The 86,579-nt window shown below is 72.5% G+C and carries 75 protein-coding genes, 3 tRNA genes and 3 riboswitches; of the genes, 39 read left to right on the top strand and 39 right to left on the bottom strand.

Annotated elements, in window-relative coordinates; all coding sequences use genetic code 11:
- Nucleotides 1–415 precede the first annotated feature (415 nt).
- Nucleotides 416–2,032, bottom strand: a complete 1,617-nt coding sequence (locus E5N76_RS26465; protein WP_149540866.1) for an ankyrin repeat domain-containing protein — start codon at nt 2,030–2,032, stop codon at nt 416–418.
- Nucleotides 2,033–2,443: 411 nt separating this feature from the next.
- Nucleotides 2,444–2,534: riboswitch (glycine riboswitch) on the top strand.
- Between the two features lie 2 nt (nt 2,535–2,536).
- A riboswitch (glycine riboswitch) is annotated at nt 2,537–2,645 on the top strand.
- Between the two features lie 45 nt (nt 2,646–2,690).
- On the opposite strand from E5N76_RS26465, the gene gcvT reads away from it, so the two are divergent.
- From gcvT to E5N76_RS26445, 4 genes are all read left to right on the top strand, one after another.
- Nucleotides 2,691–3,797 carry a glycine cleavage system aminomethyltransferase GcvT gene (gene gcvT, locus E5N76_RS26460; RefSeq protein ID WP_235907895.1) on the top strand — a complete coding sequence of 369 codons (1,107 nt, stop codon included), beginning with the start codon at nt 2,691–2,693 and terminating at the stop codon, nt 3,795–3,797.
- 14 nt (nt 3,798–3,811) lie between these two features.
- Nucleotides 3,812–4,189: a glycine cleavage system protein GcvH gene (gene gcvH, locus E5N76_RS26455; protein WP_149540862.1), complete on the top strand. Its 378-nt coding sequence runs from the start codon at nt 3,812–3,814 to the stop codon at nt 4,187–4,189.
- Entirely contained in the window at nt 4,186–7,137 is a 2,952-nt protein-coding gene (gene gcvP, locus E5N76_RS26450) for an aminomethyl-transferring glycine dehydrogenase (RefSeq protein ID WP_207792120.1), read from the top strand. Before gcvH ends, gcvP begins: the two co-directional genes overlap by 4 nt.
- Nucleotides 7,138–7,360: 223 nt before the next feature.
- Nucleotides 7,361–8,326: an acetamidase/formamidase family protein gene (locus E5N76_RS26445; RefSeq protein ID WP_235907894.1), complete on the top strand. Its 966-nt coding sequence runs from the start codon at nt 7,361–7,363 to the stop codon at nt 8,324–8,326.
- A gap of 58 nt (nt 8,327–8,384) precedes the next feature.
- On the opposite strand, the gene E5N76_RS26440 is transcribed toward E5N76_RS26445, so the two are convergent.
- The 3 genes from E5N76_RS26440 to E5N76_RS26430 all read right to left on the bottom strand — a co-directional run bounded on the left by E5N76_RS26440 (nt 8,385) and on the right by E5N76_RS26430 (nt 11,869).
- On the bottom strand, nt 8,385–9,446 hold the full coding sequence (locus E5N76_RS26440; RefSeq protein WP_149540858.1) for an SDR family oxidoreductase: 1,062 nt from the start codon (nt 9,444–9,446) through the stop codon (nt 8,385–8,387).
- 197 nt (nt 9,447–9,643) lie between these two features.
- On the bottom strand, nt 9,644–10,390 hold the full coding sequence (locus E5N76_RS26435) for a superoxide dismutase (RefSeq protein ID WP_149540856.1): 747 nt from the start codon (nt 10,388–10,390) through the stop codon (nt 9,644–9,646).
- 426 nt (nt 10,391–10,816) lie between these two features.
- Complete coding sequence (locus tag E5N76_RS26430; RefSeq protein ID WP_149540854.1) at nt 10,817–11,869, bottom strand: TOBE domain-containing protein; 1,053 nt, start codon at nt 11,867–11,869, stop codon at nt 10,817–10,819.
- A 110-nt stretch (nt 11,870–11,979) separates the two neighbouring features.
- Here E5N76_RS26430 and E5N76_RS26425 point away from each other — a divergent pair, with 110 nt between their 5' ends.
- The 5 genes from E5N76_RS26425 (at nt 11,980) to E5N76_RS26405 (ending at nt 18,394) form a co-directional block, all read left to right on the top strand.
- Nucleotides 11,980–12,336, top strand: coding sequence for a DUF883 family protein (locus E5N76_RS26425; protein WP_149540852.1), 357 nt, complete (start codon nt 11,980–11,982; stop codon nt 12,334–12,336).
- A gap of 1 nt (nt 12,337) precedes the next feature.
- Entirely contained in the window at nt 12,338–12,772 is a 435-nt protein-coding gene (locus E5N76_RS26420) for a hypothetical protein (protein WP_149540850.1), read from the top strand.
- A 44-nt stretch (nt 12,773–12,816) separates the two neighbouring features.
- Complete coding sequence (locus E5N76_RS26415; RefSeq protein ID WP_149540848.1) at nt 12,817–13,836, top strand: enoyl-CoA hydratase/isomerase family protein; 1,020 nt, start codon at nt 12,817–12,819, stop codon at nt 13,834–13,836.
- 929 nt (nt 13,837–14,765) lie between these two features.
- Nucleotides 14,766–16,292, top strand: a complete 1,527-nt coding sequence (locus tag E5N76_RS26410; RefSeq protein WP_149540846.1) for an OprO/OprP family phosphate-selective porin — start codon at nt 14,766–14,768, stop codon at nt 16,290–16,292.
- A 62-nt stretch (nt 16,293–16,354) separates the two neighbouring features.
- A complete protein-coding gene (locus tag E5N76_RS26405; RefSeq protein WP_149540844.1) occupies nt 16,355–18,394 on the top strand; it encodes a TRAP transporter permease in 2,040 nt (679 codons plus the stop codon).
- A 191-nt stretch (nt 18,395–18,585) separates the two neighbouring features.
- Here the strand turns inward: E5N76_RS26405 and metE are convergent, their stop codons facing one another.
- Nucleotides 18,586–20,904, bottom strand: coding sequence for a 5-methyltetrahydropteroyltriglutamate--homocysteine S-methyltransferase (gene metE, locus E5N76_RS26400; protein ID WP_149540842.1), 2,319 nt, complete (start codon nt 20,902–20,904; stop codon nt 18,586–18,588).
- 62 nt (nt 20,905–20,966) lie between these two features.
- Nucleotides 20,967–21,305, bottom strand: a riboswitch (cobalamin riboswitch).
- Nucleotides 21,306–21,545: 240 nt separating this feature from the next.
- Here metE and E5N76_RS26395 point away from each other — a divergent pair.
- Complete coding sequence (locus E5N76_RS26395; protein WP_187830425.1) at nt 21,546–22,220, top strand: YjbF family lipoprotein; 675 nt, start codon at nt 21,546–21,548, stop codon at nt 22,218–22,220.
- Here the strand turns inward: E5N76_RS26395 and E5N76_RS26390 are convergent.
- Nucleotides 22,204–23,259, bottom strand: a complete 1,056-nt coding sequence (locus E5N76_RS26390; RefSeq protein WP_149540838.1) for a glycosyltransferase family 4 protein — start codon at nt 23,257–23,259, stop codon at nt 22,204–22,206. The genes E5N76_RS26395 and E5N76_RS26390 overlap by 17 nt on opposite strands.
- Before the next feature lie 328 nt (nt 23,260–23,587).
- On the opposite strand from E5N76_RS26390, the gene E5N76_RS26385 reads away from it, so the two are divergent.
- On the top strand, nt 23,588–24,640 hold the full coding sequence (locus tag E5N76_RS26385; RefSeq protein ID WP_187830424.1) for an ABC transporter substrate-binding protein: 1,053 nt from the start codon (nt 23,588–23,590) through the stop codon (nt 24,638–24,640).
- A gap of 54 nt (nt 24,641–24,694) precedes the next feature.
- Here the strand turns inward: E5N76_RS26385 and E5N76_RS26380 are convergent, their stop codons facing one another.
- The 6 genes from E5N76_RS26380 to E5N76_RS26355 all read right to left on the bottom strand — a co-directional run bounded on the left by E5N76_RS26380 (nt 24,695) and on the right by E5N76_RS26355 (nt 30,127).
- Nucleotides 24,695–25,153, bottom strand: coding sequence for a hypothetical protein (locus tag E5N76_RS26380; RefSeq protein WP_149540834.1), 459 nt, complete (start codon nt 25,151–25,153; stop codon nt 24,695–24,697).
- 24 nt (nt 25,154–25,177) lie between these two features.
- On the bottom strand, nt 25,178–25,969 hold the full coding sequence (gene fabI / locus E5N76_RS26375; protein WP_149540832.1) for an enoyl-ACP reductase FabI: 792 nt from the start codon (nt 25,967–25,969) through the stop codon (nt 25,178–25,180).
- 680 nt (nt 25,970–26,649) lie between these two features.
- A tRNA-Thr gene (locus tag E5N76_RS26370) sits at nt 26,650–26,724 on the bottom strand.
- Nucleotides 26,725–26,805: 81 nt separating this feature from the next.
- Nucleotides 26,806–28,014: an SAM-dependent methyltransferase gene (locus E5N76_RS26365; protein WP_149540830.1), complete on the bottom strand. Its 1,209-nt coding sequence runs from the start codon at nt 28,012–28,014 to the stop codon at nt 26,806–26,808.
- A gap of 238 nt (nt 28,015–28,252) precedes the next feature.
- Nucleotides 28,253–29,380 (bottom strand): MFS transporter, encoded by a 1,128-nt coding sequence (locus E5N76_RS26360; RefSeq protein WP_149540828.1) that lies wholly within the window; start codon nt 29,378–29,380, stop codon nt 28,253–28,255.
- Between the two features lie 9 nt (nt 29,381–29,389).
- Nucleotides 29,390–30,127 carry an FkbM family methyltransferase gene (locus E5N76_RS26355; RefSeq protein ID WP_187830423.1) on the bottom strand — a complete coding sequence of 246 codons (738 nt, stop codon included), beginning with the start codon at nt 30,125–30,127 and terminating at the stop codon, nt 29,390–29,392.
- Between the two features lie 198 nt (nt 30,128–30,325).
- Here E5N76_RS26355 and E5N76_RS26350 point away from each other — a divergent pair, with 198 nt between their 5' ends.
- The 4 genes from E5N76_RS26350 to pncA all read left to right on the top strand — a co-directional run bounded on the left by E5N76_RS26350 (nt 30,326) and on the right by pncA (nt 36,212).
- Complete coding sequence (locus E5N76_RS26350; RefSeq protein WP_149540824.1) at nt 30,326–33,442, top strand: helicase-related protein; 3,117 nt, start codon at nt 30,326–30,328, stop codon at nt 33,440–33,442.
- A gap of 23 nt (nt 33,443–33,465) precedes the next feature.
- The gene (locus E5N76_RS26345) at nt 33,466–33,765 is read left to right on the top strand and encodes an RNA-binding S4 domain-containing protein (protein WP_149540822.1); all 300 of its coding nucleotides are present in this window, start codon (nt 33,466–33,468) and stop codon (nt 33,763–33,765) included.
- A gap of 420 nt (nt 33,766–34,185) precedes the next feature.
- Nucleotides 34,186–35,151, top strand: a complete 966-nt coding sequence (locus tag E5N76_RS26340; protein WP_149540820.1) for a Bug family tripartite tricarboxylate transporter substrate binding protein — start codon at nt 34,186–34,188, stop codon at nt 35,149–35,151.
- A gap of 335 nt (nt 35,152–35,486) precedes the next feature.
- On the top strand, nt 35,487–36,212 hold the full coding sequence (pncA, locus tag E5N76_RS26335) for a bifunctional nicotinamidase/pyrazinamidase (protein WP_457852685.1): 726 nt from the start codon (nt 35,487–35,489) through the stop codon (nt 36,210–36,212).
- Nucleotides 36,213–36,720: 508 nt separating this feature from the next.
- Here pncA and E5N76_RS26330 read toward each other — a convergent pair.
- On the bottom strand, nt 36,721–37,470 hold the full coding sequence (locus E5N76_RS26330) for an SDR family NAD(P)-dependent oxidoreductase (RefSeq protein WP_149540818.1): 750 nt from the start codon (nt 37,468–37,470) through the stop codon (nt 36,721–36,723).
- A 131-nt stretch (nt 37,471–37,601) separates the two neighbouring features.
- Between E5N76_RS26330 and E5N76_RS26325 the strand changes: the two genes are divergently transcribed.
- The 4 genes from E5N76_RS26325 (at nt 37,602) to E5N76_RS26310 (ending at nt 41,694) form a co-directional block, all read left to right on the top strand.
- Complete coding sequence (locus tag E5N76_RS26325; RefSeq protein WP_149540817.1) at nt 37,602–38,588, top strand: cyclase family protein; 987 nt, start codon at nt 37,602–37,604, stop codon at nt 38,586–38,588.
- Between the two features lie 227 nt (nt 38,589–38,815).
- A complete protein-coding gene (locus E5N76_RS26320; protein WP_149540815.1) occupies nt 38,816–39,823 on the top strand; it encodes a C-terminal binding protein in 1,008 nt (335 codons plus the stop codon).
- A gap of 203 nt (nt 39,824–40,026) precedes the next feature.
- Nucleotides 40,027–40,209 carry a hypothetical protein gene (locus E5N76_RS26315; protein ID WP_207792119.1) on the top strand — a complete coding sequence of 61 codons (183 nt, stop codon included), beginning with the start codon at nt 40,027–40,029 and terminating at the stop codon, nt 40,207–40,209.
- 255 nt (nt 40,210–40,464) lie between these two features.
- Entirely contained in the window at nt 40,465–41,694 is a 1,230-nt protein-coding gene (locus E5N76_RS26310) for an MFS transporter (RefSeq protein ID WP_149540811.1), read from the top strand.
- 194 nt (nt 41,695–41,888) lie between these two features.
- On the opposite strand, the gene E5N76_RS26305 is transcribed toward E5N76_RS26310, so the two are convergent.
- Both E5N76_RS26305 and E5N76_RS26300 read right to left on the bottom strand, forming a co-directional pair.
- Complete coding sequence (locus E5N76_RS26305) at nt 41,889–42,314, bottom strand: BLUF domain-containing protein (RefSeq protein WP_187830421.1); 426 nt, start codon at nt 42,312–42,314, stop codon at nt 41,889–41,891.
- Between the two features lie 10 nt (nt 42,315–42,324).
- A complete protein-coding gene (locus E5N76_RS26300; RefSeq protein WP_149540807.1) occupies nt 42,325–44,685 on the bottom strand; it encodes an EAL domain-containing protein in 2,361 nt (786 codons plus the stop codon).
- Between the two features lie 163 nt (nt 44,686–44,848).
- On the opposite strand from E5N76_RS26300, the gene E5N76_RS26295 reads away from it, so the two are divergent.
- On the top strand, nt 44,849–46,477 hold the full coding sequence (locus E5N76_RS26295; protein ID WP_149540805.1) for a GMC family oxidoreductase: 1,629 nt from the start codon (nt 44,849–44,851) through the stop codon (nt 46,475–46,477).
- A gap of 109 nt (nt 46,478–46,586) precedes the next feature.
- Here E5N76_RS26295 and E5N76_RS26290 read toward each other — a convergent pair whose 3' ends face one another.
- From E5N76_RS26290 to E5N76_RS26275, 4 genes are all read right to left on the bottom strand, one after another.
- Nucleotides 46,587–47,129: a DUF29 domain-containing protein gene (locus tag E5N76_RS26290; RefSeq protein ID WP_187830420.1), complete on the bottom strand. Its 543-nt coding sequence runs from the start codon at nt 47,127–47,129 to the stop codon at nt 46,587–46,589.
- Between the two features lie 38 nt (nt 47,130–47,167).
- Nucleotides 47,168–48,037 carry a LysR family transcriptional regulator gene (locus E5N76_RS26285; protein ID WP_149540801.1) on the bottom strand — a complete coding sequence of 290 codons (870 nt, stop codon included), beginning with the start codon at nt 48,035–48,037 and terminating at the stop codon, nt 47,168–47,170.
- A 52-nt stretch (nt 48,038–48,089) separates the two neighbouring features.
- A complete protein-coding gene (locus tag E5N76_RS26280; protein ID WP_149540799.1) occupies nt 48,090–48,908 on the bottom strand; it encodes a DUF2076 domain-containing protein in 819 nt (272 codons plus the stop codon).
- A 100-nt stretch (nt 48,909–49,008) separates the two neighbouring features.
- Nucleotides 49,009–49,428 (bottom strand): CoA-binding protein, encoded by a 420-nt coding sequence (locus E5N76_RS26275; protein ID WP_149540797.1) that lies wholly within the window; start codon nt 49,426–49,428, stop codon nt 49,009–49,011.
- Between the two features lie 96 nt (nt 49,429–49,524).
- On the opposite strand from E5N76_RS26275, the gene E5N76_RS26270 reads away from it, so the two are divergent.
- Nucleotides 49,525–49,597, top strand: a tRNA-Ile gene (locus E5N76_RS26270).
- Nucleotides 49,598–50,154: 557 nt separating this feature from the next.
- On the opposite strand, the gene E5N76_RS26265 is transcribed toward E5N76_RS26270, so the two are convergent.
- Nucleotides 50,155–50,484: a hypothetical protein gene (locus E5N76_RS26265; protein ID WP_149540795.1), complete on the bottom strand. Its 330-nt coding sequence runs from the start codon at nt 50,482–50,484 to the stop codon at nt 50,155–50,157.
- A 308-nt stretch (nt 50,485–50,792) separates the two neighbouring features.
- Between E5N76_RS26265 and E5N76_RS26260 the strand changes: the two genes are divergently transcribed.
- Nucleotides 50,793–51,242, top strand: coding sequence for a MarR family winged helix-turn-helix transcriptional regulator (locus E5N76_RS26260; RefSeq protein WP_149540793.1), 450 nt, complete (start codon nt 50,793–50,795; stop codon nt 51,240–51,242).
- Nucleotides 51,243–51,502: 260 nt separating this feature from the next.
- Here E5N76_RS26260 and E5N76_RS26255 read toward each other — a convergent pair whose 3' ends face one another.
- From E5N76_RS26255 to E5N76_RS26235, 5 genes are all read right to left on the bottom strand, one after another.
- Entirely contained in the window at nt 51,503–52,270 is a 768-nt protein-coding gene (locus E5N76_RS26255; RefSeq protein ID WP_149540792.1) for an SDR family NAD(P)-dependent oxidoreductase, read from the bottom strand.
- A 428-nt stretch (nt 52,271–52,698) separates the two neighbouring features.
- Nucleotides 52,699–53,646 carry an alpha/beta hydrolase gene (locus tag E5N76_RS26250; RefSeq protein WP_149540790.1) on the bottom strand — a complete coding sequence of 316 codons (948 nt, stop codon included), beginning with the start codon at nt 53,644–53,646 and terminating at the stop codon, nt 52,699–52,701.
- Between the two features lie 5 nt (nt 53,647–53,651).
- A complete protein-coding gene (locus E5N76_RS26245) occupies nt 53,652–54,434 on the bottom strand; it encodes an alpha/beta fold hydrolase (protein ID WP_187830419.1) in 783 nt (260 codons plus the stop codon).
- Nucleotides 54,435–54,851: 417 nt separating this feature from the next.
- Nucleotides 54,852–55,754, bottom strand: coding sequence for a CDP-alcohol phosphatidyltransferase family protein (locus E5N76_RS26240; protein ID WP_149540786.1), 903 nt, complete (start codon nt 55,752–55,754; stop codon nt 54,852–54,854).
- Nucleotides 55,751–56,446 carry a phosphatidylserine decarboxylase gene (locus tag E5N76_RS26235; RefSeq protein WP_149540784.1) on the bottom strand — a complete coding sequence of 232 codons (696 nt, stop codon included), beginning with the start codon at nt 56,444–56,446 and terminating at the stop codon, nt 55,751–55,753. The genes E5N76_RS26240 and E5N76_RS26235 overlap by 4 nt, the downstream gene beginning before the upstream one ends.
- Nucleotides 56,447–56,494: 48 nt before the next feature.
- Between E5N76_RS26235 and E5N76_RS26230 the strand changes: the two genes are divergently transcribed.
- A complete protein-coding gene (locus E5N76_RS26230) occupies nt 56,495–56,935 on the top strand; it encodes a hypothetical protein (protein ID WP_149540782.1) in 441 nt (146 codons plus the stop codon).
- Here E5N76_RS26230 and E5N76_RS26225 read toward each other — a convergent pair.
- Nucleotides 56,863–58,029 carry a LysM peptidoglycan-binding domain-containing protein gene (locus tag E5N76_RS26225; RefSeq protein ID WP_149540780.1) on the bottom strand — a complete coding sequence of 389 codons (1,167 nt, stop codon included), beginning with the start codon at nt 58,027–58,029 and terminating at the stop codon, nt 56,863–56,865. The two genes, E5N76_RS26230 and E5N76_RS26225, sit on opposite strands and share 73 nt — an antisense overlap.
- 203 nt (nt 58,030–58,232) lie before the next feature.
- Here E5N76_RS26225 and E5N76_RS26220 point away from each other — a divergent pair, with 203 nt between their 5' ends.
- Nucleotides 58,233–58,916, top strand: coding sequence for a cytochrome b/b6 domain-containing protein (locus tag E5N76_RS26220; RefSeq protein WP_149540778.1), 684 nt, complete (start codon nt 58,233–58,235; stop codon nt 58,914–58,916).
- A 295-nt stretch (nt 58,917–59,211) separates the two neighbouring features.
- Here the strand turns inward: E5N76_RS26220 and E5N76_RS26215 are convergent, their stop codons facing one another.
- Nucleotides 59,212–59,646 carry a c-type cytochrome gene (locus tag E5N76_RS26215; protein WP_149540776.1) on the bottom strand — a complete coding sequence of 145 codons (435 nt, stop codon included), beginning with the start codon at nt 59,644–59,646 and terminating at the stop codon, nt 59,212–59,214.
- A 400-nt stretch (nt 59,647–60,046) separates the two neighbouring features.
- On the opposite strand from E5N76_RS26215, the gene E5N76_RS26210 reads away from it, so the two are divergent.
- The 12 genes from E5N76_RS26210 to E5N76_RS26155 all read left to right on the top strand — a co-directional run bounded on the left by E5N76_RS26210 (nt 60,047) and on the right by E5N76_RS26155 (nt 73,710).
- Nucleotides 60,047–60,631 (top strand): LOG family protein, encoded by a 585-nt coding sequence (locus E5N76_RS26210; protein ID WP_149540774.1) that lies wholly within the window; start codon nt 60,047–60,049, stop codon nt 60,629–60,631.
- Between the two features lie 243 nt (nt 60,632–60,874).
- Nucleotides 60,875–60,951: transfer RNA gene (locus E5N76_RS26205), tRNA-Pro, on the top strand.
- Nucleotides 60,952–61,046: 95 nt separating this feature from the next.
- Complete coding sequence (locus E5N76_RS26200; RefSeq protein WP_149540772.1) at nt 61,047–61,238, top strand: DUF2842 domain-containing protein; 192 nt, start codon at nt 61,047–61,049, stop codon at nt 61,236–61,238.
- Between the two features lie 127 nt (nt 61,239–61,365).
- Nucleotides 61,366–61,881 (top strand): adenine phosphoribosyltransferase, encoded by a 516-nt coding sequence (locus tag E5N76_RS26195; RefSeq protein ID WP_149540868.1) that lies wholly within the window; start codon nt 61,366–61,368, stop codon nt 61,879–61,881.
- 7 nt (nt 61,882–61,888) lie between these two features.
- Complete coding sequence (locus E5N76_RS26190) at nt 61,889–62,824, top strand: hypothetical protein (protein ID WP_149540770.1); 936 nt, start codon at nt 61,889–61,891, stop codon at nt 62,822–62,824.
- A 799-nt stretch (nt 62,825–63,623) separates the two neighbouring features.
- Nucleotides 63,624–65,207: a phytoene desaturase family protein gene (crtI, locus tag E5N76_RS26185; protein WP_149540768.1), complete on the top strand. Its 1,584-nt coding sequence runs from the start codon at nt 63,624–63,626 to the stop codon at nt 65,205–65,207.
- A 172-nt stretch (nt 65,208–65,379) separates the two neighbouring features.
- Nucleotides 65,380–66,969: a phytoene desaturase family protein gene (locus E5N76_RS26180; RefSeq protein WP_149540766.1), complete on the top strand. Its 1,590-nt coding sequence runs from the start codon at nt 65,380–65,382 to the stop codon at nt 66,967–66,969.
- A gap of 6 nt (nt 66,970–66,975) precedes the next feature.
- Nucleotides 66,976–67,887, top strand: a complete 912-nt coding sequence (locus tag E5N76_RS31190) for a lysophospholipid acyltransferase family protein (RefSeq protein WP_187830418.1) — start codon at nt 66,976–66,978, stop codon at nt 67,885–67,887.
- A 38-nt stretch (nt 67,888–67,925) separates the two neighbouring features.
- The gene (locus E5N76_RS26170) at nt 67,926–68,981 is read left to right on the top strand and encodes a glycosyltransferase family 2 protein (RefSeq protein WP_235907896.1); all 1,056 of its coding nucleotides are present in this window, start codon (nt 67,926–67,928) and stop codon (nt 68,979–68,981) included.
- A gap of 66 nt (nt 68,982–69,047) precedes the next feature.
- On the top strand, nt 69,048–70,712 hold the full coding sequence (locus E5N76_RS26165; RefSeq protein ID WP_149540762.1) for a squalene/phytoene synthase family protein: 1,665 nt from the start codon (nt 69,048–69,050) through the stop codon (nt 70,710–70,712).
- A 31-nt stretch (nt 70,713–70,743) separates the two neighbouring features.
- Nucleotides 70,744–71,982: an FAD-dependent oxidoreductase gene (locus E5N76_RS26160; protein WP_149540760.1), complete on the top strand. Its 1,239-nt coding sequence runs from the start codon at nt 70,744–70,746 to the stop codon at nt 71,980–71,982.
- Nucleotides 71,983–72,342: 360 nt separating this feature from the next.
- Nucleotides 72,343–73,710, top strand: coding sequence for an aldehyde dehydrogenase family protein (locus E5N76_RS26155; RefSeq protein WP_187830417.1), 1,368 nt, complete (start codon nt 72,343–72,345; stop codon nt 73,708–73,710).
- Between the two features lie 204 nt (nt 73,711–73,914).
- On the opposite strand, the gene E5N76_RS26150 is transcribed toward E5N76_RS26155, so the two are convergent.
- Entirely contained in the window at nt 73,915–74,160 is a 246-nt protein-coding gene (locus E5N76_RS26150; RefSeq protein ID WP_149540756.1) for a DUF1272 domain-containing protein, read from the bottom strand.
- A 103-nt stretch (nt 74,161–74,263) separates the two neighbouring features.
- Between E5N76_RS26150 and E5N76_RS26145 the strand changes: the two genes are divergently transcribed.
- A complete protein-coding gene (locus E5N76_RS26145; protein ID WP_149540754.1) occupies nt 74,264–74,479 on the top strand; it encodes a hypothetical protein in 216 nt (71 codons plus the stop codon).
- 63 nt (nt 74,480–74,542) lie between these two features.
- Here the strand turns inward: E5N76_RS26145 and E5N76_RS26140 are convergent, their stop codons facing one another.
- The 7 genes from E5N76_RS26140 to E5N76_RS26110 form a co-directional block, all read right to left on the bottom strand.
- The gene (locus E5N76_RS26140; protein WP_149540752.1) at nt 74,543–74,938 is read right to left on the bottom strand and encodes a hypothetical protein; all 396 of its coding nucleotides are present in this window, start codon (nt 74,936–74,938) and stop codon (nt 74,543–74,545) included.
- A 578-nt stretch (nt 74,939–75,516) separates the two neighbouring features.
- Nucleotides 75,517–76,779 (bottom strand): organoarsenical effux MFS transporter ArsJ, encoded by a 1,263-nt coding sequence (gene arsJ, locus E5N76_RS26135; protein WP_149540750.1) that lies wholly within the window; start codon nt 76,777–76,779, stop codon nt 75,517–75,519.
- A gap of 4 nt (nt 76,780–76,783) precedes the next feature.
- Nucleotides 76,784–77,827, bottom strand: a complete 1,044-nt coding sequence (locus E5N76_RS26130; RefSeq protein WP_149540748.1) for an ArsJ-associated glyceraldehyde-3-phosphate dehydrogenase — start codon at nt 77,825–77,827, stop codon at nt 76,784–76,786.
- A gap of 23 nt (nt 77,828–77,850) precedes the next feature.
- Entirely contained in the window at nt 77,851–78,705 is an 855-nt protein-coding gene (locus tag E5N76_RS26125; RefSeq protein ID WP_149540746.1) for a metalloregulator ArsR/SmtB family transcription factor, read from the bottom strand.
- Between the two features lie 69 nt (nt 78,706–78,774).
- Nucleotides 78,775–79,911: an ArsO family NAD(P)H-dependent flavin-containing monooxygenase gene (locus tag E5N76_RS26120; RefSeq protein ID WP_149540744.1), complete on the bottom strand. Its 1,137-nt coding sequence runs from the start codon at nt 79,909–79,911 to the stop codon at nt 78,775–78,777.
- A complete protein-coding gene (gene arsB, locus E5N76_RS26115; RefSeq protein WP_149540742.1) occupies nt 79,908–80,966 on the bottom strand; it encodes an ACR3 family arsenite efflux transporter in 1,059 nt (352 codons plus the stop codon). Before arsB ends, E5N76_RS26120 begins: the two co-directional genes overlap by 4 nt.
- Entirely contained in the window at nt 80,963–81,322 is a 360-nt protein-coding gene (locus E5N76_RS26110; protein WP_149540740.1) for an ArsR/SmtB family transcription factor, read from the bottom strand. Before E5N76_RS26110 ends, arsB begins: the two co-directional genes overlap by 4 nt.
- A 77-nt stretch (nt 81,323–81,399) precedes the next feature.
- Here E5N76_RS26110 and E5N76_RS26105 point away from each other — a divergent pair, with 77 nt between their 5' ends.
- Nucleotides 81,400–82,611, top strand: coding sequence for an MFS transporter (locus tag E5N76_RS26105; RefSeq protein ID WP_149540738.1), 1,212 nt, complete (start codon nt 81,400–81,402; stop codon nt 82,609–82,611).
- On the opposite strand, the gene E5N76_RS26100 is transcribed toward E5N76_RS26105, so the two are convergent.
- The 4 genes from E5N76_RS26100 to E5N76_RS31185 all read right to left on the bottom strand — a co-directional run bounded on the left by E5N76_RS26100 (nt 82,580) and on the right by E5N76_RS31185 (nt 85,902).
- Complete coding sequence (locus E5N76_RS26100) at nt 82,580–83,791, bottom strand: MFS transporter (RefSeq protein ID WP_235907893.1); 1,212 nt, start codon at nt 83,789–83,791, stop codon at nt 82,580–82,582. The two genes, E5N76_RS26105 and E5N76_RS26100, sit on opposite strands and share 32 nt — an antisense overlap.
- A 10-nt stretch (nt 83,792–83,801) precedes the next feature.
- Nucleotides 83,802–85,193, bottom strand: coding sequence for an FAD-dependent oxidoreductase (locus tag E5N76_RS26095; RefSeq protein ID WP_149540734.1), 1,392 nt, complete (start codon nt 85,191–85,193; stop codon nt 83,802–83,804).
- A 61-nt stretch (nt 85,194–85,254) separates the two neighbouring features.
- A complete protein-coding gene (locus E5N76_RS26090; protein WP_149540732.1) occupies nt 85,255–85,683 on the bottom strand; it encodes a PadR family transcriptional regulator in 429 nt (142 codons plus the stop codon).
- A gap of 87 nt (nt 85,684–85,770) precedes the next feature.
- Entirely contained in the window at nt 85,771–85,902 is a 132-nt protein-coding gene (locus tag E5N76_RS31185) for a hypothetical protein (protein WP_268921331.1), read from the bottom strand.
- A 251-nt stretch (nt 85,903–86,153) separates the two neighbouring features.
- Here E5N76_RS31185 and E5N76_RS26085 point away from each other — a divergent pair, with 251 nt between their 5' ends.
- On the top strand, nt 86,154–86,456 hold the full coding sequence (locus tag E5N76_RS26085; RefSeq protein WP_149540731.1) for an HU family DNA-binding protein: 303 nt from the start codon (nt 86,154–86,156) through the stop codon (nt 86,454–86,456).
- Nucleotides 86,457–86,579 lie beyond the last annotated feature (123 nt).

The following is an 86,579-nucleotide window of genomic DNA, read 5'->3' as shown; positions in this document are numbered from 1 at the left end:
AGCTTGCCCAGGCAGTGCGGTTCCATCTTCGCCCATTGCGCGTCAGTCAGAACGAATCGCTCCATCCAGAGCTTGAATCACATCTCGCACAGGTCGCAAATCCCAAATCTCAACAGACCCTAGAGCAAACTCCGATCAGGTGGAATCACTTGGTCGGAGTAATTTGCTCGCTTGAACAAAGACCTGGAGCATTCTCCATGCAGCTTGGTGCATGGAGAATGCTCCAATTCCCCTACGACGTTGCTGCGCAACGCCGCGAGGCCCCGATTCGCTGGCCGGGAGCGGTCTCGCACCGCCTGCCGCGGCAAAACCGCGGCAGGACAGCGGGCGGCGAGTCGGAAATGCCGGGGCCGGCGTCTCCGGCAGGCGCTGCGCGGGTGCAAGGGTGCGCCGGGCCCAGGGGCCGGGACGCGTCTCAGCCCTGGCGCCGGGCCTCCGCCTGTTGCAGGAATGCCGTCATCGCCTCGTCCTTGGCGGCGTTCCAGGCCCAGCCCGCGGCGGTGGCACCCCAGCGATGGTCGCGCTTCGCCAGGTCGGCCCCATGCTCGATCAGGAAGCCGGCCGCGGCGAAATTCCCGTACAGCGCGCATTCATGCAGGATGCTCGCCGGCTCGTGCGTGCTCCAATCCGTGTTCACATCCGCGCCATGGGCGACGAGGAACGCCGCGACCTCCAGCTTCCGGTTCATGCAGGCCCAGGCCAGGGCGACATCCAGCACCTGCTGCACGCTGCCCTCCCCCCAGCGCAGATTCATCCGCGCCGCCGGATTGTTCACCGGGTAGTGGCGGCGCAGCTCGCCCAATTGCGGCCGGCCCTCGGCGTCGAACCAGCTTCGGACCCGCGGCAGGTCGCCCAGCCCGGCGGCATGCGGCAGGTCGTCCGGCAGCGGCCAGATGGGCGTCAGCAGCGGCACCAGATGGGCGTGGCCATATTCCAGCGCGAAGACCGGGGCGGCGGAGGGCGGCGGCGGCGCGCAGCGCGCCAAGGCCGGGCGGAGGCCCAGCAGATGCTCGATGAAGCGCCCACGGTCGAGCAGGGTCGCGCGCTCCAGCAGCTCCACCTGCAACGGGAGGCCGGCCTCGCCCAGCAGCTCCGGCGCCTCCTCCAGCCGGCGCGCGAAGCCGGGCAGGTCGTCCTCGCCGATCGTCCGCAGCACCTCATTCACCACGAAGCTGCGCCAGGGGCCGCCGAAATCCTGCGGATTCTCGCCGAAATAGGCGATGAAGCCGGGCCGCCCCGGCCCGCCATCCACCCGCCGGCCGAGCGCCGGGTCCAGGGCGATGCAGCGGTCCAGCAGGAAAGCCGCGGCCTCCGCCTGGCGCAGCCGGGCCGCCTGGTGGAAGGCCTCGGCCAGCGCCGCCGCCGGGTCGCCGCCGGCCGCCTCGGGCCGTGGCGCGCCGGCGGCGTCGAAGCAGCTCCGCACCGCCGCCAGCTCGCCCAGGGCGGCATGGGTCAGCAGGCAGGCCGGCAGCACCCCCTTCCGCCGCAGCAGGGCCAGCATGCCGCCAGCCCGGGCATTCAGCGCGTTGCGCCACAGCCCGGGCGCCACCACCGCGCCTTGGTCGAGCAGCAGCTCGGCACAGGCCGCGCGGGTATAGGTCCGTTCCCGCGCCGGATCGCCGCTGTCCCCGAAGGAATTGACGGCGGCGCCGAGCAGGGTGCCGCCCTCCTCATCCTGCCAGGCGAGCAGGCCGGGATGTTCGGCCAGAAGCTGCCGCAGCCGGTCGAGGTCATCGGCATGGATGGCCCGCTCGGCCTCCAGCGCCGCCCAGTCCAGCCCGCGGCCGAGGCGCCGCGATACCTCCTCCCGCAGCGCCTGCCAGCCGGGGAAGCCGTATTCCCGGGCCAGCGCCAGCAGCGCGTCCCGATGGGTGGGCGGCGGCCGGAATTCCGGAAGCTGGGCGCGCAGCCGGTCGAGCGCCGCCGCCTCCCCGGCGGCGGCGGCGCGGAGCAGCTTGCGGGCCTGCTTGCGCAGGGCGTCGAGCGAGGGGCGGGCCGGCAGGCGCCGCAGGGCGGGACGGTCAGGGGTCATGGCGAGCTTCTTTCGCAAGCGCCTGAAACCCGCTGACACCAGGCTGAAAGAAGACGCGATAGGGCCGGGCAAGGCTGGACAGGTGGGAATGGTCCCTTGCCGCGGGCCGGCGGCGCCCTGCCGGCGCGCTGCGGAAAGCAAAGCCGGGGCCTGCCGGGCTTGTCAACGGGGGCCGCGGTGGCCGTTGGGGGCAGAGCCGGTTGCCCAGGGCGCGCCCCTGCTTCGGCCCCCCCGATCGGGGGCTTTGCCCCCGAACCCCCACCGGGGCCAGGACCTGGCCCCGGACCCCGGTCTGCGTTTTTGGCCCGCGGGTTGAACGGGCCGACTCGAGGGCCGGGCCTCGATTGCCGCGGCTCCGGAGCTTGGGCGTTGCGCCTCCGCCCCCTCCCGGGCTAGACCCGGCTTACCCGCAGACCCCGCGCGGGAGAGAGGGGCCTACCGCCCCCGCCGAAGGCGCAACCGGCCCCCGGAAACGCTCAGGCAGAAGGGCCGCGCGGGTAGGGACCTCTGGAAAGCCTGGGGCCGCAAGGCCCTGGCACCGACGGAGTAAGGCACCGCAACGCATCACGGGATGCGAGAGGGGCGCCGAATCTCTCAGGTTACCGGACAGAGGGGGGCCACGAGCGCAACTCACGCCGCCACCGCGGCAGGGGGATTCGTGGCCGACACCGAGAGCTTGCTCACCACCCCGCTCGATTCGCTGCATCGCAGCCTCGGCGCCCGCATGGTGCCCTTCGCCGGCTACGCCATGCCGGTGCAGTACCCGGCCGGCATCCTGGCGGAGCATCTGCACACCCGCGCCCAGGCAGGGCTGTTCGATGTCTCCCATATGGGCCAGGCGGAGATCCTCGGTGACGGCGCCGCGGCGGCGCTGGAGCGGGTGACGCCGGCCGATGTCCAGGGGCTGAAGCCGGGCCGCCAGCGCTACGGGCTGCTGACCACCGAAGCGGGCGGCATCTTCGACGATTTCATGGTCGCCAATCTCGGCGACCGGCTCTTCCTGGTGGCGAATGCCAGCCGCAAGGCCGAGGATTTCGCCCTGATCGCCGCCGCCCTGCCGGCCGGCGTGACGCTGCAGCCCCTGCCGGACCGCGCCCTGCTGGCCCTGCAAGGCCCAGGCGCTGCCGCCGCCCTGGGGGGGCTGGCCCCGGCGCTGACCGCTCTCTCCTTCATGGGCGTCGCCGCGGCGGAGATCGCCGGCGTGCCGGTGCTCGCCAGCCGTAGCGGCTATACCGGCGAGGATGGCTGGGAAATCTCCTGCCCCGCCGAACAGGCCGAGACCCTGGCGAAGACCCTGCTGGCGCAGCCGGGCGTCGCGCCCGCCGGCCTCGGCGCCCGGGATTCCCTGCGGCTGGAAGCGGGCCTCTGCCTCTACGGCTCCGATATCGACGAGACGACCAGCCCGGTCGAGGCGGCGCTGATCTGGACCCTCGGCAAGCGCCGCCGCATGGCCTGGGACTTTCCGGGCGCCGAGCGGGTGCGGGAGGAGCTGGCGAACGGCCCGCAGCGCCTCCGCGTCGGGCTGAAGCCGGAAGGCCGCCAGCCGGCCCGTGGCCATACCCCCATCCATGCCCCGGGCGGCGCGCAGATCGGCGAGATCACCTCCGGCGGCTTCGGCCCCAGCCTGGGTGGCCCCATGGCCATGGGCTACGTCGCCCGCGAGCACGCCGCGGACGGCACCGCGCTGGAGCTGCTGGTGCGTGGCAAGCCCCTGCCCGCCCGGGTCGCCCCCATGCCCTTCATCCCCCACCGCTACGCCCGATAAAGGATCTCCTCCCAATGTCCGAACTGCGCTTCACCAAGGACCATGAATGGGTGCGGGCGGATGGCGACGCCGCCACCATCGGCATCACCGACCACGCCCAGAACGCCCTGGGCGACGTGGTCTTCGTCGAGCTGCCGGAGGTGGGCCGCGAGGTCACCGCCGGCGAGGCCATCGCGGTGGTGGAGAGCGTGAAGGCCGCCTCCGACGTCTATGCCCCGATCGCCGGCACCATCACCGAGGTGAACAGCGCCCTGACCGAAGACCCCGGCCTGATCAACCGCGAGCCCACCGGCGAGGGCTGGTTCTTCAAGATCGAGCCCAAGGACCCGGCGGAGATCGCCGCCCTGCTGGACGATGCCGCCTATGCCGCCTTCGTGGAGAGCCTGGCGTGAGCGGCGGGTCTGATCGCGGAGCGGAGCGAAGCGTAAATCAGCCCCGCCAGGCCAATCTCCTCGAGGAGCTGGCCGCGCTTGAGGATCGCGGCGAATTCGCCCGCCGGCATATCGGCCCGGGCGAGGCGGAGATCGCCGCCATGCTGAAGCTGGTGGGCGCGGAGAGCCTGGAGGCGCTGGCCGGCCGCACCGTGCCGGCCGCGATCGCCGGCGCCGACCTCTCCGTGCTGCCGCCCCCGGCGACGGAGGCGGCGGCGCTGGCCGAATTGCGGGCGCTCGCCGCGCAGAACCGGGCCGACATCAAGTCGCTGATCGGCCTCGGCTATCACGGCACCCACACGCCGCCGGTCATCCTGCGCAACGTGCTGGAAAACCCCGGCTGGTACACCGCCTACACCCCCTACCAGGCGGAAATCGCCCAGGGGCGGCTGGAAGCGCTGGTGAATTTCCAGACCATGATGGCGGACCTCACCGGGCTGCCCGTCGCCAACGCCTCCCTGCTGGACGAGGCAACGGCGGCGGCCGAGGCGGTGGCGCTGGCCCATGCCGCGCACAAGGGGAAGGGCAGCACGCTGCTGGTCGCCGCCGATCTGCATCCGCAGACCCTGGCCGTGGTGCGGGTGCGGGCGGAGCCGGTCGGGATCAAGGTGGTGGTGGCGCCGCCGGCCGAGATCATCGCCGCCATCGCCACGGTGCAGCCCTTTGCGCTGCTGCTGCAATACCCCGGCACGACGGGGGAGGTGCGCGACCTGGCACCCGAGATCGCCGCGGTGCAGGCGGCGGGCGGGCTTGCCATCGTAGCCGCCGATCCGCTGGCGCTGACGCTGCTGCGGCCACCGGGCGAGATGGGCGCGGATGTGGTGGTCGGCTCCACCCAGCGCTTCGGCGTGCCGCTGGGCTATGGCGGGCCGCATGCCGCCTATATGGCGGTGAAGGATGCGCTGAAGCGCTTGCTGCCCGGGCGGCTGGTGGGCGTTTCCGTCGATGCCGCCGGCAACCCGGCCATGCGCCTGGCCCTTCAGACGCGCGAGCAGCATATCCGCCGCGAGAAGGCGACGAGCAACATCTGCACCGCCCAGGTGCTGCTGGCCGTCATGGCCGGCATGTATGCGGTGTGGCATGGGCCGGAGGGGCTGACGCGCATCGCCCGCCGCGTCGCCCTGCAGGCGCGGCTGCTGGCCGCCGCCGCCGAGGAAGGCGGCTTCACCCTGCGCCATGCCACCTTCTTCGACACCATCGCCATCGAGGCTGGCGACCGCGCCGAATCCCTCGCCGCCGCCGCGCTTGCCCGCGGCTTCAACCTGCGGCGCGAGGGCGGGCTCATCGGCATCGCCCTCGACGAGACGGTGACGCGGGAGGAGCTGACGAGCCTCGCCGAGCTGCTGGGCGGCGGTGCGCTGGAGACGCTGGAACCGGCCGGCGGCATCCCCGTCTCCCTCGCCCGCACCTCGCCCTTCTGCACCGCCGAGGTGTTCAACAGCCATCACAGCGAGCATGCCATGCTCCGCTACCTGAAGCGGCTGGAGGACAAGGACGTCGCGCTGAACCGCAGCATGATCCCGCTGGGGTCCTGCACCATGAAGCTGAACGCGACGGCGGAGATGATCCCCATCACCCTGCCGGGCTTCGCGGGGATCCATCCCTTTGCCCCAGTGGACCAGGCGCAGGGCTATCTGACGCTGATCCGCCGGCTGGAAGGCTGGCTGGCCGGCATCACCGGCTTCGCCGCCGTCTCCTTGCAGCCCAATGCCGGCAGCCAGGGCGAGTATGCGGGGCTGCTGGCCATCCGCGCCTGGCACCAGGCGCAGGGCCAGGGGCAGCGCGACATCTGCCTGATCCCGAGCAGTGCGCATGGCACCAACCCGGCCTCCGCGGTGATGGCGGGGATGAAGGTGGTGGTCGTCGGCTGCGACCGGGACGGCAATGTAGACGTGGCCGATCTACGCGCCAGGGCGGAGCAGCATGCGGACCGGCTGGCCGCGCTGATGATCACCTACCCGAGCACGCATGGCGTGTTCGAGGAAGCCATCCGCGAGATCTGCGCCCTGATCCATGAGAAGGGCGGCCAGGTCTACATGGATGGCGCCAACATGAATGCGCAGGTCGGGCTGACCTCGCCGGCGGCGATCGGCGCCGATGTCTGCCACCTGAACCTCCACAAGACCTTCTGCATCCCGCATGGCGGCGGGGGGCCGGGGGTGGGGCCGATCGGCGTCGCGGCGCATCTGGCGCCGCATCTGCCGAACCATCCGCTGCTGGCGGAGGCGGGGCCGGCGACAGGCTATGGCCCGGTGAGTGCCGCGCCCTTCGGCAGCGCCGCCATCCTGCCCATCTCCTATGCCTATATCCGCATGATGGGCGCCGCGGGGCTGACGCGGGCGACGCAGGTGGCGATCCTCAACGCCAACTACATCGCCAGGCGGCTGGAGGGGCATTTCCCGGTGCTCTATCGCGGCGCCCGCGGCATGGTGGCGCATGAATGCATCCTGGATTGCCGCGGCTTCCAGCAGGGCGGCGGCGTGCTGGTCGAGGATATCGCCAAGCGGCTGCAGGATTACGGCTACCACGCGCCGACCATGTCCTGGCCGGTCTCCGGCACGCTGATGGTGGAACCCACCGAGAGCGAGCCGAAGGCGGAGCTGGACCGGTTCTGCGAGGCGATGATCGCCATCCGCGCCGAAATCCGCGCGGTGGAGCAGGGCCGCAGCGACCGCGCCGACAACCCGCTGAAGAATGCGCCCCATACCGCCGAGGAAGTGATGGCGGCGGAGTGGAAGCATCCCTACAGCCGGGAGGAAGCCGCCTTCCCGCTGCCCTTCGTGCGGGCGCATAAATTCTGGCCGCCGGTGAAGCGGGTGGACAATGTGCATGGCGACCGGAACCTGGTCTGCACCTGCGCGCCGCTGGAAGCCTATGCGCAGCAGATGCAGCTTCAGGCCGCCGAGTAGGTGTTGAGGGAGGGCTCTGCCCTCCCTCAAGCTCCCATCCGCAAAGGGCCGAAAGGCCCTTTGAACCCTTGAGTTTTGCGGTTCGACCTTCGGGTCTAAAATTCATGGTTTCCAAAGGCCCTTCGGCCTTTGGCGGGTGGAGCTCGAGGAGGGCAGAGCCCTCCTCGACACCGCGGCACGGAAAATGCCACGCCCCCCAAGACCAACGCCGAGGAGCGCGCCCTTGCCCGCCACCCATCACATCGAACCCACGCTCGAGAACATCCGCTGGGGCGCCTTCGACGCTGCCGTGAAGCCGGTGAAGGAGGTCGATCCGGGCGATCTCGTCATCCTCGAATGCGTCTCCGGCGGGCCGGAGGTGATGCCGCCCGCGTCCAGCGGCCTTTCCCTGCCGCCCCGCCTCGCCGCCATCCACGCCGCCGGCGTCCCCCGCCTCGGCCCGCACATCCTGACCGGCCCCGTCGCCGTGAAGGGCGCCGAGCCCGGCGATTGCCTGAAGGTTGAGATCGAGCGCATCGACCTCGGCTGCGACTGGGGCTTCTGCGCCTTCCGCCCGCTGATGGGCACCCTGCCGGAGGACTTCCCCTACAAGCGCGTCCTGCACATCCCGGTGGACAGGCAGGCGATGACCGGCCAGGTCCCCGTCGGCCCCGGCATCACCCTGCCCCTCGCCCCCTTCTTCGGCGTCATGGGCGTCGCCCCGCCGGAGGAGTGGGGCGTGATCTCCACCAAGGAGCCGCGCGCCCATGGCGGCAACCTGGACAACAAGGAGCTCGGCGCCGGCGCCACCCTCTACCTCCCGGTCTTCGTCCCCGGCGCCAATTTCTCGGCCGGCGACGGCCACGGGGTGCAGGGCGATGGCGAGGTCTGCATCAACGCGCTGGAGATCTGCCTCACCGGCCATTTCCGCCTGAGCCTGGAAAAGGGCGGCGGCGCCCGCGACCCGGTGCTGAAGTATCCGCGCGCCGAAACCGCTACCCATTTCATCAGCATGGGCATGCATGAGGATCTGGACCTGGCGATGAAGCAGGCGCTGCGGGAGATGATCGCCTTCATCGTCTCCCGCTCCAACCTCTCGGCCGCCGATGCCTATCAGCTCTGCAGCCTCTGCGTGGATTTCCACGTGACGCAGACGGTGAATGGCGAGAAGGGCGTGCACGGCCTGCTGAAGAAGGGGTTGCTGTTCTGACATTCCCCACGACGGAGGACGCAGCCTGAAGCGGTGAAGCCGCTTCAGGCCCGTCGCCTCAGTGCCAGCGCTGCGCGAGGCGTCGCGGCGCCGGCATCCGCCGCTGGCCGCGCGCCGCCAGCGCGCCGGCGGCCAGGGCGCCGAGCCCCGCCAGCACCGTCGCGGTCAGCGCCGGATGGAGCTGCGCTTCCAGGAACAGGCTGGTGCGCCGCAGCGGCGCCACCGGCCGCATCAGGCTCTTCTCCGTCCCGTCCTCGCGCGGCTCGTGAAGGTTGTCCGCCCGCGCCGGCTTCGGCCGCTTCTGCGTGGTCTGCGCGCTGAAGCCCACCGCTTCCAGCACCCGGTCGGTGGCACGCGGGAAGAGGTTGCCCATCAGCGAGATGGCATGCCCGCCGAAGCCCACCACGATCTCCCGCTTGCGATGCGCGCAGGCATGTAGGATGGCGCGCGCCACCAGCCGCGGGTCATAGGCCGGCGGCGGAATCCGCACGCCCGGCGTGCCCAGCAGGTTCTTCGCATGCTCCTGGAAGGGCGTCTCGATGCCGGAGGGCTTGATGAGCGTCACGCTGATCGGCGCGCCCTCCCGCTCCAGCTCCATGCGCAGCGCGTCAGTGAAGGCGCGCACCGCATGCTTGGTGGCGGAATAGGCGCCCTGCAGCATCATGGCGCGGTCGGAGAGCACGCTGCCGACATTGATGATGGCGCCGCCGCGCCGGCGCAGCGCCCGCGCCGCGATGGTGCTGCCATGCACCACGCCCCAGTAATTCGTCTCGAACAGCCGGCGGTGATCCTCGAGCGGCAGCTTCTCCAGCGCGCCGAAGACCGAGGTGCCGGCATCGTTCACCCAGGAATCGAAGCCGCCGAAGGCCTCCTCGGCCTTCTTCGCCGCCGCCTCCAGCTCCTCCAGCTTGCCGACATCGGCCACGGCGTAATCGGCGCGGGCGCCGCGGTGGCGCAGCTCCTCGACGATATGCGCCAGCGCCTCCTCATTGCGGGCGATGAGGAAGACCGCCGCGCCGGCCCGGGCCGCGGCCCGGGCGGTGGCCAGGCCGATGCCGGAGCTGGCGCCGGTGATGACGATGGTCTGCTGCGAGAGCGGCTTCAGCCGGATCCACGCCATGGGGCACCTCGGGGTCAGGGGGATGCGGCCTCAACCGCGCCCCTGCGCCCAAGTTCCCGCCGCCGGACGCCCCGCTCCCCCTTGCCGCCCACGCTGCCCGTTGCCCTGGCGCGGCTTTGCCGCGCCAGGCTGTGCGAGGCGCCGATCGCCCGGCGCCTCCGGGGCTCCCGCAAGGGCGCGCAGCGACCTTGCGGGGGTCAAATCGTCAGCGTGCCGGCCTTGGCGGCGGCGTAGCGCTGCGCGACGGAATCCCAATTCACCACATTCCACCAGGCGCGGGTGTATTCCGGGCGGCGGTTCTGGTAGCGCAGGTAGTAGGCGTGCTCCCACACGTCATTGCCCAGCAGCGCGCGGCCGCCTTCCATCAGCGGCGTGTCCTGGTTGGGCTTCTGCTGGATCGCCAGCCGCCCTTCCCGCGTCACTGTGACGAAGGCCCAGCCGGAGCCGAATTGGGTGTTCGCTGCCTGCTCAAAGCGGGTGCGGAACTGGTCGAAGCCGCCCAGGTCGCGGTCGATCGCCGCCAGCAGCTCGCCGGAAGGCTGGCCGCCGCGCCCGCCCATCACGCCCCAGAACATGGTGTGGTTGGCATGGCCGCCGCCATTGTTGCGCACCGCGGCGCGGATGCCCTCCGGCAGCTCGCCGAGCTTCGCCAGCAGATCCTCCAGCTTCAGGGCGTGGAGCTGGCTGTGCTCGCGCAGCGCGGCGTTCAGGTTGTTCACATAGGCCGCGTGGTGCAGGTCGTGGTGGATCTGCATGGTGCGGGCGTCGATCGCCGCCTCATTGGCGTCATTGGCATAGGGCAGGGGCGGCAGGGTGAAGGGGCCGGAAGGCGGCGGGGCGGATGCCGGTGCCGCCGCCTGGGCGAAGACCCGGCGTGGCAAGGCGAGGGTGAGGGCAGCGCCGGCCCCCAGGAACAGGGCGCGGCGGGCGGCGGTGGCGGGCATCCTCGGTCTCCCTTGATGGTTGCGGCCAAGATGGGCGGCCCTCCGTACCCCGCCAAGGGCGATGCTGCCTGCGGCCATAGGCTGCCGGGCATCGGCGGCGGCGCCAGCCCACCATGGCCTGTCGCCCGCCCGCGACGGGCGCCCTCCCCTCGGTGCCCGCCGCCAGCCGCCAGCCGCCCCATGCTGGCTCGTCGCCCATCCACCAAGGGCACCCGTCCCCACAATGCGCGCCGCCGGCCCCAAGCCGCCCCGTGCTGCCTCGTCGCCCGCACCGAGCCTCCTGCCGCCGGGGCTGGTGGCGGCGCTGCGAACCGGATCGCCTGCTGCCCTGCCGCGGCTTTGCCGCTTCAGGCCGTGCGACGCGCCGCTCGCCCAGCCCCTCCAGGGGCCCCCATGACGTTGCGCAGCAACGTCATGGGGATGTCGTCATGGGGATAAGATCATGGGGGTCTCGCGGTAGGCGAAGGCAGCATAGGCATCCCAGGCGACGGCGGCCGGGCCGCCCACCCGCGGCAGCCGCCCGCCCGGCGGCCGCCGGGCCACCAGCACCCCGCCCTCCCCCACCCCCAGCACCAGCCGGACCTCCGGCCCCAGGAAGACCACCTCCTGCAGGCTGGCCGGCAGGGCGCCCTCCCCCAGCTCCTCGGCGGACATGGCCGCCACCGCCACCTTCTCCGGCCGCACCGCGACGATGCAGCGGCTGCCCGGGCCGCCGGCATCGGCCAGCCGCGCCTCCAGCTCCGGCCCGCAATCCAGCCTCACCCGGGCCATATCCTCCTCCAGCGCCAGCACGGTGCCAGGCAGGCGGTTGTTCTCGCCGATCAGCCCGGCGACGAAGGCGGTGGCCGGCGCGTCATACAGCGCCTGGGGCGGGCCCTCCTGCACCACCTCGCCGGCCTCCAGCACCAGCAGCCGCCCGGCCAGCGCCATCGCCTCCGCCCCTTCCGGCGTGGTCAGCAGCACCGCCTGGCCCAGGCGGCGGAACAGGCTGCGCCATTCCAGCGCCAGGGCGCGGCGCGGGCCGGGGTCCAGCCCGGCCAGCGGATCGTCCAGCAGCAGCAGCGCCGGGCCGGGCGCCAGCGCCCGCGCCAGGCACAGCCGAAGCTGCTGCGCCGGGCTGAGCTGGGGCGGGCGCTTGCCCTCCTGCCCCTCCAGCCCGGTCCGGGCCAGCAGCCGTGCCGCCCGGGCGGGCCGTTCCGCCGCCGGCCAGCCGGCCAGGCCGGGCGCCAGATTCTCCAGCACCGTGCGGTTGCGGAACAGCGCCGCCGGCGGCGGCAGCAGCCCGGGCGGCCCGCCCGGCAGCCGCACCCGCCCCGCCGCAGCCCTCGCCTGGCCGGCCAGCACCGCCAGCACCGCCCCGGCCCCGGCGCCGAGCAGCGCCACCACCTCCCCCGCGCCCAGCCGCAGATCCAGCGCCCGCAGCCCTGCCCCCGGCAGGCCGAGCCCTTCCACCTCCAGCACCGGCGCTGTATCCTGCATGGTAGCACGCTCCCCTGCCGCCCGGCTTGCAGTCAGCGCATCCGGCGGAACCCGGCAAGGCCGGGCGGCGTTGCAACGGCAAGGTTACCCCAACGCAAGGAGCCGTCTCGATGAGCAGCAGCAGCGCCGCCAACGACCTCTCCCAGGATGCCCGCAAATTGAAGGACCAGGCGAAGGAAGGCGCCGCCCGGGTGGGCGACGATGCGCGGGAGGAGCTGGCGAAGCTCCGCGCCCAGGTGGAGAAGCTGATGGCGGAACGGGTGACGCCCGCCCTGGCCGGCGCCGCCGACCAGGTGCAGGATTACGCCGAGCGCGCCCGCGCCAGTATCGAGGAGCGCGCCGACGCGCTGAGCGAGACGGTGCGGGAACGGCCGCTGCTCGCCGTCGCGGTGGCGGCGGTGGGCGGTTACCTGATCGGCCGGCTGATGGGCGGGAACACCTACGTCTATCCGCGCGACCAGCGCTGAGATGCAATTCTTCCGGCTTCTCCGGGTGGCGGCGCAGGCGGAAGGGCTGCGCTGGCGGCGGATGGGCCGCGGCTACGCCATTCAGGCAGCGCTCGGCCTTGCCGCCGCCGCCTTCGCGCTGATGCTGCTGGTCATGCTGCATGTGGCGGCACTGATCTGGCTGGCGGAAGGCCGCAGCGGCATCGCCGCCGCGCTGATCCTCGCGGTGTTCGACCTGGTGGTGCTGGCGGTGCTGGGCTGGCTTGCCGCCCGCGGGGTGGAGGATCCGGTGGCGCTCGGCGCCGCCCGGGTGCGGGACGATGCGCTGCAGCAGATCGGCGACCAGGCGACGCGCGCCGCCCTGCTCGCCCCCCTGCTGAAGAGCCAGTCGGCGAAGAAGGGGCTGATCGGCGCCGCGGTGACGGCGGCGGTGGTCGGGTTGCTCACGCGGCGCTAGCGGGTTAGGCGATCCCCTCGGATAGCGAGAGGGGACGCCGCCCGATGAGCGAGACCGCCGAGCCTACCCTGGTCACCCGGCTGGAGGGCGCCGCCGGCACCCTGCTGATGAACCGGCCGAAGACGCTGAACGCGTTGGACCTGGAGATGATTCGCGGCTTCCAGGCGGCGCTGGACGCCTGGAAGGACGATCCGGCGGTGCAGCTGGTGCTGCTGGAGGGCGCCGGCGGCAAGGCGTTCTGCGCCGGCGGCGATGTCCGCCGCATCCGGGAATTCGCCATCGCCGGGGACACCGCCGCCATCGAGGCCTTCTTCGCCGAGGAATATGCGGTGAACCGGGGCATCGCCCTGTTCGGCAAGCCCTGGATCTCCCTCATCGACGGCGTCTGCATGGGCGGCGGCATCGGGGTTTCCATCCATGGCGCGCCGCGGGTGGTGACGGAGCATGCGCTGATGGCGATGCCGGAGACAGCGATCGCCCTCTTCCCCGATGTCGGCACCAGCTATTCCCTGCCCCGCCTGCCCGGCGCCATCGGCACCTGGCTGGCCCTGACCGGCGCCCGGTTGCGCGGCGGGGATGCGGTGGCGGCGGGGCTCGCCACGCATTTCGTGCAGCGGGCGAAGCTGCCGGCGCTGCGGCAGGCGCTGCTGGGCGGCGACCCGGCGGTGGTGGCGCAATTCACCGAAACCCCGCCGGAGGCCAGCTTCGCGCCGCACCGCGCGGCGATCGACCGCTGCTTCTCCCAGGACAGCGTCGCCGGCATCCTGGCGGCGCTGGAGGCCGAGGGCACGGCGTGGGCGGCGGAGCAGGTGAAGGTGCTGCGGCGCATGTCGCCCACCAGCCTCGCCGTTTCCCTGCTGCTGCTGCGGCGGGGCGCCGGCGCCTCGCTGGATGAATGCCTGGCGATGGAGCTGGCCCTGACCCGCAGCGTGGTGAACAAGCACCCGGATTTCCGCGAGGGCGTGCGCAGCGTGCTGGTGGACAAGGACGGCACGCCGAGCTGGACGCCGGCGAGGGTGGAGGAGCTGGACCCGGCGGCGATCGAGGCGCTGTTCCGGGGCTAGAGCGTGATCGGTTGAGGTCGAATCGACTGAAACCGTGAATCACGCGACCGAACAATGAGCTAGAGCGGGGCGGGTGAGCGCAGCTCAACCGCCCCGCTCTAGAGCAGATCGCCGGAAGGCGGCATCGCCCGGAGGCGTGAATCTGCTCTATCATCAATAAGATAGAGCGTCTTCACGCTGCGCAGTCAGCGTGAAGACGCTCTAGTATCCCGATTCCGCAGTCCTGCGGACTTTGGAATCGGGACACTGGCTGTTGTTTTCAGTGACCTGCTAGTCCGCTGCGGTCGCTGGAAAATCCAGCGAACTTCGCGGGCAGGACACTGGAGCATGTCAGGCCGGGCGGAATCGCCCGGCGATTCGAACCGCGCCAGGGTGATGGGCCGGGGCGGCGTCACGCCGGCATGGTCGGCGTGGCGCTGCTCAGGGCCGGACCGCTCCAGGTTGCGACAACCGAAGCCTGACGTGCGGCGTCAGCGAAAGCGAGCATCACGCGCCGGACGCCGCGGACGCGCCGGGGAAGAGGACCGGACGCGGCCGGGGCGCCGCGCGCCCAGCCCTGCCGAGGACATGGCGGCGCTGCCCTCCCGGCGGCGCCACGGGGCCGCCAGCCTGCCCCGGGCATGGCCGCGCCACGTGCTGCATCTCCGCCTCGCCGAACTGTCATAGTACTGGTCCCGGATGGGACAGATGATCCCGCCGCTGGTCCCCTCGCCCATGGCAACGAATTTCTTGGACAATCGTCCTTCCAAGAATTCCTCATGCGCAGAGCGCAAGGCTGACTTGAGAAAACCACCGCCTTTAGGATGACACTGGGATGAAAACCTGGGCAATCCGTGCCAGGAGTGCAATGTCATCCTTTCATCCATAGTCTCCGCCGGCGTTGTCTGGCGATTTCCGGGGACCTCACACAACGGGGAGCCCCTGTGTCGATGCCACATGTGAATACCAGGGCCTGGCTGCTGCTGACGGCGGCGGGGCTCGCCCTGCTGTCCTCGCCAGCCTTCGCCCAGGACGCCGCGCGGCTGCAATCCATCGAGCAGCAGATCCGCGCCCTGCAGGGCGAACTCGCCCGGCTGCGCCGGGAATCCGCAGCGCGGGAAGCCGAGACCCGCGCGGCGCGCGAGGAAGCCGCGCGCGCCCGCACCGACGCCGCCGCCGCCCGCCAGCAGGCCGCCACCGTGCCGGCGCCCGCCCCGGCGCCCGCCGCGGACCAGGTACGCCTCTCCATGCCGGGCGGCCGCCCCACCTTCACCTCGGCCGATGGCCGCTTCCAGGCCTCCATCGGCGGCCAGGTGCAGTGGGATGTCGGCGGCGCCATCCGCGGCGCCCCGGGCACGCCGAACAACCGCGGCGTGCCGGACATCAACTCCTTCGGCCAGAACCTGCGCCGCGCCCGGATCCCCTTCACCTTCCGCTTCGATGACGTGACCCTGAACGTCACGCCGGATTTCGGCGGCTCGCCGGACGGCACGCCGACGCTGTACGAGGCGAATTTCAACTGGAACCCGATCCGCCCGCTGACCCTGACCCTCGGCTACTACAAGCCCTACATCACCCTCTATGACTCGGTCAGCTCCAACGACTTCCTGATGCTGGAGCGGCCGAGCATCGTCGAGGTCGCCCGCAGCATCTCGGCCGGCGATTCCCGCTCCTCCCTCGCCGTGCGCTGGGCCCAGAACCGCTTCTTCGCCGCCGCCGCCCTGACCGGCGACGCCTACGGCACCAACAGCAGCCAGACGGTGCGCGGCCAGACCGGCTTCGTCGGCCGCGTCGCCGGCCGGCCCGTGGCCACCCCGGACGTCGATGTGCATCTCGGCGTCTCCGGCTCCTACGCCTTCGACATCCGCCGGCAGTCCAGCGGCCAGACCCTGCAGCTCCGGGACCGGGTGGAGATGCGGATCGACCAGAACCGCCTGATCGACACCGGCAGCCTGCCGGCCGACAGCGCCTATGTGGTCGGCGGCGAGTTCGGTGCCCGCTGGCGCAACTTCCTGCTCATGGGCGAATACTACCAGATCGGCGTGCAGCAATCCGATGCCGGCGCCGCGCCGCGCCCCGACCTGACCTTCGAGGGCGGCTATGTCGAGGCGAGCTGGGTGATCACCGGCGAACGGCACGGCTACAGCACCTCGAACGGCGCCTTCAGCCGGCCCAACCCGGCGCAGCCCTTCAGCTTCGCCGGCGGCGGCCCCGGCGCCTGGGAGCTGGCGGCCCGCTACAGCGTCATCGACCTGAACGACAAGGTGTCACGCGGCCAGCCGCAGAGCCTGACCGGCGGCGTCTTCGGCGGGCGGCAGGAGGTGATCGGGACCTCGCTCTCCTGGTATCCGACCAATTACCTCCGCTTCGTGCTGAACTGGGACATCGTGAACGTGGACCGGCTGAATGCCGCCGGCACCACGCAGATCGGCCAGCGCTTCCACACCCTGGCGCTCAGGACCCAGCTGGCCTTTTGAATCGGACGGGTTTGGGATAAGGGGCGGCCTTCCGCGGCCGCCCCGCCCGAAGAGACGTCCAGATGAATCCAACACCCAGCCTGCCGCCTGAAGTGCCCAAGGGGGCGCTGGACGATAGTACCGCGAAGCGCGTCGAGGCGCTGATCGAGGAGGAGGAGGGGGCACAGAACCGCTTCTCCGGCTGGCTGGGCTGGCTGGGCACCGGCCTCGCCTTGGCCATGGCGCTGTTCCATCTCTGGGCCGCCTGGGACATCGTGCCGACGACGACCTTGCGCTTCGTCCATGTCGGCTTCGCGATGGGGCTCGGCTTCCTGCTGTTCCCCGTGGCGCGGCGCTGGCGGCACCGGCTGATGCCCTGGGACGTGCTGCTGATCGCGGCCGCCCTCTACGTCACCTGGTACCTGCTCTGGGGCGGCGATGCGATCGGCACGGAGCCCCTGATCGACCGCTACGTCTTCCCGGAATACCAGGATCTGGTCGTCGGCTGGATCCTGGTGGTGCTGGTGCTGGAGGTGGCGCGGCGGGCGACCGGCTGGGTGATGCCGGTGGTGGCCGGCTGCTTCATGCTCTACGCCTTCTTCGGCAACCATCTGCCGCCGCCCTGGCAGCATCAGGGCTATGATACCGAGCGGCTGATCCCGCACCTGACCATCACGCTGGACGGCATCTTCGGCACGGCCGTGGATGTCTCGGCCAGCCTGATCATCCTCTTCACCATCTACGGCGCCATCCTGCAGATGTCGGGCGCCGGGAAATTCTTCGTCGATTTCTCCTTCGCCGCCACCGGCGGGCGGGCGAGCTCGGCGGGGCGGACGGTGGTGCTGTCCTCCTTCCTGCTCGGCGGGCCCTCGGGCTCGGGCGTCGCCACCACGGTGACGCTCGGCACCGTCGCCTGGCCGATGATGCGGCGCGTCGGCTACCGGCCGGACGATGCGGGCGGGCTGCTGGCCGCGGGCGGGCTCGGCGCCATCATCTCGCCCCCCGTACTGGGGGCGGCGGCCTTCCTGATCGCCGAGTATCTCAAGATCGGCTATCTGGAAGTGCTGCGCATGGCGGCGGTGCCGACCGTGCTCTACTACGCCTCCCTGCTCTTCATGGTGGAGCTGGACCAGCGGCGGATCGGCGCGGCGGGCCCAGGGGCGGGCCGGAGCGGCGAGGCCATCGTCACCGAGGGCGCCTGGGCGCTGACCAAGAAATACGGCTTCCACTTCTCCTCGCTCGTCGCCATCGTCGTCTTCATGGTGCTCGGCTATTCGCCGACGCTCTCCGTGCTCTACGCCATGGTGGTGGCGGTGCTGCTCTCCTTCCTGCGGCGGGAGAGCGCGCTGTGGCCGAAGCGGCTGGTGGAGGCGCTGGCCGCCGGCGCGGTGCAATCCGTGGGCATCGCCGCCACCTGCGCCTGCGCGGGCATCATCGTCGGCGTCATCACCCTGACGGGGCTGGGGCTGAAATTCAGCGAGATCGCCATCCAGGCGGCGGGCGGGTCGCTGGTGGTGACGGCGCTGTACACGGCGCTGATCGTCTGGGTCGTGGGATTGGCCGTGCCGGTGACGGCCAGCTACATCATCTGCGCCGTGGTGGCGGCGCCGGCACTCATAAAACTCGGCGTGCCGGACTACGCGGCGCATATGTTCGTCTTCTACTATGCGGTGCTCAGCGAGGTCTCGCCGCCCACCGCGCTCTCGCCCTTCGCCGCGGCGGCGATCACCGGGGCGGGTCCCTACCGCACCACGCTGCAGGCCTGGAAATACACGCTGCCGGCCTTCGTGCTGCCCTTCGTCTTCGTCACCGACCCCGATGGGGTAGGGCTGCTGCTAGCCTTCAAGCCGGGCATGGGCTGGGGCGACGTGCTGTGGCAGATCCTGCTGGCGGCGGCCGGGCTGGCGGCGATGGCGGCGGCCTGCCAGGGCTACGCGCGGCGGGCGCTGGCGAGGTGGGAGCGCGCGGGGCTCGGCATCGCCGGGCTGCTGATGGTGTTCCCGGCGCTGGTGGAAGGCAGCTTCGGCGACGCGCTGCCGGCGCCGCACTGGCTGGGGCTGGCACTGGGCGCCGTGCTGCTGGCGCTGCAATGGCGAGGGGGAAGAGCGGCACCGGCGGAGTAGGCGGGGGCTTCGCCCCCGAACCCCCAGCAGGGGCTCTGCCCCTGCACCCCGCCGGGGCCAGGACCTGGCCCCGGACCCCGGTCTGAGCTTCAGACCCGACGGTTCAACCGCAAAACGCACACCGGGGTCCGGGGAGGGGTCCCCTCCCCGGCGGGGGCATGGGGGCAGAGCCCCCATTCTTCCTTTTTTCCTTACCCCACCGCCTCCGCCCGCAGCCGCCGCGCCGCGTGCACCAGGTTCTCCACCGCCGGCCGCACCTCCGCCCAGCCGCGCGTCTTGCAGCCGCAATCCGGGTTCACCCAGAGCCGCTCCACCGGCACCCGCGCCGCCGCGCGGCGCAGCAGCCCCGCCATTTCCTCCGCCCCCGGCACGCGCGGGCTGTGGATGTCCCACACCCCTGGCCCGATCGCGTTCGGGTAGTCGAATTCGGCGAAGGCCCGCAGCAGCTCCATGTCGCTGCGCGCGGTCTCGATGGAGATCACGTCCGCATCCATCGCCGCGATATGGGCGATGATGTCGTTGAACTCGCTGTAGCACATGTGGGTGTGGATCTGCGTCGCATCCGCCGCGACGCTCGCCGCCAGGCGGAAGCAGGCCGTGGCCCAGCGCAGATACGCCGGCTGCGCCGCGCGGCGCAGCGGCAGCCCTTCGCGGAAGGCCGGCTCGTCGATCTGGATGATCGCGATGCCGGAGGCCTGCAGATCCGCCACCTCGTCGCGGATCGCCAGCGCGATCTGCCGGCACACCGCCTCGCGCGGGATGTCGGTGCGGACGAAGGACCATTGCAGCATGGTCACCGGGCCGGTGAGCATGCCCTTCATCGGAAGCTGCGTCAGGGACTGGGCGTAGGCGGCCCAGCGCACCGTCATCGGCGCCGGCCGCGCCACGTCGCCCCACAGGATGGGCGGCGCGACGCAGCGGCTGCCATAGCTCTGCACCCAGCCATGCTTGGTGAAGGCATAGCCGGCGAGCTGCTCGGCGAAGTACTTCACCATGTCGTTGCGCTCGAACTCGCCATGGACGGGCACGTCCACGCCGATCTCGTCCTGCCAGCGCACCGCTGCCTCGGTCAGCCGGGCAAGGCCCGCATCATGCTCCGCGGTGGTGATCTCGCCGCGCGCCAGCTTCGCCCGCAGCGCCCGCACCTCGGCGGTCTGGGGGAAGGAGCCGATGGTGGTGACGGGCAGGGGCGGCAGCTTCAGCCGTGCCTGCTGCGCCTTGGCGCGCTCGGCATAGGGGCTTTCGCGCCGCTCCATTTCCGGCGTCACCGCCGCCAGGCGGGCGGCGACGGCGGGGTCGTGCAGCCTTGCGTCCTGGCGCGCGGCGGCCACCGCGGCGTCGCTCTCGGCCAGGGCGGCGGCGATGGCGGCATCGCCCTCCGTCACGCCCTTCGCCAGCAGGGCGATCTCCGCCAGCTTCTCCTCGGCGAAGGCGAGGCGGCGCTTCAGCGTGGGGTCCAGCGCCGTCTCCTCCGCCAGGCTGTGCGGCACATGCAGCAGGGAGCAGGAAGGGCCGACCATCAGCCGCTGGCCGAAGCCCGCCTCGGCCGCCTGCCGCGCCAGGCCGAGCGCCGCGCGCAGATCGGTGCGCCAGACATTCCGCCCATCCACCAAGCCGAGCGAGAGCCAGCGATCCCGCGGCAGCACCTCGAGCGCCGGGGCAAGCTGCTCCGGCGCCCGCGCCAGATCGAGATGCAGCCCGGTGACCGGCAGGGCGGCGGCCAGGGGCAGGTTCTCCTCCAGCCCGCCGAAATAGGTGGCGAGCAGCAGGCCGAGCCCGGGTGCCGCCTCGGCCAGGGCGCGGTAGGCGGTGCGGTAGGACTCCGCCGCGCCTGGGGGCAGGTCGGTGACCAGGCAGGGCTCGTCGAGCTGCACCCAGGCGGCGCCGGCCTCCGCCAGGTTCCGCAGCAGCGCCGCATAGGCCGGCAGCAGCCTGGGCAGCAGGGCAAGCGGCGCGGTGCCCTCCGCCCCCTTGGCGAGCAGCAGGAAGGAGACGGGGCCGAGCACCACCGGGCGGGTGCGGGTGCCGGCGGCCAGCCCCTCACGCAGCGCCTCCGTCCAGCGGTCCTGCACCAGGCGGAATTGCGTATCGGGGCCGAGGCGGGGGACCAGATAGTGGTAGTTCGTGTCGAACCACTTGGTCATCTCGAGGGCCGGGGCCTCCGGCGCGATGCCGGCCGCGCGCTCCGCCGCCGTGCCGCGCGCGCCGCGGGCCAGGGCGAAGAGGGTGGCGAGGCTCGCCGGCCCTTCCCCGTCCCAGCCATAGCCGGGCGGGATGGCGCCGAAGGCCAGCGCGGTTTCCAGCACATGGTCGTAGAGGGCGAAATCGCCGGAGGGGATGTGGCTGATGCCGCTGCCCTGCTGGCGGGTGCGGGCGGCTTCGCGCAGCCTGGCGGCGGCGGCGAGCAGCGCGGCCTCGTCGGACTGCCCGGACCAGTAGGATTCGAGCGCGGCCTTCAATTCGCGCCGCCGGCCGATGCGGGGATAGCCCAGGGTGCTGGCGATGGTCATGTGTCAGCTCTCCGTCGCCCGGTGCGCCCAGCCCGGCCGTCAGGGTGGCACGCCCCCGCGGGGCGGGGTGCGCGGCGCCGGCAGGTCTCCTGGCTTGCGGGTGCCGGGCCGGCCGGGAGGCGCCGCGTTCGCCTGCGCGCACGCCGTGCCTTCCAGGCTCGTCTGGTGACGTGAATCGCGCCCTTCGGCGATCACGCCCCCCACCCTGCGAAGCTGGCCCTGCCTTCCCGCGCGATGGATCGCGCAGTGGCGCTGCCCCTTTGGGGGCAGCCCGGGCCGGCCTCTTCCCGCCGACAGTTGCTGGGGCAGCCGCCGACTGGAGCTTCGGGGGTCGGCCCCCGTTGCCCGCACGGCGTTCCCTTTTCACCCGCTCGCGCGGGACCAACGCCATATAAGCATATGCTTATATGATGTAGTGAGCAAGCACCGCCCCGCATCGCCGCGGCGCCTTTGGACCGGGTTCCAGGTTCAACCTACGCGGCCAAACTCCCACCGGTCCGGGTGGTCCACCCTCCCGGCGGGGGATCGAACACATGCGTTCGATGCGGGCAGCGGCCCGTGCCGGGGCAGCACTGCCGCCAACGGGCGAACCCGCATCACCGCTGGCCAATTCCCTAGCGTTTCGTTTACCATTCGCGCCAATGCCTGCGCGCCTCGCCCTGCTGGCCTGTCTCCTGCCGCTGCTCGGCTGCGGCAGCGCGTCGCAGGACTGGCCGGGCCTGCCCAGGCTCGGCAATGTCCTCCCGGATGTCAGTTGGCAGGATGTCGCCCAGCGCCTGCCCTTCCCCACGGAGGAGGAGCAGGTCTCGGCCAATGGCAACCGGGTGATCCGGGTCTGGGTCGGGCGCCGCGCCTACCATGCCGTGCTGCTGCAGGAGCTGGGCACCAGGCGGCTCTGGCGCACCCCCTCCGGCATCGTCATCGCGACGGATGGCGGGCGGGTGGTCGCCACCTCCGGCCTCGGGGACATGCTGGTGGCCACCCGCTTCGACGGGCCGGACCCGCTGGAGGCGCCGGGCAGCCTGCTCGGCCCGGCGGTGCAGGCGCGGCGGATGGTGGACCTCATGCGCGCGAACCGAGAGCCGGAGGGGATGCGCTTCGGCGTTTCCGTCGAATGCCGGCTGCAGGGCAAGCCGACCGAGGAGAACCCGGAAGTGCTGCTGGTGACCGAACGCTGCCGCACCGCCGGCGAGGGGCGCTTCACCAACCGCTACTGGGTGACGGCGGCGGATGGCCAGGTGCTGCGCGCCGAGCAATGGGTCGGCGCCGAAGTGCCCGCCCTGGCGCTGGAATTCACCTTCACCCCCGCCAGCTAAGCCCCGCCCGCCGCACCAGCAGGGCGACGCAGAGCGTCCAGGCCAGTTGCAGCGCCAGCGCCGGCAGCACCACCAGCGGCTTCAGCGTGCCCGGCGGGGTGAGGAACCAGGCCGCCAGCCCGGCCTGGAACAGCGCGAAGCCCCAATGCGTGGCCGCCACGGCGCGTACGGGCAGGCCGCTGCGCTGCGCCATCTGGTACAGGTGGGTGCGGTGCGGCGCCCCCACCCGGTCGCCCATCGCCGCCCGCCGCGCCAAAGTGAAGGCCGCGTCCCAGAGCAGGCCGAAGAGCAGCAGCGGCACGATCAGGAAGCTGACCTGGGTGGCATCGAAGCGCGCGGCGGCGACGGCCAGCACCGCCAGCATGAAGCCGGCGAATTGGCTGCCGACATCGCCCATGAAGATGCGCGCCGGGTGCAGGTTGAAGGGCAGGAAGCCGGCGAAGCCCGCCGCCAGGAACAGCGCCGCGGCATAGACGAACCAGCCGCCCGAAACCGCGGCGATGGCGGCCAGCGCGGCGCAGGCGATGAAGAGCGTGCCGCCCACCAGCCCGTCCAGCCCGTCCATGAAATTCACCGCATTGGTGCAGCCGAGGATCCAGAGGAGGGTCAGCACCGGGCCGAGCACCCCCAGCTCGGCATAGCCGACATAGGGGATGGCGATGCGCGAGAGGGTGAGCCCGCTGCCGATCGCCACCAGCGCCGCCGCCACCTGGCAGGCGAAGCGCAGCCGGGCGGAAAGGGTGCGCATGTCGTCCACCAGCGCCACGCCGGCAATGGCGATGGCGGCGGCGATGACGCCGAGGAATTGCCGCTCCGCCAGCCGGGCGAAATCGGCGGCGAGGTAGAGCACCAGCATGCCGGCGATGAAGGCCAGCACCACGCCGACGCCGCCGCCCCTTGGGGTGGGACGGGTGTGGGCGGAGCGGGCATTGGGGTGGTCGAGGATCGGGAAGGCGATCATCGCCCGCACCGCGGTGGCGGAAAGCCCGGCCAGGCAAAGCGCGAAGGCCAGGTGCTGAAGGAAGGCAGCGAACGTCATGCGCCGCGGGGTTTGGCGGAAGCGGGGGCGACGGGCAAGTCAGGCGAGGATGGGGGCTCCGCCCCCAGGCCCCCGGCAGAGGGCGCTGCCCTCTGCACTCCCGCCGGGGACCGGACCGGTCCCCGGACCCCGGTCTGAGCTTCAGACCCGCGGGCGAACCGGCCGACCGGTGGCGGTGCGGTTCGCGCCACCCTATCGGGCTCTACCCCGCCAGCGGTACGGGCCGCACCGCATCCCAGGCCAGGTGCCGTGGCATGCGAATTGCTGCCCTGGCCGCCATGGCGGCCGCGTGGACCATGCCGCCCCGGGACAGCAGGGGAGACAGGGCGTGATCCATCGCAGGACTCTCGTGGCGGCCCTGCCGGCGGCGGGGCTCGGGCTTTCCGGCGCCATGGCGCAGGCCCTGATGAAGACCAGCTACGGCCCGACCACCACGGACATCTCCACCGGCCATGCCGGCCATACCTCCCTGCCCTCCGCGCTGGGCTACTGGCGCGAGGAAGGGCTGGATGTCGACATCTTCGGCATCGCCGGCAGCACTGCCGGCGTGCAGCTCCTCAGCGCCGGGCGGGTGGATTTCGTCGGGCTCAGCGGCGACGACATTCTGATGGCCCGCGCCCGCGGGTTGCCGATCAAGGCCGTATACCTGCATGCGCGGCAGCCCATCTCGATGATCGTGGTGCCGAAAGCCGCCGGCATCACCAGCCTGGCGCAGTTGAAGGGCAAGACGATCGGCGTGCCGGTGATCGGGCCGGATCCCTACGGCACCGGCGCCTTCCGGGAGGTGGGCCTGGACATCGACAAGGACATCACCCGCGTCGCCGTCGGCACCGGCGCGCCCGTGCTGCTGGCGCTGCGGCGCGGCGACATCGCCGGCTACATGGCCTGGGACACGGCGGTGGCGGGCCTCGAAAGCCGCGGCATGGAGTTCGTGGAGTTCAAGCCGAGCTACTACCCGGACCTCTTCGGCCTCTGCGTCGCGACGCGGGAGGAGGTGGTGGAGAAGACTCCCGAGCTGGTGGTGAAGATGTGCCGCGGCATCGCCAAGGGCGTGAGCTTCGGCATGGCGAATCCCGAGGCGGCGATCCGCATCCATTGGCGCATGTACCCGCAGACCAAGCCCAGCACGGGCGACGAGGCGCAGATCATGCGGGACGCGAAGCATGTCTTCCTCTCCCGCTTCATCCGCTACGGGCTGGAACCGGGGGCGCGGTTCGGCGAGATGCGGCCGGCGCTGTGGCAGCGCCTGGCCGGGATGCTGCGGGAGGCCGGCAACCTGCCCGCCGATTTCGACCTGGAGAGCGCCTGGACCAACCGCTTCGTCGAGGCGGTGAACGATTTCGACCGGGAGGCCATCGCGGCGGCGGCGGCGAAGTACTGAACGAGGAAGCCCGCTGCCCCAGGCGCCGGGCAGGCGGCGCCGCAGGGCAGGGCCTTATGCCTCTTCCGGCGTCGGCCAGCGCAGGATGAAGCCGACATCGCCCGGCATGCCGCCCGGCCAGTCGATGATCTGCGCCTTCAGATGGAAGCCCTTCGGCGCCAGCTCCTTCGCATAGGCGTCATAGGCGCGCCGCGCGAAGCCCTCCAGCTTCTCGTGCCAGTCGCTGTCGCCATTGGTGATGGCGCGGCCCTGGTCCGGCAGCCAGTCGGAGGGGAAATGGAAGAGCAGCACCTCCTTCTCCCCGGCATCCACCGCGCGCTGCACCATGGCGGCGACGCGCTCCTTCCAGTCCGGCGCCAGCTCGCGTTCCAGGAAGGCGGCGTGCAGCTTTTCCCGCTCCGCCTTCAGCGCCGCCGCATGGCTGCGCTGCGCCGCCGCCGCCGCTTCCCGCTTCTGCGTGATGTAGGTCCAGACGGAAGCGGCGCTCAGGTCGTGGCCGGACAGTGTCGGCATGCTCTTCCCTCCTTCGCCGGCGCGTCACGCCAGGATGTTGTAGCCGCCATCGATGAACAGCGTCTCCCCGGTCATCGCGGCGCCGTAGGGGCTGGCGAGGAAGGCGCAGGCGGCGCCGACCTCCTCGATGGTCACCAGCCGCCGTGCCGGGGCGCGGGCGGAGACGCGCTGCATCAGCGCGTCGAAATCGCGGATGCCGGAAGCGGCGCGGGTGGCGAGCGGACCGGGGCTGATCGCATGCACGCGGATGCCGCGCGGGCCGAGTTCGGCCGCCAAGTAGCGGACGGCGGATTCCAGCGCCGCCTTCACCGGGCCCATGACGCCGTAATTCTCCACCACCTCGGTGGCGCCGAGATAGCTCATCGTCAGCATCGTCCCGCCCTCCCGCATCAACGGCTCGGCGCGGCGCGCGAGGTCGAGGAAGGACCAGCAGGAGACCTCCATGGCGGCGAGGAAGCCGTCGCGCGGGCAGTCCACCACGCGGCCGTGCAGCGCCTCCTTCGGCGCGAAGGCGATGGAGTGGATCAGCACGTCCAGCCGGCCCCATTCGGCACCGATGCGCTCGAACAGCGCGTCCGTCTGCGCCGCGTCGCGCACCTCGAGCGGCATGAGGATGGGTGCCTCCAGGCGCCGGGCGAGGGGCTCGACATGCGGCCGGGCCTTCTCGTTCAGATAGGTCACGGCGATCTCGGCGCCGGCCTGGCGCAGGGCCTGGGCGCAGCCCCAGGCGATGGAGGACTCATTGGCGATGCCGACCACCAGCGCCTTGCGGCCGGCGAGGATGGCGGGGAGGCTGTCCTTGGGCTGCTCCGTCATGGCTTCGGTCCTTTCCGCCTGCCGGCGCCAGGCGGCAGGGCGAGGCGATGCGAGGGGCGCGGTGGAGCGTGGCGGTGGGGGCGTGGCGCGGGCCGCGCCCGCCTGCCCCGGCAGCGCCGTCGCGCCGGCCGCCACGCAGCGCCGCCATGCCGGCCTGCCCCTGTTGAGGAATAGCGTGGGCGGGTCCAGCACCTTCATGCGGCGCAGCTTGGCGGGCGCTTCCCGGCGCGCCACCTCGCTTGCGTGAAACCTAGAGCGGTTTCACGCTGACTGTGCAGCGCGAAACCGCTCTAGCTTATGGATTGTAGGGCAGATTCACGCCTCCGGGCGATGCCGCCCTCCGGCGATCTGCTCTAGCCGGAGCAGGCCATGCGGGCGAGTGAAAGGCGCCCCATCAAGCGACAGCAGCGGGTTCCCAGGAGGCGCGAAGGCGCTCCGGCCGGCCGAGGCGGTGGCGTTTGGCGGGCAGATACGGAAGGTGACGGGCGGACCGATGGACGCGGGACGGCGCGCGCAGCGGATGCGACGGCTAGCACGCCGCCCGTGGCGGGCCCCCCCTCGCCGCGATCCGAGCCAGCGGTCTCGCCAAGCGAGAACGCCAGCCATGGAAGACGCGCACTGGAAGGTAATTGGAGAAAGTTCCGACGCCTTCGCGCCGCAGCCCAACGTCCTGCCGGGAGTGGTGCCGACACGCGGATTTGAACCGCGGACCTACTGATTACGAATCAGTTGCTCTACCGCTGAGCTATGTCGGCAGGCCCCCAGGGGGCGCCCAGGCGCCGGGTGGATACACGCCCTGCCCCGCCAGGGCAACCTCCATGCCACCCCTCGCCGCGCTACCCCACCGCCGCCCGCTCCGCCGCGCTGATGTAGTCCCGCGTCAGCGGCACCGCCACCCGGTCCCGCGCCAACTGCATCTGCCACACCATGTGGTCGGACCGGCGGAAGGCCAGCTCGCTCCCCGCCAGGTAGAATTCGAACATCCGGCAGAAGCGCTCATCATACATCGCCCGGATCGTCTCCCGCTGCGCGGCGAAGCGGCGGCGCCAATGCCGCAGCGTCTCGGCATAATGCAGCCGCAGGATCTCCAGGTCCGTCACCCACAGCCCGCTGCGCTCCACCGCCGGCAGCACCTCGGACAGGGCCGGGGAATAGCCGCCGGGAAAGATGTATTTCGCCAGCCAGGGATTGGTGTAGGCAGGCCCGGAGGTCCGGCCGATGGCATGGACCAGCGCCACCCCGTCCGGCCGCAGCGCCCGCCGCACCACCTGGAAGAAGCCGGGGTAATGGCCGATGCCCACATGCTCGAACATGCCGACGGAAACGATACGGTCGACCGGCTTCTGCCAGGCGCGGTAATCCAGCAGCTCGAACCGCACCTGCTCCGCCAGCCCCGCCGCCGCCGCCCGGGCACGCGCCACTTCCAATTGCTCCGTGCTGAGGGTGAGGCCGGTGACCCGCGCCCCCCAGTCCCGCGCCAGGGTCAGCGCCATGCCCCCCCAGCCGCTGCCGATGTCGAGCACCTCCAGCCCCGGCCGGTCCAGGCAGAGCTTGGCGGCGATATGCCGCTTCTTCGCCGCCTGCGCCTCCTCCAGCGTCTCCCGCCCCGTCGGGAAGTAGGCGCAGGAATATTGCTGGTCGGCATCGAGGATAAGCCGGAACAACCGCGAGTCGAGATCGTAGTGATGCGCCACGTTGCGCCGCGCCCGGCCGGCCGGGTTGTACTGCGCCAGGCGCCGCAGCAGCCGCCGCCCCCATTCCAGCAGCCAGGTCGTCGGCGTGTCCTGGGTCTCGAGGTTCACCATGCAGACCTCGATCACCCCGTAGAGCCCGCCCTCCATCGGCACCAGCCGGCCTTCCATATAGAGCTCGCCGCCCGCCAGGTTGGGGTCCAGCGCCAGGCGCCGCGCCGCCTGCCAGTCGGTGATGTGCATGCCGCCCGCCGGGCCGGGGCCGCCGCCATAGCGGCGCTCGGCGCCGTCCGGGTAGCGCACGGTCAGGGTGCCGGTGCGGATCAGTCGGGTCAGGGCAAGGTGCAGCAGCATTCCTCACGGCTCCGCAGCGGCGGAGGCCTCACGGGTGCCGCAGCCCTGCCGGCCCGTGGCACCGGAGATTCCGCCCTTTTCCCGGCGCCCGGCCGCGCCGCCGCCGGCCGGCATCGGCCGCTATCGGCAAACGGGCGGCGGGGCGCCGCTGTTCCCATCAGGTTACGGTAAAGTTGCCGCGCGAGAAGCGGTTACAAGGGCCGGGCGTCCATGCCCCAGGGGCAGGGCGCCCATGCCCTCAGCGCAGCGCCGCCTGCAGCCTGAGGCTGAGCGGTAGGGCCAGGGCGCAGAGCGCCGCCATGGCCCAGAACCCCGCCCCGCCCCAGGCGGCGTAGAGCGGCCCGGCGAGGAAGGTCAGCACCCCGGAGGCCAGCCCCACCCCCAGCGAGGCATGCAGCGTCTGCGCCCGTGCCGCCTGGCCGGGGGGCAGCGCGCCCAGCACCCGCATCGCCGCCAGATGCATGGCGCCGAAGGTCAGGGCATGGAGGAGCTGGGCCAGGGCCAAGGCAGGCAGCCATGTCGTTTCCGCCAGCAGCCCCCAGCGCAGCACCCCTGCCCCGGCCGCCAGCGCCGCCAGCCGGGCCGGACCCAGCCGCGCCACCAGCCGGCCGCCGCAGAGGAACAGCACCACCTCCGCCATCACCCCTTCCGCCCAGAGCAGCCCGACCATGGCGGGGGAATGCCCCGCCGCCTGCCAGTGCAGCGTGCCGAAGCCATAGACCAGCGCATGGCTGCCCTGGACCAGCGCCGAAAGCGGCAGCAGGCGGCGGAAGGCGGCATCGGCGAAGGGGGCCGCCAGCCCGCCCCCGCCACCCCTGCCCGCCGCCAGGCGCGGCAGGCGGGCGACCGCCAGCGCGGTGCAGGCATAGGCGGCGGCGGCCAGCCAGATCACGCTGGTCACGCCCAGCGTCTGCACCGCCAGCCCGGCCCCGACCGCCGCCAGGATGAAGCTGGCCGAGCCCGCCGAGCGCACCCGCCCGTAATCGAAGCCGAAATGGCGGGAGGCGGAGACCGCCAGCGCATCGGAAAGCGGCATCACCGGCGCGGTGACCAGCGCATGCAGCAGCGCATGCAGCAGCAGCGCGGCGAAGCCCTGGCCCAGCGCGTAGCCGGTGACGGTGCAGGTGGCGCCGGCGGCGGCCAGCAGCAGCACGCCGCGCGCATCCGCCCAGCCATCCGTGCCCCGCCCCACCGCCGGCGCCGCCACCAGCCGCACGGCGGAGGCGGCCGCCAGCACCGTGGCGATCTCCGTCGCCCCCAGCCCATGCCCGGCCAGCACCGCGGGCAGGAAGGGCAGCAGCATGCCCGGCGCCACGAATTGCGCGGCGAAGACCAGGGCGAAGCGGGCGGGCACCCCGGCGGTCACGGCAGCGGGTCAGGCGGCCGGGCGGTACAGCCAGTCGCCATCGGCCTCCGCCGCCGTGCCGGCCCGCAGCGGCTGCCCGGCATAGCCCCGCGCCGCCAGGAAAGCGCGGAGCTGGGCGGCGGAGCCACCGGCCCGGCGCAGCCGCGCATCGTCGATCTCCAGCAGGATGGCCGGGCGGAACCGGGCCAGCACCGCCTCCGCCCCGGCCAGCACCGCCCCCTCATGCCCCTCGACATCCAGCTTGAGGACATCCAGCCGCGTCAGCCCCAGCGCCGCCGCCAGCGCATCCAGGGTGACGATCGGCACCACCTCCCGCACCACCGCCCGGGCGGGGTCGGGGGCCAGGCTGGCGAGGCCGTAGCCCATGGCGCCGGCGCGCTTCACCGGCGTCGCCAGCACGCCGAGCGAGGCCGCCGTGCCGAGCGCCGCCGCCACCACCAGCACATTGCGCCGCGGCCGCAGCGCCAGCGCGGCGCGCAGCACGGCGCGCGCGTAGCTGCTGGGCTCCACCGCCACCACCTGGCCGCGCGGCGTCAGCGCTGCCAGCAGCCAGGTCACCTGCCCGCCATGCGCGCCGATATCGATGGCGACGCCATCCTCCGGCAGCAGCTCCTGCAGCAGCGGCCGCAGCACGGCGTGATCGTGGAGGATGACGGATTTCCACACATGCTCGACCCAGGACCAGGTCAGGCGGAAGCGGAACCATTCGGCAGGCGGCGGGCAGGGCGCGGCGGCGTTCACCGGCATGGGATACCATGTTTCCTCCCTTCCGCCACCGGCATGAGGGCGCCGCCCTACCGGCCGGGTCCGGCGGAATTCCGCCGGCATGGCCGCGCCGCACGCGCCGGTGCCGCCGCCGCGCCGCCGCGCCGATGCCTGAACGCTTGCCAAGCCGCGCGTCCCGGCCCATGCATGGCGCCATCATGCCGAGCCCCCACCCCCATGATGTTTGACGCCCGTGTGAAGGCCGTGCTGGGCCCGACCAATACCGGCAAGACCCATCTGGCGATCACCCGCCTGCTGGCGCACAGCAGCGGCATCATCGGCTTCCCGCTGCGCCTGCTGGCGCGCGAGAATTACGACCGCATGGTGGCCGCCAAGGGCGAGAAGCACGTCGCCCTGATCACCGGCGAGGAAAAGATCATCCCGCCCGAGGCGAAGTGGTTCGCCTGCACGGTGGAGGCCATGCCGCTCGACCGCCGCGCGGAATTCGTCGCGGTGGACGAGATCCAGCTCTGCGCCGACCCAGATCGCGGACATGTCTTTACCGACCGGCTGCTGAATGCCCGCGGCATGGTGGAGACCATGTTTCTCGGCGCCGAGACGATCCGCCCGCTGCTGCAGCGCCTGGTGCCGCAGGCGGAGGTGGAGACGCGGCCGCGCCTCTCCCAGCTCACCCATGCCGGGCCGCAGAAGCTGACGCGGCTGCCGCCGCGCTCCGCCGTCGTCGCCTTCAGCGCGGCGGAGGTCTATGCCATCGCCGAGGCAATCCGCCGCCGCCGCGGCGGCTGCGCCGTGGTGATGGGGCGGCTCTCGCCCCGCACCCGCAACGCCCAGGTGGCGCTCTATCAGAACCGGGAGGTCGATTTCCTGGTGGCGACGGACGCCATCGGGATGGGGCTGAACATGGATGTGGACCATGTGGCCTTCGCCGCCCTGCAGAAATTCGACGGCCATGTGGCGCGGATACTGACGGCGCAGGAAGCCGCGCAGATCGCCGGCCGCGCCGGCCGCGGCATGCGCGACGGCACCTTCGGCACCACGGGCGAGTGCCCGCCCTTGCCGGAGGAGATGGTCGAGAAGATCGAGGGCCACCACTTCGAGACGCTGCAGACCCTCGCCTGGCGCAACAGCGAGCTGGATTTCACCAGCGTCGATGCGCTGCTGGACAGCCTGGCGGCGCCGCCGCCGCAGCCCGGCCTCAGCAAGGGGCATGACGCGGACGACCACATCACCCTGTCCATGCTGGCGCGCGAGGGCGAGATCCGCGCCCTGGCCGCCGGCCGCAGCCGCGTCGCCCTGCTGTGGGAAGCCTGCCAGGTGCCGGATTTCCGCAAGCTGGCGGATGACAGCCATATGCGGCTCTGCGGCCGCATCTTCCGCCACCTGGCGGAGGACGGCGCCCTGCCGGACGATTGGGTGGCCGGCCAGATCGCGCAATGCGGCAACACCGAGGGCGATCTCGACACGCTGATGGCGCGGCTCGCCAATATCCGCGTCTGGTCCTACATCGCCGCCCGCGCCGACTGGACGCGCGATGCGGCGAGCTTCCAGGCCGAGGCGCGCAAGGCCGAGGATGCCGTCAGCGACGCGCTGCACGAGCGGCTGACGGCGCGCTTCGTCGATCGCCGCGCCGCGCATCTGATCCGCCGGCTGGAGGAGGTGGAGGGCGAGGAGCTGGTCTCCGCCGTCACCCGCCAGGGCGAGGTGGTGGTGGAAGGCCATCCGGTCGGCAAGGTCTCCGGCTTCCTCTTCCACCCGGAGGCGGAGGCGGAGACGGAGGAGCAGCGCAAGCTCATCCTCCGCGCCGCCCGGCTGGCGCTGAAGGAGGAGATGCCCCGCCGCGTCGCCGCGGTGGAGACGGCGAAGGACGAGGCCTTCGGCCTGACGCCCCATCACCGCATCACCTGGAACAGCCATGGCAGCGTGGCGGAGATCGCCCGGCTGCGCCCCGGGCCCGAGCCCTCCAAGCCGCAGGTGGAGGTGCTCCCCTCCGAATTCCTCGACGGCGCGCAGCGGGAGAGGGTGCGGGCCCGGCTGGCGAAATATGTCGAGGGGCTGATCGCCCGCGAGCTGGCCATCCTCACCACGGTGGAGGCCAAGGCGGAGGCGGAGGGCGCGCTGCGCGGCCCGGCCTATCAGCTCCGCGAATCGCTCGGCCTGGCGCCGGGCAATACGGATGGCACGGTGCCGCCCGATCTGCGGCAGAAGCTGAAGGCGATCGGCGTGCGGGCCGGGCGCTATGCGCTGTTCGTGCCGGAGGCGCTGAAGCCGCGCGCCATGGCGCTGCGCGCGCAGATCTGGTCGCTGATCCGCAATATCGAGACGCCGGCCCTGCCCGCCCCCGGGCTGGTGGCGCTGCAGCTCCGCGAGGCGGCGGAAGGCGAGGCGAACCCGCCGCCGCCGGCCGGCTGGCCTTCCGGCTTCGCCCAGGCCATGGGCTGGCTGCCGGCCGGGCCGGTGCTGCTGCGGCTGGACGTGGCGGAGCGGATCGCCGGCGAACTGGCCTACCTGACCCGCCGCGCCCCGGCGCCGCCGCCGCCCGACCTCGCCAGCCGGCTGGGGGTGAAGGCGGATATGCTGGGGGTGGCGCTCTCGGCGCTCGGCTTCCGGCTGCTGGAGCCGGTGCCGCTGGAGGAAGGCCAGTACGGCCCGCCGACGCCGCTGCGCGTGGCCCAGCCGCGGCCGCAGCATCATCGCGGCCCGCGCCAGGGCCAGGGCCCGCGGGACGGGCAGCGCCATGGCGGCCCGCGCCACGGCGAAGCCCGCCGGCCGGACGGGGAGCGCTACCAGGGCGAGCGCCGGGCGGAACACCAGGGCGGCGAGCGCCCGCCGCGGCATGAGGGCCGCCCCGACCAGCGCCAGGACGGCCGCCGGCATGAGGGGCCCCGGCCGCAGGACGGCCGCCCGCCGCGGGACCGCGAGCGCAACCGCGACTTCGGCAACCGGGATTTCGACCGGCGCCCGCCGCGCGAGGCGCGGGAGCGGCCGGAGAATGTCCTGCCGCCCCTGCCCCCGCTGCCGCCGCCGAACAGCCCGGAGATGATCTTCTACGGCCCGCCCATCCCGCAGGAGATGCGGCGCCGGCCGGTGGTGATGGAAGCCCGCGGCCCCGGCGCGCCCTGGAAGGGCGGGGACAAGAATCGCGGCAAGGACGGGCCCCGCCCGCCGCGCGGCGAGGGCCCCCGCTACCCGCGCGGCGAAGGCCGCCCGGACCGCCCGCCGCGGCGCGACGAGGATCGCGGCCCGCCGCCCGCCGCCAAGCCGGCGGCGCCCTCCGGGCCGGATCCGGATTCGCCCTTCGCCGTCCTGGCCCAGCTCAAGCTGCGGTCCGGCACCTGATGCGGCCCGGGCCTGGCTGAACCGTGGCGGCGCCGGGCGAGGATCGGGACTGGCAGCGCCTGGATCTGTGGCTGTGGTGCGCCCGGGTGGCGCGCACCCGCAGCGCCTGCGCGAAACTGATCGAGGCCGGCGCGGTGCGGATCAACCGGCAGCCGACGCAGAAGGCGCATGCCAGGCTGCGGCCGGGGGATGTGCTGACCCTGGCGCTCGGCTCCGCGGATCGGGGGGTAGTGAAGATCTGGCGCGTGGTGGGGCTGGGGGACCGGCGGGGGCCGGCGCCGGAGGCGCGGCTGCTCTACGAGGATCTTTCGGCGGAGGAGTAGGTGATGGGGGCTTCGCGCCCATGCCCTCACCAGGGGCGCTGCCCGTTGGCGGCAGTGCCGCCAATGCCTGCCGGAGGGAAGGCTTCCCCGGCCCCCGGTGTGATGCCAACGGGCTGACCGGCATAAGGCCGTGCAGGCAGCGCCGGAGGGCGCCTTGCACGGGTCAGCGATCAGGGCCGCGGGTACGAGTTGCTCACCGGCTGGCGCCGACCAGCGCGATCATCGCCTGCATCGCGCTGCCGAAGATGCGCAGCCCGCCCGGCAGCCCCAGCGCCGCGAAGGGCGCGCCATGCGGCTGGCATCGTGATCTCCTGTGCCGGGCGAAGGCTGGCGCCGCGGCGGCAGGCGCGCCAGCCGGCAGGGTCGCGGCGCCCTGCGATCCGCGGTAAGCAGGGCGCCGCCGGACTTGAGGAACCGTCCATGAATCGTCGCAGCCTGCTGGCCGCCGCCAGCCTGCCCTTCCTTGCCCGCGGTGCGCGGGCGCAAGGCTTCCCCACCCGGCCGATCCGCATGGTGATCGGCTTCCCGCCGGGCGGCGGCTCGGACCAGGTGGGGCGGCCGCTGGCGCAGCGCATGCCGGACGTGCTGGGCCAGCCCGTGCTGGTGGAGAATCGCGGCGGCGCCAATGGCAACCTCGCGCTGGACTTCACCGCGAAAAGCGCGGCGGACGGCTATACGATCTGCCACGTCAACACCAGCGTCATCTCGGTCAACCCGCTGCTCTACCGCAGCCTGCCCTTCAACGTGCTGACCGACCTGACGGCGGTCGGCGCCGTCACGCTGAACGCCCTGCTGGTGACCATCCCGGCCGAGCTGCCGGCGCGCAACCTGCAGGAATTCATCGCCTATGCGAAGGCGCGGCCGGGGCAGTTGAATTTCGGCTCGGGCGGGCTCGGCAGCATCACCCATCTCGGCTACGCGCTGGTCACCAGGCAGGCGGGGCTGGACATCGTGCATGTGCCCTATCGCGGCAGCGCGCCGGCGCTGCAGGACATGCTGGGCGGCCGCGTGCAGCTCATGGTCGATGGGGTGAATGTCAGCAAGGCGATGATCGATGCGGGCCGGGTGCGGGCCATCGCCTATCTCGGCCGCACGCGGAACCCGCTGCTGCCGGAGGTGCCGACAGCGGCGGAGCAGGGCATGCCGGAGCTGGTGATCGAATCCTGGCAGGGCTTCGTCGCCCCGGCCGCCACGCCGGTGGAGGTGCTGGACCGGCTGGAGGCCTCGCTGCAGCATGCGGTGGACCATGCCGATGTGAAGGCGGCCTTCAGCGCCCAGGGCACGCTGGGCCTGTTCCAGAGCCGGGCCACCATGAACCGGCTGATCCGCGAGGAGATGGAGCGCTGGCGGCCGATCGTCGCCGATCTCGGCGTGCAGTTGGACTAGAGCGTGATCGGCTGAGGTCGCGGCGACCGAAACCGTGAATCACGCCACCCAACAATGAGCCAGAGCGGGATGGGTGAGCGAAGCTCAACCAATCCCGCTCCGGGGGCGGGCGGCGGGGCAAGCATGGCCAGGCGGCGCGCGGGCGCGCCGGGTGATCGCGCGCTTCACGCCTTTCGGTGATTCCACCTCGAGCGATCACGCTCTAGAGCGGTTTCACGCTGACTGTGCAGCGCGAAACCGCTCTAGCTTATAGATTGTAGAGCAGATTCACGCCTCCGGGCGATGCCGCCCTCCGGCGATCTGCTCTAGCCTGCCGCGCCGCCGAGGAGGTTCCCATGCCCATCTCCCGCCGCTCCGCCCTCGCCGCCTTGCCGACGCTCGCCGCCCTGCCAGCCGGAGCCCAGACCATGGCCATCCCGCGCATCGACCAGACCACGGACATGCTCGGCGTCATCGACGTGCAGCCGGATTTCATGCCCGGCGGCAAGCTGGCCGTCGCCGGCGGAGACCAGGTGGTGCCGGTGATCAACCGGCTGCTGGAAACCCGCTTCCGCCACGCCTTCGCCACCCAGGACTGGCACCCGGCGGGCCATTCCAGCTTCGCCAGCAGCCACGCCGGCCGCCAGCCCTTCGAGACCGTCCAGATGCCCTACGGCCCGCAGACGCTGTGGCCGGACCATTGCATCCAGGGCAGCGCCGGGGCCGAGCTGCACCGAGAGCTGGCCCAGCCGCGCATCGAGCTGATCGTGCGCAAGGGCTTCCGGCCGGAGATCGACAGCTACTCCGCCTTCTTCGAGAATGACCGCCGCACCACCACCGGCCTGCATGGCTGGCTGCAGGCGCGGGGGGTGCGGCGCGTCTTCCTCGCCGGCCTCGCCACGGATTACTGCGTCGCCTATTCCGCGGAGGATGCGGCGAAGCTCGGCTACCAGGTGGTGGTGATCGAGGATGCCTGCCGCGGCATCGGCCTGCCGGCGGAAGGCGGCACCACCATCGACGCGGCGAAGCGCAGGCTGAGCGCCGCGGGCGTCGCCTTCCTCACCAGCGACGCCCTGGCCTGAAGGTGGCTTGCCGCAGCGGCCGCGGCGCCGCGGCAGCGGCGTTCCGTCCCGGCTGGCGAAGCATGCCCGGGACGATCCGTTCTGAAGTGGGATCGGTTGAGCTTCGCTCACCCGCCCCGCTCCGGCTCCTGTCGAGTCGCGTGATTCACGGTTTCGGTCGCTTCGACCTCAGCCGATCACGCTCCAGTGTCCTGCCCGCGAAGTTCGCTGGATTTCGAGCGAACTTCGCGGGCAGGCAGGCCACCTGAAAACCAAGGCTAGAGCAGATCGCCGGAGGGCGGCATCGCCCGGAGGCGTGAATCTGCTCTACAATCCATAAGCTAGAGCGGTTTCGCGCTGCACAGTCAGCGTGAAACCACTCTAGCGGCTCGGGAACGCAGTCCGCAGGACTTCGGAATCGGGACGCTGGAGCGGTTTCACCTCGCCTGCGCTCGGCGAACCCGCTCCAGCCCTTTGTTCGATCGCATTTTCCGAGTCGTCCGGCGATTCCGCCGGACTTGAAAATGCTCTAGGCCGTGATGCCCCCATCCACCCGCAGCACTTGGCCGGTGATGTAGCTGGCCGCCGGCGAGGCGAGGAAGGCGACCGCCGCCGCCACCTCCGCCGTGCGCCCATAGCGGCCGAGCGGGATGTGGCGGCAGCGTTCCGCCTTCGCGTCCGGGCTCAGCGCGGCATGCGCGCCCGGATCCTTCTCCGTATAGCCGGGCGAGACCGCATTCACCGTGATGCCGGGTGCCCATTCGATGGCCAGCGCCCGCACCAGCGCCTCCAGCCCCGCCTTGGCCGCGGCGGAGGCAGCGAAGACCGGATGCTCCAGCCGGAAGACATGCGCGACGAAGGAGGAGACGGCGACCAGCCGCGGGTCCGTCCCCCTCGCCAGATACGGCTGCGCGGCACGGGCCAGGCGCAGCAGAGCGAAGGCGATGGCGTCATGGCTGGCGGCAAAGGCGGCGTCGCTCAGCGCCGAAACCGGCGTGCGGTCGGCGAAGCCGGCATTGGAGACAAGGACGTCGAGGCCGCCCAGCGCCGCGGCGGCCGCCGCCACCACCTCGCCTGGCATTTCCGGCTGCGCCAGGTCGCCGAGCAGCACATGCACCTCGGCGCCCGCCGCCCGCAGCTCGGCGGCCAGCGAGTCCAGCCCCGCGCGGTTCTTCCGCGTATGCAGGGCCAGGGCGACGCCGGGCCCGGCCAGGGCGCGGGCACAGGCCGCGCCGATGCCACTCGCCGCGCCGGTGATCAGGGTACGCCGTGCCACCATCCGCCTTGCCTCCACTCCTGGGCCGCGATCTTGCGCCGGGCGTTCGCGGTGGCAAGGGCGGCGGCGGATATGCCAGCCTGGGCGGGCGGCCATGCCGCCCAAGAACCACGAACGCAGCCTGGGAGGACACCATGAAAACCCTGTCGCGCCGGACCCTCTTCGGGGGGCTCGGCTGCCTTGCCTGCGGCGGCGCGCATCTCGGCCTGACAGCCACGCCCGTCCAGGCCCAAGGCTGGACCCCGCCCGATGCGGCGCAGCGCTGCCCCAGCCGCTGGGGGCCGAATGATCGCCGCGGCGCGATGAACCTGATGACGCCGGAACGCGCCAGGCGCGCCGCCGCCCTGATCCGCACCGGGGAGATCGTGGAGCTGGGCCAGACCCTCTCCGAGGCCATGCCCTTCTTCGGCACCCGCCGCTTCGACGTCCATCTGAAGCAGATCTTCATGAACCCGCAGGCCAATCGCCGCGGTTCCAATGAGGAGCTGGTGGTGACGGAGATCGGCCAGGTGGGCACCCAGCTCGACATGTTCCCGCACCAGACGATCGGGGACGAGACCTATAATTGCGTGAAGGTGCCGGGCATCATGTCCCGCACCGGCTTCACCGAAATGGGCGTGGACACGGTCGGCACCATTTTCACCCGCGGCATCCTGCTGGATATCGCGGCGCTGAAGGGTGTGCCGGTGCTGGGCGACGATTACGAGATCACCGTCGCCGACATCGAGCAGGCGCAGCAGCGGCAGAATCTGCGCATCGAGGAGGGCGATGCGGTGCTGTTCCACACCGGCTGGGGCACCCTCTGGGCACGGGACAATGCGCGCTACGTCAGGTCCTGCCCGGGGATCGGCGTGGCGGCGGCGGAATATGTCATCCAGCGCAACCCCATCCTGATGGGCGCGGATAATTGGCCGGTGGAATGCGCGCCGTCCAAGACCATGCCGCAGGCCTCGCTGCCGGTGCACCAGATCGCCCTGGTGGTGAACGGCGTGCACCTGCTGGAGAACATGAAGCTGGACCAGCTTGCGGCGCGGCAGCCGGGGCCCTTCGCGCTGATGGTGCAGCCCTTGAAGGTGAAAGGCGGCACGGGGAGTACGGTGGCGCCGAGTGCGCTGTTCTGAGGCGGCTTGAGGCGGGCTCTGCCCTCCTCAAACTCCTCCCGCCAAAGGCCGAAAGGCCCTTGGCGACCATGAATTTCAGGTCCGGCGGCTCAACCGCAAGCCTCAAGGGTCCAAAGGGCCCTTCGGCCCTGGCGGGATCGGACGCAGGGCGTTCGATGGCCGTCTCTCGACTGCGCGGTGGGCCCCCCCTACCCTCTCTCGCAGAGCAAGGAAGGGGAGGAGCGCGCATGCTCACGGTGCTGGAGCCGGAAGGGCTCTATCCGGACACCACCATCGAGCAGGAGATCCTGGGGCCTGGCGTCCGCATCCTCCGCGGCCATGCCAAATCCAGCCTGGCGGAGCTGCCGGATTCGCTGCTGGCCGAGGTGGACGGGCTGATGACCCTGCGCATGTGGGTGCCGGCGGCGCAGATCGCGCGCTTCCCGAAGCTGAAGGTCGTGGTGCGCATGGGCGTCGGCTATGATCGCGTGGACCGTGTCGCCTGCGCCGCCCGCGGCATCCTGGTGGCGAACCTGCCGGATTACGGCACGCAGGAGGTGGCGGAATTCGCCGTGCTGCTGGCCGTCGCACTGCGCCGCGGCCTGACCCTGTACCACGACACGCAGCGCGGCCCGCACCCGGCGCCCTGGGCCGTCTTCCCCTCCGCCATCGTGCGGCGGCAGGAGGTGCAGACATTCGGCATCATCGGCCTCGGCCGTATCGGCAGCGCCGCGGCGCTGCGGGCCAAGGCCTTCGGCTACAAGGTGGTGTTCTACGATCCCCACCAGCCGAATGGCTGGGACCGGGCGCTGGGCATCCAGCGCGCCCGCACGCTGGAGGAGCTGCTGGCGCAATCCGACGTGCTCTCGCTCCACTGCCCGCTGACGCGCCACACCCGGGGGCTGGTGGGGGAGCGGGAGCTGCGCCTGCTGCCGAAAGGCGCCGTGGTGGTGAACACCGCGCGCGGCCCGATCCTCGATATCGACGCGCTGGGGCGCTGCCTGCAGGATGGCCACATCGCCGGCGCCGGCCTCGACGTGATTCCGGTGGAGCCGCCGGAGGCGCCGGTGCCGGATCTGCTGCGCGCCTACCGGGCGCAGGAGGAATGGCTGCGCGGCCGCCTCATCATCACCCCGCACATCGCCTTCCACACGCCGGAGGCCTGGCAGGACATCCGCGTGAAGGGGGTGGAGACGATGCGCGACGTGCTGGTGGAGGGGAAGCGCACCAACGTCATCCCGCCGGAAAGCGATTGAATCCTCCCCATGACGTCGCTGCGCGCCGTCATGGGGGCCCCAGGGCACCGTGCTACCCCAGGCCACGCACAGCGGGCCGCGGCAGAGCCGCGTCCGGCAACGGCAGGTCCGGCTTGGACCGGTCGGCTGGGCGACTGTCGGTCGCGTGATCGAACCGCTCGGGCTCTGGCGCGATGGAACGGCATCGCAACCGGAGAATGACGATGCGTCTGCTGTTGATGGCCGCCCTGCTGCTGACCACCCTGGCTGCCTGCGAACGGGAAGGCCCGGCGGAGCGCGCCGGGCGCAACCTGGACCGCGCCGGGGAGCAGGTGCGGGATGCGGTGGACCCGCCGCGCGGGCCGGTGGAGCGGCTGGGCCGCAGCGTGGACCGGGCGGTGAACTGAGCTCGGCACGGGGCAGCCCCATCCCCGCCGGCGGACTCGCGCCGGGTCCGGGGAGGGGTCCCCTCCCCGCCGCCGCCCCCGCCCCTTCCCGCCCTCCGGAGATGGCCGGCCGAACCGGCCGACTCGTGGGCAGGAAGCGGGGGAAGCCCCGTACCCGGTTGCGCCCCGCCGACCTTGGGGGTAACCCGGAAGCGCCGGAACCGCCGGCGCCAACCAGGCGCCCGCAGCAAGCTCGGGGCCCTGTAGATGAGCCAGATGCCCGCAACCGCCTCCTCCGGCGCCGGCGGCCATGACGCCCGCATCGTCGGCCTGATCGGCACCGGCCATTTCCTCTCGCATTTCTACATGCTCTGCCTCGCCCCGCTCTTCCCGGTGTGGCAGGCGGAATTCGAGGTCTCCTACGCCACGCTCGGCCTTTCCGTCGCGCTGATGTCCGCCACCACCGCCCTGCTGCAGACGCCGGTCGGCTTCTGGGTGGACCGCTACGGGGCGCGGCCCTTCCTGGTGGGCGGCACGCTGCTGATGGCGCTGTCCGTCGCCGGCATGGCCTTCGCGCCCAGCTACTGGGTGGTGCTCGGCCTCGCCGTGCTCTCCGGCATCGGCAACAGCGTCATCCACCCCGCCGACTACGCCATCATGGCCGGGAGCGTCAGCAAGGGCTTCATGGGCCGCGCCTTCGCCCTGCACGCCTTCACCGGCAATCTCGGCTTCGCCGCCGCCCCGCCGGTCATCGCCCTGCTGCTGACGGGGATGGATTGGCGCATGGCGCTGCTGACCGTCGGGCTGCTCGGCCTGCCGGTGGTCGCCGCCATCCTGGCCCAGACCAGCGTGCTGCAGGACCAGGCGAAGCCGGCGAAGCAGGCGGAGGGCCCGGCCGGCCATGCCCTGCTGTTCAGCCGGCCGATGCTGCTATTCTTCGCCTTCTTCCTGCTCTCCTCCGTCGCCGGTTCCGGCATCCAGTCCTGGCTGGTGACGGTGCTGGGGCAGCTCTGGGGCACGCCGGTGCTCGCCGCCTCCGCGGCGCTGACGGCCTATATGGCCGGCACCACGGGCGGCAACCTGATCGGCGGCTGGATCGCGGACAAGTCGAAGCGCAACCTCTACGCCCTGGTCACGGTGCTGACCCTGCTGGCCATGGCGGTGCTGCTGCTGCTCGGGCTGGTGAAGCTGCCGGAGACGGTGCTGCTGGTGGTCGCCGTGGTGGGCGGCCTCGCCCTCGGCATCTCCCGCACCCCGCGCGACGTGATGCTGAAGGAAGCCTGCCCGCCGGGCGAGATCGGCAAGGTGTTCGGCTTCGTCTCCTCCTCCCTGCCGCTCGGCTCGGCGATCGCGCCGGTGCCGATGGGGCTGCTGATCGACCTCGGCCATCCCGGGCTGGTGCTGCCGGTGGTGGCGGGGCTGCTGGGGTTGTCCCTGCTCTGCGCCGGCGGGGCGCAGGAAAGTGCGCGGGCGGAGCGAGCGGCCGCCCCGGCGCCGGCGGAATAGCGGGCGCGCGGCTTCGGTCCGGCGCCCGGCCGGCCTGGGGGACAGCACCGTTCGCGGTGCATGGAGCATGGCGCGCTTCCGCTGCGGCGGAACGGCAGTGCGGCGACCCGGCGCTGCTGCGGGGATGACGGTGGCCTTGGCCCAGGCGCGGCAGCGAGCGGCCGAAGGTAGCGGCGCAGCCCTGGCCCTGCCTTTCAGCCCGGCGCCGCCTGCTGCCGGCCCAGGATCGCCGCCATGCGCCGCAGCACGCCATTCGCCGCATCTGCGGCATCGCCCGGCGCCGCCAGCCCGGCGGCGTCCAGCTCTGCCGGCGCCAGGAAGGCCAGGGCCTCGCCGCCGAAGCCGCGTTCCGGCACAAGGGCGAATTGCATCAGCTCGAATTCGGTGTGGCGCAGATCGGCGCTGATGCGGTCATAGGCCTCTTCCAGCGCCGGGAGCTCGCCTTCCAGCACCTGGGTGAAGGTCGCGCCCTCATGCAGCAGCGCCCCGGTCAGCCCGGCGGCCGCGTTGTGCCGCCGCGCGCCGGCAAGGATGGCCGCGACCTCCGCCCGCACCTCCTCCGTGGTGCCGAGGATCGCGACCTTGCTGCGGTAGAGCAGCCGGTAGAGCGGCTCCGCCATCCGCTTCGCCTCAGGCTGCCTGGCGCCGGGCCAGCAGGGTCCGCGCCGCATCCGCCGCCATCGGCCGCCCGACCAGGAAACCCTGCACCTGGTCGCAGCCCCGGGCGCGGACATGCGCGAGCTGCCCGGCCGTCTCCACCCCCTCCACCGTCGTCAGCATGCCGAGGCTCTTCCCCAGCACGATTACCGCCCCGACGATCGCCGCGGAATCGGCGTTCTCGCCGAGATCGGCGACGAAGGAGCGGTCGATCTTGATCTTGTCGAAGGGGAAGCGGCGCAGATGGCTCAGCGAGGAATAGCCGGTGCCGAAATCATCCATCGAGATGCGGACGCCGAGCGCCTTCAGCGCCCGCAGCGTGCCGAAGCTGTGGTCGGTATCCGTCAGCAGCGCGGTTTCGGTCACCTCCAGCTCCAGCCGGTGGGGATCGAGGCCGGCGGCGGCGCAGGCGCCGCGCACCGCCTCGACGATGCCGGGGCTGTGGACCTGCAGCGGCGAGAGGTTGACCGCGATGGTGGCGGGCTCCTGCCAGCCCGCCGCCTCCCGGCAGGCCTCCCGCAGCACCCATTCGCCGATCGGGATGATGAGGCCGGTCTCCTCCGCCAGGGGGATGAACTCGGCCGGGGAGATCAGGCCACGCTCCGGATGGGCCCAGCGGATCAGCGCCTCGAACCCCGTCACCGTATCGCCGTCGAGGCCGAGCAGCGGCTGGTACTCCAGGTGGAATTGCCGCAGGGCGAGCGCGCTGCGCAGCTCCACCTCCAGCATCCGCCTCCGCTGCATGCGGGTGTCCATCTCCGCCTCGAAGAAGCGGTGGGTGCCGCGGCCCTCGGATTTCGCGCGGTAGAGGGCGAGATCGGCATTGCGGGCGAGCGTCGCGATGTCCGTGCCATCCTGCGGGTAGAGGGCGATGCCGACGCTGGCGCCGATGTTCAGCACCTGACCCTGCACGATGAAAGGGCGGGAGAGCAGCTCGATGCAGCGCTGCGCCAGGGCGGTCGCGGCTTCCGGCTGGCTGGTGTCGAGCTGCAGCACGGCGAATTCGTCGCCGCCCGGCCGCCCCACCACATCCGTCGCATGCACCGCGGCGCGCAGCCGGGCGGCGACCTTGACCAGCAGCGCATCCCCCACCTGATGCCCCATCGTGTCATTGGTCCATTTGAAGCGGTCGAGGTCGAGGGCGAGCAGGGCGAAGCCCTGGCCGCTGCGGCCGTGCAGCGCCAGGGCGCGTTCCAGCTCCAGGCCGAAGCCGGCGCGGTTGTGCAGCCCGGTCAGCGGGTCGTGCTGGGCGAGGAAGCGGATCCGCGCCTCCGCCCGGCGGCGGTCCCGCAAATCCCGCACCGCCACCGCCTGCTGCGACCGGGCGTGGTGCAGCAGCGGCCTGGTGACCAGCTCGACCGGGATGATCTCGCCGGAGGCGGCGAGGAATTCCGCCTCCGCCCGCCCTTCCGCCGCCAGGGCCGCGGGCAGGGTCTGGCCGGGGGGCAGCAGCGCCTCCAGCCGCTGGCCGGTGAACCATTCATCGGCGCGGCCCAGCAGCCCCTGCAGGCTGCGGTTGGAGCCGGTGATCCGGCCCTCCTCGCAGAGCAGCAGCCCTTCCACCGCAGCATCCGCCAGGCTGCGCAGCTTCTGCTCCGCCTGGCGTTCCCGCCGGTGGGCGCGGCGGGAGAGGGCGGCGGCGGCAAGGCTCAGCAGCAGCAGGATGCCGCTGGCGGCGGCCACGGCGGCGGCCAGCCAGTCCGCGCTGGCCGCGGCGGCGAGCGGCGCTCCGCCCGGCTCCGGCAGGATGATGAGCGCCGCCATGCCGAGGAAATGCAGCGCGCAGATGCCGAGCAGCAGCAGCGCTGCGGCGAGAAGGCGGGGCAGCGGGCGCGGCTGGCGCAGGGCCAGCCATACCGCCAGCATGGGCAGCAGGATGCCGAGCGCGATCGAGAGGGTGAGCAGCCGCTTCTCCCAGAGCAGGACGCCGACCAGGTGGTAGCCCGCCATGCCGGCATAGTGCATGGCGGTGATGCCGAGCCCGGCCAGCACCCCGCCGGCCCATTCCCGCCAGCCGCGGCCGCTGAGGGCAAGCTGGAAGGCGAAGCCGCAGACCAGCACCACCAGCGCCAGGGAGGCGAGGGTGAGGCCGGCCCCGTGATCCGCCGGGAGGCCGGGCGCGAAGGCCAGCATGGCGACGAAATGCGTGGACCAGGCGCCGGTGCCGGTGGCCAGCGCGGTCAGCGCCACCCAGCGCCAGCGCCGCGCCGCCGCGGTCTGCGCGGCGCGCAGCAGCACGAAGCTGGTATGCGCGCCGACCGCGCAAATCACGACCGCCAGCGCCAGCAGCGCCGGGTCATGCTGCTCGGCAAGGCAAGTGTAGAATCGCTGCACGCTCTGGGGTTCCGACCGGAGGGGTCCGGCGGCTAGCTAGGCCGGGAATGCTGCTGGAATCCTAAGCATCTTGCCGGGAAATTAGAATCGGAAAAGGATTGACGGGGCGTTGTCCAGGCGCCGCCGCCTCGTGGCGCCAGGCCCCGGATGATAGAAGCCGGGAATGGAATTCGACTATGTGATCGCCGGCGCGGGCAGCGCCGGCTGCGTGCTGGCCAACCGGCTTTCCGCCGGCGGCGCCACCGTCGCGGTGATCGAGGCCGGCGGCTCCGACCGCCACCCCTGGATCCACATCCCGGCCGGCTACGCCAGGATCCTCAACCATCCGCGCCTGACCTGGGGCTACCGTACCGCGCCGGACGAAGGCACGGCGATGCGGGCGCTGGACTATCCGCGCGGCAAGGTCTGGGGCGGCTGCTCCTCCATCAACGGCCTCGGCCATGTGCGGGGGCATCCCTCCGACTACGACCTCTGGGCGCAGAAGGGTTGTACGGGTTGGGGCTGGGAGGAGCTGCTGCGCTATTTCCGGAAGCACGAATCCTTCGCCGCCGGCGGCGAGGCACGCGGCACGGACGGCCCGCAGCCGGTGGAGCACCTGGCCGAGACGCCGGCGCTGCTCGGGCATCTTGGCCAGGCGGCGGAGGCGATCGGCCTGCCGGTGCTGGCCGACATGAACGGGCCGGAGCGCGAGGGCTTTGCCCCCTTCCAGCAGACGCGGCGCGGCAGGCGGCGGATCTCCGCGGCGCGGGCCTATCTGGTGCCGGCGCTGCGGCGGCCGAACCTCGCCCTGCTGGACAACGCCCTGGCGCTGCGGGTGGTGGTGGAGGATGGCCGCGCCGCCGGCATCGCCATCCGCCGGGGCGGCGCGGAGCAGGTGGTGCGGGCGCGGCGGGAGGTGGTGCTGGCGGCCGGCGCCATCGGCTCGCCGCAGCTTCTCATGCTGTCGGGCATCGGGCCGGGGGCGGCGCTGCAGGCGCTGGGCATCCCGGTGCTGCGGGACATGCCGGGCGTCGGCGCCAATCTGCAGGACCACTACATCATCCGCCTCGGCTTCCGCCTGGCGCAGCGGCGGCTTTCCGCCAATCACCGCATCGCCGGCTGGCGCCTGCCGCTGGAGGCGCTGCGCTGGGCGGCGAAGGGCGACGGGGTGCTGACCTGGTCGCCCGGCATGTTCAGCCTGTTCGCCCGCACCGCGCCGGGGCTGGAGGCGCCGGACATCCAGATCAATGGCGGCCCGCTCTCCTGGGAGGCGCTGCCGCCGGAGCCCGGGCGGCGCTTCGGCGGCATCCGGATCGGGGTGCCGGAGGCGGAGCCGGGGATGACGCTCGGCGTCTGGCAGTGCCGGCCGGAAAGCCGGGGCAGCGTGACGCTGGCCTCGCCGGACCCGGCGGCGGCGCCGGTGATCGCGCCGCGCTACCTGGCGACGGAGGGCGACCGCGCCTGCGTGCTGCGCGGGCTGCGCCTGGCGCGGCGCTGGATGGCCGCGGCGCCGCTGCAGGGCATCGTGGCGGCGGAGGCGCGCCCTGGCCCGGCGGCGGAGAGCGATGCCGACCTGCTGGATTTCGCCCGGGAGACCGGCGGCACGGTCTATCACCCCTGCGGCACGGTGCGGATGGGCGGCGACCATGAAGGCCCGCTTGGCGCCCCGCTGGACGCCGCCTTGCGGCTGCGCGGCGTGGCTGGGCTGCGGGTGGTGGATGCCTCCGTCTTTCCGGACATCCCCGTCTGCAACATCAACGCCACCGTGCTGAGCGTGGCGGAGAAGGCGGCGGAGCTGATCCTGGCCGCGTGACGCGGTTCAGCCTGCCGACTCAGGGCGGGGCCCGGGGGGGAAGCCTTCCCCCCGGAGGGGTGCAGGGGCAGCGCCCCTGCCGGGGGTTTGGGGGGCGAAGCCCCTTTGCTCAGGCCCCGGGCGGAGGCGGGAACCAGTCCTCCGCCAGCACCTCCGCATCCAGGTCGAAACAGGCTTCCTCCGGCTCGGCCAGCCAGGCGAGGGCGGGGCGGGGGTCGAGGCCGTCCCGCCGCAGATCGCGCTGGAAGATCCGCAGCGCCCGTGCCCAGACAGTGGCGGCAATCTCCGCACGCCGCACGCGCAGCGAGGGATTCTCCTCGAAGATCACGCCGATCTGGTCGCGGAGGCTGTCGATCTCCTTCTGCCAGCGCCGCTGATATTCCTGTGCCGGATGCCCCCGCAGCTTCGGCAGGTGCAGGATGATCTGCTGGACCAGGCTTTGCGCGGCGCCGCGCTGGGACCGGCCCATGCTCTCGATTTCCTCGGCCAGGCTGGCGATGTCGAGGGCGTTGGGCCGCAGCGCCTCCGGCCAGGCGCGCAGCCGCGCCGCCTGATCCTGCGTCCAGGCGTGAAAATCCCGTTCGTGGAGCTCGGCAGCCTCGGATATGGCGGGCTCGGATATGGCGGGAGAGCAAGCGCCCGGATTGGACATTTCCAGTTCGGCCCGCCCGGGCCTGCGGGGGACAGGCATCACGCCGCCAGCGGCAGGCTCGGCCGTTCCACCGCCTCCCGGATGAAGCGCACCAGGGGCTGGACGAGCTGGCTGCGCCCGGCGGCATCGCCGAACACCGCCATCTCCGCCACGCCCAGCTCCGGCAGCCCCTCCAGCTCCGCCAGCCCGCGCGGCAGCCCGGCGCGGCCCAGCACCGTCACGCAGAGCCCCGCCTCCGCCGCCGCCGCCAGGCCGAGCAGGCTGGCCGAGGTAAAGACCACCTCGAAGGCGAGGCCCGCCCGGGCCAGGGCGGCCAGCGCCCTTTCGCGGAACATGCAGCCCTGGGGCAGCATGGCCAAAGGCAGGGGCCGCCCCTCCGGCACCAGCCAGCCGGGCGCCGCGGCCCAGATGACGGTCTCGGTCCAGATCGGGCTGCCCAGCGTCTCGCCATCTCGCCGCTTGCCGAGGACGAGGTCCAGCGCCCCCTTCTCCTGCGCCGCGCGCAATTCGTGGCTGCGGCCCACCTCCACCTCCAGCCGCAGCTCCGGGAAGGTGGCGGCGAAGCGGGCCAGCACGGGGGCCAGGCTGCGCGGCAGGAAATGGTCGGCGACGCCAAGCCGCAGCCGCCCCGTCACCGGCGGCGCCACCAGCCGCCGCACCGCCTCGTCGTTCAGCGCCAGCATGCGGCGGGCATAGGCGAGCAGCGTCTCGCCATCCCGCGTCAGCACCACGCTGCGGCTGGTGCGGTCCAGCAGGCGGCGGCGGCAAAGCTCCTCCAGCCGCTTGATCTTCAGGGAGACCGCGGATTGGGTCAGGCCGAGCGCCTGGCCGGCGGCGGTGAAGCCGCCCCGCTCCGCCACGGCGGTGAAGGCGCGGAGCAGGTCGAGGTCAAGGTCGGGGATGCGCATGGCATGAGGATCCCTCATGCCATGCGCGGGATCAATGAGGAAGCGTCAGGGATCAGATGTCCTCGTCGCCGCTCCCGCCATCATCATAGCCGCTGCCATCGTCGTAGCCGCCGCTGCTGTCGTCATAGCTGGCCGGGGTGGCGTCGGACTGGCTGAAATCCTTCTCGGCGCCGCCCCAGGCGGATTTCTCGCCGCCATCGGCGCCCCAGCCCGCCGCCGCCGCAGCCGCGCCGGGATCCGACCAGGGGGAGGCGGCGGGCAGGGCGTCGGCCGCGCCGCCGGCCAGGTCCGTCGCCGCCGTGGCGGCGCTGGCGCCGTGCTGGGAGAAGGCGTTCATCAGCATGTTGCCCAGCACCATGCCGCCGGCGACGCCCGCCGCCGTGGTCAGCGCCGTGCCGAGGAAGCCAGGGCCGGAGCGCTGCGGCTGCAGCATGCCGGGGTTGTAACCCGGCGGATAGACCGGCTGGGGCGGCGGCGGCATGGGCGCCGCCGGGCGCTGATTGCCGCCGCCGCCGCCGAACATGCCGCCGAACAGCCCGCCGCCGCGCGGCGCCTGTTGCGCCGCCTGGGCCTCGCGCCGGGCATTCTCCAGCTCCCACTCCATCTGGCGAAGGCGGTTCTGCGCCTCCACCAGCGCCGCTTCCTGGACGAAGGCGGTCTGGGCGATGCGGTAGCGCGCTTCCGGGTAGCGGGCGAAGAGGTCGGCGATCAGCGCATCCGCCTCTCGGTCCACCGGCGGCAGGTTAGGGGCGGTCTGCGGCACGCTGCCGCCGCCCCAGGGCCGAGCGGAGGCGGAGGCGGAGGGCGCCGGTGCCACCCCGGCAATCCGCTCGACGAATTGGGTGATGATCCGGCGTTCCTCGTCGTTCATGGGGTCCCTCAGCCTCCTGGCCCCGCGCGATGCGGGCCACGGCGGCGAGGTGGCCCGGCGCTGTGGGCGTTTCAAGCGTCGAAACGGTTAAAGATGAATTTTAGGCAATGTGATCGGGAAGCCCCAGCCGGCGCCATTCGATGACGGGGCAGCGATCCTGGACGAAGCGCAGCCCGGCGGCGCGGGCGCGCTCGCCGGCGGCATCGTCCCGGACGCCGAGCTGCAGCCAGACGGTGCGGGCGCCGAGGCGGATCGCCTCCTCCACCACCGCCCCGGCATCCTCGGAGCGGCGGAAGACGTCGACCATGTCGAGGGGCCCGACCTCCTCCAGCCGCGCCGCCACCGGGCGGCCATGGATGGCCTTGCCGGCCAGGCCGGGATTGACCGGCGTCACCTCATAGCCGCGGGAGACCAGGAAGCCGGCGACGCCGAAACTCGGCCGCTCCGGCTTTTCGGAAGCGCCGACCACGGCGATGCGACGGGTGGTGAGCAGGATGTCGCGGATCTCGTCATCGGTCATGGCCATCTCCTTCGTGCCGGGGATAACGCCGCGGCGGCGGAATCGGCAAAGCGCCGCGCTTGCCTTCGCCCGCGCCGCCCGGCATCTGTGCCGCGGGGGCCTGTAGCTCAATGGTCAGAGCGGACCGCTCATAACGGTTTGGTTGCAGGTTCGAGTCCTGCCGGGCCCATTCGCCGAACGGGGCTCCGCCCCTTGGCGGCAGCGCCGCCAGGCCCTGCCGCCAAGGGGGCTCGCCCGATCCCGACCGAAGGTTGGGCCAGCCGATTCGCTAGGTCCCCGGCCGGGGCGCTACCCAGCGCCGCCGCGCGGAGGCCGTGCGCCGCGTCACGACGCCTCCTTGGAGAGCCTGTCGAGCGTGGGCACCGAGGCCGGCGCGCTCAGGCGGCCAATCCTTGGCTCCCCGGGCCTATTGACCGTATCGGGCCGGACATGGCCAGGCCGATACGGATCCAGCTTCTGCAGCGGGAAGATTGGGGGCTCTGCCCCCAAACGCCCGCCGGGGAGGGGACCCCTCCCCGGACCCCGGTGTGAGTCTGCGGGTCCAACCCACGGGCTGAAACTCAAACCGGGGTCCGGAGGGTCGGCGGCACTGCTGCCAACGGGCAGCGCCCTCTTTCCCCTTCCCCGAAAACACCAACCGCGCCAGGGCTTTCGCCCTGGCGCGGTTGGCTCGGCTGGCTGGGGCAGGGGGGCGCCCAGCCAGCGGGCGGCTGAGAGGAGAGGGGCTCAGCCGCCGTGACGGGCCGGAGTGCCGGCGAGGCTGGCATGGCCCGCCGCCGGCACCTCATAGACCAGCTGGCGATCGACGCCGCCGCCCACCAGCCGGGCGACCAGGCCGCTCGGGGCGGCGCTCACCACCGGGCCGGTATAGGCGACGCGGGTGTTGTCGCCGCCGCCGAGCAGGGTGGCAGCGCCGCCGCCGGTCACGTTCGCGCTCGGCGCGTCATAGGCAAGCTCGGCATTGTCGCCGCCGCCGATGAGGCGGGGGCCGGCAGCCTGGGCGCCGGTGAGGGTGGCGAAGGCCAGGGCGGAGGCCAGCAGAGCGGTGCGGATCATGGAAACATCTCCTTGGAGAGCTGGCGCTGGCCGGGTTGGCCGGGCGCCGCGTTGGTTGGCCTCTTGATACGCGGCGATTAGATCGTGCACGATAGACAAGACTGCATGGCTGCCATGCGCTTATGTCCTTCACGCGTTTGTCGTGCACGATTTATATGCCTAGAGTGGGATCGGTTGAGCTGCGCTCACCCGCCCCGCTCTAGCTCTTTGTTCGCTCGCGTGATTCACGGTTTCGGTCGATTCAACCTCAACCGATCACGCTCTAAGCAAGAGGCACAGTCACACGGCACCCTCCGAGGAGCCATCCCATGTCCCACCTCCAACCGCTGCCCAGGCTCGACGACTATCTCTGCTTCGCCCTGCACTCCGCCGCCCAGGCGGTCGGGCGGGCGAACAAGAAGGTGCTGGACAAGCTGGGCCTCACCTACCCGCAATTCCTGGCGCTGCTGGTGCTGTGGACGGAGGACGACCTGACCGTCGGGCAGATCGGCGACAAGCTGTTCCTGGAGAGCAGCACGCTGACGCCCCTGCTGAAGCGGCTGGAAGCGGCGGGGCTGGTCCGGCGCACCCGCGACATGGCGGATGAGCGCCAGGTGCGCGTCCGCCTGACGGAACAGGGCCAGGCGCTGCGCGAGAAGGCCAAGGCGCTGAAGCCTTACTGGGTCGGCGAGAGCTGCGGCGCCAACCCCGACGCAATGCGCGAATTGCGCGAGAAGGTCACCGCCTTCCGCGACAAGCTGATGCAGGCCGAGGGCTGATCCCCGCGCGGGCCCCCGGTGCGCTGCAGCCGGCCAGCCGGGACGGTTCCGTCAGGAGGCCCTGCCGGCCTCGGGCGCCCCCCTCCTGATCCTGCTCGCCGGCGGCGGAGGGGGAACGGAACCCGGTTTCCCCTAATGTCCTGCCCGCGAAGTTCGCTGGACTCCCAGCGAACGCAGCGGACAAGCAGGCCACTGAAAACAAAAGCTGATAGCCCGAGAACGAAGCCCGCAGGACTGCGGAATCGGGCCACTAGAGCGCGTCACACCGCAGTATAGCCCCCATCCACCGTCCAGGCCGCGCCGGTGACGAAGCTCGCGCGGTCGGAGCACATCCAGACCACCGCCTCGGCGATCTCGCCCGGCTGGCCCAGCCTGGCCATCGGCACCCGTGCCAGGATGCGCTCCCCGGCCCGGCGCATGGACTCCTCGGTCATCGGCGTCTCGATATAGCCCGGGCAGACCGCGTTCACCCGGATGTTGTCCGCCGCATGGTCGATGGCGGCCGTCTTCGTCAGCCCCAGCACCGCATGCTTGCTGACCGCATAGGCGGAAGACCCCCGCAGCCCCACCAGCCCGCCGATCGAGGCGGTGTTCACGATGGCCCCGCCGCCCTGCCGGCGCATCTGTGCCACCTCATGCCTGAGGCAGCGCCAGACGCCGGTGAGGTTCACGTCCAGGATGCGCTGCCAGGCCGCCTCCTCGATATCCGCCGTCGCCACGCCGATGGCGTTCACCTGGTAGGGCGCGATGCCGGCATTGTTGAAGGCGCAGTCCAGCCCGCCGAAGGCGTTCACCGTGGCCGCCACCATCGCGGCGACGGCGGCGTCGTCGGTCACGTCGCAGGCGATGGCGACGCCCTGGCCGCCCGCTGCCTCGATGGCAGCCAGGGTCCGCTGGGCGGTCTCCAGCGTGAGGTCCGCCGCCGCCACCCAGGCGCCTTCCCGCGCGAAGGCCAGCGCCGCGGCGCGGCCGATGCCGGAGCCCGCCCCGGTGATCAGCGCCGATTTGCCTTCCAGCATGCCTGCCATGGTTTCTATGTCCTGCCCTGGAGGTCCTCGGCCGGGGCGGTGCCTACCCGCTTCGGGTCACGGCAACCGCTCCGGCCCCTTGCCGGGAGCCATCTCCCCCGGACGGCCTCAGCCGGAGGGGGATACCTGCCCCGGAACCACAATGCCCGGCGCGCCTGGTATCCTGCCCGCGAAGCCCGCCGGATTTCCGGCGAACGGAGCGGACAGGCAGACCTTTGAAGACACAGGCCGGCGTCCGGAGCCGCAGGCCTGCGGACCGGGGGCACCGAGCCCGCCGGACCTATCCGCGGGCCCAGCCAGCCGGACGCTGCCCCGGACCCGCGCAAGGCCCGGTGCGGTCAGCCAAGCCCGGCCGGCGCCACCGCCGGAACCGCAAGCTCCGGAAGCACAGCCAAAGGCCCGGGGCCGCAGCGCCCCGGCCTTCACCATCAACCATGCGCCCAGTGATGCGCCACGGCCAGCGCCGCCTGCCGCAGCGCCAGATCGGAGGCCGGGACGAATTTCCCCATGGTCAGGAAGGCGTGGATCTGGTCGGCCATATGGATATGCGTTACCCGCACGCCATCCGCCTCCAGCCGCCGGGCATAGGCCGCGCCCTCATCCACCAGCGGGTCGTAGCCGGCGGTCATCACATAGGCGGTCGCGGTCCCGGCGAGGCTGGCGGCACGCAGCGGCGAGGCCTGCCAGTCATAGCGCCGCGCCTTCTCCGGCACGTAATGGTCGATGAACCAGCGCATGGTCTTGTCGGTCAGGATCAGCCCCTCGGTGAAGCGCTGATAGGCCGGGTGCTCGCCCGCCATGTCGGTGGCGGGGTAGAGCAGCATCTGGAATCCCACCGGCGGCAGCTCGCCGTCGCGCGACATCAGCGCCAGCACCGCGGCCAGGTTGCCGCCGGCGCTGTCCCCGCCCACCGCCAGCCGGGCGGGGTCGAGGCGCAGCGCCTCCACCTGCGCCGCCACGAAGCGCAGGGCGGCGGCGCAATCCTCCACCGCAGCCGGGTAGGGATGCTCCGGCGCCATCCGGTAATCCACGGCGATGACGCAGCAGCGCGCCGCATTGGCGAGGAGCCGGCAGGGCTGGTCATGGCTGTCCAGATCGCCGATCACCCAGCCGCCGCCATGCAGATAGAGCAGGCAGGGCAGCTTCTCCGCCGCCGCCGTGCCGGCGGCGCGGTAGCGGCGCAGCCGGATGGGGCCGCGCGGGCCGGGGCATTCCATGTCCTCGCACTCGGCCACCGCTTCCCCCTCCGGCTGCAGGATGGTGCGGGATTTGGCCGAGGCCTCGCGCGCCTCGGCGGGCGTCAGCGTATGGATCGGCGGCCGGCCGAGCTGCTTGATGAGGTCGAGGACGCTCTGCGCCCCGGGGTCGATCGGCATGGGGGTCACTCCGTGAAGGCAAGGATCGCCGCGGCCACCGCCTCCGGCGCGTCGAGCTCCGCCAGATGGCCGGCGCCTGGGATGATACGCGTCTCGCTGGGGCCGCCCAGCAGGCCGGCGATGCGGGCGGCGTAGCTGCGCGGCATGATCCGGTCCTGCTCCCCCCAGAGCAGCAGGGTGGGGGCGGAGACCAGCGGCAGGCGCTTCTCCAAGCGGGTATTGCCCAGCGGCCAGAAGATGCGGGCGGCGGCCTCGCTGGCACGGGTCTGCTCGATCGGCCATTCCACGGAATTGGCGCCTTCCGGCACCGCCTTCAGCGCCTTCCAGCGCTCCGGGTCGGCGGTCAGCAGGCCGGGCAGGTCGGTCATGCGCTGGGCCCAGGGGTCGGTGGGCGGGTCCCTCTCATCGAACAGGCCGAAGGGGGCGATGAGGGCCAGCTTCCGGCGGGTTTCCGGCCAGAGCGCCGCGACCTCCGCAGCGAGGGAGGCGCCGACCGAGCTGGCCGCCAGATCGGCGCCATCCAGCCCCGCGGCGCCGAGGAGGCGGCGGGTGGCCAGCACCCAGTCCAGATGGGTGTCGAGCACCGAATGGCCGCGATCGCCGCCCGGGAAGCCCGGCAGGGAAGGCACGATGACGGTACGCTTCGCCGCCAGCGCATCGAGGAAAGGCACCCAGCGCGGCAGCCCGCCGAAGCCGGCCAGGAAGCCCAGGGGCTTGCCGCTGCCCTTGCGCCAGATGCGGGTGGGGAAGCCGTTGATCTCGACAGTGAGCAGTTCGGGCTCGGTCACGCGCGAACTCCGTATGGCTTGGACGTTGTTTTCGTTGGGCGGGCCGATCGTCCCGCTTTCTCGCGCGAAAACCTAGCAAGCTACCGGATGGGCGGGCAATGGGGGGCAACCGTCACGGCTGCCCTGCAAGGCCGGTTTTGGAAGCACAAGAATAAGGGGAGGAAGGACTGGGACTCTGCCCGACGTACCGCCCCCGCCAAAGCCGGTGGGGGCTTCGCCCGTTGGCGGCAGTGCCGCCACCCCCCGCCGAGGGGTGGCCCCCGACCCCGGTTCAAGTCGGCAGGTTCAACCGTCGGGTCCAAGACTCAGACCGGGGTCCGGGGAGGGGTACCCTCCCCGGTGGGGGGGTTGGCGGCACTGCCGCCAACGGACAAAGCCCCCGACCTTCACTGCCATGCCCATGGGGCGGAGCCCCATTCACCCCCCCGGGCGCTCCCGCCCCTCGCCCACCACCACCGGCTCCAGCATCGTCTCCGCCTCCCGCTCCAGCCGCCAGTAGGAGCGCAGGGAGAAGGGCAGCATCCCGGCATAGATCAGCCCGCCGCCCGCCAGCGCCGCCCAGGGCTCGGTCAGCAGCACCGCGACATAGCTACCGACGCCCAGCAGCAGCGGCAGCACATAGCCCGCCGGGATCTTGAAATTCTTGAAGCTCCAGGTCGGCAGGGTGGAGACCATCAGCGCCCCGACCGCCAGCAGGATCACGGCAGAGACCGCCGGGTGGCGGATCGCCGCCGCCAGCCCCTCCCAGCCCCAGGCGCCGAAGGCCAGGGCGGCGAACATCGGGAACAGCGCCAGCCCCGCCCCGGCCGGGGCCGGGACGCCGGTGAAGAAGCTCTGGGCGAAGGCCGGCTTGGGCGGCGGCCCGGCCAGCGGCACCGCCGCCACCTCCACGATGCTGGCATTGAAGCGCGCGAGGCGCAGGGCGGAGCAGACGGCGAAGAAGATGCAGGGCGCATAGCCGAAGCCGCCGCCGCCATGCAGCGACCAGAGGTAGAGGATCAGCCCCGGCGCCACGCCGAAGCAGAGGAAATCCGACAGGCTGTCGAATTCCGCGCCGAAGCGGGTGGTCGCCTTCAGCAGCCGCGCCAGCCGGCCATCCACCCCGTCGATCGCCGCCGCGACCACCACCAGCGCCGCCGCCTTCTCCCATTGCGCGTCCAGCGCCAGGCGGATGGCGGAAAGCCCGGCGCAGAGGCCGAGCATGGTGAGGATGTTCGGGATCAGCCGGTTGAAGGAGAGGCCGGCGAAGCGCGGCCGGGTACGCGGGCGGAAGCGGCGCAGCCTGCCGCGCAGCCCGGGCGGGCGTTGCGCGCCGCTCATGCCGCCGCCCCCGGCGCCGCGACGCTCAGCTCCGCGATCACCGTCTCGCCGCCGATCATGGTCTGGCCCTCCTCCACCAGCGGCTTCACGCCATGCGGCAGATACACGTCGGTGCGGCTGCCGAAGCGGATGATGCCGAAGCGCTCGCCGGCCTGCACCACATCGCCCTCGCGGATGTCGCAGAGGATGCGGCGCGCCACCAGCCCGGCGATCTGCACCACGGCGAGATCGCCGCCAGCCGCCAGCTTCAGGGCGATGGCGTTGCGCTCATTCTCCTCGCTGGCCTTGTCCAGGTTGGCGCTGAGATAGGCGCCGTGGCGATAGGCGATGCGCGTCACCGTGCCATCCGCCGGCACCCGGTTCACATGCACATCGAGGACGGAGAGGAAGATCGCCACCCGCCAGCGCGGCGCCGCATCCAGCCCCAGCTCCGCCGGCGGCACCGCCTGGACGATGGAGACGACATGCCCATCCGCCGGCGCCAGCACCAGATCCGGCCGGTGCGGCGGCACCCGTTCCGGGTCGCGGAAGAAATACAGGCAGAACAGGGCGAAGATCGCCCCCAGCCAGAACAGCCAGGCGCCCAGCCAGAGCAGGCCGAGCAGGGCGACGACGGCACCGCCGAGGATGAAGGGACGGCCGGCCGGGTGCGGCGGGGCCAGCACCAGGCTGAGGCTATGACCGAGGGACATGCGCGCGGTTTATCCTGCGTTCACCTGTCCGCGGCAAGTATTCGCGGCATGTCGCCCCTGCCCCTCGGCCCCTTCGCCGTCCATCGCGACGGCACGCTCGACACGCGCGAGCCCGATGTGCGGCCCGCCATGCGCTTCCATTGGCGCGGCCGGCGCTGCGAGGCGGGGTTCTCGCCCCGCGGCCTGCAGCTTTCCACCATCGCCGCGCGGGTCCCCTCCACGGCCGACCGGGCGGTGGACCGGCCCCGCGCCTTCGCCACCCTGGCGGAAATGCGCAACGCCCTGCCGGAAGGCTGGCGGCTGCGGCTGCTGCCGGACCACCGCATCCGGATCGAGGCGGAGGCGCCCTTCGCCGATCCGCCGACGGCGGTCAGCCTGGTCTCCTCCATGGTGCGCTTCGCGCTGGAGATCGACCCCTATCTGGACCGGCTGGCGCTGGGCGGCACCGCCGATGTCGGGGTGGCGGCGATGGGCGCGTCCGGCACCTGAAACACCTGGCCGGGGTAGATCCAGCGCGGGTCGCGGATCTGGTTCTTGTTGGCCTGGTAGATGACGGTGTAGCGCACCCCGCGGCCATAGACCCGGCGGGCGATGCGCCAGAGATTGCTGCCCGGCTGCACCACGGTGCGGCCATCCACCACCGCCCCGTCCTCGATGCGGTCGCGCTGGAAGGGCACCTCGATCCGCGCCGCGACGGTGCCGGCATCGGCGAGCTGGTCGACGCGCAGGGTGTGGCGGCCGACCGGCGGCTGGTGCTCCGGGGCAAGCTGCCAGCGGCCGGAGGCATCGGCCACCGCATCGCCCGCATGCTCGCTGCCGACATAGACCCGCACCCGGGCGCCGGGGGCGGCGCTGCCGGCGAAGCGCATGCCGCCGGCCTCGTCGTAATCCACCACATCCAGCTCCAGCCGGCGGCGGGCGGGGTCGCCGGCGGGGGCCTCGCCCTGCAGCAGGCGCGGCGCGGCGGCGGGGCCGCTGGTGGGGGGCAGGAGCAGGGCCCGGGCCTGGGCGGAAGCGGCCTCGGCCGAGCCGGCGGCACCGGCACCGGGCAAGGCGCCGTCAGGCGCCGGGCCGGCCGCCTCGGCGGCGAGCTGGCCGCCGGCGCCCGGCTCGGGCCGTTCCGCCAGGGCGGCCGGCGGGGCGGGGACGATCAGCAGCACCGTCTCCTGCGCCGGCACCGGATCCTCCCCGGCGCGGCGGGCGGTGAGGGCGAGCTCGCGCAGCCCGGGGGCCAGCGCCTCCCCAGGCAGGATGACCCATTCGCCGCGGGCATCGGCCCGGGTGCGGCCGATCTCCCGCCCGGCTTCCAGCAGCACCACCTCCGCCCCCGGCGCGGCGCGGCCGGCGGTGACGAGCATGCCGCGGGCGCCCACCCGGGCGACGTCGAAGCGCGGCGCATCCGGCCGCGCTTCCGGCGTCACCGCCGGGGCGGCGATGCCCGGCACCGGGACGGCGGCCGCGGCCGGGGCGGTGGCCTGGGGCTGCGGCGTGGGGACCGGGCGCAGCAGCCCCTGCCCCCGCTCGGACATCACCGTCCAGAGCAGGCCGCCCGCCGCCGCCACGCCGATTCCGGCCGTTGCCAATTGCCGAGTGATCACCGCCCCCACCGCCCTGCGAGTCAGGGCCCAGCATAGGCCAGATATCCGGCCGGTGCAGTGGCTTGCCGGGCCTCGGCGGGAAAAAACCTCGGGGGCGGAAAACCCCGGCGGCGACGGGCCGCGCGGGCCGCCTTGCCTTGCCCCCGGCAGCCGTGCTTCCCGGAATGGTCAGGCACGGAGCGGCAGGCATGGCGGCGGAGACGGAAGGCCCGGCGGAGGCAGTGCGGCCGGTGAAGGTGTGGGATGGCTGGGTGCGGCTCTGCCACTGGGTCATCCTGGTGCTGCTCGGGCTTAGCTGGTGGAGCGTGCAGGCCGGGCGGATGCAGATCCATTTCCTCTCCGGCTATGCCGTGCTGACGCTGGTGCTGTTCCGCCTGGCCTGGGGGGTATTCGGCTCGGAGACGGCGCGATTCCGGCATTTCCTCCGCTCCCCGGTCGCGGCGCTGCGCCATCTGGCGGAATTCCGCCCGGGCAAGCCGGACCGGGAGGTGGGGCACAATGCCGCCGGCGGCTGGATGGTGCTGGTGCTGCTGGGGTTGCTGCTGGCCCAGCCCCTCACCGGCCTGTTCGCCGATAGCGGCTACGGCGATTACGGGCCGCTGGCCAAGCTGGTGGAGAGCGATGTCAGCGACCGGCTGACCGGGCTGCACCACCGCATCTTCAGCCTGCTCCAGATCGCCGTGCTGCTGCATGTGCTGGCGGTGCTGGCCTATGCGCTGGTGAAGCGGCACGACCTGGTGCGGCCGATGGTCACCGGCTGGAAGCGGCTGCCGGCGAGCATCCCGGCGCCGCGCCTCGGCTCCCCGCTGCTGGCGCTGCTGCTGCTGGCGGCGGCGGCGGCGATCGTCTTCGGCCTGAGCTCGCTGGGCTAGAGCGGTTTCACGCTGACTGTGCAGCGCGAAACCGCTCCAGCTTATGGATTGTAGAGCAGATTCACGCCTCCGGGCGATGCCGCCCTCCGGCGATCTGCTCTAGCCTGCCGCAAAGCGGCCGGGCAGCGCCAGGTCCGACAGCCTTCGGCCAGGTGCTGGCGGCGGCTGCAAAACTCCCGCCGGGGTCCGGGGACGGGTCCCCTCCCCGGCGGAGTGCCGAGGGCGGCGCCCTCTGCCTGGGGTTGGCGGCATTGCCGCCAACGGGCAAAGCCCCCGCCCCCGCCCCCGCCCCACCTCAGCGGGCGCGGTAATTGCGATGGCAGGCGCCGCAATATTGCGCGCCGGTCACCCGGTAGGCCTCGGCGAAGGCGGCGGCATCGCCTGCCGCGGCGGCCGTCCGCAGCGCCTCGACCTGGCCGACCATCCGCGCATTCACCGCCTGGAAATCCCCCATATTCTGCCAGATCTCCGGCCGCGCCTTGGTGTCACCGGCGCCGGAGCCGGCGGGGAACAGGCCCGGCAGGGTGCGGAAGAAGGCCAGCATGTCGTCCAGCCGCGGCACCAGGGCGCGGACATCGCCGCGCGCATCGGCCACCGGCTTCATCGCTTCCATATGCGCGCCCATGCGCTTCAGCCCTTCCCGCCGCTCGGCGATGACGTTGCCTTGCGCCAGCGCCGTGCCTGCGAGGCCCGTCAGGGCCAGCACCGCCACCCAATGCCTGATCCGCATTCGCCTCTCCCTGGGCTCCCGTCGGCCCGCGCGGCAGAGAGGACAGATTTCGCCCCGCCCTGGCAAGCCTCACCGGAACGGTCGTCCCGTTCGGCCGGAACGCCGGCGAGATGCCGGTGGGGCGGCGGCGCCGGACCGGCTATAGGGCGCCTGGCCGGAGCAGGGCGGCCATTCGGGGTGACCCTCCGGATGGCCGCCCTGCCCCGGAACCGTAAGGAACCAGAGCAGCTTATGCCCGGTCGGGCAGCCCCCAGGCGGGCCGGCCGGCGGGGCGTCGCCCTGGTGCCCTGCCTTCGCCGGTCCCGGGCCCTGCCCGGCGGCATCGGCAGGCCGCTGCAGACAATGGCCAGCGTCGCCCGGCCCCTGCGCCGCGGGATGCTGGCGGCCGAAGGAGAGTCGCGTGCCCCCTGCCATCCGCTCCGCCGCCGTGTTCTGCGGCTCCCGCCTCGGCGCCAACCCGGAATTCGCCCAGGCCGCGCGGGCGCTGGGCCAGGGCCTGGCCGCCCGCGGCATCACCCTGATCTATGGCGGCGGCGGCATCGGGCTGATGGGCACGGTGGCGGAGGCGGCGGCGGAGGCGGGCGGGACGGTGCGCGGCATCATCCCCGAATTCCTCACCCGGCTGGAACGCCCCTCCCCGCGCCTGGCGCAGATTGAGGTCACCGATTCCATGCATAGCCGCAAGCGCCGGATGTTCGAGCTGGCGGATGCCTTCGTGACCTTGCCGGGGGGGCTCGGCACGCTGGACGAGACGGTGGAGGTACTGACCTGGCGGCAGCTCCGGCTGCATGCGAAGCCGATCATCCTGCTGGATATCGGCGGCTGGGCGCGGCCGGTGGTGGCGCTGGTGGATGCGATGATCGCGCATGGCTTCGTCGCGCCGGACAACCGGGAGTTCTTCCGGGTGGTGCCGGATGTGCCGGCGGCGCTGGCCATGCTGGAAGCGGCGCCGGTGACGGCGGGGGGGCCTGCTGAAAGGCTGTAGTCGAGAGGGGCGTTGCGCCGTAAGGCGCGCCCTACGGCGCGACCCCTCTCGAGCTCACCCCGCCAAAGGCCGAAGGGCCTTTGGAAACCTTGGGTCCTGGACCCGTCGGTCGAGGCGCAAAGCTCCAGGGCCCCTTCGGGCCTGGGCGTGGGGGGCGCTGCGCCCGGCGAGGGGAGCAGCGCTTCCTCAACACCCGCTTGCCGCACAGCACCACCAAGGCTATACCCCGCCACCCGCGGCCGACGGAGCGTAGCTCAGCCTGGTAGAGCACTGTGTTCGGGACGCAGGGGCCGGAGGTTCGAATCCTCTCGCTCCGACCAAATCGGCGCCGCCGGGAAGCCCCGCCAGCCCCCGCAAGGGCTGGCGGGGTTTTTCATCCCTTGGCGCCAGCGCCGCGGCGGTGCATCTGGCGCCCATGCCGCGCATCCTCCTCGCCAGCCTCGCCGGGCTTCTCGGCTTTTTCCTCTATGTCGTCCTGGTGCTGCAGGCGGCGGACTGGGTGCTCAGCCTGCACTGGGCGCTGCAGATCCCCTTCTTCCTCATCGCCGGCACCGCCTGGGCCTGGCCGGCCCGCTGGCTGATGTTCTGGGGCGCCGGCCAGCGCTGAAGCGCCCGGGTGGCGACAGCGCCGGACGGGTGCGGTAAGAGCAACCTCCCGCGCCGCCCCCGGCGGGCGCAACCGTAGCGAAGGGTGCTCCCGGCCCATGCCTCTCAGCCCCGGCGAGACCGCCGATATCGACCTCAAGGCCCATATCCGCGGCATTCCGGATTTCCCGAAGCCCGGCATCCTGTTCTACGACATCTCCACCCTGCTGCGGCACGGGCCGGCCTGGCAGGCCGCCATGGCGCGCCTCGCCGCCGCCATCCGCCCCTACCAGCCGCACCTGCTCGCCGGCATCGAAAGCCGCGGCTTCCTCATCGCCGCGCCGCTGGCCCTCGAACTCGGCCTCGGCTTCATCATGCTGCGCAAGCCGCGCAAGCTGCCGGGCGCGACGGTCGGGCTGGACTACGCGCTGGAATACGGCACGGACCGGATCGAGATGCAGGCCGATGCGGTGGCGCCCGGCCAGCGGGTGGTGCTGCTGGACGACCTGCTGGCCACCGGCGGCACCATGGCGGCGGGCGTCGCCCTGCTGCGCCGGGCAGGGGCGGAGGTGCCGGCCACCGCGGCGCTGATCGAGCTGACCTTCCTCAAAGGCCGCCAGCGCCTGGACGTGCCATGCGAGACGCTGCTGCGCTACGACGATTGAGCGGGTGATGCGCCGCCGCCCGCTCCTCGCCGCCGCCGCCGCCACGCTGCTGGCCGCCAGCCCGGCCAGAGCGGTGCTGCCGGCCGCGGCGGAGCTGCTGGTGCCGGGCCCGGGGGACGGCCCCCTGGCGCAATGGGCGGTACGGCTGGCGGCCTCGCTGGCCCGCGGCGCCACCACGGCGGTGGCGCTGCACCCGGTGGTGCTGGGCGGGCCGGATGGGGTGACGGCGGCCAACCGCTTCGCGACGGCCGCGGCCCCGGATGGCCGCGCCCTGCTGGTGCTGCCCGGCGCGGCGCTGCAGGCCCGGCTGATCGGCGATCCGCGGGCGCGGTTCGAGGCCTCCGGCTGGCTGCCGGTCTGCGGGGCGGAGGCGCCGGTGCTGCTGGCCGGGCCGCACGCGCCGCCGGCCCGGGGCGCACCGCCGGCGCGCATCGCCCTGCCCACGCCGGACCATCCCGGCATGGCGGCGCTGCTGGCGCTGGACCTGCTGGGCGTGCCGGCCCGGCCGGTGGCCGGCCTCGGCGGCCCGGCGGCGGAGGCGGCGCTGCGCGAGGGCGCGGTGAACGCGCTGCTGCTGCAGGGCGCGGACGCCCCTGCCCGGCTGGCGGCGCTCGGCCTGCAACCCTGGCTGGCGCTGGATGCCGCGCTGGGCCCGCTGCTGGAGACCGCCGGCCCGCCCGAGCTGCGCGCCGCGCTGCTGATCGCCGCGGCGCATGCCCGGCTGCAGGCCATGGTGGTGCTGCCGGCGCTGACGCCGGGCAATACCGTGGCGTTGTGGCGCGGCGCGGCGCAACGCTGGGTGGAGGAAGGCAGGGCGGCGCTGGTGCCCGGGCTGCGGCTGCTGCCGGGGGCGGAATACCCGCAACTGGCCCCGCCGCCGGAATCGACCAGCCTCGCCTATCGCGGCTGGCTGCAGCGGCGCCTCGGCTGGCGCGCGGATTAGCTCCCCACGACGTCGCTGCGCGACGCCGTGGGGGCCCCGGAGGCGCTGCCTTTCCGAGGACTCGCACAGCCCGCCGCGGCAAAGCCGCGGCGGGCATCAGGCGGCCGGTTTCAACGGGGGCGGTCATGCCCCCCCCGCCTCAAGGCATGGAGCCTCCAGGCATTGGAGACGACTGCGGCGACCATGCCTACCGTGTCCCGATACGGGCGTGGGACGGCGGCGATCCTGCCTGGCGTGGCCCCTGGCATGGTGGTGGGACAGCGGCGATCACGCCTGGCGTGGCCCCTGGCATGGTGGTGGGACAGCGGCGATCACGCCTGGCGTGGCCCCTGGCATGGTGGTGGGACAGCGGCGATCACGCTTGGCGTGGCCCCGGCATGGTGGTGGGACAGCGGCGATCACGCCCTGCCACATCCGGGCATAATGCGTGAGACGCAACGCAGCAATTCCGCCTTGAAAACGCCATGGTGCACTGCAACATTGAGTGCCGAGGGTAGGGAGGAACTCAACCCGTAAGGATCCCTCGACCATGTTCCCGTTCCTGATCGGCCTTGCCGCCCTGGTGGTTGCCGGCCTCTTCACCGACCACGAAGCCCAGCGCGAAGGCTTCGACGAAATGCGCGGCGGCCTCCGCCTCGGCGCCTGACGGCTGACGATGCCGGGGGCTTTCCCCCCGGCATCGGCCGGCCCTCCCCACTCTTGGCGGAAACGCCCTCCAGGTCACGCAACCGCGAGTAGGCGGTTCCTTGCGGCACGGCCATTGACGCGCCGCCGCGGGACAAGGCCGTATCGGTAGCGCATGACCGCCCTGCCCGCCTCGCCTGCGCTCTGGCCCCATCGCCCCCGCATCGCCGTCATCGGCGCCGGCCCCGGGGGCCTCGCCGCCGCCATGCTGCTGGCCGCCCAGGGGGCGCGCGTCATCCTGTTCGAGAAGGATGCGGCGATCGGCGGCCGCAGCCGCACGCTGGAAGCGCCGGGCGGCTACCGCTTCGACCTCGGCCCCACCTTCTTCCTCTACCCCCGCATCCTCGCCGAGATCTTCGCCGCCTGCGGCGCCGAGCTGGCGGCGGAGGTGGAGCTGCTTCGGCTGGACCCGCAATACCGCCTGGTCTTCGAGGGCGCCGCGACGCTGGACGCGACGCCCGACCTCGCCCGGATGGAGGCGGAGATCGCCCGGCTCTGCCCCGCCGATGCGCGCGGGCTGCACGGCTTCCTGGCGGAGAATCGCCGCAAGCTGGAGGCCTTCCGCCCGGTGCTGGAACGGCCCTTCTGCGGCCTGTGCGACCACCTCTCCCCGTCCCTGCTGCGCAGCCTGGCCCTGCTGCGGCCGCATCGCAGCCTGGACCAGGATCTGGCCCGGCATTTCCGCGACCCGCGGGTGCGCCTCGCCTTCTCCTTCCAGTCCAAATATCTGGGGATGAGCCCGTTCCGCTGCCCCAGCCTGTTCACCATCCTCAGCTTCCTGGAATACGAGCATGGCATCTTCCATCCGCGCGGCGGCTGCGGCGCGGTCGCCGCCGCCATGGCGCGGGTGGCGGCGAGGCTCGGGGTGGAGATCCGGCTGGAAACGCCGGTGGAGCGCATCGCCTTCGCCGGCCGCCGCGCGGTGGGGGTGGAATCGGGCGGGGCGCGCCATGCCGCGGACGCGGTGGTGGTGAATGCCGATTTCGCCCACGCCATCCCGCGCCTGATCCCGGATGCGCTGCGGCGCCTCTGGCCGGACCGGCGGATCGCCGCGGCGCGCTATTCCTGCTCCACCTTCATGCTCTATCTCGGCGTGGAGGGCAGCTTCCCCGGTCTTGCCCACCACACCGTGCTTCTGGCGGAGGCGTACCGGCGCAACATCCGCCAGATCGAATCCGGGGAGATCCCGGATATGCCGAGCCTCTATCTGCACCATCCGGGCGCGACCGATCCCTCCATGGCGCCGGCGGGGCATAGCAGCCTCTATCTGCTGGTGCCGGTGCCCAATCTGCGCCGGGGGGCGGGCATCGACTGGGCGCGCGAGGCGCCACGCTATCGCCGCCTGGCGCTGGACCGGCTGCGGGCGATCGGCCTGCCGGACATCGAACCCCGCATCCGCGCCGAGGTGATGGTGACGCCCGAGGATTGGCAGGCGCGTTACGCGGTGGGCTTCGGCGCCACCTTCAACCTCAGCCATGATCTGGGCCAGATGCTGGGCTTCCGGCCGCGCAACCGCTTCGCCGGGGTGGAGGGGGTGTATCTGGTGGGCGGCGGCACCCATCCCGGCAGCGGGCTGCCGGTGATCTATGAGGGGGCGCGGATCACCGCCGGGCTGCTGGCGCGGGATCTCGGGCTGCGCCCGGCGCCGCAAGGCGGCGGGCTGGCCGGGCTGGCGCCGGCCTATACGCCGGCGGAGTAGGGAATGCGCCGGTGGAAGACCCGCCGCGTGACGACTGTTCCAGCGCATGATTTCCCCGGCCTCAACCGATCACGCTCTAGCTCCGGCCAGGCCGATCATCGGTTGAGCCCGCCCCGACGGCCCGCCATGCTCAGGCCGGCCTGCGGCCCGCGCGCGGAAGAGGGAGAGACCCATGGTACGGGTGGTGGTGGTCGGCGGCGGGCTGGGGGGGCTGGCGGCGGCCGTGGTGGCGGCGGCGCGCGGCCACCGGGTGGTGGTGCTGGAACGCAATGCCTGGCTGGGCGGCAAGGCGGCGGTGCTGCATCTGGAGGCGCCGGATGGCAGCGGCCGCTTCCGCTTCGACATGGGCCCCACCATCCTCACCGTGCCGCGCGTGCTGCGCCGGATCTATGCCGAGGCGGGGCGCGACCAGGCGGCCGAATTGCCGCTGCTGCGCCTCGACCCGCAATGGCGCTGCTTCTTCGCCGACAACACGCGGATCGACCTGCTGGAAGACGTCGGCACCATGGCGGCGGCGATGGACCGCTTCGCGCCGCAGGGGCAGCAGGGAAGCGGCTATGTCCGCTTCCAGCAGGTGGCGCGGCACCTGCACGAGGTCTCGGAGAAATTCTTCTTCTGGAAGCCGGTGGAGTCGATGCTCGACACCATCGACCTGAAAAGCAACCTCGCCCCCGGCACCATGCGGGACGTGCTGGCGCTGCGCATGGGCCAGAGCATGGCGAAGGTGATCCGCGGCCATGTGCCCGATGCGCGGCTGGCGCAGATGCTGGACCATTTCTGCCAGTATGTGGGCTCCAGCCCCTATCTGGCGCCCGCGGTGCTGTGCTCGATCGGCGACATGCAGGCGAGCGAGGGCGTCTGGTATCCGCTGGGCGGCACGCGGGCGGTGGCGGAGGGGCTGGCGAGGCTGGCGGCCTCGCTGGGCGTGGAGCTGCGCACCGGCGTGGAGGTGGCAGGGTTCGAGCTGGAGAGCGGGGCGGTAGCGGCGGTCCGGACCGCCACCGGCGAACGCCTCCCCTGCGAGGCGGTCATCTCCAACATGGACGCCGTCCGCACCTATCGGGAGCTGGTGGGCGGCGAGGTGGGGGAGCGCTATGCGCGGAAACACCCGGAGCCGGCCTGCTCCGGCGTGGTGCTCTATCTCGGCCTGAAGCAGCGCTACGAGCACCTGGCGCATCATGATTTCGTCTTCTCCCGCGACGCGGAGGAGGAGTTCGACGCCATCTATGGCCGCGGCGAGCCGGCGCCGGACCCGACCTGCTACCTGGCGGCGCCCTCGATCAGCGATCCCTCGGTGGCGCCGGAGGGCGGCGAGGCGCTCTATGTGCTGGTGCACACGCCGCATCTGCGGCCGGGGCAGGATTGGGCGCGGATCTTCCCGGCCTATCGGCAGGTGATCCTGGAGAAGCTGAAGCGCACGGCCGGGCTGGAGGATATCGAGGAGCGGATCGTGGTGGAGAGCGGGCTGACGCCGGCGGATATCCATAATCGCTACCGGGTGCTGCAGGGGGCGATCTACGGGCTGGCCTCGCACGGGGCCTTCCTGGGCGCGTTCAAGCCGGGGAACCGCTCGAAAACGGTGAAGGGGCTGTATCTGGCGGGCGGGGCGGCGCATCCGGGGCCGGGGATGCCGATGGTGATGATGTCCGGCTGGATCGCCGCCGATGCGCTGGACCAGGATTTCGGCGGGCGCGGCATGTCGGCGGACGCCGAGCGGGCCGGGCAGCGGGAGGCGCTGCGGGCCGGGCTGGCGGCGGAATAGCGGGCGGTGGCGAGGCGGGGCGCGGCGGCGGCGCGGGGCGCGGGGCCCGGCCCGGCGGCGCTGTTCTCGCCCTGGCGGCACGCCTTCTTCTGCCGCGCCTTCGCGCGGCACGCCCGGCGGCATCTGCGGGCGGTCAGGCTGGCGGCCTGGGGGGTGCCGGAGGCGGGGTGGGACGGGCCGCTGGTGGTCTATGCCAATCATCCCTCCTGGTGGGATGGGGTGGCCTTCCTGCTGCTCGCCGATGCGCTGTTTCCCGGGCGGCGGATGATGACGCCGATGGATGCCGAGGCGCTGGCGAAATACGGCTTCATGCGGCGCATCGGCGTGTTCGGGGTGGCGCAGCATTCGGTGCTCGGGGCGCTGGCCTTCCTCCGCGTGGCGGAGGAGGTGCTGGCGTTGCCGGGCCATATGCTGTGGCTGAATGCGCCGGGCCGCTTCGTGGATGTGCGGCAGCGCCCGGTGCCGATCGCGCCGGGGCTGGTGCGGCTGGCGGAGCTGGCGCCGAGGGCACGGTTTCTGCCTTTGGCGCTGGAATACCCCTTCTGGTCGGAGCAGGCGCCGGAGATGCTGGCGGCGTTCGGCCCGCCGCTGGAGGGTGCGGCCCTGGCCGCCATGGATCGCGTTGCGCGGGAAGCGGCGCTGGCCCGCGCGCTGGAGGCGGTAATGGATCGCCTGGCCACGGATGCCATGGCGCGCGATCCGTCGCGTTTTCTGCCGGTGCTGCGCGGGCGCGCGGGGATGGGTGGCGTGTACCAGGTGTGGCGCCGGCTGGGTGCGCTGGTGCGCGGGCGTCGGTTCGACCCGCGGCATGATCCCCGGGCGGACGGGTTGGAGGGCGGGGAAAATATGGTTTCCAAAGGCCCTTCGGCCTTTGGTGGGGGGTTCAAGGGGGGCAAAGCCCCCCTTGGCCGGCGGTGACGATGGCCTGTGCGGTTTTGCTTCTGGCGGCATTGCCCGTGCTGCTGGCCGCGGCGAATTTGCTGTTGCTGCCGCGCTTGCGGCCTGTGCCGGCGCCAGGGGTGCTGGTTTCGGTGCTGATCCCGGCGCGCGACGAGGCGGCGAACATCGCCGCCTGCGTGGAAGCCGCGCGGGCCAGCCAGGGCGTCGCGGTGGAGATTCTGGTGATGGATGACGGCTCCTCGGACGGCACCGGGGAGATCGTGGCGCGGCTTGCCGCGGCGGATGCCCGGGTGCGGCTGCTGGCGGCGCCGCCCTTGCCCCCGGGCTGGACCGGCAAGGTGCATGCCTGCGCGAAGCTGGCCGAGGCGGCGCGGGGCACGCATCTGCTGTTCCTCGATGCCGATGTGCGGCTGGCGCCGCAGGCCGCCGCCGCCATGGCCGCGCATGCTGTGGAACGGCGGGTGGCGCTGGTCTCCGGCGTGCCGTGCCAGGCGATCGGCAGCCTGGGGGAGGCGTTGACGGTGCCGGCCATCAACCTGCTGCTGCTGGGCTACCTGCCCGGCATCGGCCGCGCCTTCACCCGCCACCCGGCGCTGGCCGCCGCCTGCGGCCAGCTCCTGCTCTGCGAGCGCGCCGCCTATGAGTCGGTGGGCGGCCATGCCGCGCTGCGCGGCGTGCTGCATGAGGCCATGGCCCTGGCCCGAAGCTGCCGCGCCGCCGGGTTGCGGACGGAAGTGGTGGATGGCGCGCCGCTTGCCACCTGCCGGATGTATCGCGGCCTGGGCGAGGCCTGGGCCGGCTTCGTGAAGAATGCGCGGGAGGGGATGGCGACGCCGCTCGGCCTGCCGGTCTGGACCCTGTTGCTGGCGGGCGGCCACCTCGCCCCCTTCGCCCTGTTGCCGGCGGGGCTGGCTTGGGCGGCGCTCGGCCTCTCCCTCGGGCTGCGCGCCCTGCTCACCTGGCGGGTGCGCGAGCCCTGGTGGAGCGTGCCGCTGCACCCGCTGACGGTGCTGGTCGCCCTGGCGATTCAATGGGATGCGCTGGGGCGGGCGGCGCTCGGCCGGAAGGCGGGCTGGAAAGGCCGCGCATATCCGGCCACAAGGGGGGCATGAGGCCCTCGACTCCGCCGCGCCGCCCCCTGCCCTGCCCCGCCATGGCCCGGGGCTGAGACGCGCATCATGTCCGCACCGACCAAGCTCGAGTCCGGCAGCCTCGCCGTCGCCGCCACGCCGACGCGCGACCATGACAGCGAGAATTTCCCCACCGCCTCGCTGATCCTGGCCAGGCCGCTGCGGGCGAAGGTGATGGCCTTCTACCGCTTCGTCCGGGTGGCCGACGATATCGGCGACAGCCCGGACCTGCCGCCGGAGGAGAAGATCGCCCGGCTGGACGCGATGGAGCGGGCGCTGGACGACCCCGAGACGCAGGTGCCCGAGGCGCGGCAGCTGCACCAGACCGGCGTCGGGGTGGAGGAGGCGCGGCTGATGCTCTCCGCCTTCCGCCAGGATGCGACCAAGCGCCGCTACGCGGATTGGGCGGAGCTGGAGGATTACTGCCGCCGCTCCGCCGACCCGGTGGGGCGCATGCTGCTGCGGCTGCATGGCGATGGCGGCAACCGGGCGGCGAATGCCGCCGCCGATGCGCTCTGCACCGCACTGCAGGTGCTGAACCATCTGCAGGATCTGGTGCCGGACCGCGCGGCGCTGGACCGCATCTACCTGCCGGAGTCCTGGATGGCGCTGGCCGGCGGCGAGGCGGGGTTCTTCGACCCGGCGAACACGGCGCGGCGGCGGGAGGTGCTGGATTCGGCGCTCGACCGGGTGGAGGAGGCGCTGGATCGCGCCGAGGCGCTGCCGCGCCTGCTCCAGGCGCGGCGGCTGGCGATCCAGAGCGCCATGACCATCGGCTGCGCCCGGCGGCTGCTGGCGCGGCTGCGCGCCGCCGACCCGGTGCTGGGGCGCGTCGCGCTCTCCAAGGCGGATTTCGCCGGGGCGCTGCTGGCGGCGCTGCGGAAGCCCCGGGCGGAAGCGGAGATCGTCGCCGGCCGGGTCTCCCGCGCCGGCTCCTCCTTCGCCCGCGGCATGGCGGCGCTGAAAGGCGAGAGGCGCCGCGCGCTCTGGGCGGTCTATGCCTTCTGCCGCGCGGTGGACGACATCGCCGACGGCGCGATGCCGGAGGCGGAGAAGCGCCGCTGCCTCGCCGCCTGGCGCGGCAAGCTGATGGCGCCGGATTGCGTGCTCTCCCGCGAGCTGGCCTGGGCGCGCCGGGCCTATGGCGTACCGCTCGAGGAATGCGAGGCGATGATCGCCGGCATGGAGACGGATGCGGCGGACCGGCTGCGGCTGACGACCGCGGCGGAGCTCGACCTCTATTGCCGCCGCGTCGCCGGCAGCGTCGGCGCCATGGCGGTGCGGATCTTCGGCGCGCCGGAGGCGGAGGGGTTCGGGCTGGCGCTGGGCCATACCTTCCAGCTCACCAACATCCTGCGCGACGTGGATGAGGATGCCGAGCGGGAGCGGGTCTATGTGCCGCTGGCGCTGCTGGCGGCGGCGGGCATCCCGGACGGGCCCGCAGCGGAGATCATCGGCCATCCGAATTTCGCGGCGATCTGCGAGGGGCTGGCGGTGCAGGCGGAGGCGGGCTTCGCCCGGGCAGCGGAGGAGATCGGGCGGTTCGACCGGAAGGCGCTGCTGCCGGCGGCGGTGATGATGTGGGGGTATCGGCGGCTGTTCGAGCGGCTGCTGGCGCGCGGCTGGTCCGGCCCCCGGCCGCGGCCGCGCCTGACCAAGGGCGAGAAGCTGCGCATGGCCTGGATGGCGCTCGGCTTCGGGCGGGTGGCGTGAGGCGGGCGGCGGAGGCGGGCCGCGACGCCGCATGACCGTCCACATCATCGGCGCCGGGGTGGCGGGGCTGGCGGCGGGGCTGGCGCTGCTCAAGGCTGGCCGCGCCGTGGCGCTGCACGAAGCCTCGCCGCAGGCGGGCGGGCGCTGCCGCGCCCTGCCGGACGGCACGGATAACGGCACCCATGCGCTGCTCGGCGCCAACCGCGCGGCGCTGGGCTTCCTCGCCGCCATCGGGGCGCGGGAAGGCTGGGTGGAGCCGGAGCCGGACGGGCTGCCGGTGCTGGATCTGCGGGATGGCAGGGCCTTCCGCGTCGCCCTTTCTCCCTTCGCCTGGGGCGATCCCGCGCTGCGGCCGCCGGGGCTCTCCGCCGGCGCACTGCTGGCGCTGGCGAAGTTCGCTTTGCCGCTGCCGGACCGCGCCGTCGGACCGGCGCTCGCGGCGCATCCGGAATTCCTCCGCGGCTTCGTCGATCCGCTGGTGGTGGCGGCGCTGAACACGCCGGTGGAGGAAGCCTCCGCCCGCCGCCTCGGCGCGGTGCTGCGGCGGCTGGGCGGGCGCGGGGCGACGCGGCTCTTCGTGGCGCGGCGGGGGCTGGGGCCGGATCTCGTGGCGCCGGCGGTGGCGGCGCTGGAAGCCGGCGGGGCGCGGTTCCGCGCCGGCGCCCGGCTGCGCCGCCTCGTCACCCAGGGCGGGCGCGTGGCGGCGCTGGATTTCGGGGAAGACGCCGTCGCCCTCGGCCCCGGCGATGCGGTGCTGCTGGCGACGCCGCCCTGGGAAAGCCAGCGCCTGCTGCCGCATCTGGAAACGCCCGCCGCCTATGCCCCGATCGTGAACCTGCATTTCGCCCGGCAGGGACAGGGGCCAGGGGAGGAGAAGGTGCGCTTCCTCGGGTTGCTGGCGGCGCTGTGCCAATGGGTGCTGGTGCGGCCGGAGGGGGTTTCCGTCACCGTCTCCGCTGGCGATGCGGCGGCGCGGGAGGAGCAGGAGAGCCTGGCGCCGCGCGCCTGGGCGGAATTGCGCCGGGCGGCCCTGGCCTTCGGCCTGGCCGGGGAGTGGCCGGAGGCACCGCCGCCCTGCCGGGTGGTGAAGGAACGCCGCGCCACGCCGCGGCATCTGCCGGGGCCGGCGCTGCGCCCGCCCCTTCTGCCGCTGCCGAACCTGGCGCTGGCGGGGGATTGGACGGAGCCGGTGCTGCCCGCGACCATCGAGGCGGCGGTCCTCTCCGGCCAGGCGGCGGCAAGGGCGCTGCACGGCCGGCTGCCGTCCTGAGGGGCTGTCGCAAAAGGGCCCGCGGTGCGTCTCGGCGGGTTTCTCCGACCTGGAGTCATGCGCCAGCATGCCGTTCGCATGAAGCCCGCCAATTTGCCGGTGCCTCCAGCATGGGCAGGCGCCGTCGCGGGCGTGCCACAATCCTGGCCGGGAGGAAAAAGCCTTGGCCGATATGCTGGCCAGGGACCCTTTTGCGGCAGGCTCCGAGGCGGCAGGTGTAACCCGCGGCTCCAGGACTCGGACCGGGGTCCGGGGAGGGGTCCGCTCCCCGGCGGGGGGGGTGGAGGCACCGCGTCCAACGGGCAGCGCCCCCGATCTTTTCTTCCTTGCTTTCGCCAGCCCGCCACGCGAGGGAGCCGCATGCTCCCCGACCTCGCCGCGCTGCGCCAGGTGGAAGCCAGGGACGGTCCGCTTTCCCTGGAACGGCGCCGGGCCCTGCTCGCCGCCCTGGCCGCCACCATGCGCCGCCGGGCAGAAGCGATCGCCGCCGCCGCCGACGCCGATTTCGGCGGCCGCAGCGCGGTGGAGACGCTGCTGGCCGATGTGAAGCTGGTGGCGGATGCCGCCCTGCATGCCAGGCGCCACCTCCGCCGCTGGGCCCGGCCGCGTCGCGTCGCCGTGCCCTTCCCCTTCTGGCCCAGCCGCGCCCGGGAGGAATGGGTGCCGAAGGGCATCGTCGGCATCATGGCGCCATGGAATTACCCGGTGCAGCTCGCCCTGCTGCCGGCCATCGATGCGCTCGCCGCCGGCAACCGGCTGCTCGTGAAGCCCTCCGAGGCGACGCCCGCCACCGCCGCGCTGATCGCCGACATCCTGGCCGAGGCGCTGGGGCCGGAGATCGCCCGCTGCGTCCAGGGCGGGCCGGAGGTCTCAGCCGAATTCGCCGCCCAGCCTTTCGACCATTTGGTCTTCACCGGCAGCACCGCGACCGGCCGGAAGGTGGCGGAAGCCGCCGCCCGCAACCTGGTGCCGGTGACGCTGGAACTGGGCGGGAAATGCCCCGCCCTGGTGCTGCCCGGGGCGCGGCTGGAGGAGGCGGCGCGCGCCATCCTCGCCGGCAAGGCGCTGAATGCCGGGCAGACCTGCGTCGCGCCGGATACCGTGCTGCTGATCGGGCATGAGCGGGAGGCCTTCCTCGCCGCCTGCCGCGCCACCGGCATCGCGCGGCCGGAGACGGCGGTGGCGAATGACCGGCAGGCGGCGCGGCTGGAAGCACTCTGCGCCGACGCCCGGCTGACAAGGCTGGGGGAGGACGGGCCGGGGCGACGGCTTGCCCTCGCCGTGGCGGAGGCGCCAGCGGACCACAAGCTGCACCAGGAGGAGATCTTCGGCCCGGTGCTCGCCCTGCAGCCGCTGGCGGGGCTAGAGGCGGCGCTGGACTGGCTCCGCGCGCGGCCGGCGCCGCTGGCGGTGTACCTCTTCGGCGCCTCGGCGGCGGAGGAGGCGCGGCTGGCCGCAGCGGTGCGGAGCGGCGCCATCATCCATGGGCGCTGCGTGGAATATGCCGGCTTCCCGGCGCTGGCCTTCGGCGGCACCGGCGCCTCCGGCTTCGGGCGGCGGAACGGCGAGGCGGGGTTCCGCGAGCTCAGCCTGCTGCGCGCCAGGGTACGGCACGGGCGGTGGAGCCTCTCTCGCCTGCTGGACCCGCCGCGCGATGCGGGGGCGCTGCGGCTGGTGCGGCGGCTGCTGGGGCTGGGGCTGGGGGGCTCGGTTCCAGGAAAGCCATGATCCAGGTCGGGGGCGCTGCCCGTTGGACGCTGTGCGCCCCCCCCCGCCAGGGCGGGGGACCCCTCCCCGGACCCGATGTGAGGTTTGGACCCGAGGGTTGAACCATCCGACTCACGGCGGGGTCCGGGGGGAAGCCTTCCCTCGCGGGGGGGGGGTCGTCCAACGGGCAACGCCCCCTGCTGGGGTTCGGGGCAACGCCCCGACTCACGCCGTCACGCAGCCTTCCGGCTTCACCTTCCGCACCGTGCTCGCCGGATGCTTCAGCAGCCGCGCGGCTGGGCGGATGGGCCGCCGCACCAGTTCCCCGCCGCAATTCGGGCAGGCGCCGGCCAGCACCCCCTCCGCGCAGCCGGCGCAGAAGGTGCATTCATAGGAACAGATGCGCGCCGCCAGGCTTTCCGGCGGCAGATCCGTGCCGCAGCATTCGCAGCAGGGGCGGAGTTCGAGCATGGCATGCCTCCCTTTCGCAGGCCGTGAGCCTCGCCCGGGCCCACCCGCCCTGGCAACCGCCGCCGCGGCCCGAACCCTGCCCCCCGCCCCGCGTTGCCCAGGCATGAACGACACGCAGAAACCCCCTCCTGCCCCGCGTGAGCGCGCCGCCGGCACCATCGACCGCCCGATCGGCACCGGGGATGCCCAGCCGGGCGACCGCGCCGAGCGCGGCGCCGATTTCGGCGGCCCGGTCGACGTCTTCCCGACGCGGCGGGACCGCCCTGGCCTCGAGGACCCGAAGGCGACCGAGGAGCCGGACCGCGACGGGACGGCCTAGTGGCCCGACAAAGTCCGCAGGACTTCGTTCTCGGGCCACCAGACAGATTTCCGCTTATGCAGATTATTCTGCCCGGGTGGGCCTGAGCCCGGTGCAGGTTTTCACCCGTCCTGGCACCGCCCGCTTCGGGAGCGGCTGCTGCAGTTGCGGTAGAGCACCGATGCCGCTGCCGCGCTCCAGGCCGACAATACGGGAGCCGACCGCGGCCCGGCACACGACCAGGACGGCAAAGGCGGTCGTCCGGGGCGTCTCCGCCGTGATGCTGGCGGGTGCAGCGATGACGCCCAGGTTGAGCAGGACCACAACAGGATTACGCCCTGTCACGCGCTCATCGACCGCCGGGTTCCAGTCCCATACCGCGGCGTCCTCCTCCTTGAGGGTGAAGCGCCCCGGCCGGGTGGGATTGGCGCCCTCGTCGTCGGAGGCGAGGCGCATGGCGATGGTCGGCGTGGTGAGCACCAGCGGCTCGGCGAGCGGGGCAACGGCGCGCAGCGGCGGGGCGATGGGGATGGTAGCCGTTAGCCGTGCCGGTACCGGAGGCGAGGACGCGCTCCGTCGCCATGTAGGGCCGGCGGGCGAGGCCAAGACAGTCCTCGGCGCCGATCGCCACCGCGTTCGGCCACCAGCCCTGGGTCGAAAGCGACAACGCCCCGCGCGCAGCTCCGGCCGCCAGCGATGGCGTGCCACTCCCCACCACATCCCCCTCCCATCGGTGAAGATGTGGCGTCCGAGAAGGAATACGGCCCCCCGAGGGCACCTCCCTAGCTCCGCCGATCACCGGTGCGGTATTCCCGCCGCCAGTCCCAGAAGCCACGTCTGGCCTTTGGTTCTCGTCTGCCACGCGCTCCCGCCAGGTCGCCCACAGCCTGCCCTCATGCTTGTCGACTGTGATACTTAACCGAATAGTGTCAATTCGCAATGGTCGCTATGGAGGTCATAGCTAGCGGTAGAACGCCCGAGGCTGGCCTTCCCGGATTGTATAGACCTGGTCTCGACCCGCCTCTCTCAGAGACCGAGGTCTGGGATGCTGATGCACGTCATTTTGCGACGGCGCCGGCGACGGCCGCATGATCCCGCCGGAGCGGGAAGGCGAGCGTGATCGCCCAGCAGACTGCCAGCAGCGTCGACGCGCCGATCAAGCAGCCGGTGAGGCCAGCCAGTTCATAAAGAAGCCCAGAAAGCAGGATCCCCCCGAAGCGGCCAGCCGCGTTGGCAGCGTAGTAGAAGCCCACGTCCTCCGCCGCCTTCTCGCTGCCGGCGTAGGCCAGCACCAGATACGAGTGCACCGAGGAGTTCACCGCGAAGAGGACGCCGAAGACGCAAAGTCCCGCCGGCACGAAGAACTCGGGCGCCGGCACGCCTGCGATCATCATCGCGGCGAGCACCGCGGGCACGGCAGTCAGCGCCAGGGACCAAGCGCGCGCGGAGGGAACCTCCGCCGACAAGCCGTCAGCGCTGCGCCGGACGAAGGCCGGAGCGGCCGCCTGGACCATGCCGTAGCCGATCGTCCACGCCGCGAGGAAGCCGCCGACCATGGTGAACGTCCACCCTGAGGCATAGAGAAAGACCGGCAGGCCGACCACGAACCACACGTCCCGCGCGCTGAACAGGAACACCCGTGCGGCCGCCATCAAGTTCACACCGCGGTTCTTCGAGAAAAGCTCCCGTGCGGACTTCGACGCCTTCGCCCTCCCCATCATTGGCGGGAGCGACAGCACCACGCCGGCGAGGATCACGCCCAGCGCAGCCGCCATGGCCCACAGCGCGCCCCGGAAGCCCAGCGCCTCCAGCAGCAGGCCACCGAGGAAAAAGCCGAAGCCCTTCATGGCGTTCTTGCTGCCGGTGAAGAACGCCACCCACTTGAACAGACGCCCGGACGCCCCGCCGGCGGTCAGCTTGATCGCGCTCTTGCTCGCCGTCTTGGTCAGGTCCTTCGCCACACCGCAGATACCCTGCGCTGCGACTACCCAAGCGACCGAGAGGGCGGCCGACCAGGCGGGCGAGACCACCGAGAGCAGCAGGAAGCCGGCGATCTGCGTGGTCAGCCCGACGGCCAGCATGCGCGCGATGCCGAACCGCGTCGCCAGCCAGCCGCCGATCAGGTTCGCACCGATCCCTGCGGCCTCGTAGAGCAGGAACAGGAAGGCCAGCGTGAAGGGCGAATAGCCGAGGCGGAAGAAGTGCAGCAGCACCAGCATCCGCAGCGCGCCGTCGGTCAGCGTGAAGCCCCAATAGGCCGCGGTGACGATGGCGTAGTTGCGGGTCCCCGAGGAGGACGGGACGGCGGCGCTGCTGCTCATCCCGTCAGATCCCTGCCTCGGCAATGTGGCAGGCGAGGTCCACCATGCGGCAGGCGTAGCCCATCTCGTTGTCGTACCAGGCGTAGACCTTCAGCAGCGTGCCATCGGTGACCAGGGTGCTCGGCGCGTCCACGATGGAACTGCGGGTGTCGCGGGCGTAGTCGGCGCTGACCAGCGGCCGCGCCTCGTAGCCCAGGATGCCGGCGAGCGGGCCCGCGGCGGCGGCGTGGAACAGCGCGTTGACCTCCTCGGCCGAGGTCTCCCGGGCCATCTCGAAGACGCAGTCAGTCAGGCTGGCGTTCAGCACCGGCGCGCGCACCGCATGGCCGTTCAGCTTGCCCTTCAGCTCCGGGTAGATCAGCGCTATCGCGGTCGCGCTGCCCGTCGTGGTCGGCTGGAGCGAGAGCATCGCGGACCGCGCCCGCCGCAGGTCCTTGTGCGGGGCGTCGGTCACCACGTTGGTGTTGGTCGGGTCGTGGATAGTGGTGATCTGGCCGTGGCGGATGCCGATCGCCTCGTGCACCACCTTCACCACCGGGGCGAGGCAGTTCGTGGTGCAGGACGCCGCGGTGACGATCGGGTGCCGCGCGGGGTCGTAGAGGTGGTGGTTCACGCCGACGACCACGTTCAGCACGCTGTCGAACTTCACCGGCGCCGCCACGATCACCCGCTTCGCGCCGCGCTTTAGGTGCCCCCCGATCGCCTCGGGGTCGAGGAACTTGCCGGTGCATTCCAGCACGACGTCCACACCCAGATCGCCCCAGGGAATCTCGGCCGGATGAGACTGCTCGGAGAAGGAGAGGCGCCGGTCGCCGATGCGAATGGCGTCCCGGCCCTCCGCCGCGATCGGCGCGCGCCAGCGGCCCTGCACGCTGTCGAACTCGATCAGGTGGGCGGTGGCCGTGGCGCCGCCCTTGATCTCGTTGAGGTGGACGACCTCCAGCCGGTTGCCCCGCCGTGGGTCCTCCTCCAGCCGATCCGCCGCGCCCATCGCGGCGCGCAGCGCCAGCCGCCCGATGCGGCCCATGCCGCTGATGCCGACCCTCATCCCAGCTCTCCCGGTCTTGTCGTTTAGCGCGCCATCGCGTGCGGGTCGGCCAGCTCGTCTACCCGAGCCTTTAGCGCCATGCGGTCCAGCGAGGCGAAGGGGATGTTGGTGAAGATGCCGAGCCGGCGGTGCAGCGCGGCGTAGAGTTCGTTCAGCAGCGTCGCGCGCTCGGTCGCGCTGCCGGTGAACTTCGCCGGGTCGGGCAGCGGCCAGGCGGCGGTGACGGTCGTTTCCCCGAAGTCGGGACAGAGCCGGCCCGCCAGCGTGTCGCAGAGGGCGATGACGAAGTCGATGCGGGGTGCCGCGACGCCGGTAAACTCGTCCCAGGACTTCGATCGCAGCGCCGAGACGTCGTGGCCGAGCGCCTTGAGCTGGCTCAGCACCTCGGGCAGCGGCCCGCTCTCGGACGGCGCGGAGCCCGCGGAGAAGGCTCGGAAGCGGCCCTCGCCGATGCGGTTCAGGATGGCCTCGCCCATGATCGAGCGGGCCGAGTTGCGCGTGCAGAGGAACAGCACGTTGAACACGGGTTTCTCCATCCTGGTAGTCTCCCCATCGGTGTCGAAAAGTCGGTTCAAGTCGCCGCAGCGGGCGGGATCGCCGCCGCAGCAGGCCTCGGCCAGGAAGGCGACGAGCGCGCGCAGCCGCGCGACTTGAGCGGCGTAGACCAGGCTGCGGCCGTGCCGCGTCGCGGCGACCAGGCCAGCCGCCTCCAGCGCCTTGAGGTGGAAGGATAGGGTGGAGGCCGGCACGCCGAGCCGCGCCGCGATCTCGCCGGCCGGTAGGCCGGAAGGGCCGGCCGCCAGCAGGCTGCGCATCAGTTCGAGCCGGGTGCCCTGCCCGAGGGCGGTGAAGCCGGCCGCGGCCTCGCCACTATCCATGCTTCCAGCATAGTCGAATTAATGCAGCTGTGCGTGAAGGTTGGATGACGACGCCGTCGGCCACCGTGCCTACGGCAATGCCGGCGATCCCGCGGCAGGCTCTGGCCTGGCTGCGTCGAGGGTCAGCGCGTCCGAGATCGCAGCCACGGCGCCGCGCGCGGCCCGGGTGATGCCGGCCAGCGTTGCGGAGGCGGTACCCGTCCAGTCCCCGTAGCCGAGCAGCCAGAGCCGAGGCTCGGACGTCGCTCGCCCGTCCGGCTCAACCTGAGACCGGCCGTCCGTCCCTAGCACGCCGAGCGGCGCAAGATGGTCGAGCGCCGGGCGGAAGCCTGTGCACCAGATGATCGCCTCGGCCGGCACGCGGGTGCCGTCGGACCAGACTGCGCCGTCCGCTTCGAGGCGTGCGAAGGGCCGCAGGCTGCGTGTCAGGGCGCCGCGCGCCCGCGCCTCCCGCACGGGCGGCACCATGACGATATCACCGAGACCGCCGCGCGGCTCGGGTGGCTGGCGTCCCTCGCGCTCCGCCTGCCAACGGGCCGTCGCGCGCTCGAACAGGACCCGGCCGTCGACGTCATCCGGCAGGAAGGCCGGGTCGCGCTCCGTCACCCAGGTGGTCCGCGCCAACTTCGACACCTCGGCGAGAATCTGTGCGCCAGAGTTCCCGCCGCCCACCACCAGCACGGCCTGGCCGGCGAAGTCCTCTGGCCGCCGGTAGTGCGCCGAGTGGACCTGCCGACCCCGGTAGACATCGCGCCCGGGCACGTCGGGAATCCAGGGGCTGCCCCAGGTGCCCGTGGCGCTGAGGACGGCGCGGGAACGCCAGGATCGGCCGTCCGCGGCCTCGACCAGGAGGCGATCCCCATCGCGCCGCGCCGCCGCCACGCGCACGGGTCGACGCACCGGCAGCGCGTAGCGGGCCTCGTAGGCGGCGAGGTAGCTCACCACCGCGTCCCGCGGCGGGTAACCGCCGCCCTGCGGCGGGGGCATTGGCCAGCCTGGGAGCGAGCTCCATTGCGCTGGCGAGAACAGGGTGAGCGAATCCCAGGCGTGCTGCCACGCGCCACCTGGGGCAGCGGCATCGTCGAGGATGACGAAGGACAGGGGCGTGCGACGCAGGAAGTAGCCCGCCGCGAGCCCGCCCTGCCCGCCGCCCACCACGACCACATCGCGCGCCTCCGGCGCGACGACGTCGGGCACTTCCGTCACGTCGGGGCGGTCGGCGGGAACCAGCGGCGTCCAAGCCGCAGCGCGACGCCCACCAGCAGGATCAGCACCGGGACCTCCACGAGGGGCCCGATGACGGTCGCGAAGGCCACCGGAGAGGCCAGGCCGAATGCGGCGATCGCCACCGCGATGGCGAGCTCGAAGTTGTTCGACGCCGCGGTGAAGGCGATGGCGGTGGTGCGCGGATAATCGGCCTCGATCAGCCGCCCCATCCAGAAGGAGACCACGAACATGACGACGAAGTAGATCGCCAGCGGCAGGGCAATGCGCAGCGCGTCGAGCGGCAGCCGCACCACCTCGCCGCCCTTGAGCGCGAACATGGCGACGATGGTGAAGAGCAACGCGCCGAGTGTGATTGGCCCGATGCGGGGCAGGAATGCCCGCGCGTACCAGTCCTCGCCCTTCCGGGCGATTAGCAGGCGTCGGGTCAGGAAGCCGGCCGCGAAGGGCACGCCGAGGTAGAGCAGGACGGCGCCGGCGATGGTAGCGAAGGAGACCTCGACCACCCGTCCCTCGAGGCCGAGCCAGGGCGGCAGGACGGAGAGGAAGAACCAGGCGTAGGCGCCGAAGAAGAGCAGCTGGAAGATGCTGTTGAAGGCGACGAGCCCCGCGACGTACTGGCCGTCGCCGCGCGCGAGCTGGTTCCAGACGAGCACCATGGCGATGCAGCGTGCGAGGCCGATGAGGATCAGGCCGGTCATGTATTCCGGCTGGTCGCGCAAAAAGAGGACGGCGAGGGCGAACATCAGCACCGGCCCGATCACCCAGTTCTGCACCAGCGACAGCGTCAGTACGCGGCGGTCCGCGAAGACCTGCGGCAGCGCCTCGTAGCGGACGCGGGCCAGCGGCGGGTACATCATTAGGATCAGCCCGACCGCGATCGGGATGTTGGTCCCGCCCGCCGACATGGCCTCCAGCGCCGCGGGCAGCCCGGGCACCAGGGAGCCGAGCGCGACGCCGAGCGCCATCGCGGCGAAGATCCAGAGGGTCAGCCAGCGGTCCAGGAAGGAGAGGCGGCGGGGCGCAGCGTCGCTCATGCTCGCCTCTCCCCCGGGCAGCATGCGGCCAGCGGCAGCGCCGCCTCGATCAGCGGCGCACAGGCCTCCCGGCGTCCGCCGCAGCACTCCTCCACGAGGAAGCCGATCAGGTCGCGGACGCCGCCCGCCTCCACGGCGTAGATGACCTGCCGGCTCTCGCGCCGGGACGCGACGAGGCCGGCCCGCGCGAGGATGGCGAGGTGCGTCGACATGGTGTTGTGGGGGGCGCCGAGGCGACGGGCCACCTCGCCGGCGGGAAGACCTTCTGGCCCCTGGCGGATCAGCAGGCGGAAGGCGCGGAGCCGGGTTTCCTGGGCAAGGGCGCCAAGGGCCTCGACGGCAGATGTTTCGTCCATCTGTCGAGAATGACGGACAGAACGGGTGCAGGCAACATCGGGTGTCCCCGTTTCGGCTCCGAGCATAGGATCGGCGAGTGTTCTCCCTTTCCAGCCTCTCGCCGGCCGCCCGGTTCACGGCGGCCGTGGTCGCGGCGCAGGTGCTGGTGCAGATCGGCGCCTTCACTCTGCCGGCGCTGCTGCCGCACTACCTGGCGGCCTGGTCGCTCTCGGCCACTGAGGCGGGCTGGCTGATCGGCGCCTTCTTCGGGGCCTACGTCCTGGCCGTGCCGGTGCTGGTCGCGCTGACCGACCGCGTGCCGGCGCGGCGGGTCTACCTGGTCGGTGCCGGGGCGACGGCGCTCTCGCATCTGGGCTTCGCCATCCTCGCCGAGGGGTTCTGGAGCGGCTTGGCGCTCCGTGCCCTGGCCGGTGTCGGCTGGGCGGGCTGCTACATGCCGGGCCTGAAGGCGATCGCCGACCGGCTGGAGGGCGACGCGCAGTCGCGGGCCGTCACCTGGCACGCCGCCGGGGTGGGCATCGCCGGCGCGGCGTCCTTCGCCGTGGCCGGCGCGCTCAACGCGCTCGGGGGACCGCCCGCCGCCTTCGCCTTCGGCGCCGCCTGCGCGGTGGTGGCGTTCGCGATCGGCCTGGCGGTGATGCCCCGCACGGCGCCGCGCCCGGCCGCGGCGCCGGCCGCCCTGCTCGACTTCCGGCCCGTGCTGCGCAACCGCGCGGCCATGGCCTGGATCGCCGGCTACACGGTGCACACCTGGGAGCTGGCAGCGCTGCGCGCCTGGGGCGTGACCTTCCTCGCGGCCGCCGTCGCGCTGCACGGCGCCCCGGCGTGGCTGCCCGGACCGAGCGTGCTCTTCACCGCCGCCGGGCTGGTCGGCATCGCCGTCTCGATCACGGGCAACGAGACGGCGCAGCGCTTCGGGCGACCGCGCGTGGTCGCCGCCGCGATGGGGGGAGCCGCCGCGCTGTCCCTGCTGGCGGGATGGTCGCTGCTCGTCTCGGCGCCGCTCGCCGCGCTCTGCGTGCTGGCCTGGAACGCGGCGATCTACCTCGACAGCTCGGCGCTCACCGCGGGCACGGTACAGGCGGCGGAGAAGGACCAGCGCGGCGCGACCATGGGGCTGCACAGCATGTGTGGCTATGCGGGCGGCCTGCTCGGCCCGATCGGCGTCGGCCTGGCGCTCGACCTCGCCGGAACCGGCACGACGGGTTGGGCGCTGGCCTTCGGGCACCTCGCGCTCGTCACGCTGGCCGGCCTCGTCATCCTGCGGCGGCTCGGCCGCTCGGCCTGAGCGCCATCGGCACCAGCGGGGCGACCAGGGCCAGGTTCACCACGCCCGCCACGGCCAGTGCCACGAGCGTGCCCTCCGGACCGAACGCGTCCAGCGCCCAGACGCCGAGCATCGGTGCGGCCGCCGTCGCCATAAGGGTCGGCACGCCGAGCCGGCCCATCAGGATCGCGTAGCCCTCCTTGCCGAACAGCACGAGCGGCACTGTGCCCCGAACGATGGACCGCAGCCCGCTGCCGATGCCGTAGAGCATGATCGCGGCCGCCGCCCAGCCAGGCGCGACGAGCAGCAGGATCGTGCCCAGGGCCACCAGACCGCTGGAGACCACCAGCGTCCAAATTGGGTGCGCGCCGCGCCCGAAGACCATCTCCAGCACGCGCCCGCCGACCTGCGCCGGGCCGACCAGCGCGCCAAGGGCGACTGCTGCGGCGAGCTCCAGACCGCGCGCCTGCAGAAGCGTGAGCAGGTGGACCGCGATCACGGTCATGATCGCGTAGGCCAGGGTGAACACCACGGCGAGGAGGTTGAAGGCCGTGCGTTGCTCGGGCGGCAGATGGCCGGGCCGTGCGCCCACTGTGCCGGCGGAGGGCACCTCAGCGGCCCGTTCCTCCCTCGGCACCACGAGGAGGTAGCAGGGCAGCACCACCGCGACGTGGACGAGGGCGTAGGCGAGGCACGCGCCGCGCCAGCCGACCCACGCCTCCAGCAAGGCGGTCAGCGGCCAGCAGACCGTGCTGGCGAAGCCGCCGAACAGCGTGACTTTGGTGATCGCGGACCGCGCCGCCTCGCCGTAGAGCCGGCCAAGCGTGGAGAAGGCCGGGTCGTAGAGCCCGGCGCCCATCCCGAGCCCGATCACCACCCAGGCGGCGACGAAGGCCGCGAGGTTCGGTGGGGCCCATAGGCCGAGCTGCCCAAGCGCGATCAGCGCCGCCGCGCCGGCGAGCACCGGACGTCCGCCGTGGCGGTGGATCAGCCGTCCCACCAGCGGCGAGACCAGGCCCGACGCCACCAGCCCGACCGACAGCGCGCCGAAGATCCAGCCGAGCGACCAGCCCGTGTCCCGCTCGATCGGCACCGCCAGCACCGCCGGCAGGTAGTAGGTCGAGCCCCAGGACAGGATCTGCCCGAGCCCGATGGCCGAGATCACCGCCATGCGGGGCGCGGCGTCGGATCCGGTGCTCACCCGCGCAGCCTCAGCCGCAGCAGCCGCCGGCCTTCGGCGCCGGCGCCTTCGCCGGGCCGCAGCAGCCACCTCCGGCGGCAACTGGCGCCAGCACCGGCTGGGCTGCCTCGACGGGGCTGCAGCAGGAGGCCGCGGCTCCGGCCGGCGCGCGGTCGGTCGAGCAGACGCCCGTCTCCGGCAGCACCAGCTCGACCCGGCGCGCCGCCTCGATGTCGCCGGCGAGGAAGGCGGCGATCGAGCGCACCTGCTCGTGCCCCGTCGCCATCAGGAAGGTCGGCGCGCGGCCGTAGCTCTTCATGCCGGCGATGTAGAAGCCGGCCTCCGGGTGGCGCAGCTCCGCCTCGCCGTGCGGGCGCACCGTGCCGCAGGAGTGCAGGTTCGGGTCGATCAGCGGCGCGAGCGCCGGCGTCGCCTCCACCGCCGGGTCAAGGCCGAGCCGCACCTCGCGCAGGAAGGAGAGGTCGGGCCGGAAGCCGGTGGCGACGATGATCCGGTCGGCCTGCACCGTCGTCGTGCGGGCCTCCTGCCGGCCGGTGACGGCAAGCCGGCCCTCGGCGTCGGCGATGCGGTCGATCAGGAACGGCGCGAGAGCGGTCACGGCGCCGGTCTCGACCAGCGCCTGGGCGCGGGCCCCGAGTTCGCCGCGCTGCGCGAGCCCGTCCTTCGCGCCGCCGCCGAAGTTCACCGCGCCGAGCGGGCGGCGGAACGCCCAGAGGATCCGGGTGCCCAGCGCTCCTTTCGCTAGCTCGGCCAAGTCCAGCACCGCGTTCATCGCTGAGTGCCCGGCGCCGACGACGAGCGTCGTCCCGCCCGCATAGGTCGCGCGCTCGGCTCCGAGCACGTCCGGGATGCCGTAGGCGATACGGGCCGCGTGCCGCGCCTCGCCGGGAGCGGGCATGCCGTGGCTGCCGGCGGGGTTCGGCGCGTGCCAGGTGCCGGAGCAGTCGATCACCGCGCGCGCCTCGATCGCCCGGACGCCGCAGCAGCTTTCGACGTGCAGCATGAAGGGCGCGGTGTCGCGGCCGGGGGCGTCATGCAGCCGCCCGAAGTCGCGCCGGGCGACGCCGACCACCTTTGCGCCGGTACTGATGCGCCCTCGCAGCGCCGGCGTCGCGGCCAGCGGAGCCAGGTAGTCGCGGACGAGCTCCGCTCCTGTCGGGTAGTGGCTCGGGTCAGGCGCCGACCAGCCCTCGGCCTCGAGCAGCACGCGCGCGGCGGCGTCGATGTTGAACTCCCAGGGCGAGAACATGCGGACGTGGCCCCAGGCGCGGACCGCGTGGCCGATGTCGGGTCCGGCCTCCAGCACCAAGGGCTCGAGGCCACGGGCGAGGAGCTGCGCGGCGGCAGCGAGACCGACGGGGCCGGCGCCGATCACAACAACGGGCAGGCTGGGCTCGCTCATTGAGATGCTCCTCGATGCATAGAGGGACGAGGTATCCGGACACGAAAAGACGCGGATCGGGTCACGCGCAGCACTCCCCGCCGGATCGCCGCTCTGCCCGCGCACGGTCGGCGGCAAAGGCGTGGCCAGTGTCCTGCAGGGCGGTGGTCGCCTCCATCCAGGCGTTCAGCGCCACGCGGAAGGCAGCACGCCCGGCGTCGGTCAGCGCATAGACCCGCCGCTGGCGGCCGCCGACGACCTCCTCGGTCGCCGTGACGAAGCCACCGGCTTCGAACTCGCGGAGTACGGGATAGATCGTGCCCTCGGTGGGGGAGCAGCAGCCGTTGGTTGTGCGCTCGACCAGGCGGGCGATGTCGTAGCCGTGCAGCGGCCCGTCGTGCAGGACGCGCAGGATGAAGAACTTGCTCAGGCCCATCTTGATCGTGCCCGCCCAGTAGTCGCGGGAGGCGTAGTCGACGCGGGGAGAAGGGGCTCGGCGGGCGACGTCCATGGGAGAAAGCTATACCTCGGACCTCGATGCATCAAGCCCTAAGATTATGCCATCCGTCTCGCTGCCTGGGCCGCTCACCCCGGGGCATCAGCGGAAGTCGATGTAGTCGCTGAAGATCCCGATCAGCGCATCCGCGGCCCGGGGAGTGTACTCAGGCGAATGGCAGAGCAGCGCCCGGTCGAACCGGGCGCCGGCGACCCAGGACCTTCCGTCGCGCACAGCGAAGGGAATGGGAGGTTCGATCGCGCTGGGCGTCCGCTTCCGCATGCAGGCCTTGAGATCGCCGGCCGTGCCGCAGGCATCGACCTCGCTCTTCGGGTAGGCCTTGAGCTCGAGATATCCGCTCGCGGGGTCGAAGTTCCGGAAGTGCAGCCACGCAAGGTCCTGGGGCTCGCCGTCGGGGTGGACATATTCGACCGACGAGAGCCAGCGGCACGCGGCCGCATAGGCGACGCCGATGCCTCGCCCCCATGCTGCCCGCCGACTGGCCCGATGAGAGCGCGCCGGCGATGCAATTCGTCCGGCTGCCGGAGAAGGCTGTGGACATCGTGCTCGATGCCATGACCCACGCGCTGCGGAATCGGGCCGAGGTGCGGCTGCGGCGGTTCGGGGTGTTCCGGGTGGTGACGAAACGGGGCGGCAAGGTGGCCCAGGGCGGAGCTTCCGGGCGATCCGAGCGCGTCACCCATGTGGCGCCCGAGCGGCCGAGCGTCCGCCTGCGCATCAGCCGCGTGCTCGCCGAGATCCTGCGGCGCGGGGCCGATACGCCCTAGAGCATGCTGTGTTTGCTCTGAATCGGGGGTTCCGAAACGGGCTGAGATCTGATTCAAGCTCTGGGCTGGGCGATGGAGGCCAGCCAGGATGCGGCCATACTCCGAGGATCTGCGTGAGCGTGC

The organism is Siccirubricoccus phaeus, from assembly GCF_008360935.1.
GTDB lineage: Bacteria > Pseudomonadota > Alphaproteobacteria > Acetobacterales > Acetobacteraceae > Siccirubricoccus > Siccirubricoccus phaeus.
This window is presented reverse-complemented; position numbering and strand designations above follow the sequence as displayed.

Excerpts from the sequence above, each read along its gene's own strand:
- metE (WP_149540842.1), bottom strand. The coding sequence starts at position 20,904 with ATGACCATCGCCAGCACCCTGGGCTATCCCCGCATCGGCCGGCGGCGC.
- E5N76_RS26275 (WP_149540797.1), bottom strand. The coding sequence starts at position 49,428 with ATGACCGATGACGAGATCCGCGACATCCTGCTCACCACCCGTCGCATC.
- E5N76_RS26410 (WP_149540846.1), top strand. The coding sequence starts at position 14,766 with ATGCCACATGTGAATACCAGGGCCTGGCTGCTGCTGACGGCGGCGGGG.
- E5N76_RS26145 (WP_149540754.1), top strand. The coding sequence starts at position 74,264 with ATGAACGACACGCAGAAACCCCCTCCTGCCCCGCGTGAGCGCGCCGCC.
- E5N76_RS26240 (WP_149540786.1), bottom strand. The coding sequence starts at position 55,754 with ATGAGCGGCGCGCAACGCCCGCCCGGGCTGCGCGGCAGGCTGCGCCGC.
- crtI (WP_149540768.1), top strand. The coding sequence starts at position 63,624 with ATGACCGCCCTGCCCGCCTCGCCTGCGCTCTGGCCCCATCGCCCCCGC.
- E5N76_RS26265 (WP_149540795.1), bottom strand. The coding sequence starts at position 50,484 with ATGATCCGCACCGCTCTGCTGGCCTCCGCCCTGGCCTTCGCCACCCTC.
- E5N76_RS26435 (WP_149540856.1), bottom strand. The coding sequence starts at position 10,390 with ATGCCCGCCACCGCCGCCCGCCGCGCCCTGTTCCTGGGGGCCGGCGCT.
- E5N76_RS26355 (WP_187830423.1), bottom strand. The coding sequence starts at position 30,127 with ATGCCGGTGAACGCCGCCGCGCCCTGCCCGCCGCCTGCCGAATGGTTC.
- E5N76_RS26095 (WP_149540734.1), bottom strand. The coding sequence starts at position 85,193 with ATGAGCGAGCCCAGCCTGCCCGTTGTTGTGATCGGCGCCGGCCCCGTC.
- E5N76_RS26215 (WP_149540776.1), bottom strand. The coding sequence starts at position 59,646 with ATGCGGATCAGGCATTGGGTGGCGGTGCTGGCCCTGACGGGCCTCGCA.
- E5N76_RS26285 (WP_149540801.1), bottom strand. The coding sequence starts at position 48,037 with ATGCGCATCCCCGACCTTGACCTCGACCTGCTCCGCGCCTTCACCGCC.
- E5N76_RS26305 (WP_187830421.1), bottom strand. The coding sequence starts at position 42,314 with ATGGCGGAGCCGCTCTACCGGCTGCTCTACCGCAGCAAGGTCGCGATC.
- E5N76_RS26420 (WP_149540850.1), top strand. The coding sequence starts at position 12,338 with ATGCAATTCTTCCGGCTTCTCCGGGTGGCGGCGCAGGCGGAAGGGCTG.
- fabI (WP_149540832.1), bottom strand. The coding sequence starts at position 25,969 with ATGACGGAGCAGCCCAAGGACAGCCTCCCCGCCATCCTCGCCGGCCGC.
- E5N76_RS26425 (WP_149540852.1), top strand. The coding sequence starts at position 11,980 with ATGAGCAGCAGCAGCGCCGCCAACGACCTCTCCCAGGATGCCCGCAAA.
- E5N76_RS26330 (WP_149540818.1), bottom strand. The coding sequence starts at position 37,470 with ATGGTGGCACGGCGTACCCTGATCACCGGCGCGGCGAGTGGCATCGGC.
- E5N76_RS26230 (WP_149540782.1), top strand. The coding sequence starts at position 56,495 with ATGTCGCCCCTGCCCCTCGGCCCCTTCGCCGTCCATCGCGACGGCACG.
- E5N76_RS26255 (WP_149540792.1), bottom strand. The coding sequence starts at position 52,270 with ATGGCAGGCATGCTGGAAGGCAAATCGGCGCTGATCACCGGGGCGGGC.
- E5N76_RS26110 (WP_149540740.1), bottom strand. The coding sequence starts at position 81,322 with ATGGACGAAACATCTGCCGTCGAGGCCCTTGGCGCCCTTGCCCAGGAA.
- E5N76_RS26325 (WP_149540817.1), top strand. The coding sequence starts at position 37,602 with ATGAAAACCCTGTCGCGCCGGACCCTCTTCGGGGGGCTCGGCTGCCTT.
- E5N76_RS26295 (WP_149540805.1), top strand. The coding sequence starts at position 44,849 with ATGGAATTCGACTATGTGATCGCCGGCGCGGGCAGCGCCGGCTGCGTG.
- E5N76_RS26260 (WP_149540793.1), top strand. The coding sequence starts at position 50,793 with ATGTCCCACCTCCAACCGCTGCCCAGGCTCGACGACTATCTCTGCTTC.
- pncA (WP_457852685.1), top strand. The coding sequence starts at position 35,487 with ATGCCCATCTCCCGCCGCTCCGCCCTCGCCGCCTTGCCGACGCTCGCC.
- E5N76_RS26200 (WP_149540772.1), top strand. The coding sequence starts at position 61,047 with ATGCCGCGCATCCTCCTCGCCAGCCTCGCCGGGCTTCTCGGCTTTTTC.
- E5N76_RS26395 (WP_187830425.1), top strand. The coding sequence starts at position 21,546 with ATGCCTGCGCGCCTCGCCCTGCTGGCCTGTCTCCTGCCGCTGCTCGGC.
- E5N76_RS26250 (WP_149540790.1), bottom strand. The coding sequence starts at position 53,646 with ATGCCGATCGACCCCGGGGCGCAGAGCGTCCTCGACCTCATCAAGCAG.
- E5N76_RS26340 (WP_149540820.1), top strand. The coding sequence starts at position 34,186 with ATGAATCGTCGCAGCCTGCTGGCCGCCGCCAGCCTGCCCTTCCTTGCC.
- E5N76_RS26315 (WP_207792119.1), top strand. The coding sequence starts at position 40,027 with ATGCGTCTGCTGTTGATGGCCGCCCTGCTGCTGACCACCCTGGCTGCC.
- E5N76_RS26280 (WP_149540799.1), bottom strand. The coding sequence starts at position 48,908 with ATGAACGACGAGGAACGCCGGATCATCACCCAATTCGTCGAGCGGATT.
- E5N76_RS26130 (WP_149540748.1), bottom strand. The coding sequence starts at position 77,827 with ATGAGGGTCGGCATCAGCGGCATGGGCCGCATCGGGCGGCTGGCGCTG.
- E5N76_RS26380 (WP_149540834.1), bottom strand. The coding sequence starts at position 25,153 with ATGCCGACACTGTCCGGCCACGACCTGAGCGCCGCTTCCGTCTGGACC.
- E5N76_RS26165 (WP_149540762.1), top strand. The coding sequence starts at position 69,048 with ATGTCCGCACCGACCAAGCTCGAGTCCGGCAGCCTCGCCGTCGCCGCC.
- E5N76_RS26465 (WP_149540866.1), bottom strand. The coding sequence starts at position 2,032 with ATGACCCCTGACCGTCCCGCCCTGCGGCGCCTGCCGGCCCGCCCCTCG.
- E5N76_RS26365 (WP_149540830.1), bottom strand. The coding sequence starts at position 28,014 with ATGCTGCTGCACCTTGCCCTGACCCGACTGATCCGCACCGGCACCCTG.
- E5N76_RS26290 (WP_187830420.1), bottom strand. The coding sequence starts at position 47,129 with ATGTCCAATCCGGGCGCTTGCTCTCCCGCCATATCCGAGCCCGCCATA.
- E5N76_RS26430 (WP_149540854.1), bottom strand. The coding sequence starts at position 11,869 with ATGCAGGATACAGCGCCGGTGCTGGAGGTGGAAGGGCTCGGCCTGCCG.
- E5N76_RS26155 (WP_187830417.1), top strand. The coding sequence starts at position 72,343 with ATGCTCCCCGACCTCGCCGCGCTGCGCCAGGTGGAAGCCAGGGACGGT.
- E5N76_RS26150 (WP_149540756.1), bottom strand. The coding sequence starts at position 74,160 with ATGCTCGAACTCCGCCCCTGCTGCGAATGCTGCGGCACGGATCTGCCG.
- E5N76_RS26390 (WP_149540838.1), bottom strand. The coding sequence starts at position 23,259 with ATGACGTTCGCTGCCTTCCTTCAGCACCTGGCCTTCGCGCTTTGCCTG.
- E5N76_RS26405 (WP_149540844.1), top strand. The coding sequence starts at position 16,355 with ATGAATCCAACACCCAGCCTGCCGCCTGAAGTGCCCAAGGGGGCGCTG.
- arsJ (WP_149540750.1), bottom strand. The coding sequence starts at position 76,779 with ATGAGCAGCAGCGCCGCCGTCCCGTCCTCCTCGGGGACCCGCAACTAC.
- E5N76_RS26125 (WP_149540746.1), bottom strand. The coding sequence starts at position 78,705 with ATGGATAGTGGCGAGGCCGCGGCCGGCTTCACCGCCCTCGGGCAGGGC.
- E5N76_RS26310 (WP_149540811.1), top strand. The coding sequence starts at position 40,465 with ATGCCCGCAACCGCCTCCTCCGGCGCCGGCGGCCATGACGCCCGCATC.
- E5N76_RS26180 (WP_149540766.1), top strand. The coding sequence starts at position 65,380 with ATGGTACGGGTGGTGGTGGTCGGCGGCGGGCTGGGGGGGCTGGCGGCG.
- E5N76_RS26350 (WP_149540824.1), top strand. The coding sequence starts at position 30,326 with ATGTTTGACGCCCGTGTGAAGGCCGTGCTGGGCCCGACCAATACCGGC.
- E5N76_RS26415 (WP_149540848.1), top strand. The coding sequence starts at position 12,817 with ATGAGCGAGACCGCCGAGCCTACCCTGGTCACCCGGCTGGAGGGCGCC.
- arsB (WP_149540742.1), bottom strand. The coding sequence starts at position 80,966 with ATGAGCGACGCTGCGCCCCGCCGCCTCTCCTTCCTGGACCGCTGGCTG.
- E5N76_RS26220 (WP_149540778.1), top strand. The coding sequence starts at position 58,233 with ATGGCGGCGGAGACGGAAGGCCCGGCGGAGGCAGTGCGGCCGGTGAAG.
- gcvH (WP_149540862.1), top strand. The coding sequence starts at position 3,812 with ATGTCCGAACTGCGCTTCACCAAGGACCATGAATGGGTGCGGGCGGAT.
- E5N76_RS26085 (WP_149540731.1), top strand. The coding sequence starts at position 86,154 with ATGCTGCCCGCCGACTGGCCCGATGAGAGCGCGCCGGCGATGCAATTC.
- E5N76_RS26440 (WP_149540858.1), bottom strand. The coding sequence starts at position 9,446 with ATGGCGTGGATCCGGCTGAAGCCGCTCTCGCAGCAGACCATCGTCATC.
- E5N76_RS26190 (WP_149540770.1), top strand. The coding sequence starts at position 61,889 with ATGCGCCGCCGCCCGCTCCTCGCCGCCGCCGCCGCCACGCTGCTGGCC.
- E5N76_RS26320 (WP_149540815.1), top strand. The coding sequence starts at position 38,816 with ATGCTCACGGTGCTGGAGCCGGAAGGGCTCTATCCGGACACCACCATC.
- E5N76_RS26160 (WP_149540760.1), top strand. The coding sequence starts at position 70,744 with ATGACCGTCCACATCATCGGCGCCGGGGTGGCGGGGCTGGCGGCGGGG.
- E5N76_RS26235 (WP_149540784.1), bottom strand. The coding sequence starts at position 56,446 with ATGTCCCTCGGTCATAGCCTCAGCCTGGTGCTGGCCCCGCCGCACCCG.
- E5N76_RS26090 (WP_149540732.1), bottom strand. The coding sequence starts at position 85,683 with ATGGACGTCGCCCGCCGAGCCCCTTCTCCCCGCGTCGACTACGCCTCC.